The 98571-nt window shown below is 40.6% G+C and carries 80 protein-coding genes and 1 tRNA gene (1 of these 81 cut by a window edge); 37 read left to right on the top strand and 44 right to left on the bottom strand.

All coding sequences use genetic code 11. From position 1 onward, the window contains the following. On the bottom strand, positions 1-7537 hold a 7537-nt coding region (locus tag FLJC2902T_RS02740), incomplete at its 3' end, for a choice-of-anchor J domain-containing protein (RefSeq protein WP_035676781.1). Between the two features lie 179 nt (positions 7538-7716). On the opposite strand from FLJC2902T_RS02740, the gene hflX reads away from it, so the two are divergent. Then, a complete protein-coding gene (gene hflX, locus FLJC2902T_RS02735; protein WP_023578257.1) occupies positions 7717-8946 on the top strand; it encodes a GTPase HflX in 1230 nt (409 codons plus the stop codon). Positions 8947-8987: 41 nt separating this feature from the next. Here hflX and FLJC2902T_RS02730 read toward each other — a convergent pair whose 3' ends face one another. From FLJC2902T_RS02730 to FLJC2902T_RS02675, 12 genes are all read right to left on the bottom strand, one after another. Further along, complete coding sequence (locus FLJC2902T_RS02730) at positions 8988-9860, bottom strand: DUF3078 domain-containing protein (protein WP_023578256.1); 873 nt, start codon at positions 9858-9860, stop codon at positions 8988-8990. A gap of 70 nt (positions 9861-9930) precedes the next feature. After that, entirely contained in the window at positions 9931-10434 is a 504-nt protein-coding gene (locus tag FLJC2902T_RS02725) for a DUF2480 family protein (protein ID WP_023578255.1), read from the bottom strand. A 72-nt stretch (positions 10435-10506) separates the two neighbouring features. Next, the gene (locus tag FLJC2902T_RS02720; RefSeq protein WP_023569718.1) at positions 10507-10830 is read right to left on the bottom strand and encodes an SUF system Fe-S cluster assembly protein; all 324 of its coding nucleotides are present in this window, start codon (positions 10828-10830) and stop codon (positions 10507-10509) included. A gap of 84 nt (positions 10831-10914) precedes the next feature. Next, positions 10915-11334 (bottom strand): SufE family protein, encoded by a 420-nt coding sequence (locus tag FLJC2902T_RS02715; protein ID WP_023578254.1) that lies wholly within the window; start codon positions 11332-11334, stop codon positions 10915-10917. Position 11335: 1 nt separating this feature from the next. Next, complete coding sequence (locus FLJC2902T_RS02710; RefSeq protein WP_023578253.1) at positions 11336-11806, bottom strand: hypothetical protein; 471 nt, start codon at positions 11804-11806, stop codon at positions 11336-11338. Positions 11807-11817: 11 nt separating this feature from the next. Further along, the gene (locus FLJC2902T_RS02705) at positions 11818-13032 is read right to left on the bottom strand and encodes an aminotransferase class V-fold PLP-dependent enzyme (RefSeq protein WP_023578252.1); all 1215 of its coding nucleotides are present in this window, start codon (positions 13030-13032) and stop codon (positions 11818-11820) included. A 70-nt stretch (positions 13033-13102) separates the two neighbouring features. Then, a complete protein-coding gene (locus FLJC2902T_RS02700; protein WP_023578251.1) occupies positions 13103-14260 on the bottom strand; it encodes a hypothetical protein in 1158 nt (385 codons plus the stop codon). Next, on the bottom strand, positions 14244-15239 hold the full coding sequence (locus FLJC2902T_RS02695; RefSeq protein ID WP_035676778.1) for a DUF2157 domain-containing protein: 996 nt from the start codon (positions 15237-15239) through the stop codon (positions 14244-14246). The genes FLJC2902T_RS02700 and FLJC2902T_RS02695 overlap by 17 nt, the downstream gene beginning before the upstream one ends. Before the next feature lie 106 nt (positions 15240-15345). Then, on the bottom strand, positions 15346-16662 hold the full coding sequence (gene sufD, locus FLJC2902T_RS02690) for a Fe-S cluster assembly protein SufD (RefSeq protein ID WP_035676776.1): 1317 nt from the start codon (positions 16660-16662) through the stop codon (positions 15346-15348). 1 nt (position 16663) lies between these two features. After that, positions 16664-17416 carry a Fe-S cluster assembly ATPase SufC gene (gene sufC, locus FLJC2902T_RS02685; RefSeq protein ID WP_023578249.1) on the bottom strand — a complete coding sequence of 251 codons (753 nt, stop codon included), beginning with the start codon at positions 17414-17416 and terminating at the stop codon, positions 16664-16666. Positions 17417-17555: 139 nt separating this feature from the next. Then, positions 17556-19004: a Fe-S cluster assembly protein SufB gene (sufB, locus tag FLJC2902T_RS02680; RefSeq protein ID WP_023578248.1), complete on the bottom strand. Its 1449-nt coding sequence runs from the start codon at positions 19002-19004 to the stop codon at positions 17556-17558. A 79-nt stretch (positions 19005-19083) separates the two neighbouring features. Then, positions 19084-19413: a HesB/IscA family protein gene (locus FLJC2902T_RS02675; RefSeq protein WP_023578247.1), complete on the bottom strand. Its 330-nt coding sequence runs from the start codon at positions 19411-19413 to the stop codon at positions 19084-19086. Positions 19414-19587: 174 nt separating this feature from the next. Here FLJC2902T_RS02675 and FLJC2902T_RS02670 point away from each other — a divergent pair, with 174 nt between their 5' ends. The 4 genes from FLJC2902T_RS02670 to FLJC2902T_RS02655 all read left to right on the top strand — a co-directional run bounded on the left by FLJC2902T_RS02670 (position 19588) and on the right by FLJC2902T_RS02655 (position 24916). Then, entirely contained in the window at positions 19588-20448 is an 861-nt protein-coding gene (locus FLJC2902T_RS02670) for an MBL fold metallo-hydrolase (RefSeq protein WP_023578246.1), read from the top strand. Between the two features lie 252 nt (positions 20449-20700). Next, complete coding sequence (locus tag FLJC2902T_RS02665; RefSeq protein ID WP_023578245.1) at positions 20701-21129, top strand: MarR family winged helix-turn-helix transcriptional regulator; 429 nt, start codon at positions 20701-20703, stop codon at positions 21127-21129. Between the two features lie 250 nt (positions 21130-21379). Continuing rightward, complete coding sequence (locus FLJC2902T_RS02660) at positions 21380-22981, top strand: S8 family peptidase (protein WP_035676907.1); 1602 nt, start codon at positions 21380-21382, stop codon at positions 22979-22981. A gap of 60 nt (positions 22982-23041) precedes the next feature. Continuing rightward, positions 23042-24916 (top strand): M1 family metallopeptidase, encoded by a 1875-nt coding sequence (locus FLJC2902T_RS02655; protein ID WP_023578243.1) that lies wholly within the window; start codon positions 23042-23044, stop codon positions 24914-24916. 63 nt (positions 24917-24979) lie between these two features. Here the strand turns inward: FLJC2902T_RS02655 and FLJC2902T_RS02650 are convergent, their stop codons facing one another. From FLJC2902T_RS02650 to FLJC2902T_RS02635, 4 genes are all read right to left on the bottom strand, one after another. After that, positions 24980-25795: a hypothetical protein gene (locus FLJC2902T_RS02650; RefSeq protein WP_023578242.1), complete on the bottom strand. Its 816-nt coding sequence runs from the start codon at positions 25793-25795 to the stop codon at positions 24980-24982. A gap of 142 nt (positions 25796-25937) precedes the next feature. Next, on the bottom strand, positions 25938-26363 hold the full coding sequence (locus tag FLJC2902T_RS02645) for a hypothetical protein (protein WP_155958842.1): 426 nt from the start codon (positions 26361-26363) through the stop codon (positions 25938-25940). A 231-nt stretch (positions 26364-26594) separates the two neighbouring features. Then, a complete protein-coding gene (locus FLJC2902T_RS02640) occupies positions 26595-27209 on the bottom strand; it encodes an acyloxyacyl hydrolase (RefSeq protein ID WP_023578239.1) in 615 nt (204 codons plus the stop codon). A gap of 95 nt (positions 27210-27304) precedes the next feature. Next, positions 27305-27721: a hypothetical protein gene (locus FLJC2902T_RS02635; RefSeq protein ID WP_023578238.1), complete on the bottom strand. Its 417-nt coding sequence runs from the start codon at positions 27719-27721 to the stop codon at positions 27305-27307. A gap of 318 nt (positions 27722-28039) precedes the next feature. On the opposite strand from FLJC2902T_RS02635, the gene rnpA reads away from it, so the two are divergent. Together rnpA and FLJC2902T_RS02625 are read left to right on the top strand one after the other, a co-directional pair. Then, positions 28040-28423: a ribonuclease P protein component gene (rnpA, locus tag FLJC2902T_RS02630; protein ID WP_023578237.1), complete on the top strand. Its 384-nt coding sequence runs from the start codon at positions 28040-28042 to the stop codon at positions 28421-28423. Positions 28424-28485: 62 nt separating this feature from the next. Continuing rightward, the gene (locus FLJC2902T_RS02625; RefSeq protein ID WP_023578236.1) at positions 28486-29367 is read left to right on the top strand and encodes a DUF4349 domain-containing protein; all 882 of its coding nucleotides are present in this window, start codon (positions 28486-28488) and stop codon (positions 29365-29367) included. Here FLJC2902T_RS02625 and FLJC2902T_RS02620 read toward each other — a convergent pair. Continuing rightward, a complete protein-coding gene (locus FLJC2902T_RS02620; protein ID WP_023578235.1) occupies positions 29362-30477 on the bottom strand; it encodes an acyltransferase family protein in 1116 nt (371 codons plus the stop codon). The genes FLJC2902T_RS02625 and FLJC2902T_RS02620 overlap by 6 nt on opposite strands. A gap of 328 nt (positions 30478-30805) precedes the next feature. Between FLJC2902T_RS02620 and FLJC2902T_RS02615 the strand changes: the two genes are divergently transcribed. From FLJC2902T_RS02615 to FLJC2902T_RS15700, 4 genes are all read left to right on the top strand, one after another. Next, positions 30806-32446 (top strand): S41 family peptidase, encoded by a 1641-nt coding sequence (locus FLJC2902T_RS02615; RefSeq protein ID WP_023578234.1) that lies wholly within the window; start codon positions 30806-30808, stop codon positions 32444-32446. A gap of 69 nt (positions 32447-32515) precedes the next feature. Continuing rightward, on the top strand, positions 32516-34501 hold the full coding sequence (locus FLJC2902T_RS02610) for a KUP/HAK/KT family potassium transporter (protein WP_023578233.1): 1986 nt from the start codon (positions 32516-32518) through the stop codon (positions 34499-34501). A gap of 1 nt (position 34502) precedes the next feature. Next, positions 34503-35315, top strand: coding sequence for an OmpA family protein (locus tag FLJC2902T_RS02605; protein WP_023578232.1), 813 nt, complete (start codon positions 34503-34505; stop codon positions 35313-35315). A gap of 6 nt (positions 35316-35321) precedes the next feature. Beyond that, entirely contained in the window at positions 35322-36215 is an 894-nt protein-coding gene (locus tag FLJC2902T_RS15700; RefSeq protein WP_023578231.1) for an OmpA family protein, read from the top strand. Here FLJC2902T_RS15700 and FLJC2902T_RS02595 read toward each other — a convergent pair. From FLJC2902T_RS02595 to FLJC2902T_RS02580, 4 genes are all read right to left on the bottom strand, one after another. Then, complete coding sequence (locus FLJC2902T_RS02595; protein WP_023578230.1) at positions 36212-36658, bottom strand: GNAT family N-acetyltransferase; 447 nt, start codon at positions 36656-36658, stop codon at positions 36212-36214. The two genes, FLJC2902T_RS15700 and FLJC2902T_RS02595, sit on opposite strands and share 4 nt — an antisense overlap. Further along, positions 36655-37650, bottom strand: coding sequence for a DUF4837 family protein (locus FLJC2902T_RS02590; protein ID WP_035676768.1), 996 nt, complete (start codon positions 37648-37650; stop codon positions 36655-36657). The genes FLJC2902T_RS02595 and FLJC2902T_RS02590 overlap by 4 nt, the downstream gene beginning before the upstream one ends. A gap of 30 nt (positions 37651-37680) precedes the next feature. Beyond that, the gene (locus FLJC2902T_RS02585; protein ID WP_035676902.1) at positions 37681-39555 is read right to left on the bottom strand and encodes a lytic transglycosylase domain-containing protein; all 1875 of its coding nucleotides are present in this window, start codon (positions 39553-39555) and stop codon (positions 37681-37683) included. 103 nt (positions 39556-39658) lie between these two features. Further along, positions 39659-40846 carry a phosphoglycerate kinase gene (locus tag FLJC2902T_RS02580; RefSeq protein WP_023578228.1) on the bottom strand — a complete coding sequence of 396 codons (1188 nt, stop codon included), beginning with the start codon at positions 40844-40846 and terminating at the stop codon, positions 39659-39661. A gap of 179 nt (positions 40847-41025) precedes the next feature. On the opposite strand from FLJC2902T_RS02580, the gene FLJC2902T_RS02575 reads away from it, so the two are divergent. Genes FLJC2902T_RS02575 through FLJC2902T_RS02560 form a run of 4 tightly spaced genes read left to right on the top strand, consistent with a single transcriptional unit; the run spans position 41026 to position 45517 of the window. Beyond that, entirely contained in the window at positions 41026-41562 is a 537-nt protein-coding gene (locus FLJC2902T_RS02575; RefSeq protein ID WP_023578227.1) for an ORF6N domain-containing protein, read from the top strand. Positions 41563-41618: 56 nt separating this feature from the next. Next, positions 41619-42767 carry a DNA polymerase III subunit gene (locus FLJC2902T_RS02570; RefSeq protein ID WP_035676765.1) on the top strand — a complete coding sequence of 383 codons (1149 nt, stop codon included), beginning with the start codon at positions 41619-41621 and terminating at the stop codon, positions 42765-42767. A gap of 3 nt (positions 42768-42770) precedes the next feature. Continuing rightward, positions 42771-43157 carry a hypothetical protein gene (locus tag FLJC2902T_RS02565; RefSeq protein WP_023578225.1) on the top strand — a complete coding sequence of 129 codons (387 nt, stop codon included), beginning with the start codon at positions 42771-42773 and terminating at the stop codon, positions 43155-43157. A 50-nt stretch (positions 43158-43207) separates the two neighbouring features. Then, a complete protein-coding gene (locus FLJC2902T_RS02560; RefSeq protein WP_023578224.1) occupies positions 43208-45517 on the top strand; it encodes a hypothetical protein in 2310 nt (769 codons plus the stop codon). Positions 45518-45536: 19 nt separating this feature from the next. Here FLJC2902T_RS02560 and FLJC2902T_RS02555 read toward each other — a convergent pair whose 3' ends face one another. The 6 genes from FLJC2902T_RS02555 to FLJC2902T_RS02530 form a co-directional block, all read right to left on the bottom strand. Next, complete coding sequence (locus FLJC2902T_RS02555; protein ID WP_023578223.1) at positions 45537-47810, bottom strand: helix-turn-helix domain-containing protein; 2274 nt, start codon at positions 47808-47810, stop codon at positions 45537-45539. Positions 47811-47893: 83 nt separating this feature from the next. Next, on the bottom strand, positions 47894-48454 hold the full coding sequence (locus FLJC2902T_RS02550; protein WP_023578222.1) for an OmpH family outer membrane protein: 561 nt from the start codon (positions 48452-48454) through the stop codon (positions 47894-47896). Between the two features lie 252 nt (positions 48455-48706). After that, positions 48707-49561: a class I SAM-dependent methyltransferase gene (locus tag FLJC2902T_RS02545; protein ID WP_023578221.1), complete on the bottom strand. Its 855-nt coding sequence runs from the start codon at positions 49559-49561 to the stop codon at positions 48707-48709. A 143-nt stretch (positions 49562-49704) separates the two neighbouring features. Beyond that, positions 49705-51582 (bottom strand): tRNA uridine-5-carboxymethylaminomethyl(34) synthesis enzyme MnmG, encoded by a 1878-nt coding sequence (gene mnmG / locus FLJC2902T_RS02540; RefSeq protein ID WP_023578220.1) that lies wholly within the window; start codon positions 51580-51582, stop codon positions 49705-49707. Between the two features lie 49 nt (positions 51583-51631). Beyond that, positions 51632-52051, bottom strand: a complete 420-nt coding sequence (gene ybeY, locus FLJC2902T_RS02535; protein ID WP_035676762.1) for an rRNA maturation RNase YbeY — start codon at positions 52049-52051, stop codon at positions 51632-51634. Further along, positions 52038-55346, bottom strand: a complete 3309-nt coding sequence (locus tag FLJC2902T_RS02530; protein WP_035676898.1) for a DUF4175 family protein — start codon at positions 55344-55346, stop codon at positions 52038-52040. Before FLJC2902T_RS02530 ends, ybeY begins: the two co-directional genes overlap by 14 nt. Before the next feature lie 1073 nt (positions 55347-56419). Here FLJC2902T_RS02530 and gltX point away from each other — a divergent pair. Next, positions 56420-57931: a glutamate--tRNA ligase gene (gltX, locus tag FLJC2902T_RS02525; RefSeq protein ID WP_023578217.1), complete on the top strand. Its 1512-nt coding sequence runs from the start codon at positions 56420-56422 to the stop codon at positions 57929-57931. A gap of 57 nt (positions 57932-57988) precedes the next feature. Here the strand turns inward: gltX and FLJC2902T_RS02520 are convergent, their stop codons facing one another. Both FLJC2902T_RS02520 and FLJC2902T_RS02515 read right to left on the bottom strand, forming a co-directional pair. Then, the gene (locus FLJC2902T_RS02520) at positions 57989-58963 is read right to left on the bottom strand and encodes a hypothetical protein (RefSeq protein WP_023578216.1); all 975 of its coding nucleotides are present in this window, start codon (positions 58961-58963) and stop codon (positions 57989-57991) included. A gap of 71 nt (positions 58964-59034) precedes the next feature. Next, on the bottom strand, positions 59035-59691 hold the full coding sequence (locus tag FLJC2902T_RS02515) for a hypothetical protein (protein ID WP_023578215.1): 657 nt from the start codon (positions 59689-59691) through the stop codon (positions 59035-59037). Positions 59692-59797: 106 nt separating this feature from the next. Between FLJC2902T_RS02515 and FLJC2902T_RS02510 the strand changes: the two genes are divergently transcribed. Beyond that, positions 59798-60763: an SPFH domain-containing protein gene (locus tag FLJC2902T_RS02510; RefSeq protein ID WP_023578214.1), complete on the top strand. Its 966-nt coding sequence runs from the start codon at positions 59798-59800 to the stop codon at positions 60761-60763. Positions 60764-60803: 40 nt separating this feature from the next. Here the strand turns inward: FLJC2902T_RS02510 and FLJC2902T_RS02505 are convergent, their stop codons facing one another. The 4 genes from FLJC2902T_RS02505 to FLJC2902T_RS02490 all read right to left on the bottom strand — a co-directional run bounded on the left by FLJC2902T_RS02505 (position 60804) and on the right by FLJC2902T_RS02490 (position 64130). After that, on the bottom strand, positions 60804-61040 hold the full coding sequence (locus FLJC2902T_RS02505; protein ID WP_023578213.1) for a DUF6327 family protein: 237 nt from the start codon (positions 61038-61040) through the stop codon (positions 60804-60806). Positions 61041-61048: 8 nt separating this feature from the next. Then, positions 61049-61399 (bottom strand): hypothetical protein, encoded by a 351-nt coding sequence (locus FLJC2902T_RS02500; RefSeq protein WP_023578212.1) that lies wholly within the window; start codon positions 61397-61399, stop codon positions 61049-61051. A gap of 2 nt (positions 61400-61401) precedes the next feature. Beyond that, positions 61402-61731, bottom strand: a complete 330-nt coding sequence (locus FLJC2902T_RS02495) for a YtxH domain-containing protein (RefSeq protein ID WP_023578211.1) — start codon at positions 61729-61731, stop codon at positions 61402-61404. A gap of 299 nt (positions 61732-62030) precedes the next feature. Beyond that, the gene (locus tag FLJC2902T_RS02490; protein ID WP_023578210.1) at positions 62031-64130 is read right to left on the bottom strand and encodes a glutamine--tRNA ligase/YqeY domain fusion protein; all 2100 of its coding nucleotides are present in this window, start codon (positions 64128-64130) and stop codon (positions 62031-62033) included. A gap of 84 nt (positions 64131-64214) precedes the next feature. Between FLJC2902T_RS02490 and folB the strand changes: the two genes are divergently transcribed. From folB to FLJC2902T_RS02470, 4 genes are all read left to right on the top strand, one after another. Continuing rightward, positions 64215-64574, top strand: a complete 360-nt coding sequence (gene folB / locus FLJC2902T_RS02485; RefSeq protein WP_023578209.1) for a dihydroneopterin aldolase — start codon at positions 64215-64217, stop codon at positions 64572-64574. Positions 64575-64632: 58 nt separating this feature from the next. Then, positions 64633-64703 (top strand) — tRNA-Cys (locus FLJC2902T_RS02480). Between the two features lie 447 nt (positions 64704-65150). Further along, positions 65151-65657 carry a DUF6933 domain-containing protein gene (locus FLJC2902T_RS02475; RefSeq protein ID WP_023578208.1) on the top strand — a complete coding sequence of 169 codons (507 nt, stop codon included), beginning with the start codon at positions 65151-65153 and terminating at the stop codon, positions 65655-65657. Positions 65658-65746: 89 nt separating this feature from the next. Beyond that, positions 65747-66547, top strand: coding sequence for a gluzincin family metallopeptidase (locus tag FLJC2902T_RS02470; protein ID WP_023578207.1), 801 nt, complete (start codon positions 65747-65749; stop codon positions 66545-66547). Positions 66548-66626: 79 nt separating this feature from the next. Here the strand turns inward: FLJC2902T_RS02470 and FLJC2902T_RS02465 are convergent, their stop codons facing one another. From FLJC2902T_RS02465 to rnr, 3 genes are all read right to left on the bottom strand, one after another. Beyond that, the gene (locus FLJC2902T_RS02465; protein ID WP_023578206.1) at positions 66627-67313 is read right to left on the bottom strand and encodes a LysE family translocator; all 687 of its coding nucleotides are present in this window, start codon (positions 67311-67313) and stop codon (positions 66627-66629) included. A gap of 106 nt (positions 67314-67419) precedes the next feature. Beyond that, entirely contained in the window at positions 67420-68109 is a 690-nt protein-coding gene (locus tag FLJC2902T_RS02460) for a head GIN domain-containing protein (protein WP_023578205.1), read from the bottom strand. A 17-nt stretch (positions 68110-68126) separates the two neighbouring features. Next, the gene (rnr, locus tag FLJC2902T_RS02455; RefSeq protein ID WP_023578204.1) at positions 68127-70307 is read right to left on the bottom strand and encodes a ribonuclease R; all 2181 of its coding nucleotides are present in this window, start codon (positions 70305-70307) and stop codon (positions 68127-68129) included. Positions 70308-70500: 193 nt separating this feature from the next. Between rnr and FLJC2902T_RS02450 the strand changes: the two genes are divergently transcribed. From FLJC2902T_RS02450 to FLJC2902T_RS02430, 5 genes are all read left to right on the top strand, one after another. Further along, positions 70501-70740, top strand: coding sequence for a putative signal transducing protein (locus tag FLJC2902T_RS02450; protein WP_023578203.1), 240 nt, complete (start codon positions 70501-70503; stop codon positions 70738-70740). Between the two features lie 39 nt (positions 70741-70779). After that, positions 70780-71211: a ribose 5-phosphate isomerase B gene (gene rpiB / locus FLJC2902T_RS02445; protein WP_023578202.1), complete on the top strand. Its 432-nt coding sequence runs from the start codon at positions 70780-70782 to the stop codon at positions 71209-71211. 117 nt (positions 71212-71328) lie between these two features. Beyond that, positions 71329-72240: a cation diffusion facilitator family transporter gene (locus tag FLJC2902T_RS02440; protein WP_023578201.1), complete on the top strand. Its 912-nt coding sequence runs from the start codon at positions 71329-71331 to the stop codon at positions 72238-72240. A gap of 170 nt (positions 72241-72410) precedes the next feature. Next, the gene (locus tag FLJC2902T_RS02435; RefSeq protein ID WP_023578200.1) at positions 72411-75857 is read left to right on the top strand and encodes a pyruvate carboxylase; all 3447 of its coding nucleotides are present in this window, start codon (positions 72411-72413) and stop codon (positions 75855-75857) included. A 33-nt stretch (positions 75858-75890) separates the two neighbouring features. Beyond that, a complete protein-coding gene (locus tag FLJC2902T_RS02430) occupies positions 75891-76946 on the top strand; it encodes a hypothetical protein (RefSeq protein ID WP_023578199.1) in 1056 nt (351 codons plus the stop codon). 82 nt (positions 76947-77028) lie between these two features. Here FLJC2902T_RS02430 and FLJC2902T_RS02425 read toward each other — a convergent pair whose 3' ends face one another. The 3 genes from FLJC2902T_RS02425 to FLJC2902T_RS02415 all read right to left on the bottom strand — a co-directional run bounded on the left by FLJC2902T_RS02425 (position 77029) and on the right by FLJC2902T_RS02415 (position 79368). Continuing rightward, complete coding sequence (locus FLJC2902T_RS02425; protein ID WP_023578198.1) at positions 77029-78003, bottom strand: IS110 family RNA-guided transposase; 975 nt, start codon at positions 78001-78003, stop codon at positions 77029-77031. 342 nt (positions 78004-78345) lie between these two features. After that, the gene (locus FLJC2902T_RS02420; protein WP_035676760.1) at positions 78346-78612 is read right to left on the bottom strand and encodes a DUF1294 domain-containing protein; all 267 of its coding nucleotides are present in this window, start codon (positions 78610-78612) and stop codon (positions 78346-78348) included. A gap of 120 nt (positions 78613-78732) precedes the next feature. Further along, complete coding sequence (locus FLJC2902T_RS02415) at positions 78733-79368, bottom strand: hypothetical protein (protein WP_023578195.1); 636 nt, start codon at positions 79366-79368, stop codon at positions 78733-78735. A gap of 234 nt (positions 79369-79602) precedes the next feature. Here FLJC2902T_RS02415 and FLJC2902T_RS02410 point away from each other — a divergent pair, with 234 nt between their 5' ends. Next, positions 79603-81726, top strand: a complete 2124-nt coding sequence (locus FLJC2902T_RS02410) for a Tex family protein (RefSeq protein ID WP_023578194.1) — start codon at positions 79603-79605, stop codon at positions 81724-81726. Positions 81727-81824: 98 nt separating this feature from the next. Here FLJC2902T_RS02410 and FLJC2902T_RS02405 read toward each other — a convergent pair whose 3' ends face one another. Both FLJC2902T_RS02405 and tatA read right to left on the bottom strand, forming a co-directional pair. Next, positions 81825-84296 carry a T9SS type A sorting domain-containing protein gene (locus FLJC2902T_RS02405; RefSeq protein WP_023578193.1) on the bottom strand — a complete coding sequence of 824 codons (2472 nt, stop codon included), beginning with the start codon at positions 84294-84296 and terminating at the stop codon, positions 81825-81827. A gap of 84 nt (positions 84297-84380) precedes the next feature. Then, positions 84381-84566, bottom strand: a complete 186-nt coding sequence (tatA, locus tag FLJC2902T_RS02400) for a twin-arginine translocase TatA/TatE family subunit (RefSeq protein WP_023578192.1) — start codon at positions 84564-84566, stop codon at positions 84381-84383. A gap of 206 nt (positions 84567-84772) precedes the next feature. Here tatA and FLJC2902T_RS02395 point away from each other — a divergent pair, with 206 nt between their 5' ends. The 10 genes from FLJC2902T_RS02395 (at position 84773) to rfbD (ending at position 94136) form a co-directional block, all read left to right on the top strand. Then, positions 84773-85246 (top strand): hypothetical protein, encoded by a 474-nt coding sequence (locus FLJC2902T_RS02395; protein ID WP_023578191.1) that lies wholly within the window; start codon positions 84773-84775, stop codon positions 85244-85246. After that, positions 85246-85596 carry an SdpI family protein gene (locus FLJC2902T_RS15695; RefSeq protein WP_051364222.1) on the top strand — a complete coding sequence of 117 codons (351 nt, stop codon included), beginning with the start codon at positions 85246-85248 and terminating at the stop codon, positions 85594-85596. The genes FLJC2902T_RS02395 and FLJC2902T_RS15695 overlap by 1 nt, the downstream gene beginning before the upstream one ends. Positions 85597-85601: 5 nt before the next feature. After that, positions 85602-87089: a GH3 auxin-responsive promoter family protein gene (locus FLJC2902T_RS02385; protein ID WP_023578189.1), complete on the top strand. Its 1488-nt coding sequence runs from the start codon at positions 85602-85604 to the stop codon at positions 87087-87089. A 21-nt stretch (positions 87090-87110) separates the two neighbouring features. Continuing rightward, entirely contained in the window at positions 87111-87995 is an 885-nt protein-coding gene (locus FLJC2902T_RS02380; protein ID WP_023578188.1) for a carboxypeptidase-like regulatory domain-containing protein, read from the top strand. A 42-nt stretch (positions 87996-88037) separates the two neighbouring features. Continuing rightward, positions 88038-89726: a DUF6909 family protein gene (locus FLJC2902T_RS02375; RefSeq protein ID WP_023578187.1), complete on the top strand. Its 1689-nt coding sequence runs from the start codon at positions 88038-88040 to the stop codon at positions 89724-89726. A gap of 10 nt (positions 89727-89736) precedes the next feature. Beyond that, positions 89737-90720, top strand: a complete 984-nt coding sequence (locus FLJC2902T_RS02370) for a hypothetical protein (RefSeq protein ID WP_035676753.1) — start codon at positions 89737-89739, stop codon at positions 90718-90720. Continuing rightward, positions 90720-91730 carry a dTDP-glucose 4,6-dehydratase gene (rfbB, locus tag FLJC2902T_RS02365; RefSeq protein ID WP_023578186.1) on the top strand — a complete coding sequence of 337 codons (1011 nt, stop codon included), beginning with the start codon at positions 90720-90722 and terminating at the stop codon, positions 91728-91730. The genes FLJC2902T_RS02370 and rfbB overlap by 1 nt, the downstream gene beginning before the upstream one ends. 87 nt (positions 91731-91817) lie before the next feature. Continuing rightward, positions 91818-92681: a glucose-1-phosphate thymidylyltransferase RfbA gene (gene rfbA / locus FLJC2902T_RS02360; RefSeq protein WP_023578185.1), complete on the top strand. Its 864-nt coding sequence runs from the start codon at positions 91818-91820 to the stop codon at positions 92679-92681. A 43-nt stretch (positions 92682-92724) separates the two neighbouring features. Next, complete coding sequence (gene rfbC / locus FLJC2902T_RS02355; RefSeq protein ID WP_023578184.1) at positions 92725-93276, top strand: dTDP-4-dehydrorhamnose 3,5-epimerase; 552 nt, start codon at positions 92725-92727, stop codon at positions 93274-93276. Further along, positions 93270-94136 carry a dTDP-4-dehydrorhamnose reductase gene (rfbD, locus tag FLJC2902T_RS02350; protein WP_035676751.1) on the top strand — a complete coding sequence of 289 codons (867 nt, stop codon included), beginning with the start codon at positions 93270-93272 and terminating at the stop codon, positions 94134-94136. Before rfbC ends, rfbD begins: the two co-directional genes overlap by 7 nt. Before the next feature lie 8 nt (positions 94137-94144). Here the strand turns inward: rfbD and FLJC2902T_RS15690 are convergent, their stop codons facing one another. After that, on the bottom strand, positions 94145-97471 hold the full coding sequence (locus FLJC2902T_RS15690) for a CotH kinase family protein (RefSeq protein ID WP_023578182.1): 3327 nt from the start codon (positions 97469-97471) through the stop codon (positions 94145-94147). Between the two features lie 166 nt (positions 97472-97637). After that, a protein-coding gene (locus tag FLJC2902T_RS15685; RefSeq protein ID WP_023578181.1) for a CotH kinase family protein crosses the window boundary here: on the bottom strand, positions 97638-98571 show its final stretch. 2399 nt of this gene lie beyond the right edge of the window; only the last 934 of its 3333 coding nucleotides appear in the window; its start codon lies off the right edge, out of view; its stop codon occupies positions 97638-97640.

The following is a 98571-nucleotide window of genomic DNA, read 5'->3' as shown; positions in this document are numbered from 1 at the left end:
GATCGGTGTAACCTGAACCGTATGTATAAGTCGCCACTCCGTAACGGTTAAAGATAGACAATTTAGTGATATTGAAACTTGACAAATCAAATGCATCATTTTTACCGTCACCGTTAGGGGAAATACCTCTCGGGATTTCACAACCGGCATCCTGAAGATCTATTGAAGCAACCTGAGAAATACATCCGGTCGAAATAACTCTAACTGAAACAGTGTAGATAGCCTCATTCAATCCGGTGAAAACAGGATTAGACTGATAAACACCTCCATTCAAAGAATATTCATATCCTGCACCCAGAGGAGAAAGTACCTCAATGCTGCCAGTCAGATCATTACAAACAGGTTGCGTGTTTACCACTAAACCTGGTGCATCAGGAATAACAGCACCAATAATCTCAATAGAAGCCTGAGAAGTACATCCGGATGCAATATCACGAACAGTAACGATATGCGTTCCAACTGCTAATCCGGTGAAAGTAACTCCGGCTTGGAAAGCAGCTGCATCAAGACTATACTCATAACCTGCGCCTAAAGGAGCTGTAATTTCAATAGATGCTGTTGGTGCATCACAAGTTGGTTGCACCGTAACATTTACAGAAGGCGTTGCAGGACTTGCCGGTGTCGGATCAATAACCACAACAGTTATTGAAGAAACACAGCCTGTCGCAGTATCACGAACTGTTACATTATAGGAACCTGGTGTCAATCCGGCAAATGTAACTCCTGACTGATAAGTTGTTCCGTTCACGCTATATTCATAATTGGCACCGAGCGGAGCGGTTACTTCAATTGTTCCAGAAGGAACGGCACAAGTCGGTTGAGCGACAATGGTAACAGACGGAGCATTCGGATTCGCAGGAATCGGATCTACCACAAGCATTGTTGCAGAAGAAACACATCCTGTAACCGTATCACGAACCGTAACGTTATAAGTACCTGGTGTCAACCCGGCAAACGTTGCAGAAGTCTGATAAGTCACTCCATCTAAACTATACTCTAAGGTTCCTCCTGTTGGAGCCGTCACCACGATTGTTCCTGTTGTAGTGATACAATTCGGTTGCACAGTTACACTAGCGGTTGGAGCTGCAGGGTTTGCAGGAATAGGATTCACAACCAAGGTAGTTGTTGTCGAAATACAACCTGAAGCTGTGTCACGAACAGAAACAGTATACGTTCCAGAAGCTAAACCTCCAAAGGTAGTATTGGTCTGATAAGTAACACCATCAAGGGTATATTCTAACGTACCTCCCAGTGGAGCCGTTATCACAATTGTTCCGGTTGTGATTATACAAGTTGGCTGAACCGTAACCGTAGCTATTGGCGCGGATGGAGACCCCGGAGCCGGATCTACGACTAGTGTTGTTGCCGTAGAAATACATCCTGTAGCAACATCCCTAACAACAACATTATAAGTTCCCGGTAGCAAAGTTGAGAATGTAACACCTGCCTGGAATGTGGTTCCGTCTAAACTGTACTCGTAATTTGCACCAATAGGAGCTGATACAGTAATACTACCCGTAGGTACTGCACAAGTTGTTGGTGAAGTAGCTGTTGCTGTAGGTGCAACCGGAGCAGTAGGCGCAACTAAAACCGCAAGGGTTACAGTCGAAATACATCCTGTGGCTACATTTAAAACAGTTACATTATACGTTCCGACAGGAACATTGGTAAAGACGTTGCTTGCCTGATAAGTAGTTCCGTCAATACTGTACTGATAGCTTACTGTTGCCGGAGTATAACTTCCGACATTTGTGTATACTTCAGGATTTAACGCGTCCCAGTCTGCAGGGTTCCAAGAGTTGCTTGGAGCTGAAGCCGTCTGAAGTCTTCTGTAAGTATAACCTGGTAGATTATTTGGTGTAAATGCAATACCATCTCTTCTACCCCAGTTGTCAATTTCATTACCTGCAGTATCGGTTAATCGGATATTGTCATCCACATTAACACCACCGCAACCGGCAACTACCTGATGAGGAACAACTCCTCCCTGATTTGTGGCACTTCCAACAGCAATAATACGAACAGCATTATTTGCCACTGTTCCCGTTAAGGCAAAGTCACATGAAGTGGCAGCACCACCGTTATTATAAAGTTTCAATCTGTAATTGGTAAGATTCACCGTTGCGCCTGTTCCGTTATAGATCTCTATATAAGTCAGTGCGCCTGCATTAGAATCAGTAACTTCAGAAATAAACAAGTCGGAATACGTTGCAGGTCCATCTACCGGAGCAGTAACTGTTATCTGACCGCCTCCGATACACGTTGGCTGAACTAATGCCACAGTTGGTGCTGTTGGTGCATTCGGCAAGGCATTCACAGTTGCCGTTGTAGAAACAGAAGTACATCCGGTAGCAGTATCACGTATTACTACGTTATAGGTATTCGGTAATAAACCGCTGAATACATTGGTTGCCACATATGTAGTTCCTCCATCAATACTGTACTCGTAGGTAGCACCCGTTGGTAAAACCGTAATTGTGCCCGTTGGAGTTGTACAAGTCGGCTGTACTACCGTAGGAGCGGAATTTGGTGCAGCGTTAATTGTAACCGCAGTAGTAAATGAAGTAGTACCACAACCGGTAGAAGTAGGGAAATTATACGATACAGTATACGTTCCCGGAACACTTCCAACAGGAGTTATTGCACCAGTGTTGGCATTGATAAGCAATCCTACCGGAGAAACTGAGAAAGTCCCTCCAGAAGCTCCTGTTACAGTAACCGCCTGAGTTCCTGACAAATTATTACAATAAGCCGGAGCAGCATAAGCAATCGTTGCAACAATTGGTTCTACGATTGTAATTACATACGAATAGGTTTTAACAGCACATGTAGCCGTCGCTGCAAGCGTGTTATAAATAATATAATTACCTGCTGGTGTAGCAGCTAAATTAACTTCCCCAGTGGCTGTGTTAACAAAAACAAGCGCCGGGTTAGGACAAGAGAATGTTCCGGCAAATGAACCCGTAGCAATCGTTGCAACAGGGTTAGCACTTGTTCCTTTACAATACGTTCTAGGGTTGTAAGAGAAATTAGCATCGGGACAACAAATCGTCGTACCCGCTCCAGGAGTTCCTGCATTTATCTGATTTAAACTGATCGTACCGGTTTGGTTCGAGAAGTTAGTAATCAGAATAATATAATATTGTCCTGCCTGTGCATTCGGTATGTTGAACTGCTCGATTGGTGCAGCACTATAACTACAACCGTGATCTTGAGGATTTCCGGCCGATGGATTCGTATTTACCGGAGGAATAAACGGAATACCGGCGGCACATCCTGCAGCCTGACTCGTAAACGGCCCCCAAGCTGCGTAGTCAACATCCAGATTTGGTGTTGCACTTCCCGGAGAAGATTGTGTCAATTCAAAATTAATCGGACCAGTGGTTCCCACCTGAATTGTGAAATACGTAGGGTTAGGAGAACTTGATAAACATCCGATGGTTCCCAAACTTGTTACCCCGGTAGTATTTCCGTAAGTAATATTACAAACCGTTGAAGCGGTAGGACACGTGGAAGGTGTTGAAATACATACGTTAAATGTAGTTGTTTGAGGTGTAGCCGCATTGGAGTACACTCTTATGTAATAGGTTTGCCCAACAGTTAATGCGTTAAGCGTACCATTTAGCTGATTTGCAGCACTACAGAACACCTGAGTTAAACCTGCACATGTACCGGAATAAACAGCAAAATTCAGATTGGTTGTCGATCCGACCACATTCTGCAATGAAACATTCAGATAAGTATTGCTGGCAATAAACTGATACCAAACATCGTCATCGGCAGTACCAAGACAAGGTGCAATAGGTGTTCCCACTGATCCTGTAGCCAATGAAAGTGTACCCGGTACCGTTTGATTACAGAATGCATTCGCATTCACAGGAACGAATGTAGCGGAAGCACATTCGTCATTTGCCGGTGCAGTCGTGAAATTAAGTCCGTTAGACCAATAACTTGCATCGGTCGGTGAACATATCGCACTTACGAAAAATGTGTAAGCCGTACTAGGGTTCAATCCTGTAATTAAGGCAGGATTCGAGTTAACCACGGTTCCTGTAGTTCCCGGAGCAGGAACCGGAGAACCTGCCGGCAGGACTAATACCTGCCATTGTGTTGCTGTTGACGCTTCCGTCCATCCTAATAATGCTGAAGTGGATGTAACCTGAGTTACCGTTAAAGCAGATGGTTTAGGACAAGTTGGTGGCGGTGCACACGTTACGTTGGCGACCCAACCTGCTCTTATTCCGGAAGTGTCTGATCTGAATCGGAATGTTAAACATCCGTCAGTACTGCTGGAAGTAAAAGGACCAGGTACTGCCGTTCCCCAATAACCTCCGGCTAATCCTCCCGGTACATTTCCTGCACCGTTTGTACTGGCAAGTTGTGGAGCAGCAATAGAGTTACCATCGAAAACATACAATGCATCCCAGTTGGCTTCTGTATCAAAAGATGTAAAAGTAACCGTAACCACATCTCCCGGATTCGTAGGACAAATCGTCCATGTGATATCCGAACTGTTCGCATAATTCGCTGTAGGTCCTCCCGCATCAGTGAAAGTTCCGCCACATTGAGGAGGTGTTATTTGTGTTGTTGCTGAAACCGGACCGGTTACCGCACTGGCATCGGTTGTAGAACAGATGCCTCTTACGTAGAAATCATAACATGTAGAACCAGTCAAACCTGGTAATGTGAAAGGATTTGTAGGTGCCGGAACCCATCCTGCAGTAGCTGCAGTAGGTCTTGGCGAACCACATGGTACAGCGATTACTTCCCAAGCTGTAGCATCACCGCCGTTCCAGGCTAAATTCACTGAGTTGTGTGTAACTCCGGATTGTGAAAGTGATATTGGTGCCGCACAAGTCGGACGTGGCGCACAAGTTACATTAGCTACCCAACCTGCAGCAACTGTTGATGAACTCGATCTGAATCGGAACGTCAACGATCCGTCTGCAGCGGAAGAGGTGAAAGGACCAGGAATTGCTGTTCCCCAATATCCTCCGGCCAATCCTCCAGGAACTGTACCAGCTCCGTTCACACTTGTAAACTGAGGAGCTGCTGTTGTATTTCCGTTGAAAACATATAAGGCATCGTTATTTGCCTGAGTATTAAATGATGTAAAAGTAACCGTAACCACATCGCCTGCATTTACAGGGAACACAGTCCACGTCAAATCTTCATTGTTAGCATAGTTTGCTGTAGAACCCCCTGAATCAACAAATGTCCCGCCACAAACCGGTGGCGCTACTAAAGTTGTGAAAGTTACAGGTCCGGTCCAAACACTTGGGCCATTGGCACCACAGTTTGCCAACACATAAACATCATAGGTTGTTGAGCCTAAAAGCGGAGTTGCCACAAAAGGAGGAGGCGTATTAACTGTAGTTCCTTGGGTAGGTAAAGTCGGAGCTGGTGAACCAGCCGGCTGTACCACAACCTGCCAGGAAGATTCTGTTCCGCCCGGTGTCCAGTTTATGGATGCCGAGTTAGGTGTAATCCCGGAAACCGCAATATCCATTGGTTCAGGACATGCCGGAATATCTTCAACAATTACCGCATCGATAAATATTCTGGAACCGTTAGCTCCAGGTGCAACATGCCATCCGATGGTCACGTTACCTGAAATTCCGACCATATTAACAGTCTTCTCAAGGTAAGTCACGTTACTGTAACTTGCCTGAGGAAGGATTGTTGTCATAAAGTTAGCCGGATCAGTCCCTGTCGTTGAAACCTTAATTTCAAAGTTACACGGTGAAGTTGCCGATGAAACCCTGTATCTGTATCGTACACGCTGATTCCCGTTCAAAATTAATTGCGGAGACATCAACCAGTCATCGTTAGTTGCTAAACTTGAAACTATACTTGCTGACTGATTTCCTTCATACGGAGTAGTCGCATAATCCATGTTCCAGGCATTGGCGTCTGCCCCTACGTTTGCCACTGTCCAACAAATTTGTGTTGTAGAATCAGAGTTAAACCCTTCGAAGAAAGGAACTGCTATAGGCCCACATAACGTTCTGAATGTAAACGGACCTGCCCAAATACTGTAAAGACCGCCACCGCAATCAGCTCTAACATAGAACTCATATTGGGTGTTAGATGTTAATGTGGAAGGTGTCGTTACAGAAGTACCTGCATTGGGTGTTCCTGAACCTAAAGGCAATCCTGTACCTGCAGGCTGCACTACATATTCGAAATTAGCGAAAGTACTGGTCCAGCCCAATGTTGCATTGGTTTGGGTTGGTACTGCTGTTAAAGCTGTCGGCTGCGCACAGTTTACTTGCTGAATATTTAAGATGTACGGAATAGTTTGAGGCGTACCACTAGTTGAAATAACTATATAGTATGTAGTTCCCGCCGTAACATTAAAATTAGGAATGTTTCTCACGCCTCCAGTGGTATTGGCCGCACCGGCCAAACAAGTCGTTCCGACAGTGGCACAACTGCTGTATACAAACACACCCGAATTATTTCCCGTAGGTGTCATCGAAATATCAACAATACCTGTAAAAGAAGGTGTGAAAGAGTAGAACACATCATTTCCGTTTAAGAAGTTTCCTGTGATGCCACAAGAAGCACCCGGGCTACCATCTACCACATCACCATATAATCCCGTATTACTTGTATGCGTGTACGGAAGAGTTGTAACAGGAATCGGTCCTGAACACGCTTGACCTAACGGAATGGTATTAAATATAAACGGACCAGTCCACGGGCTGGTGTTACCAGGACCACAAACTGATCGTACATAAAAATTATATTGTGTACCCGGAGTAAGCCCAGGATAAATATATGGATTCGTAACCCCTGTTACCGTTGGGATCCCAGTAGGTGTTCCCGGACTTGCAACCATTTCGATATCCCATGAAGTCGCAGGACCAACGTTTGTCCAGCTCAACTGAGCTGTAGTTGAAGTAACCGACGTTGCATTCAGTGCGATGGGACTTTGACATTGCTGAACGATGTTTATGTCATCAATCAACCATCGGTCACCAGTAGTTGCAGGAGCTGCAGTAGTATTAGTATTCACTCTTACAAAAGCAAGGTAAATATTTTGCCCGCCATAAGCACTCAGACTCTGCACAATTTCACCGTACACATTGTAAGCAGTCGAACCACCGGCCAACATTGCTGTTTCCAGCTGTGTTTCTGTCCACTGTTGAACTGTCGTAAAACTTGCCTGATTGGTTTGTGAAGTTGTGGAAACGCGCAGTTGATAAAACGTACCATTATCACCGGATAAGGTCATTCTGGTCCAAAATCGCAACTGACCGTTTGTTGGAACCGCCACTGAAGGCGTAACCAACCAGTTTTCTGAAGTTGCCCCAGCAGGTAAGCTACCTCTGTTGGCGAGCGCGTGTTGTGTACCCCCATGAGCAGGATAAGTAGCGGAATTGGTGGCCACCCAATCTTGTGAAGCCGGACCAACACCGTTATTTGATACACTCCATGTTGCTGGTATCCCCGACTCAAAACCTTCCGGAAGTTGAGCAAAACCGAGTAAAGACAATAGCAACATGAAAATTACAAGAGTAATTTTTTTCATAACTAATATTTGGTTTGTTGTAGTTTAATTTCCAAATTTAGAAAAAAATAACCATTACATAACAATTATCAAAAAATTCACAAAAACAATTTTTTTAATAAATAAACTCACTTTGTGTTACAAAACGATTTTTTAAGGATAATTTATAATTACTTACTTTTGTATTTCAATTTGATAGCATGTTAGAAAAAGAATCACATAATTTTGAGAAAACGGTAATCGTCGGTATCGTTACTCAGCAACAGAATGAAGACAAACTCAAGGAATATCTCGACGAATTGGAGTTCCTTACGTTTACTGCCGGTGGTGAAGTAATTAAGCGTTTCTCACAAAAAATGGACAAGCCCAATCCAAAAACCTTTGTGGGAACGGGAAAAATGGAAGACATCAACCTATACATTAAGGAGAATGATGTTTCAACCGTGATTTTTGACGACGAACTCACACCTGCACAACAAAAGAACATTACAAAAATACTCGATTGCAAGGTACTGGACCGAACGAACCTTATTCTTGACATCTTCGCGCAGCGTGCCGAAACTTCTTATGCACGGACTCAGGTAGAACTGGCCCAATGCCAATATTTACTGCCGCGATTGTCCGGAATGTGGACGCACTTGGAACGTCAGCGAGGAGGTATCGGTATGCGTGGACCCGGGGAAACCGAGATAGAAACCGACCGTCGTATTGTTCGCGACCGCATCGCATTACTAAAGGAAAAAATAAAGACCATCGACAAACAGATGTCGGTACAAAGAAGCAACCGTGGCGCCATGGTACGCGTGGCTTTAGTAGGTTATACCAATGTGGGAAAATCAACATTGATGAATGCCGTAGGGAAAAGTGATGTATTTGTCGAAAACAAGTTGTTTGCCACCTTAGACACTACGGTTCGCAAGGTAGTAATAAAGAACCTGCCGTTTTTATTATCAGACACTGTTGGATTTATCCGAAAATTACCTACGCAATTGGTGGAGTCTTTTAAAAGCACATTGGACGAGGTACGCGAAGCAGATTTGTTATTGCACGTGGTGGATATTTCACATGCCGATTTCGAGGATCATATCGCATCGGTAAACCAGATTTTACAGGACATTAAAAGTGCCGACAAACCCACCATCATGGTTTTTAACAAGATTGACCGCTACAAACACCTTACCATTGCCGAGGACGATCTGATAACAGAAAAGACAACGAAACATTATACTCTGGAAGAATGGAAAAACACCTGGATGTCTAAAGTAGGAAAAGACAATGCGCTATTCATATCGGCTAAAAACAAAGAGAATTTCGAGGAGTTCCGCGAAAAAGTATACGAAGCCGTACGTGAGATACACATTACCCGTTTTCCGTACAATAAGTTTCTCTATCCTGATTATAAGGATGCCGTTGAAAAAGAAGAAGACTAATAAAAAATCCCATCTTACGAAAAACAGATGGGATTTTTTATTTAGAAACCATAATTAGCCGCTACACCGAAAACCTGACGGGTCTGAAATCCGCGGAAGGCATTATCATCGTAAATGGCCTGAAGTGCAATATTGGTGGTCAGGTATTTGTTTATTCTTAAAACGATATTCATCTGATAGTCCAAATCGATATTCTGCGGATCCTCCAGATAATTGGAATAAAGGACCAGTATGTTTTCGACGGAAACGTTGGCCATGATTATCATCTTATAATAACCCGCAACGTGAAAACCCAATTCGTAACGCATGGCTTCACCTTCTTTTACACCGAAATAGGCTTCGTCGGGCAAGGTTTGCGTTTTGTCTACAAAGGTAAATTTGGAAGAGAGCGGTGCGATGTTAAACTTCAGATTGTCGTTTTTCTTCCAGAGCATACCAGGTCCGAAGGTAAGATAGGCCGGAGACAGGAAATCCGTAAATTCGGTTCTGATTTCGGTTCCGTTGGCATCTTTATCGTAGATATACCCTATAGTGAACTGCGTTTTAAAATTGGCAAAAGCCGAATACGACCAATAACCCTTGGCTTTCTTTCCTAAAAGGGAGGTGATTTCAAGACGGTCATCGGTTTTCTTTTCGAAAGGGGAATTTTTGGTTTTCACCAATCCGTAAGCGGCAATTATTTTATTGTCCCAAGTCCAATCCTCATATTTATAATTGAAGTCGTAATTCACGCCCAGATTACCCGAAAGATTGTTCTCGCCTCCCACAACCCAATTGTTAAAGCTGGATTGATTGAAAAGCAATGATACATTCCCTTTTGTTTTCCAGTGCTTCGTACTATCCTGAACGATTTCCTGAGCAGCGCTGCTCATTATTCCCATAAGAAATAATAAAAGCGTAGTACTTTTTCTCATATTCAGCGTTATTTGTTATCACTAAAGTAACAAAAAACCTTCAAAAAACAGCGGAGAATCGTTAAACGTTCTATTTCTTCTTATAAAGTGGTACGGCAGAGCAGGCTTCACCAAACATGATGCTCTTGGCAAACGGCACTAATTTCTGAATGGCCAGCACATAGGCTTCCTGCGGAACAGGCTTATTGGAACAGCCTTTCAGGATTACGGGTTTGTCCTGAAACGGGGAATAATCAACTGTATCAAGTGTTTCCTGATACAGTGACAGTAAAAGTTCTTTTTTGGTTCCGTTAACCGTCTTTAACGCATACGGCTGTAAGTAGACCGACACCAGAGCGAAGGCCCAAGCGGGCAGAATGGCATCTTCGGAACAATACAACGTCACATAAGCCTCTTTGTATTGTGTCCAATCGTGTTGTTTGAGCTGATCGCGAAATTCGGTTTCCTTCAGAATGAATCCGCCAAACAACCATTGTGAAATATCCAATTCCACTATCGGTTGTTTCGGAAAATAATCTTCCAGATCAAAAACCTGTAAGGCGCTGTTGGCGACTCTGTTTACAATTTCATCCATAGTTCAGTCGCAGTCGCAGTCGCAGTTCTCAGTTGGCATACTGTGAACTCCGACTGTAAACTGCTTACTAATTTAAAGCATTCCTAATTCCAATTTCGCTTCTTCACTCATCAGATCCTTGCTCCATGGCGGATCGAAGGTAATTTCAACCTCACAGGATTTCACCGCATCGATGGATTTGATTTTTTCTTCCACTTCCATCGGTAATGTCTCGGCAACCGGACAGTTGGGAGAGGTTAAGGTCATAAGGATTTTCACTTCGTTGTCTTCATTGATCATCACGTCGTAAATCAATCCTAATTCGTAAATATCTACAGGGATTTCCGGGTCGTAAATGCCTTTTAATACTTTTACAACGTCTTCACCTAAATTTATTGTGTCGTTAAATTCTTCCATTTTTATTTTTGATTTTTTATCGCGAAGGCACTAAGTCACTAAGATTTCTTAAATGAACTTATTATGTCTTATATGGTTTTAAAATTATGCTTTCGCCTGAAAAGCCAGGGCGTACATTTTAATTTGTTTGATCATGGACACCAGTCCGTTGGCCCTGGTGGGTGACAAATGCTCTTTCAGTCCGATGGCGTCGATGAAATCGGTATCGGCATCCAAAATGGCTTTGGGGGACTGGTTTGAAAAGGCTCTCACTAATATCGCAATGATTCCTTTGGTCAGAATCGCATCACTGTCGGCCGTAAAAACAACACTTCCGTTCTTTTCTTCGGCATGAACCCAAACTTTGGACTGACAGCCTTTGATAAGGTTCTCCTCGATTTTATACTGATCCGCAATCAAAGGCAGATTCTTTCCTAATTCGATGATGTATTCGTAACGTTGCATCCAGTCGTCGAACATCGAAAACTCGTCTACAATTTCCTCCTGTATTTCTTTAATGGTCATTTTATTCAATTTTACCGCCAATGGCAATAATTATATTTACAATCTTTTCAATTTCGGCTGGCGGAAAACCACCGTCAAACGTTGCGGATTCAAAAGTAGTTTCCTTGGTAATCACTCTGAAATTAGCCATTGGGGCTCCGTCATAGAAACGTTTTTCGGTAGGCGCTTTCAAATCTTTCAACCCTTCTTTATTAACCGATTGGTATAAGGAAACCAATTCTTTCCAATCAGAATCGCTTACAGGTACCTCCACCGCCTTACCGTCGCGTACGGGAATCACCCACGCTTTTTTATCCGAAATCGTTATTTTGCGGTAGAAGCCTCGTGTGTTCGCCTCATATTCCAACGTTGGCAATACCTTTTCCTGTGCTGTTGCTTTGGCAGCCAACTCGTTTTTTTCGGCAGCCTTTTTTTGGCAGTTACAGCTTGTCAGTGTAATCACGACAGACGTTAAAAGAGTAAATAATTTCATAGTCTTTGTTTTTAAGATAACATCATCTGCGCTTTTTTTACCGCTTCCACAAAGGTATCAATTTCCTCTTTGGTATTGTAAAAGGCAAAACTCGCCCTGATCGTACCCGGAATATTGAAATAATTCATGATAGGTTGCGCGCAATGATGACCGGTTCGCACCGCTATTCCCAACTTATCTATAATTGTGCCAATATCATACGGATGAATCCCTTCAATATTGAAGGAGATTACCGAAGCCTTGTTTTCACTGGTTCCGTAAATTTTCAAACCTTCGATTTCCAGCAAACGTTTCGTACCGTACTCCAGCAATTCCTGTTCGTGTTTTGCTATGTTGTCGAAACCGATTCCGTTCATGTAATCGATGGCTGTTCCCAACACGATTCCGCCTGCAATATTGGGCGTTCCCGCTTCGAATTTATGTGGCAACTCGGCATAAGTCGTTTTCTCAAACGTCACTTCACTGATCATTTCACCACCACCCATATACGGCGGTAATTGATTTAACCAACTTTCTTTTCCGTATAAGATTCCGGTTCCGGTAGGTCCACAAACCTTATGCCCTGAAAACACGTAGAAATCGCAATCCAGTTCCTGTACGTCCGGACGCAAATGCGGTGTAGCCTGAGCGCCGTCGATTAAAACCGCAGCACCGACTCCATGTGCTTTGTCAATGATATATTTAATAGGGTTTACCGTTCCCAATGCATTGGAAATGTGGTTGACCGCTACAATTTTCGTTTTATCCGACAGTAAGTTATCGAACTCGGAAAGAATTAACTCTCCCTGGTCGTTCATCGGAATAACTACAAGTTTCGCTCCGGTTCTCTCGCACAAAAACTGCCACGGTACAATGTTACTGTGGTGTTCCAGTCCAGAAACCATCACCTCATCGCCCGCTTTCACGATAGCTGCAAAACCATTTGCTACCAGATTAATCCCTTGGGTTGTTCCCGATGTAAAAATGATTTCATGGTTGTACTTTGCATTCAGATGCTTTTGGATGGTATTTCTGGATTCCTCATAGGCATCTGTAGCCAACTGGCTCAACGTATGTACACCTCGATGAATATTCGCATTGATTTCGCTATAGTATCGGGAAACGGCATCGATTACCACCTGTGGTTTTTGGGCAGTCGCACCATTGTCGAAATAAACTAACGGCTTTCCGTTTACGGTTTGGGACAATATCGGGAATTGTGCTCTTACTTTTTGAACATCAAACATTTTCGTACTTCTAATTTCTGCAAATTTACGGCTTGTTTATTTAAAACTGATATAAATAAATGATAAAATATCAGAAATTCTCCCCGGCACCTCCCCCACTGAACCCACCGCCACCGAAAGGCATCTTATTCTCGGGAGTTACCGGTTTCACATCGCTTTGTGTTGCCATAATAAGCGCCTGTGCGTTTAACAGCAGAGTACTGTCGGAACTACGATCAGGCTTGAAAGTCACTCCTGTTTCTTTGTGTTTCAGGATTTTCATCGCACCAAAAGCAATCACGAAAAGCAATATTCCGCCCAAAATCAAAATAATTTCCAATGGCAGGAACTGATGATAGTATCGGATGGTAAAAAAGGAATACCCCAGCGTTAACAGACCGACAAGCAACATCATTCGGTCTTTAGCGTAAATCGAATAAGCAATATATAAGAGCGGAATAAGAAAGGTCAATCCGTAAAACAAAAGCGCGAGCGGAATGTCACCGCCTTCTTCCACCACAATACCCATCAGACTCTGTGACAATTCCCGAACCACCATATAATTGACCGAAAAATAACCTAACACCAAACTGAACGCTTTAAGAACCCAAAGCGCATTGGAATAAAGATAATTTTTCGCATTCGAATTCAGTTTATTGTAAATCACATAAATGCCAATCGCCAAAAGAAAACCTACGAAAGGCAAAAACAGGGTATCCATCAGATGCTGTTTGGTGATCAAATCGAATAACAAACCCACCCACCCGATACAACTTATCAAAGCGGACAGCGTGTGCATGTAACGGACACAACACACCAATCCGACTGCAATCATCGCAATAAAAACCGGTAAGGTGGCTTCAAAAGAAACACCGATCGCTCCGTAAAAGGCGACTTGCATCGATAAAATAAACGCATCGTCCAATCCGTGTTTGTGGTAGTTCTTGGCGGCTAACAATTCGGTTCCCACTAATCCGATGATCGCGTAAAAGTACAAAAGCGTTTCAGAATAGTTTTCCAGCAGTGGCGCAAACAGCAGCATAAAAGAGCCCATCACGGAAGAAAACAAAAAACAACCCAACAGGAAAAATCCGATCCGCACCAATATATTCCCATTCGACTGCAATAAGGGAAGTTGCGTTGCCGTCTGCGCCAATTGTTCTTTCGAAATAAATTTCATCTTGTACAAAGCTTTGGCTTCTGAAACCAAGGCTTCGTTTTCTAATTTCGTTTTATCGTAGGCCAGCATTTTTCTCTTTATTAAAGTTACGTACCAATTTGATGAACAGGACAATCGATCCGATCACGTAAATGGGTGAAACCATGATGATAAAATCGATAACAGAAGACAGATCTATATAATCCATGAGTTTAAACAATAGGATATTCAGTCCGACATAGCCGTAAATCAGGGAAAACACAAAAAAGGAAGTAGCTTTCAGCTGGTGACTAATCCGGTAAAAATAATAGACTGCTCCGGCCATCATCGGTACAAAAAATGACCAGTGATCTTCTAACAATCCCGCAATACAACACAGACCGACCAAATGCTGCGCAAAAGTATAATACACAAAATAAAAATGCTTTTTCAGGTTTACCCTCGTGGAATAAATTGTCCAGAGAATGAGCAAAACACCAAGCACCAGTCCGTAATAACTGAGGGTGGGATTGGAATAAATTTCATTTTCGAAAACAGTTTTGGGTGTGATGGTGATGCCGACAAAGGCTGCCAAAGCGGTTATGGCCATGGAGAGCACCATCCGACTGTCGAAATAATAAGCGATTCCGAAACAGATTACCGCAGAGAAAAGTGAAACCAATCCGAAATCGCTGCCGAAAACCGTGTATTGGTACTGTAGGTATCCGATAAAAATACAACACAGAATGCTTCCCGTGAGCACCAGATAATCGTAAATCGGATTCTCGAAAAGCACTTCCTCTTTGGAAAACCCTTTCGATTTTTTAAAACTGAAGTAAAAACAAACCACCATCAACGCAAAATTTACCGCCAGAATCGCCATATGCCCAATACTGTCGATGTTTTTGTAGACCAATGTTCCCACGCCACCGGTAAACAATAACACCGATAAATACAGTAGAAAAAGCAATTCGGTGTTCAGTGAAAAAATGCCTAATTTATTGTAGGCCTTTATTTCCGCTTGTTGTTCTTCGGTAACAAAACCCTGTTGCACGAGCTTTTCGATATGCTGTTCTGACTGTTTTTCCATTTGGCCTGAATTTGATATACATCAAATATACGATAAAGTCTTACAGGTTTTACGGCATAAAAAAACCGCCATAAAGACGGTTTTAATTTTTTATTAATGGTACTGACTACAAATCAAACCCCATATTCACCCCTAATTTCGTAGCGATGATTTTTGCGATTTTAGCCTTCAATTCCGGTATTTTGATACTCGAGGTCACCTCGCTGGTGAATGCGTACATAAGCAATGCTTTTGCCTCTTTTTTCGGGATACCGCGCTGTTGCATGTAGAACATCGCGTTGTCGTCCAACTGTCCGATAGTACAACCGTGGGAACATTTCACATCATCAGCGAAAATTTCCAATTGCGGTTTCGCATTGATCGTTGCTTTGTCACTTAACAGGATGTTATTGTTCTGTTGGAACGCATCGGTTTTCTGGGCTTCTTTTTCCACGTAAATTTTTCCGTTGAAAACCCCGGTCGATTGTCCGTCCAAAATCGTTTTATAGTTCTGGTGGCTTTCGCAGTTCGGCTGCTCGTGGTTCACCAACGTATAATGATCGACGTGTTGTTTGTCGCCAATAATGGTGATTCCTTTCAACGTAGAATCGATTCGTTCCCCATGGTGATAGAAGTTCAGATTGTTACGTGTAAGGTTTCCGCCAAACGAGAATGTGTGTACTGCTACACGGCTTTCCTGTTTTTGAGAAATGTACGTATTGTCAATCAGGTTCGCCGTTTGTACGTCATTCTGCACTTTGTAGTAATCCACAATGGCGCGTTTCTGAGCAAAAATTTCGGTAACCGAATTGGTCAACACCGGATTTTCATTCAGACTCTGGTGACGTTCCACGATTTGCACGTGTGCATTTTCACCCACAATCACAAGATTTCTCGGCTGCACCATCAGTGCCGCTTCGTTTCCTGTGGAGAAATAGATGATTTCAATGGGTTTTTCCACCACTTTGCTTTTCGGGATATTGATGTAGGCGCCTTCAAATGCGAAAGCGGTATTCAACGCCGTAAGGCTTTCCTCTTTATTTGCCACCTGATTGAAATAAGTATCAATCACCATTTTGTATTTGGGTTTGGTCAATGCCGAAGACATCAGACAAACATCCAAACCGTCATGTGTGGTAGAGGATAAAAACGTACTGAAAATCCCGTCGATAAAGATGACCTTGTAGGTATCCAAATCGTTTAGGAAGAACTTCTTAACATCTTTAACATCGATGTTGTTCTCCTTTTTCGGGAAAATACTGAAATCGTTTTTCAACACCGCATTCAGTGATGTATATTTCCAGGCTTCCTCTTTTTTGGTGGGGAATCCTTTGTTTTCGAAATTCTTTAGGGCTTCGGTGCGAACGTTGTGCAATTCGGTACCCACGTCGACTTTCTCCTCGAAAGCCATAAAGGACGAGATTAGTTTTTCTTTCAACTCCATTTTAAGCCTCTTGTTCTTGTTTAATCCAGTCGTATCCTTTTTCTTCCAGTTCCAACGCTAAATCAGCGCCACCGGTTTTTACGATTTTCCCGTCCATTAAAACGTGAACGAAATCAGGAATGATATAGTCAAGCAAACGTTGGTAGTGGGTAATTACCAACACCGCATTGTTTTCGTTTTTCAATTTGTTCACCCCGTTGGCTACGATACGCAACGCATCGATATCCAAACCGGAATCCGTTTCGTCGAGAATCGCAATTTTAGGCTCTAACATCGCCATTTGGAAAATTTCGTTACGTTTCTTTTCACCACCCGAAAACCCTTCGTTTAAAGAACGCGATAAGAACTTACGGTCCATTTCCAGTAATTCCGATTTCTCGCGGATCATCTTCAGCATTTCATTAGCCGGCATTTCGGCCTGACCATTCGCTTTACGTTTTTCGTTAATCGCCGTTTTGATGAAATTCGTCACCGAAACACCCGGGATTTCCACTGGATATTGGAACGATAAGAATACGCCTTTGTGCGCTCTTTCTTCCGGTGCTAATTCGGATAAATCTTCACCTTCCAAAAGAATTTCCCCTTCCGACACTTCGTACGTTTCGTTTCCGGCAATGATGGAAGAAAGTGTACTTTTTCCGGCACCGTTTGGTCCCATGATAGCATGTACTTCGCCTGCTTTGATTTCAAGGTTGATCCCTCTTAATATTTCTTTATCTTCTACCGAAGCGTGTAAATTTTTTATTGATAACATAATTAATTTGGAAATTTGATGATTTGGAAATTTGATGATGCCTTTTCAGACGCGTTACTTCACTTATTTCCCAACTCTAATTTTCTATATTGTTTTTTTAAAATTTAAATTTTGAGCCAATCTGAATCATTTTCAAATATTACCCCACCGAACCTTCTAACGAAATCTCTAATAATTTCTGAGCTTCCACAGCGAATTCCATAGGCAACTTGTTCAACACTTCTCTACTGAAACCATTTACGATTAACGCAATGGCTTTTTCAGTTGGGATTCCGCGTTGGTTGCAATAGAATACCTGATCCTCTCCAATTTTTGAAGTCGTCGCTTCGTGTTCGATTTTCGCCGAAGTGTTTTTCGATTCAATATACGGGAACGTGTGCGCACCACAGTTATTCCCCATCAGCAAGGAGTCACACTGAGAAAAATTACGAGCATTATCGGCTCTTGCAGAAATCTGCACCAATCCACGGTAACTATTTTGTGATTTTCCGGCAGAAATACCTTTGGAAATAATGGTCGACTTAGTGTTTTTACCCAAGTGAATCATTTTTGTTCCGGTATCGGCCTGTTGGTAATTATTGGTTACGGCAATCGAATAGAATTCACCGATAGAGTTATCGCCTTTCAGGATGCATGATGGATATTTCCAGGTTACGGCAGAACCGGTTTCTACTTGCGTCCAAGAAATTTTTGCACTTTTCTCACACAAACCTCTTTTGGTTACGAAGTTGAAAACCCCACCTTTACCCTCTTTGTTTCCGGGATACCAATTTTGTACGGTCGAATATTTGATTTCGGCATTATCAAGCGCAATCAACTCAACAACCGCGGCATGCAATTGGTTTTCATCACGGCTTGGCGCAGTACAACCTTCTAAGTAGGAAACATAACTGCCTTCATCGGCAATAACCAGCGTTCTTTCGAACTGACCTGTTCCTCCCTGATTGATTCGGAAATAAGTTGACAATTCCATCGGGCAACGAACGCCTTTGGGAATGTAACAGAACGAACCGTCGGAGAAAACCGCCGAGTTCAAAGCCGCATAAAAATTATCGCGTTGCGGAACTACAGTTCCCAAGTGTTTTTTCACCAATTCCGGATGTTCCTGAATCGCTTCGGAAATTGAACAGAAAATAATGCCTTTTTCAGCCAATGTTTTCTTGAACGTGGTAGCTACAGAAACCGAGTCCATTACGATATCAACCGCAACACCTGATAGTTTCTTTTGCTCATCGATGGAAATACCCAGTTTTTTGAAAGTCTCCAGTAATTCCGGATCGACCTCATCCAAACTTTCGTATTTGTCTTTTTTCTTGGGTGCCGAATAATAGGAAATCGCCTGAAAATCAGGTTTCTCATAATGAACGTTCGCCCAATGCGGCTCAGTCATTTCTTCCCAGGCGCGGAAGGCTTCCAAACGCCATTCGGTCATCCATTCGGGTTCGTTTTTCTTTTTGGAAATCGCGCGGACAATATCCTCATTCAATCCCGCAGGAAACGTATCCGATTCGATATCGGTATAAAAACCGTATTCGTATTCTTTGTTTTCGAGTTCGACTTTTAGGTCGTCTTCAGTGTATTTACTCATTTTTTAGTCTTAAAGTTTTAATGTCTACTGTCTTAGCGCCGGCCAACTGATATTTGGACTTTCGGCTTTTGACTTTCGACTAGAGCGAAAAACTCTCTCCGCATCCACAGGTTCTTTGCGCGTTCGGATTGTTAAACACAAATCCCTTTCCGTTCAAACCACCTGAATATTCTAAGGTTGTTCCCACTAAATACAGGAAACTTTTTTTATCCACTGCAATTTTTATATCGTTGTCTTCAAACACTTTATCATCTTCCCCTAAAGCTTTGTCAAACTTTAAATCATAAGACAACCCGGAACATCCGCCACTTTTTACGCCCACTCGGACATAATCCGTCGCAGTGTCGAAACCGTCATCTTCCATTAAAAATGCGATTCTCTTTTTTGCTGTTTCAGATACTTTAATCATAACGTTTATACAGATTAATTCTAATTTACCGCAAAGGTATCACATAAAAAGGTTTTTCCAATACTAGCTAACATTTTTATAACTTATTACAGTATAGTCGTTTCTTATGACACTTTTTAGATTGTAAATTCCCGCAATAATTGCTAATTTGCAGGCTTATTTAAACTTCATAAAATGAAACTTTACCCTATAGAAGCCGGAAATTTCAAGTTGGACGGAGGCGCGATGTTCGGCGTGGTACCGAAAACCCTCTGGAACAAAACCAATCCGGCCGACGAAAATAATTTAATCGATATAGCCGCGCGCTGTCTTTTGGTCGAGGACGGAAACCGTCTGATTCTAATCGATACCGGCATGGGAAACAAACAATCGGAGAAATTTTTCGGTTATTATTCCCTTTGGGGCGACCATTCGCTGGATAAATCTTTAGCAAAATACGGTTTTCATCGTGACGATATTACCGATGTGTTCATGACACACCTACATTTCGATCATTGCGGTGGTAGCGTGCAGTGGAACAAGGACCGAACCGGTTATGAAGTTGCCTTCAAAAACGCCACTTTCTGGAGCAACGACAACCATTGGGACTGGGCAACCAAACCCAACGCCCGTGAAAAAGCATCGTTTCTTTCGGAAAATATTCTGCCGATGCAGGAAAGCGGACAGCTCAAATTCATCAACCGACCTCAAACTGATTTTCTTGCGGAATCCGAATTAGGCTTCGGAATTTTGTTTGCCGACGGTCATACCGAAAAACAAATGCTCCCCCATATCAATTACAACGGAAAAACCATTGTTTTTTGCGCCGATTTACTGGCCACAGCCGGACACATTCCGATTCCGTATGTAATGGGCTACGACACCCGTCCGCTGTTAACCATTGATGAAAAAGCAAAATTCATGAACCTGGCAGCGGAAAATAATTATTATCTTTTTCTGGAACACGATGCCCACAACCAGATCATCACGGTGGAACAAACCGAAAAAGGCGTCCGCCTGAAAGAGGTCTTTAGCTGTGAGGACATTTTGGGATAAACCATCGGAGTCAAAAAAACATCAAATTTCAACCGCAGATTTACAGATTTCAAACAAGCCAATCAATTGAAATCTAGAAATCTGCGGTATTTTTTCACCTAAAAGTAAATTCATTTAAAATAATGAGTAACTTTCCATTCGTTTTAACCCATTCCTTTTCAAGCGATTGGCATGCGTTAATTTTGTATTAAAATTTAATTGATATATCAATTATTACAAAATCCTTCTTAACTTTGGGTAAAGAAATCGATTGTGGAAAAATTAAGCAACATCATTTTTTACAATATTGATTACAGCATACGGTTGTATCGGATGTTTGCCCAAAAGAAACTGCGCGAAAACGGTTTTAAGATAACAATCGATCAGTGGCTGGTAATAAAATGCATCCTGGAGAATCCGACAATCACCCAACACGAATTGAGTGAGTTGGTTTTCAAAGACAATGCCTCGGTAACACGAATCATTGACTTACTGATAAAAGCGGGTTATCTTGAAAAAGAAACCAATCCGGAAGACCGGAGAAAACAAATGCTTCACGTCACAGAAACCGGTGAAGCGATAATAAAAAACGTTCATGAAGTTGTATTGCAAAACCGTAGTAAAGCGCTAAACGGCATCAATCAGGAAGAACTGGAAATTGCCGATACGGTACTGCGAAAAATAATTGCAAATTGTAAATAAATCATCAATCAGCATATTATCAATCAAAAACGAACTGTTATGATTAAGCTTCTTTTATTTCTAATTACAGTGGCGATTACCGCAATGAGCTATCTTTTCATATAAAGTAGCTCATTTTTTTTTACCCCACATCATGGCTTAGCACTTAAAAAGACGTAACTTCATCCTTTGTTATAACAAAATGTTAATTTTTTCTGCTTTTGTAACAATTGGAAATACTTTCGACTTATCACAAAAACCAAGAATAATCATGAACATATTTAAATCCTATTACCTGTGCGCAGGACTGGCTCTAGCCTTAGCAAGCTGCGGAACCCAAAAAATGGTATCCACATCGGTTGAGAATATTGACAAAATGCCGGTGAAAACGACCAAAATTGCTGAAAAAGACTTAAAACGCTGGAGTCATCTGGACTTAGGCAAAGATACTATTCCGGGAATGAGCGTGGATAAGGCTTACGCCGAATTACTCAAAGGCAAAAAAGGAACTAAAGTCGTTGTAGGCGTAGTAGATTCCGGTGTCGACATCGACCATGAAGATTTAAAACCGGCCATCTGGACCAATCCGAAAGAAATTGCCGGAAACGGAAAAGACGACGACAAAAACGGCTATATCGATGATATCCACGGATGGAATTTCCTTGGAGATGCCGAATACGAAAATATGGAATATGTGCGTATCCTGAAAAAAGGAGACGACGGCTCAGCAACCTATAGAAAGGCAAAGGCCGAATACGACAAAGAAATGCAGGAAGCCAATCAGGGTAAAATGCAGGTGGATTTCATCATGGCGGGCGACAAAGCCATTTCCGATCATCTGAAAAAGAAAAATTACACTCTGGACGATGTTAAAAAAATCGAAACTACGGATCAGACTTTGCTGCAATACAAAGGGATGATGATGCAGGTTTTAACGCAAGTCGGTTCCAAAGAAGAATTTGACAAGGAAATTGTAGGATATAAAGATCATGTTTACGGACAGGTAAATTACCATTTAAATCTGCAATTTGACGGAAGAAAAGTAGTCGGCGACAATCCTGACGATTTAAACGATAAAAAATACGGCAACAATAACGTGATCGGTCCTGTTAAAAAAGGTGCCAAACACGGAACCCACGTAGCCGGAATTATTGCGCAAACCCAAAACAACAACAAAGGTGGTGACGGAGTGGCAAGCAATAACGTACAAATTATGGCCGTTCGTGCCGTGCCGGATGGCGATGAGTACGACAAAGACATCGCATTGGGAATCCGTTATGCGGTAGACAACGGTGCCAAAGTAATCAACGGAAGTTTCGGTAAATACTTCTCCACGCACAAAGACTGGGTACACGATGCCATCAAATATGCCGCATCCAAAGATGTTTTGGTGATTTTCGCAGCGGGTAACGAATCGTATGATTTGGATACCATGAACAAATACCCGACAGATTCCTACGACGGACAGCCGGAAATTTCAAACAACGTATTGATTATCGGAGCAACTTCACCAAATTACGGTGCAGGTATGGTAGCCGGTTTCTCCAACTATGGAAAAACAAGCGTGGATATTTTTGCGCCGGGTGATAAAATTTACGCAACAACACCAAGCAATACCTACGAATACCAGCAAGGAACATCAATGGCGTCGCCAAATGTTGCGGGAGTGGCGGCACTTATACGTTCGTATTATCCAAAACTTTCTGCTGCTCAGGTAAAACAGATTATCATGGAATCCGGAACACCGTTAACCACCAAGGTTACCGTAGGCGAAACTCAGGAAACAAAAGCGTTTAATGAGGTTTCAAAATCCGGAAAAATCGTAAATGCCTACAACGCTTTGTTAATGGCGGAGAAGATGGCAAAAAAATAATTATATTTGGCAATTGTAGAATCGGAAGGGAATTTTCCCTTCCTTTTTATTTGATTGAAGATGAAAAAATACCTTTTACTTACCCTGTTCCTTACCGGTGCAGTGTTCGCACAGAAAAACCCCAACCCGGGCTATTGGCAACAACATGCCGATTACAAAATGGAGGTTTCCATGGACGTGAAAACCTACCAATACAAAGGAAAACAAACCATGGTGTACACCAATAACTCACCCGACACCCTGCGTCGCGTGTATTACCATCTGTTCAACAATGCGTTCCAACCTAACAGCGCCATGGATGCTCGTTTAAAAACGATAAAAGATCCGGACGGCCGCATGGTCACCAAAGTAAAAGTAGGCGACAAAGAAACCAAAGAAAGCCGCATTGCCGCTTTAAAACCCAATGAAATAGGTTATCTGAAAATTACCAACCTGAAACAGGACGGTTTGGCTGCCGCCAATAAAGTCGTGGGAACAATATTGGAAGTGGATTTGGCAAAACCGCTATTGCCCAACACCTCAACCACTTTTTCTTTAGATTTTGACGGACAGGTTCCAGTACAGATCAGACGTTCCGGGCGTAACAATAAAGAAGGTGTGGAATTGTCCATGTCGCAATGGTATCCGAAAATGGCCGAATACGATTTCGAAGGATGGCAGGCAGATCCTTACATCGGAAGGGAATTTCACGGTGTTTGGGGGAATTTCGACGTAAAAATCACCATCGATAAAAACTATGTTTTGGGAAGTACCGGTTACTTACAGAACAAAAACGAAATCGGACACGGGTATCAGGATTCGGGCGTGGTGGTAAAACTTCCGAAGAAGCAAAAAAAACTGACCTGGCATTTCATAGCACCGAACGTGCATGATTTCACCTGGGCCGCCGATAAAAATTACGTACACGACATCGCACAGGTTCCGAACGGCGCCACGATTCATTTCCTGTACAAGAACAATCCGAAAATCATCGACAACTGGAAAAAGCTGCAACCCGCAACGGTTCGGTTGATGGAAATTTACAACACTACGGTGGGTAACTATCCGTACGAACAGTATTCGGTTATTCAGGGTGGTGATGGCGGAATGGAATATGCGATGTGCACGCTTATCCTGGGAGAAGGTGATTTTGAGGGCTTGCTCGGTGTTACAGCGCATGAAATGGCACATTCGTGGTTCCAGCACGTATTGGCTTCGAACGAGGCTAAAAACAGCTGGATGGACGAAGGTTTCACTACTTGGTTAGAGAACTTCGGTTTAAATGAAATCGCAGATAAAAAAGTAGATAACCCACATGAAGATTCCTATAAAGGTTATTACTCCCTTGTAAAATCAGGGAAAGAACAACCGCAAACCACGCATGCCGACCGCTACGACGAAAACCGTCCGTACAGCATTCAGGCGTACAGCAAAGGGAATATTTTCTTGTCCCAGTTGGAATACCTTATCGGAAGAGAAAACCTGATGAAAACCATCAAACGCTATTATGCCGAGTATAAGATGACCCACCCTACTCCCAACGATATCAAACACGTGGCGGAGAAGGTTTCAGGAGCCAACTTAGACTGGTATTTAATGGAATGGACCAAAACCACCAACACCATCGATTACGGTATCAAAACGGTCGAAGAAAACGGAAAGGCTACAAAAGTAACCCTGGAGAGAATCGGAAGAATGCCGATGCCGTTAGACATCATGGTAACTTATGAAGACGGGACTCAGGAAAGTTATTATGTACCGCAAACCCTAATGCGCTGGACGAAAGACAATCCGTTCCCGAATGTAAAACGTACCGTTACGGAAGGTTGGGACTGGGCCTACCCTACGTTTGACTTTACCATCAACAAGGAAAAAGGAAGCATCAAATCGATCACCATTGATCCTGCCGGACTAATGGCCGATATCAATAAAGAGAATAATCTTTACAAGAAATAAAGTTGAAAGCTGTCTGAAAAGGCAGCTTTTTTGTAAACCAATGCGCCAACGGAGTAACTATAACTATTGGAACATTGTATTAATGTTAAACATTATGGCCCAACTGTCTTTTATTCCGGCAGGTCCGTTTACAACATATTGGGGACCTAAAAACATCGACCTATCTTTGGCAAACGCTTTCCCAAACATCAAATTTACGGGTATGGTAAATTTATCGTTTTCCCAGTCAAATTTCATAATAGGAAAAGTTTGAATAAAATAACCGTTGGGAAACAACTTGGTAACCTGTGGCTGAAAATACATGAAGTTTTGATCCGGTCTGTCGGAGTTTCCCGCAAAGGAAAAAAATTGCTGTACCAACATCACTAACTGCAGTTTCGGTACTTTATTATAAATAACAACTCCCGTAGGACCGGCACACCATTTCCCGAAGCTTAAAGTATTAGGCGATCCCAAAGGAATGAGCACCCCACCACCAACACCGGCTATTCCCCAATTCCTTTTGAGGGCAATGGCATCCAGCAAAATAAAATCGTCGGTTCCTGTTGCGTTGAAATTACTTGCCTGATCTGTTACTGTCTTGCTTATGATTGGAGCTTCAAGTCGGTAAATTGTGTAGAATTTATCCGGATTCTTGGATTTAATAAAGGGAAGGCCCAATGATTTTGACGGGCGGATAATCCGGTTAAAAATAGCAAACTGTTTTCCACCGTTATCCAGAAAAGTGAAATTGGGCTGAAACTGTAATTTGGTTACATAAGCCAAAGGATTGGTAGCCAAGGCTGCACCGGAACTTTTTTCTTCCTCTTTAACCTGCGAGAACGATTCCGTGGAACACCATAAACCGAGAAGTAAAAATAGTAGGCTGTTCTTTTTCATTCCGTACGTTTTCAGATTACATTGTCAATTAACTAAATTATATTGAAAACCGGGCGCGACCGAAATGCAGATTGCAAAATCCTCGCTATCGCTACTGACCCGAGCGTAGCGAATAGACGTAGTAAAACCGCGACTGAAAACTCTATTTTTTCACAAACCGCTCCACTTCCCCCCACGTAGTCCAAATATCGGCCTGTAATTTTTTAAACTCCACCGAGTCCTTGCTTCGTTCCAATTCTTTGAACAACACATGCATTTCGCCTCTTAAATCGGGATAGGTATCGGTGACGGGCAGAACGGCATTCCACGCGTCCTTATGTGAACGATAGGCTTTTGAAAAGGCTTCCGGACACCCTTTGGTATCGATTGCTGCCATCCCTTTGGTATAATTTGCGATGGTCTGGCTGAGCGAAAGGTTTTCACATTCCCGGTTCCGTATCTTTCCGAGGGAATCATCTATGGCTATCACGCGACTGATGCAGTCGGTTTGGACTAAAGTCGCCCTGCTACTCCCCGTCTTACAGGAAACCAAACAACAAAGGGTAAGTATAAAAAAACAGGTTTTCATTGGCAACACTTTAAAATTGATTCCTCGAACCAAAAAATACAGAAAATAACTTAAAAAATTAATAAGTCCTATCGATTTTTTGGTACATCCTATCAAAACTTTGGTACTACCTACCAAAATTTTAGTACTCGCCATTAAAACTTTAGTGTTTCCTACAAAAACTTTGGTACTTCTTACCAAAACTTTGGTACCCGCATCAAAAAAACAGCAAACGCTATCAATTTTTTACTCTTATAAGGCAAACGAAAACTGAAATTCAATGTTTTTCGTGTTATACCCCGAATTGGAGCCCTGAAATCCGCCATTGGAAACATGCCGCAGACTCGGACGCACATCGAAATACACTGTACTGATTTTCAGCGAAAGCCCAAGCGCGATAACATCCGAAAAGGCAAAACCTTCCGATAACCGTTCGGTTTGCGTATCGGTAATCATCGGACCAATACTTCCCAAAACATAGACGCTGAATTCTTTTGAAATTGGTGTGCGGACAATAATTCCGATGTTCAGTATGTAGTCATTCACGTCTTTAAGTTGCGTGTATTCCTCCCGGAGTGCTTCATAATCGGGTTCGTCGGGCTGCACGAAATATTTGTTTAAAAGCTGGTGTGTGCCGAAATTAACCTCCGGCTGCACCACCACTTCATAACTGAAGTGTTTGCCTGTTTTAAAAGTATACCCCAGGTGTATTTTATAAAAACTGTTGGTGTAGTAGTAGTCTTTGCTATTGAGCTCCTCTCCCATTCCGTAGGCAAAACCAAGCACAAACGGTTTCTTTTCCTGCTGACTGTAAGCAACAAAAAAATGGAATAAGAGAACTGAAATAAAGAGGCGTTTCGTGTTCATAAAGGCCGGTCATTTATCCTAAAGATACTGCATAACAACCAAAAACAAAAGCGCAACCCTGACAGTTGCGCTTGTATGATTAAAGAATCAACCCATTAATGCAGATAGAACTTCTTAACCCTTGCCACTATTTTATTGAGGCTCATCTTATCTGCAGGTTCCACCGCTTTCAGTTTCATTGCAGCATTTGTCTTGTCTTCATAAATCAACTTACTTAGGGCTGTTTTGGTTTCTGCCGGTCCGAAAACGTAGAGTTCATCAGTATATCGGGTGTGATACACCACATCTTCCAGAAAATCCTGAAGCTGGTGTTTGCGTCGTTCCTCAAATTTTCGTTCGTCATTCACATGTTGTCTGCCCATAAAAGCTCCCTTATTTCCACCGTGATCATGATACATCCGGTTCTCCATCTCAGAATCCAATTCGGTAATGTGTTCTTTGCCACCCTCAAGGGTAACCAAAATCGCTCTTGATGAGTCAATCCAAATACCGGTTTGCTGTACTTTTTTCATAATGAATCGTATTTAATGTAAACAATTTATTTCCTTGTATTTCCTTCCCGGTAACGTCTTTTAGCAAAACATTATGGCGCTGAAACTGCCACCGGGACACATACCATTAAAGTTACAATGAGCCTGTTCGAAGCAGAAATGGGTAGTTCTCAACAACTTACATCCTTAAATGCCCCGTAAATTTACGAAAAAAGCAAACGGCGTTCCGGATTTTAAAAGTTAATATCGGTAATCCGACACAACTAAACGATAAGCGAAAAAGCATTCTGTTCTCCTGCTTTCATTTGGAGTCCGAACTTCGTATCTTTGCCCCTGAAAATGAAAAACACCTATCCCAAGCACGAAAAGCTGAAAAGCAAAACCACCATCGGTTTACTGTTTTCCGAAGGGAACTCGGTATCGAAATATCCGTTACGCCTGGTGTATGTCCCTATTGTACCGGAAGATAATGTGCCGATTAAAATGGGGGTTTCCGTTTCCAAAAAATACTTCAAAAAAGCGGTCGACCGTAATTATTTCAAAAGGGTCCTGCGGGAAACCTATCGCCTGAACAAAGCTTTGCTGTTGGAAAACATGGAACAACCCTATGCTTTTATGTTTTTTTATCAGAGTAAGGAACGTCTCTCCTACGAGGAAATCAACAAAAAAACCATCCAGCTTTTCGAGAAGTGCATCGAAGCCGTAAAAACGGAGGCTAAATAATTTCTGAATAAAACGTACTTTTTCCTACGGCTTTTGCGTTAGTCATTTAAAACCAAAAGCTTATGAGAACGTTAGTGCTGTATTTATCGCTATTACTAATTCCGATGGCCTGCAAAGACGCCGTTTCGGAAGACAAAATGATGATGATTTCCGATACTGATGAAGAAGTTGCAGTGGCTGCAGCAACCGAGGACGCTGTTGTGGAAACAAGTCTGCTACCGCCGCCACCAAAAGAAGATTCTGGAGCACAAATGGCTGCTTCGGTGTCGGTCAGAACAGAGGATCTTCAGCCCAAAATCATCAAAACCGCTAGGTTGCGTTTTGAAACCGCCGATCTTGAGGAATCCTTTGTATCGGTTAAAACTGCCATCACAAAACACAAAGCCTCGGTGCAGAATGATCTGTCGGGTCAAAATGACGCCTTACTTTTCAGAAACATTACCATTCGGATACCCAGTGCCGCTTTTGATGCCTTTATTGCGGAAATCAGTCAGGGTGTGAACCATTTTGACCGAAAGGAAATTTCAGCCGAAGACGTTACCGAAGAATACATCGATGTGGAAGCGCGGCTGACTGCGAAAAGAATCCTGGAAAAAAGGTATTTCGAATTGTTGGGCAAAGCCACCAAAGTTTCGGAAATGCTGGAAATTGAAAGTTCGCTTTCGGAGGTACGCGAAGAAATCGAAGCCAAGGAAGGGCGGTTGAAATTCCTTCAGAGTCAGGTGGCCATGAGCACTGTCCATCTGGAAATGTACACTAATAAACCTTCCGAAAGTGGTGCTACCGCTTCCTTTTCCGGAAAAATGGGAAAGGCGCTCCGGGGCGGTTTCAACAATGTCGCTACTTTCTTTCTCGGAATGCTTTACGTTTGGCCGTTTATCCTTGTTTCCATAGCAGCATTCTTCCTTATTCGAAGACGATTCCGACGAAAAAAAGCATCATAACTTAAAAAACAGTTTCTTCTTATACAGGAAAAAACAAATGTACCATTCAACGGCAAATACGCTTAGTGACGAAAAAACAAGTATCAGGTGATCCCCCATATTCATCATTTTGAATATCGGGGATAAAATCATTATACCGTAGCCGTTAAGCCAGTTCCGGCCCACAATTTCACTGAACAGGTAAATAAAAATGGAGTTCATACCGAACACCTGAAAGAACAGCAACCCCTTTTTATGCAGGCGTACATCAATCCACCAATAACTCAGCGCCAGAAAGAGGAGTGCAAAACCCAGGGATGCGGTTATGAAGGAAACGGTCGCTATTCGTTTGATCATGGGGATTAGATTCAGGAAATCCAATCCGTAACCAATTAGCAATAAAACCAATCCGGACAGTATAAAAATTCGCAACTGCTTGTTAGCCTGCATAATAATTTTACCGACAATGGTTCCCGCGATGGTATGCACGGCTGTTGGTAACCAGTTTATAAACACGTATTCATTTGGTTTTTGTCCGAATAAAATCCAGTCGACATAATTTCCGAAGTTTTGAAATTCCGTATAGCCCTGATTGAATCCGGGAGCAGCACAAAAGCGATAGAGAACATCGGTCAGCAGCAAAATACCGAAACAGGCTAATAGCTGGTATTTGATTTTTAAATCGAAAAGAAAAAAAGCGATAAGGGTTGTAAAAGCCAATTGCGTAAGGATATCCGTTACATCTAGGGTTTCCAATGAAAGCCAGTCCGGGTCGCTTATTCTTTTGAACAGTCCGAAGAACAACAACAGCGCGCTGCGTTTGGCTATTTTTATAAATCTGTCTTTCCACCGAACACCGTCGGCTGACTGTTTCGATAAGGAATACGCCATGGCTGCCCCTGCCATAAACATGAATAAGGGCTGAACCAGATCCCAGAAATGCAAGCCCTGCCAGTGTATATGAAAAAATTGACTTATAATGACGAATCCGAAACTTCCTTTGTCGGAGATTGCCTCCCGGATATACTCATAACATCCGGTACTGTCCAATACCAGCAGCACCATTATCAATCCCCGGAGAAAATCCAACGACTCCAGTCTTACAGTCTTCTTATCCGACAACGTATTCATAGGCTCTTATTTTGAATCCGACTTATATCAAATTTAGTCTAAAAATTAGTACGTTATACGTTTGATTAAAAACACTGTCCACAAATTAAATGGCCAAAAATTTATTATAAAGATAACCGCAGATTCGCAGATTATTTATAAGGATTTCGCTTTTAATCTCTGAATCTGCGGTAATTTTCAGAAACTGAAGTTAGGAACGTATCCGGAAGGACGCAACAACATAGTAACTTTCTTCCCCGGAATGCTTTACGTTTGGCCTTTTATCCTTATTTTCGTAGCAGGGTTCCTCCTTATACGAAGACGGATCCGACGAAAAAAGACTTAAAAAATGGTAGCAGTACTAAAAAGAAAATACATCCTCCCGGTCCTTGCGGGCGGATTTTTGTTTGTAGGCGCGAGTTTCAAACAAGATTTTTTTGAAATCGCGAAACAGATTGAAATCTTCACGACCCTTTTCAAAACCGTAAACCAGAATTACGTGGACGAAGTGAATCCGGGAGAATTAATGGACAAAGCCATCAAAAACATGCTGGCCGATCTGGACCCGTACACCAACTACTTCAACGAGCAGGATGTGGCGCGTTTCAAGATCAATTCGACCGGGGAATACACCGGAATCGGAGCGATGATCAACCGCAAGGAAGGACGATTAATTGTCGTGGAGCCCTATAAAAATTTCCCAGCCGACAAGGCCGGACTCAAAGCCGGAGACGAAATTATTCAGATTGGCGATGTGAATCTGGTGGATTTCAAGGAAGATGCCGGAACACTGTTACGCGGCGCCAAAAACTCCAAAGTCGATATCAAATACAAGCGCCAGGGGAAATTGTTGACTACGCAAATCACGCTGGATGAAGTAGAGGTGAAGGCCGTTCCGTTTTATGCGTTGCTATCCGATAAAACGACGGGCTATATCGTACTGTCCCAGTTTAATTCCAAAGCTTCCCTTGAAGTGAAAGACGCTCTAACCAAACTGAAAGGGGAGGGCGCCACTAAAATAATTCTTGATTTACGCGGAAATCCGGGCGGTTTATTGCACGAAGCGGTGAACATCTGCAACCTGTTTGTGCCGCAAAACGAGGTTATCGTAACCACAAAATCAAAATCCGAGAAACACAACAACACCTACAAAACACAAAGAGGGCCGATAGATCTGGAAATTCCGCTGGTGGTTTTGGTGGACGGAAAAAGTGCCTCGGCCTCCGAAATCGTGGCCGGTGCGCTACAGGATTTGGACAGAGCCGTAATTGTGGGCGCGCGAAGTTTTGGAAAAGGATTGGTACAACGACCGTTGGATCTGACGTATGGCACTCAGGTAAAAGTCACCATTTCCAGATATTACACGCCTTCCGGACGTTGCATCCAGGCTTTGGACTATACGCATAAGGACAAGGACGGGAAAGCCATCCGCACCGAATCCAAAAATTACAACGCCTTTAAGACCAAAAAAGGAAGAACCGTTTACGATGGCGGAGGCATCCAGCCGGATGTGGAACTGACAGAAGCCAAACAGAGTACCATTGCAGCCGCCTTACTGAAAAGCGATGGCATCTTCAATTTCGCAACCGAGTATTACTATAAAAACCCGAATCAGGGAAATACCGTTCCGACGCTTACCGATGCCGATTTTGCCACTTTCAAAAACTTTCTTAAAAAAGACAATTTCCAGTTGGATACCGAGACGGAAATCGCCCTGAAAAATACGTTGGCTATCGCCAAAAAAGAAAAAATAGACGAATCCATCGCTGCAGAATATCAGCAATTACTCTTGGCTTTACAGCGAAGCGAAGAAAAAGAACTCGAAAAAAACAAAGCCGAAATTAAAGATTTACTGTTGGACGAAATCATTAAACGCTACCAATACAGAGAAGGTTTGTACCAATATTACACGAAAAGTAATGTTGAAATTTCAAAGGCAGTCGCCATCTTAAACAACAGTGCGGAATATAATAAAATTCTGAAAAACTAAATTTCCTACGCTTTTTAGTTCTTCTGTACTTTTTTATGATAATTTTGCGCTTATTTAAATTTTAATAAAGTGAGTTCACACAGCAGCAACCACCTGAATAAATTAACGTTAGGCGGTTTAATTGTAACCTTAGGGATTATTTACGGAGACATTGGTACTTCTCCGCTTTACGTAATGAAGGCCATTGTTGGCAAGCAGGCGATTAACCCGGACGTTGTTCTTGGTGCCATTTCCTGTATTTTCTGGACACTGACCCTACAAACTACTTTAAAATATGTAGTTTTAACGCTTAGGGCGGACAACAAAGGGGAGGGTGGTATTTTTTCCCTGTACACTTTGGTTAAAAAACTAAAGAAAAAATGGTTGCTGGTGCCCGCCATCATTGGAGGGAGTGCTCTTTTGGCGGACGGTATCATTACTCCGCCCATTTCAGTATCCTCCGCAATTGAGGGATTAAAGACGTACAACCACGATTTAAATACGATTCCGATTGTTATCGCGATTCTGTTCATTCTCTTTTTCATACAACGCTTCGGAACCAAATTTGTCGGTAAGTTTTTCGGCCCGATGATGTTACTTTGGTTCGGAATGTTGGGCGTCTTGGGAGCGATCCATTTGTTAGGGAACATCGCTGTCCTTAAGGCCTTAAATCCGTATTATGCCATTCATTTATTGCAGGTACACCACGAAGGTTTCTATGTTTTGGGGTATGTCTTCCTTTGTACTACGGGAGCCGAGGCGTTGTACAGCGATTTGGGTCACTGCGGAATTAAAAACATCCGTATCAGCTGGATTTTCGTAAAAACCATGTTAGTAATCAACTATTTCGGGCAGGGTGCTTATCTGATTGCCAACAGCGGAAAAACCTTAACCGAATTGAGCGGCAGCGCAAGTAACCCAGGAAATCCTTTCTATTTGGTAATGCCGGATTGGTTTTTACCGTTCGGGATCGCGATTGCCACTTCAGCGGCCGTTATCGCATCACAGGCCTTGATCAGTGGTTCGTTCACCCTGATTTCGGAAGCCATGCGTCTGAACTTATGGCCGAAAGTACGCGTGAAATATCCAACCGAATTAAAAGGGCAATTGTACATTCCGTCCATCAACTGGTTGTTATTCCTAGGCTGTGTATTCATTGTAGTGCACTTTGAAGAATCCGGAAACATGGAAGCGGCCTACGGTCTGGCTATCGTTCTTTGTATGATCATGACCACTATTTTGTTAGGTTTCTTTATGGTCTTAAAACGCTACAATCCGATCTTTATCATTCTAGTTCTGGTGACCTATTTATCGATTGAATTCTCCTTCTTCTTAGCCAATATTGAAAAATTCCCTCACGGCGGTTACGTTTCGGTATTTATAGCCGGTATCCTGGCCTTTGTGATGGTGATTTGGTTCACGGCGAAGAAAATCAGAAAAGAATACACCGAATTCGTGAAGCTCGACAACTTCAAAAAGGTAATATCCGATTTGAGTAACGACCTTTCCATTCCGAAATATGCCACACACCTGATTTACCTAACCAACTCAGGGATGAGTGAGGAAATTGAATCAAAAATTGTATATTCGATTTTACAAAAACGACCAAAACGCGCCGATATTTATTGGTTTGTACACGTGAATGTGACCGATGAGCCTTATGAAATGGAATACCGTGTACGCGAAATGGTAAAAGACGACATTATCCGTGTGGATTTCTATCTGGGCTTCCGTGTGGCACCGCGTATTAACCTGCTTTTCAAAAAAGTGGTGCAGGATATGGTGAAAAACGGAGAAGTAGACATTACCAGCCGCTACGAATCGTTGCACAGAAATAATGTAATCGGCGATTTCAAATTCGTTCTTATTGAGAAGTTTATGTCGTATGACAATGATTTCCCATGGTATGAAAGAATAATTTTAGATCTTTACTTTTTGCTGAAAAAAGTCAGTCTATCAGAAGAAGAAGCATTTGGATTGGACAGCAGCTCGGTAAAAGTAGAACAATACCCTATACTGATTCACCCGCCGTCAGATATTAACCTGCACCGGATTAAAGACCGTAGTCATCACTAAAATGAAAAAAATTGTATTCCTGTTGCTGCTGCTTACACATCTTGCCAATGCGCAGGAAGAAGTAGTACATTCCGTGTATTTCGAGTTCGATAAATTCCGCCTTGATGAAAAACAGGCGAACGAGGTGGTAGCCTTCGTGAAAGCGATTGACACCTCAAGAATCGAAAGCGTTCAGATATACGGCTATTGCGATGACAGGGGAAAAGATGCCTACAATTACAAACTGTCCAGCAACAGGGCCAACACGATAAAAAACAAACTGATTGAAAAAGGAATCAAAAACGTGATTATCGTTACCATTGAAGGAAAAGGACGTATTCTGATTGATGACGATATTATTGAAAACCTTCCCGAAGTACGCCAGAAAAACCGACGTGTCGACGTGGTGATGAACTTCAAACCGGTGCCGCCAAAACCGATACCGGGAGTTTACAAAGACATCAAAAAGGATCTGATTGTAGGCGACCGCATCTATCTGGATAAGATTTTATTCGACAACGGCAGCAGCAAGCTTACCTCAAAATCAAAACTGGAACTGGAGCGCATTGCGCGTCTTCTGCACAAATACAAAAACATTAATTTTGAAATACAGGGGCATATCTGTTGCACCCCAACGTTTCAGAGGGAAGCCATCGATAAAGATACCCGAAAAAGAATGCTCTCGATAAACAGGGCAGAAACGGTCTACAAGTATCTGATTAGTAAACGAATCGACAAAAACAGAATGACTTTTAAAGGCTACGGAAACACCAGGCCTTTGGGAAATGGTCCGGATCAGGACAGACGTGTGGAATTGGTTATTACGAAAATCTAACAGCTTATGAAGCAAATTTTCACTTTCCTTTTTTTATTCGGCCTTACCATTAGCCATTCTCAGGAACTAACGCAGGTGAAGACCGATAAATATTCCGTTTATTTTGATTTCGACAAGCACAAACTAACCGATGAGGAAGACCAAAGACTCAACGATTACATAAAAAGTCTGGGGAACATCGTAATTCTTTCCATAGGTCTTGAAGGTTTCTGCGACGACAGAGGAAGTATCGAATACAACAGAGCGCTGTCGCAACGACGTGCCAAAACCGTATCCGACATCCTTCAGGAAATTGCCTCCAAACAGAAAAACGTGGAAGGAAGGGGTAAAATCGATTTACGGATTACCGAACTGCAACTCAGCGAAGATGAGTTAGACGCCACACGACAATTAAACCGTAGGGTGGACATTTATCTGGAATATTTTCACAATGATTTTATCGATTTAAGCAAGCCAAAGGATTCCCTTCCAACGAAAGTGCAGGTGGAAAACCGTCAGCTTCGTCTCAAAACGTTTGAAGACCGCCCGTTAAAGGTAGGGGATATCATCAAGTTGAAGGATTTGTATTTTGAAGGAGGACGTGCGGTATTGTTGCGTAAATCCGAAAAACAACTGGAGAAACTCCTGAACGAACTGAGAAACAATCCGAATTTTAAATTTCAGATCCAAGGCCATGTGTGCTGCATCGATACCCAATATTTTCGTGATGCCGTAGACGAGGATACCGGAATCAGTAACCTTTCCGAATCCAGGGCCAAAGCCATTTTCGCTTACCTAAAGGCCAACGGAATTCCCGAAGAACGCATGAGTTACAAGGGTTTCGGACGTGATTATCCTTTGGAAAATGAGAAGGAACGCAACAACAAACGCGTGGAAATCAGCATTACCAGCATCGATTAACCCCGTTTCATTTCGATGTGCGGAATATCGTCTTCCAGATACATTTCGCTCGTTGGCACAAATCCGTGACTTTCATAAAACTTCTGCAGGTACAGTTGTGCCGATATGGTGATTTTCGATGCGCCAAAGTGTTCCGAAATTCCTTTTATGGATTCCTTTATCAGATCATGACCCCATTTCTTATCGCGATAACCGGGTTTTACAATCACCCTTCCGATCGATGCATTCTCAAAATAATCCCCCGGAGCAAATAAACGCGCATAAGCCACCAGAACGCCTTCATACACTGCTAAAACATGCAGCGCTTTCTCGTCCTTACCGTCAATGTCCTGATAAACGCAATTTTGTTCCACTACAAACACTTCGGAACGCAATTGCAGTATTTGGTATAGTTCAGCGAGAGAAAGTGCCTTAAAAGGCTTTATTTTGAATTCCGGCTTCATTTTTTCTTTGGTTTTAGAAATTGTGTGGATTTTATAATCGATTCCAACTCAAAAATCACATCTCTTTTGGTACTCGACGGATTATAAGCGAAACCTTCCACAATGATGTAACGTCTGTTTCGGGTATCTTTTATCACATAGTTCAGAAACGGACCGTTCATGAAGTTGTTCTGCAGTTCCCAGGTACCGCGCATTTCGAAAGCGGGTTTCTCGTCGATTTTGGTTTCCGAAACATAAGGATAATAACTTTCCTCGGTGCGCATGCTGGATTTGTCCAACATTCCATGTATGTATTTTTTTCCGATGGAATCCCGAATGCGAATCGTATTATCCACCACATTTCCGTGTTTATACGCCGAAAGCGGTACCTGATAAATAAGCAAACTCGAATTTCCCGACGGCATATCCTTCTTAAGCCAGACAAACCGGTTCTTCATAAGGGCATAACTGAAGGTATTGGGAATCTGCATTGAAACATTGAATTTCTGACGGATTTTCTTATCGTCAAACAATGCTTCAGCGGTTGCTTTCTGACTTTCGATTATTTCAGAATAACTGATGCTGCCGGTTAATGCATCCGAATGCAATTCTATGGTCTGGATAATTTCATTCCAATTGTGCCCGCTGATGTAAAAGATATTTTGCGGTACGGCGTACTTGTCCATCACGTGTTTGAACTCGGGTTCGGGCGCTTTGGAAATAACCACGATATTGCGGGCCAGTTTCACATTGCTGTTGAAAATTTTCGGGGAATACTGATTCAGGGTAAAAAGCGGTTCTTCTTCCTGAAGACCGTCAACAGGAGCGGCCAGTTTTTTTCGGAGCACATCACCGATTTCACCATTCCACAAAACATCATCGATAATAACGGAAACCGAATTGATGTTTCCGGTGGATGCCGGTAAAACCAAATCATCCTTCTTAACCGTTTTCTCGCAGGCGGTTAAAAACAGAAGCAGGAGCAGGCCGAAAAAAAAATTCGCTTTTCTCACAGTGTTGTTTTGAAAAGCGAATTTACTAAATTATCCGTTGATTTTGAGTTTCATGCCAGGTCTAATATTATCCCCGTCAATGTTGTTGAGTTTTCTGATCTTGGCTACCGTAGTACCCTTCTTTTTGGAAATGCTAAGTAAAGAATCACCTTTCTGAACCACATACATGTGTTCTTTTTCAAGACTTCTTTCCTTAATCGATTTCTTGGTATCTTGTTTCTCGTCTTTCTCGACCGAAGCAACTGCATCTTCAGTAGCCTGGATTTTCAATTCCTGACCGGCTTTGATTCCTTCATTATCAAGTTTATTCCATTCATTTAGTTGTGCGATGGTTACATTGTTTTTCTTAGCTATTTGCGTAAGATTCTCTCCTTTTTGCACCACGTAAATTTTCTCATTTGCAGCAACTTCAGTTTTAGGCTCCGCAGTTTTTACGATTGGATCTTCCGTTTTAACCGTGTCCTTTTTCTTCTTAACCGACGATTTTTCGGCAACCACTACTGAAGTTTCGTATTGGATTTTCAGTTTCTGCCCTTTATTGACAGCGGTTCCTTTTATTTTATTCCATTTTTTCAAATCGGCAACGGACACATTGTATTTATCGGAGATCTCGGAAAGGTTGTCCCCGCTTTTAACCGTGTGGATTTTCGTTTTAATTTTTTTAACCGATTTTGTTTTCACCACTTCTTCCTCAAAATCAGCGGTTTCGGCATTGGACGCAATCGCTGTTTGAGTCGAATCGGAAACGATCGTTCTCGGTTTTTTCACTTTGAATTGCTGTCTTTCTCTTTTGCTGTCTTCGTAATCGATATAGGTATACACCTTGTCTTCGTTGGAAGTGAAAATTGCCAATTTATTTTTCGGCAGACGGATATAATGGGCTTTATCGGAAACGAACGGCACCACATTGCGTTTGTAAATCGGATTTAAGAAACGCAACTGTTCTTCCGGCATGTCCAGCAAATCGGCAATCTGTTTGAACGACATCTGTTTTTTTACCATTACCGTATCGGTTTCAAAGTAAGTCGTCGAAGCTTTTTTAGGTACGATGCCGTGCTCTTTTCTGTATTCGTAGATGTACATCGTTGCATAGAATGCTGGCAAATAACCCTGAGTTTCCGGATGCATGTGCTTTCTGATGTTCCAGTAATTGGTCTGCCCGCCCGAACGACGGATCGCTTTGGAAATATTTCCGGGTCCGGTATTATACGAAGCCAATACCAAATCCCAATCTCCAAAAATTTTATACATATTGGTGAAATACTGGCACGCGGCTTCGGTAGCTTTCAACGGATCGTAACGCTCATCCACATACGAATTCACCTCAAGTTTGTACTGTTTCCCGGTTTCGTACATGAACTGCCATAAACCGCTGGCACCCACTCTGGATTTTGCTAACGGATTCAAAGCCGATTCTACAATTGCCAAATATTTGATTTCCAACGGAAGATCGTATTTCGATAAACTGGCTTCAAACATCGGGAAATAATATTCCGAAACCGCCATCAGACGCTCAAAAGCACGTGGACGGTTTTTCAGAAACGATTTGATCACGTTTTCCACCGTGGGATTGTACTCCACATTAAACGGTGATTTCTCGTCCAGTTTTTGCAGACGCTCTTTTAAAAGCTCAGTAGATAAATTATACGAAACAGTTTCGCCGGAATTCACCTGAGCGATTTCCGTCTGCATTTCTTCATAAAGTTCTTGATTATTCAGCTCCTTCATCCACATTTCGTCGATGCAGTTGCTAGTCTCATGGTAAGCGAAAGTAGCTTTAATGGAATCAAGATACGATAGCTTTGGGGCTTGCGTAATCTGAACCTCTTTTTCGGCGGTCTCCTGGGCCGTAGCAACCAGAGAGAAAATCCCGAAAATCAGGGAAAATACTTTTGTCTTATTCATATATACATTTTTATAATCCATTATCATTCAGTCTTTTACAAGTAATGCAAACATAATAGCTTATAACTTATAATTTTATAAAATATTGTTAAAAAGTATAAAATTAATTTTCGATGGCTGCAATTCCCGGTAATGTTTTTCCTTCCAACATCTCAAGCATTGCCCCGCCACCAGTGGAAACGTAGCTCATTTTCGGCTCCAATCCGAACTGCTTAACCGCAGCCACAGAATCACCGCCTCCTACTAAAGAAAACGCGCCGTTTTTAGTAGCTTCTGCAATAAAATTCCCTAAAGTGATGGTCCCGTCAGCAAATTTATCCAATTCAAAAACACCTAAAGGTCCGTTCCAAAGGATGGTTTTTGAATTTTTGATTACGTCTTTTAAGGCTTCTAATGATTTCGGACCCACATCCAAACCTTGCCATCCTTCCGGAATGTTGTAAACGTCGACTATCTGCGTATTGGCTTCGTTTGAAAAAGCATCAGCGGCAACCATGTCCACAGGCAAGTGAATCTGTACATTTTTCGCTTTGGCTTTTTCCAAGATTTCCAGCGCCAACGCCATTTTATCATCCTCACAAATTGAGTTTCCGATTTTACCGCCCAACGCTTTGATAAACGTAAACGTCATTCCGCCACCAATGATCATGTGGTCGATCTTATCCAGAACGTTCTCGATAACTGTAATTTTAGAAGACACTTTTGATCCTCCAAGTACTGCCGTTACCGGTTTTTCTGAATTATTTAATACTTTGTTTAAACTTTCGATTTCTTTCGCCAATAACATTCCGAAACATTTATGCTCCGGGAAAAACTGTGCGATAATGGTTGTCGAAGCGTGTGCTCTGTGCGCCGTTCCGAAAGCATCATTCACGTAAATGTCACCTAGTTTTGCTAATTTTTCAGCAAAGGCTACATCGCCTTTTTCTTCTTCGGCATAGAAACGAAGATTTTCCAAGAGCAAAACTTCACCTGATTGTAGATCCGCTACGGCATTTTCCGCAATTTCTCCGATACAATCGGAAGCGAATTTAACGGGAACGCCCAATACTTCTGCGGTTTTAGCTACAATATGCTTCAGCGAATATTTTGCTTCAACACCTTTTGGTCTTCCCAGGTGTGACATTAAAATTACACTGCCTCCGTCTTTTAAAATCTTATCAATTGTAGGTTTCGCTGCTTCAATACGGTTCGCATCGGTTACATTAAATTGGTCATCCAACGGTACGTTAAAATCGACACGGATAATGGCTTTTTTTCCTTCAAAATTAAAATCGGCAAGAGTCTTCATTGTGTATTTTTTTGTTGATTGTTTAGTCTGTAATCTGCAAATATACGATTTTTCTTTTTTTAGCCTTTTTTCCTATACTTTTTTAGCGGATTCTCAATTGTTGAAATTCTGATTATTTCTTAAATCGATTCATCAAAACAAAATAAAAATACTATTTTTACTACATTAATTGTATTTGTATGCCAAAATCAAGCGAATTCACAGCCATCGCCGAAGAAGTGGTAATGAACCAAATCTACTTCATCAGAAACCAGAAAGTCATGTTAGACCGTTATTTAGCTAGACTTTACGGTGTTGAAACCAAAGTTTTAAAACAACAGGTTCGCAGAAACAGCGAACGTTTTCCCGAAGATTTCATGTTTGAGATGACCGAAACGGAACTTCAGAATTGGAGGTCACAATTTGTGACCTCCAATTCCATAAAAATGGGCTTGCGATATATGCCTATGTGCTTCACCGAACAAGGCGTGGCCATGCTTTCCAGTGTTTTGAAAAGCGATCAGGCTATAAAAGTCAATATCCAGATTATCCGCGTCTTTACGAAATTGAGAAGCTTCTTACTTGAGAATACAGAAGTTAGGCTGGAAATTGAAAAGATCAAAAAGAAAATAGACAATCATGGGAAGAATATTGAACTGGTTTTTCAATATTTAGACGAACTCATTGAAAAATCGGAAAATGAAAAACAAAGAGAAAAAATCGGTTACAAACAGTGATCGAATACCAAGCAATTGTTTCTTGCCCTGATTAAACTTTCTGTTATCTTTGCTTCATGCTATTTCAGGAAATTTTAGGACAACAACACATCAAAAGTCACTTGACGAAAAGTGCCGATTTAGGTCGGATTCCCCATGCGCAATTGTTTGTGGGGCCGGAAGGGTCGGGGACTTTAGCCATGGCGATTGCCTATGCGCAGTACATTTTGTGTTCCAATACTTCCGGTGAAAACACCAACGGAAACGAAGCCTGCAACCTAAAATTCGAACATTTTTCACACCCCGATTTGCATTTTGTTTTTCCGGTTGCTACCAACGACCAGGTAAAAAGTCATCCGGTAAGTGCGAATTTCATGAAACAATGGCGGGAATTCGTCATCGAAAATCCGTACGGAAGTTTATTCGAATGGCTTAAATCGCTGGGAATTCAGAACAAGCAGGGACAGATAGGAGTGGACGAGGCGCAGGAAATCATGAAATCACTTTCGCTCAAAGCCTATGAAGGCGGTTATAAAGTGATGATTATCTGGATGGCCGATAAAATGAACACCGCCACGGCCAACAAACTTTTGAAATTACTCGAGGAACCGCCTCAAAAAACGGTCTTTCTTTTGGTTACCGAAAATCAGGATGATATCATGCAGACCATCTTATCGCGTTGTCAGGTATTGGAATTTCAGGGTTTACCCGAAAGTGTGATTGCCGATGCTTTGGTTTCACGTGAAAATATCGACGATAAACTGGCACTGAGAATCGCACATCAATCGCAGGGCAATTACAACAAAGCCATACATCTGTTGCACAAAGACGCGACGGAATATCCGTTTGAGGAATGGTTTGTACAGTGGGTTCGCGCCGCTTTTCGTGCCAAAGGAAATGCAGCCGCTATTTTGGATTTAACCACTTGGAGTGAGGAAATTGCCGGCATCGGACGTGAAGCGCAAAAGCAGTTTCTGCATTTTTGCGTGGAAATGTTCCGTCAGGCCTTGTTGCTGAATTATCAGTCGCCATCGCTGGTTTACATTGAACCGACGGTGGATAAATTCAAAATGGAAAATTTTGCACCTTTTGTGAATGGCAATAACATCAACGAGATTTTCAAGGAACTCTCGGATGCAATTTACCATATCGAACGCAACGGAAACGCCAAAATCATACTGACGGATTTGTCGATAAAACTGACCCGTTTAATTCATAAAAAATAACCTATGACACATACTGAAATTTTCGGGATACTTATTCTGGCTTTTTTAGCGCTTACTTTTTTGCATTCCGGATATGAGAAAATAGCCGATTGGAAGGGAACCGTTGCCGGACTGAACGAACATTTTAAAAACACCATCATTAAAAATCAGGTGTCGACCGCTTTGGGATTGGTTTGGATTACCGAAGTTATTGCCGGAGCTTTATGCATGGCAGGTATTTTTCAGCTGATAGCCAACGGCAGCACAACCATTGGTCATTATGGCGCGGTAATGTCCTGTATCACATTGCTGTTGATGCTTTTCGGACAACGTTTGGCCAAGGATTATGACGGGGCGAGAACCATTGCAATTTATTACATTCCTGCAATTTTGGCGGTGTACTGGTTGTAGTAAATACAAAGCAAATTGCTTCACATCATCTGAATTAAAAGTATTGTCACATGGCTAAATTTTGCGTTTGTATTATTTTATTTGCGTATTCGGCATTCGCCCAAGAACATTTCAAAAACAAGATTGTCGAGCCGCTTCAAAAGAATAATTTATATTTTGAAAAAGCTTTTGTCCATACCAACAAAACGACCTATTTAGATGATGATGTAATTTGGTTTCAAGCTTATGTTGCTGATAATAACAATCTTCCTTCAAATAAAACCACCCTCTTATATGTGAACCTGACCGATTCTGCAGGACAGGTGATTGATTCCAAAAACATTTTCATTTCCAACGGAATTGGCGTGGGTGAGTTTGACATTGCCAATATCAATGGCTCCGGCCAGTATTTTATTCAGGCCTATACAAATAACATGCGAAATTTCGGCGATGCTAATTTTTTTATTAAAGAAATTAACGTCATTAAAGAACCGTCAATCACAGATAAATCCAACAGAAACGAATACGATATTCAATTTTTTCCGGAAAGTGGTTATTTGTTGGACGACACTGAAAATGTTTTAGGCATAAAATTATTGACAAATGGCAGCGGAACTGATTTTACCGGCAGGATTATCAACAGTAAAAATCAGGAAATTACCCGTTTTAAAAACGAATATTCAGGACTGAGTTCTTGTAAATTTAAGCATACATCCGGGGAATCCTATCAGGCAATTATTGAAACGAACGATACGATCATCAAATTGAAAATCCCTGATAATGAAAAAAGGGAGCTTTTACTTTCCGTTGACAATTCTAATCAACAGCAACTGACAATAGAACTGAAAGCACCGGAAAAGCTACTCCAAGAGCTTAACAAGCATAATTTCACGTTATTATTTCATCAGAACCACACGATAATAGATTATTTTCAAATTGATCCAAAATCGATGATCAATAAAAAACTTGAAATCGATAAGCAACATTTAAAAAATGGGGTTAATACCATAACGTTGTTCAAAAATTATGAACCGATCGCGGAAAGAAAGTTTTATGTAGATAATCAGCTCAACGAACTGACTGTCACCCTGGAAAAAGACCATTCGAAAAACGATTCGATAGTATGCAATCTCAAGATTCTTAACAAGAACAAGCCGTTAAAATCGAAATTAAGCATTAGTGTTTTGCCTGAAAGCACCGCCAATTTTAATGAAACTACTACGATAAAAAGCGCTTTTTTACTTACACCCTATGTCACCGGCTATATTGAAAACCCAGCATATTACTTTGATCCGAAAAATCAAAAAAGACTGGAACATCTGGATTTATTATTACTCACTCAGGGTTTTGTACGATATTCGTTTGCTGAGATGATAACGGCTTTCAACCCAAAGCCTGCCTATGAATTTGAATCGGGTTTTAAATTAAAAGGAGCTGTTTCACCGCTAGCCACAAATTATCTCGGATTAATAGCTAAAAACAATACCTTAATTCAAAAAATATATCTAAAAAACGATAATTCCTTCGAATTTAACAAGCTGTTATTGTATAAAAACGATGCTGTAAAAATTTCTTTTTTATCACCTGAAAACGAGGCATTTCAACCGAAAAATATACGTTTGAATACCATAGAAAAAAGCACTTTTCCAAAAATAAATCGGTATAAAATAAGCGAACCTAAAAAAGAACCGTTTACTGAAAAGGAATATGAAGAATACAAATATTACACCGGTATCCGATTAAATGAAATCACTATAAAAAGTAAAAAATCCAGTAAGAGCAGCATCCGATGGGACAAATTAGTCAAAAAACACAAGTCAAAAGTTTTTGATATTGGTGCGTATTACGAAATAGAAATGCCGGAAGATTCCCGTAAAAACAACGAATTATTTATGAGCTTTCTCCTTCGGAACCAAGGAATACGCTTTGTGAGTTGGAAAGGGATTGAGAATTATTTAGAAGCTTCCGCTGATACAGAGGCCTTCTTATATGTTAACGGAAAACTACTTACTTCATTAGAATTGAGTACATTGCCTTTAAAAATGAAAGATGTAGAAGCGATAATGAAACAACCTTTTAAAAATTATATTAAATACCAGGTTTTCACAACAGAGCAGTATAATAACGATATCGTGGAACTTTTCGACGAATTTATACTAACAAACGCCTATGACAGGTCTAAAAAATACTATACTCCTGCATTTAATCACAACCGACCTGCCTCTTTAATGGAAATAGATTGGAAAACCAATTTAACTACGGACTATAACGGTCGGACTGCTTTTAAAATAGCACAAAATAATGCAACCCAAAAAACCATTTTTTCCATTCAGGGTTTATCCGAAGATGGTATTTTGATTAGCGAGATAATAGTAAAATAGGCCTTTTTAACAATTAAAGCTACGGCTTCAGACTCGACTTAAACAACCGCAATTCATCCCAGGTGAATTTTTCGCCGTGGATATCTTTTAATTCGCCCAGACTTTCTCCTTTGAAATCATAAAATACTTCACGCAACGCGGCTATTTTATCCTCCGGTAAAATGTCGGAAAGTTGAAGCGCTTCCAATTGAATCAGCTTGGTAAAATGCCCGAAAATAGTGCCCGGCGTGAGTTTGCGCAGCTTCGCTATTTCGTGGATGGAATGATTTTGTTTCCACAGTTCCAGTGTTTCCTCTATGGTTGCTTTTTTAGGCTGTTTTGCTTTTTTCATTTTCGGTTCGTAGTAGGAGGCATCGTCATCGTCTTCAACCAAAGCGGCATGGCTGGCTCTGAACTTTTCCGTAACCGTTACTAATTTATTGATTTTGTAGTGTTTGCTATCGTCGGAAACTAAATTCTGCTTTGAAATTTCCTTTCCTTCGGCTATTATTTTCAGCAGCAAAAGTGACTTTTTCAGTTGGAGTACTGTTTTGATTTGAAGTTCTTCCAGAAAAAGTAGTTCATCGTAAAAAGCTTTTACTTTTTTAACGCGTTTGATTTCTTCGATTTTCAGTAAAACTTCCTCCACAACCGCATCCAAAGGCGTGAAAAAATAATTGTACGCCGCATCGCAACGTTCCCTGATAAAAGTAATATCGACAGGATTCGCGGAAAACAACTGGTACAACTGACTCTGGAATTTAACCGAAGCGTCCCCCAATTTCGCCATCTCCGCCGCACTGAAATCGGCCCAGTCTTTATGCTTGGTTTTAGGTGATTTCGGCGCTTCCTGTTTGTAACTGAAACTGTGATTGCGCCATTCCTGTATAACCGTTCTGAAATCGAAACTGGTAATCAGCGTGTTATACAGATATTGCTTGGTTTCGGTTGTTAGCGAATCCTGCAAAACGGATTCAGTTGCTTTGTTCGAAGCGTACTGTAGTACTTCTTCGTCGGACGAAATGCCATTCATACGCAGCGGAGAAAGCAAAATAAGCCCGTTTAAGGAACGCAAACGCGAAAGAGCCACATAGGCCTGCCCGGGCGCAAAAACCTGCGATACATCCAACACAGCTTTGTCAAACGTCAGTCCCTGGCTTTTGTGAACGGTTATCGCCCAAGCCAGTTTGATAGGGAAGTGGGTAAAAGTCCCTAAAAGTTCCTCTTCTACTTCTTTGGTATTTTCGTTGATTTTGTACCTAATGTTCTGCCATTCATAACGTTCCACTTCGATGGTTTTGTTCTCATCGGGAAAATGCACCAGAATTTCATTATCGGCCAACGATTTGATCACGCCCATTTTTCCGTTGAAAAACTGCTTTTCGTGCGACAGATCGTTTTTGATAAACATGATCTGAGCGCCGACTTTCAGTTGCAGATTCGGATCGACCGGATAGATTTTTTCCGGAAACTCATCAACAATCAAAGGTCTATAAATGAATTGTTTTTCGGACAATGCGTCTAGTGATTCCACATTAATTGCATCCGCTTTAGCGTTGTGCGTGGTCAAAATGATGTAGCCTTTATTAGTCTTTACATCGAAGCCGGGTTTTACAAACTGGTTCAAAACCTGAACATCCGTTTGAGTAATCGTGTTGTTTCTCAGATTATTCAGTACCGAAATGAACTGATCGTCCGTTTGTCGGAAAATCTTATCCAATTCGATGTACAAAGGCGGATATTGTTGAATTACATGAGAATGAAAAAAGAACATACCGCGGTAATATTTCTGCAAAACCTGCCATTCCTCACTTTTAACCACAGGAGGTAATTGTAATAAATCTCCTATATATAATACTTGTGCTCCGCCAAAAGGACGTTCATTGAGGCGTACTTTCCGCATCATGAAATCCATGGCATCGAGCGTATCGGCGCGAAGCATACTCACTTCATCGATTACGAGCAGTTCCATATTCCGGATTACCGCGCGTTTCATGGCGCTCATGTTGAAGTGTCGTGCTAAAGAAACTTGGTTTTCAAATTTTACGAATTCCGAAAAATAGGGCAGTGGTTTACTATCGGGTATAAAGGCGGCAAAGGGCAACTGAAACATAGAATGAATCGTTACCCCACCAGCATTAAGTGCTGCAATTCCGGTAGGTGCAACCACAACCGTATTTTTATGGGTAGTCGCAATGATTTCACGAAGCAGTGTGGTCTTTCCAGTACCGGCTTTTCCCGTAAGAAAAATGGATTTATTTGTCTGATTAATAAACCGGAGCGTATAAGAGGCAGCGGCAGATACTTGTTCCATGTGGCGTATAATTTAAATGGTGAAAATAATAAAAAACCAACTTAAATACAAATAAAAAAGCCTCCCAATGGAAGGCTAAATATTTATTTTTTCTCTGTTTCTTCAGGTTTTGCAGGACCTTTGTACTGGTCGTTAATTTCTTTAGTCATTATAGCCGTAATATCATAGGCCTCTTTAGCATACAATACTGTAGCCGCATCACCCGTACCATAAATATAATCATATCCGTTTTTCTTACCATATTCTTTGATATGATTTTTGATACGTTTTACCAGACTATCCATTTCTTTACCACTCGCTTGTTGCAAAGACTGTAGCATCGCTTGTTGCTTCATTCCCAATTCCTGCTCTCTTTTTTGCAGTTCAGCACCTTTTGCCTGAGCCCAAGCCGGACCTTTTAACTGTGCGTTTTGTTGAAAAGCTTGTGCTTCGTTCTGGAATTGACTCGCTTCACCGCGAAGTTCACGGCCCATCTCTTCCGATTTTACTTTGTATTTATCTTCAATGTCTTTAGCTTCCTTGTTTTCTTCCAATAATTTTCCGGTATCTACATAAGCTGTTTTCATTTTTTCAACAGAAGTTGCTTCCTTATTACAAGAAACAAATGCCAAAGCAGCAAAAGATAGTAAAATCAGTTTTTTCATTTTTTTTAAATATCAGATTAATTTTGATGTAAAAGTAGTAATTCGTTTTAAAGTTTCAAAGATGACAAATTTGTGAATAAATAAGGAACTTTTGGGTAAAAATTACACTATAATTTTTTTTTATTAAATTAAAATTAATCATAATTACGCTTTATTAAAAACAAACTCATATAAAGCTTTTTAAGACACTTTTAAAAAATCGGTAATAATTCTTATAATGATGCGGATTTTCGTTTAAAATTGCGCTTTATTTTAATTTTCTTCGTTTTTTAAGACATAAATATGTGACGAATACTCAAAATTACGCTTGGCTTTCAGATTGGATTGCAATCCGATGAAAAAACCTTTCACAAAATTCATTTTTCCGTTTTTGTATTTTTCGGATAAAAGCGAAACATAAAAGCTATCAAAAACCATCGGAAGCACTTTTACCAGTTTCATATTTTCCCTTGCGAATAATTTTTCAATCGAAATTTTTGAGAAATGCCAAAGGTGTCGCGGTACATCATAGGCAGCCCAAAATTTTCCGTAATATTCTGCATCGAACGATTTGTAATTCGGAACCGCTATTAAAATGGTTCCGCCAGGTTTTAACAACCGTTTTAATTCGGTTATTTGTTTTTCCAGATCGGGTACGTGTTCCAGAACATGCCACATGGTAATTACATCGAACGAATGATTTTCCAACGAGGCTAAATCATCAGAGAAAGAAACACCTTTATTGATGGCTATCGCTTTTGCTTTATCGCTCGGTTCAATTCCGGTACACGACCAATTTTGATTTTTGGCCTCCTGAAGAAAATCCCCTGTTCCGGCACCGATATCCAAAAGTGTTCCTTTTTGTGGCTGCAATGAAGTGATCAAACTCACTTTGTCGCGAATCGCTTTTCGTTTTATAAAATGATACGCCTTTTCAAACAGCGAACGTTTACCATCCGTATGGGAAATATAATCGTCGCTTTCGTAATATTTAGGAAGCATATCCAACGAAGGCTGCGGATGGGTTTTCAGTAGTTGCAATTCCTCATCCAACAGCAAATCAAAATGTTCTCCGGAAACCGAATAATCCTTTACGCTGATAAAAACTTTCTCGTTTGAAAAATTCATTTATAAAAATATTTTTTTTTAAAGATTCTCTTTGTTTATGGGGCTTGCCGAAGTAGTTTCACGTGGAACAAAATCAAGCGGTACAAGGCAGAAGGCAAATTTAAGCATCTGACCTCTGCCTTGTACCGCCTGTAAACTGAACACTATCTTCCCATGTGAATTAATAAAATGGAAATATCGGCAGGAGAGACTCCGCTGATACGTGAGGCTTGCGAAATGGTAACGGGACGAATTTTTTTTAGTTTTTCGCGCGCTTCGTGCGAAATGGATTTTACCGCATCATAATCAAAATCGTCACGAATTTTTAAATCTTCCAGACGGTTCAGTTTATCGGCATTATTTTTTTCCTTTTCTATGTAGCCGGAGTATTTTACCAAAATTTCTGCTTGTTCAATAACTTCGCGATCCAAATCGTGTTCTTCGATGTAATCGGTAACTTTTTTGAATTTTACGAAATCTTCCAGTTCCAATTGCGGTCTGGAAAAAACCTTAAACATTTTATCCGGCTGTACCATCGGGGCAGATCCTTTACTTTCTAAAATTGGATTCGCCTCTTCGGGTTTTAAACTCGTTTCTTTGAAGAAATTTATAAACGCTTCCGATTGGTCGCGTTTCTTTTCCATTCTTCGAAGACGTCCTTCACTGGCCAAACCGATTTCATACGACAACGGCGTCAAGCGGTCATCCGCATTGTCCTGACGTAATAAGGTTCTGTATTCGGCACGGGATGTGAACATTCGGTAAGGTTCTTCCGTTCCTTTGGTAATTAAGTCGTCTATAAGTACGCCAATATAGGCTTCATTTCTTTTTAAAATAAAAGGCGAACGATCCTGAGCCTTTAACGCGGCATTGATTCCGGCCATCAGTCCTTGCGAAGCGGCTTCTTCATAACCGGTGGTTCCGTTAATCTGTCCGGCAAAATACAAACCTTCCACCAATTTCGTTTCCAACGTGTGCTGTAATTGCGTAGGAGGGAAGTAGTCGTATTCAATCGCGTAACCGGGGCGGAAGAATTTCACGTTTTCAAAACCTGCAACAGAACGCAATGCTTTAAACTGCACTTCTTCCGGAAGCGAAGTTGAAAATCCGTTTACGTAAACTTCAACTGTATTCCAGCCTTCCGGCTCCACAAACAACTGGTGACGGTCCTTATCGGCAAAACGATTAATCTTATCTTCAATAGATGGGCAATATCGTGGACCCAAACTTTTGATACGTCCGTTAAACATCGGTGAACGATCAAAACCTTCTCTTAATAAATCGTGAACCAATTCTGAAGTATAGGTCATGTGACAATCGCGCTGTACCGTCAACGGCTTAATCGTTTCCAAATAAGAGAACTTATCCGGATTCACATCTCCGGGCTGTACAATCATTTTGGAATAATCCAGCGAACGTCCGTCCACACGGGGAGGAGTACCTGTTTTCATTCTTCCGGATTCAAATCCGAGTTTCACCAAATCTTCCGTGATTCCGTAAGCCGCACTTTCGCCAGCTCGTCCACCTCCGAATTGTTTGTCACCGATATGAATCAATCCATTTAAAAAAGTACCGTTGGTCAGCACCACTGTTTTGGCTTTGATTTCGATTCCAAGCGACGTACGGATACCGGTAACTTTTCCGTTCTCGGTCAAGATTCCGCCAACCATTTCCTGGTAAAAATCCAGATTCGGAGTCTGTTCCAACATCAAACGCCATTCTTCCGCGAAACGCATACGATCGGACTGCACTCGGGGCGACCACATCGCAGGTCCTTTGGATTTGTTCAGCATTTTGAACTGGATGGCGGTTTTATCCGAAACGATTCCCGAATAACCACCCAAGGCATCAATCTCACGAACGATTTGTCCTTTTGCAATTCCACCCATGGCAGGATTGCACGACATTTGAGCAATGTTCTGCAAACTCATCGTAACCAATAATGTTTTCGAACCCATGTTAGCAGCCGCAGCTGCAGCTTCCGATCCGGCATGACCGGCACCCACCACAATTACATCATATACATCTTGAAATAAACTCATTGTTCCACGTGAAACATTTTATTGTTTCAATATTAATTTTAGTATTTCCTTATTGTTCCACGTGGAACAATAAAACTTTTTCATCTTCTTTAGAGCGCATTACTTTTTCATCCGCTTCGGATTTATCCTTATATCCGCAGTAGTGTAAGACCCCGTGAATGATAACTCTTTTCAATTCATCTTCAAACGATACACCAAAGTCTTGCGCATTATCCTTAACGCGCTCAATGGAAATAAAAATATCACCTTGTAATAAATTTCCCTCAGAATAATCAAAACTGATGATATCGGTCAAATCATCGTGATTAAGGTACTCTACATTGATTTTATGCAGGTATTCGTCGTCACAAAAGATATAACTTATCTCTCCGGCTTCCTTGTTTTCAGAGTCTATAACACGCGAAATCCAATTCTCGAAGTCCCTTTCGTTTTCCAATTGGAAGTCGGTTTCGTAATTAAAACTTATCATTGTTCTTAAAGTAGGTTTGCACCTTTTGATTAAAATTTGGGCGCAAAGGTAAGCTTTGTCTATTTAAAATTTCCACACTGTTTAAATATTCTTTCAAAGCCGGCGGAATTTGATTCGCCTGATTATGAAATGCTTTGGTATTGGTTTGCGATTGTCTTTTGTTTTCTTCCCCTTGTTGCTGAATTGCTTTATCCAACTTTAAAAGTTCGTGTTTCAGGTTCAGCATTTTTTGAAGGGTTTCGTTTTTAAAACCTTTATTTAATAATTGCTTTTCTATATCCTTCATTTGTTTTGCGGCATTCTGACCCATTCCGCCAGCCCCTTCTTTCTCCAAAGCTTTCTGTAAAGCTTCCCGAAGACGTTGCTGCTCTTTGTAAATTTCCAAAACCTCACCAGCATTTCCTTCACCATCCTGACCGCCTTCACCTTGATTACCACCTTTCTTACCGTTCTTATCAGGTTGTCCTTCTCCGGGTTTTTCGCCTTTCTTCATACCCTGTTTCATTTTTTCGGATAGGCCTTCCTGCTTTTTTATAATGTCTTTAAGCTGCATACCACCCTGACCTTGCCCTTGTTTTGGTTTGCCTTTGCCTTGCCCTTGTCCCTGCATTTCCATTTCCATCTGCATCTGATTCATCGCATCACTTAAAAAGTCGGCCAATTTATTAGCTGAACTTATGGTATACTGCTGATGGGAAACGCCTTTCTGAATATTATTGTCAGCTAAATTATCGATGGATTTATCAACGTTATATTGTACGTTACCAACTTCCTTGGTAATCATGTCTGATATTTTAGGATTACGAAGGGACATTGCAAACAGGCTGTCATCAACATGTTTGAACTGATTTTTCAGATCTTGTTGTTTTTTTAAAAGCTTATTAAAACCTATGGTTCGAGAGGAACTCGATTTAAAATCACGCATAACATCTTCCTGTGAAAAAGAGAACGCGAGCAAGTTGTCCAGTATCTGGCGTAACATTTTCACATCTTCTTCCATCTGTTCCATATCACCCATTTCCATGGATTGCTGCATTTTTTGACTCATCTGTTTCATCTTCTGAGCCGCAGATTTTTGCTTTGGTTTGGCTTTTGAAGGACTATTTTTCTGCAATTCTTCGGAAGCTTTCTTTAAATCTTCTTCTATATCCTGTTGTTCCTGCTTGTCGTTCGGAATATCCATCGGAGCTTTTAACTCTTTATTTTCTTTGTCCAACTCGTTAAGTTCTTCCTGAATCTTATCGAATTCCTTATTAATATCATTCTGCTCCTTGGAATCGTTGTCTTTACTGTCGGCTAATTTGTCTTCTTTTTTAGAAAGTTCGTCTAACTTATCGGCAATCTGTTCCGCTTTCTTTTCAACATAAAATCGCTTGGTCATTTCTACCAACTGCTCCAGACTTTTGGTTTGGTCTTTCGTATTTTGTTTTAATTTATCCACTTTCTCGAAGAGTTCTTCCTCTTTGAGCTTATTGGTCAGTTCTTCCAATTCCTTCAAAAGCTTTTCGTTTTTTTCGATCTCCTTTTCGTTTTTATCCAAACGTTTCAATAATTCCTCTTTGAATTCGTCCTTTCTTTCAGGATTGAAATCCTTTAAATTATCTTCCAATTTTTTGGAAAATTCTTTCATCATTTCATCCTGTTGTTTCTGACGGTTGATGAAATCCTGTACTTTTTTCTGATCTTTAAAATCAAGATTAGCTTTCTCTTTACCCATCTTTTGCAACTTATCCAACTCGGATAACTGCTTGTCCTGATTTTTAATAGATTTCTCTAAACTGTTGATATTGGAATTCTGTTCCTGAAGCTTCTCTTCCTGCTTTTCATTTTCCGTCAGTTCACGGTGACTGAAAACTGACGACTTTGTGCTTTTGTAATTATGCAACGCATCGTTATCGAAAATTTCGAAATAGTAGTCGTAATCCACACCTTGCTGCAACGTTAATCCCGAAGGAAAACTGTAGACGAACTGATCAAAGGAATTTTGTTTAACAGACAAATTTCCGCGACGCAATTGCTTCGGATTGTCCTTCGGATAAAAAACCACCTGAAGTTTGCTGAGTCCGTAATCATCGGAAACCTGACCCAGAACCATATTGCCTTTCAGTTTCAGACTGTCCGGAGCTTGTTCAATCGAAATGGTCGGATATTGATCTTTAATCGTAGTAAGCTGATAATGAAGTTTTTCGTGATTTTTTACTCTTGTGTTGGAAGTAAAAATTTGATAATCAGTATTTTGAATAATATTTTTTGATAAACTGAAGTACGATTCATTCTTAGAAAAAGGAACAGACTGATTATTACTTTTCCAAAGTACTTCTGTTGTTGTTAATGTATTTACTTTCCAGGTAACTTTTGAACCTTCCGGAATCACAGCATTTCCGCTGCCTTGAATAACTTCGGCTTTTCTTGATAAATAAGATGGAAACGTTACGACCATTTCGAAACTGGCTATCGTTGGAACCGCAACTACCTGTAGTTCAAGTAAACTAGAAGTCACTTCATTGGCAGTCAGTTGAAATTCAATGGTATTTGCCGGTTTATCAAATTTATACTGGAAGACTCCGGGTTTAACCGATTCGAGATAGTAACTTTCATCTCCAATAGTAATCATGGCATTCTCGGGTACAATTTTACCGTTGGTTTTTACCTGAAGCAGAAAATCCTGACCTTGTTCTGCTACTAAATTGGAATTCAAAATCTCAAATTCGAATGGGGCAGGAGGGGTATACTGTTTCTGGAAATGTACCATTCTGTCAAAACTTTGCGTTATCATTCCGGAATTACCGCTCACAAAAAACAACAGTAAAATCAATAATGGTACTATGGCATACGGCAGAAATCTAACATTCTTTTTAAAATTAATGGCGTTACCGAAAGGAATCGGTTGTAATGCATTAGCCTTTTGTTCAATAGAAGCCAACAATAATTCCGACGGATTCGTCTGATTGTTGAGCTGAAGGAAATTCGTGAGTTTATCGCTTACTTCCGAAAAGTGATTCCCGATGATTTTGGAAGCCTCATTATAATCAATTCCTTTTTGCAGTTTGAACAATTTGAAAACCGGGAATAAGATAAAACGAAGTAAAAGGAAAATTTCAACCGTTATAAACAACCAGAATAGAATCGTTCTTCCCGATGGCGACAACCATAGGAAATATTCCACGAGCAGCGTACCTATCAGATACACCAATCCCAATCCAATAAAAAGTATCGTTCCTTTGAGTAACTCATTGGTATAAAACTTCTTAATGAAAGCCTCCAGTTTTTGAAATATCAGATTTTTGTTTTCCAAAATCACTTGTTTCTTTATAACCGATAAAACTACAATTTTAAACGAAACGAAATTCAAAAAATTACGTTAAACCTGATTCACAAAAATCCAATTCCAAACTCAAACTCAAATTTCTAAATTCTAACTTTCCAAAGTTGTCAACATTCATTAAAAACAACAAAAAATATTTTTTTAAAATTTAAATTAATTGATTGTTATTATAGCTTGTTAATAGTTGGCATAACTTTATTTTAAAAGAGGTAATTTTTGGTTTATACTTTTTTATACCGGGTTATTAACAATGTTATTTTGGGTTAAAACTTTGTAAATCAAATGTGCTTTTAAGGTTATTAACAATCGTTGAAATGTATTTTTTTATCGATAATCTTAATAATTCACCATGTGGATTACTGTTAATAACTATACTTTATATCTTGATAAGTAAAAAGTAAAATATGGAAACTTCATTAGGTTTTTTCAATCCGGTTTTTGATTAGAAAAATTTCCGATAGAAACAAAAAACAGTTGTAAAATTCTATCTTAAGTTATCAACAAATGTTGTTAATCGGTAAAAGCCTGTTTTTCAACGATAACAGTATTTTAATTAACATAGTTGAAACAGCTTGTTAATTTGTAGTAAAATTCATTTTTAATTACAGATTTTATTAACAATTTCGTATTCTTATAAAAACTAATAGTTTCATAATTATCAGGGTAATAACACGTTACTGAAACAGTACGATTTTAAAGTTATGTTGATTACGGTTTATTTTTTAAATATTGTTAAGCCACGAATTTTCGAATTTTTAAAAATTAATAATTTTCAATTCGTGAATTCGTGGTTAATAATTAGTTTATCATTGTGCAGACTAAAAAAATAATAGCTATAACTTTAATGTGTTTGGTTTTATCTTAACCACAGATTTTAACACTATTCACTTTTAGTTTTTAAACCAAAATTTTGAAATCAAAGTCTATTATGGTTCACTACTGTATTTTAAAAATTGAAAATCATTAATTTAAATTACATTTCAAATTCGCTATCGTTCCAATTGCCGTATTGAAATAGTATCTTTGCACAAAATTTACTGAAAATGTCAAAACCGGTTAGAGTGCGTTTTGCACCCAGTCCAACAGGACCTTTACATATAGGTGGTGTACGAACTGCCTTATTCAATTATTTATTTGCTAAAAAACACGGCGGAACTTTCTACTTACGTGTGGAAGATACCGACCAGAACCGTTTTGTTCCCGGAGCCGAACAATATATAATGGAAGCTTTGGAATGGTTGGGCATTGCACCGGACGAAACCGTGGGTAAAAACGAAAAATTTGGACCGTACCGTCAGAGCGAGCGTAAACCTTTGTACAAGCAATATGCTGATGAGTTAATTAACAGTGGTTGGGCGTATTATGCGTTTGATTCGGCTGACGATTTGGATCAATTGCGTAAAAATGCCGAAGAAACAGGAAACACCTTTATATACAATCATACCGTTCGTGAACATTTGGACAATTCCCTGACGAATTCGACTGAAAAAGTAGCGGAACGAATTACCAATGGTGAAGAATATGTGATCCGATTCAAAACTCCGGTTAATGAAACGTTACATTTAAAAGATATCATTCGTGGCGATATTAAGTTTGATACGAATTTATTAGACGATAAAGTATTGTTTAAAAGTGACGGTATGCCAACGTACCACCTGGCGAATATCGTAGATGACCATTTAATGGAAACTTCGCATGTGATCCGTGGGGAAGAATGGTTGCCATCGATGCCGTTACACGAATTGTTATACAAAGCTTTTGGTTGGGAAGCACCTCAGTTTGCGCATTTACCATTGATATTAAAACCGGTTGGAAACGGAAAATTATCAAAAAGAGACGGAGACAAATTAGGGTTCCCGGTTTTCCCGTTGGACTGGAACGATCCTATTTCCGGTGAAAAATCATCAGGATACAGGGAAAAAGGTTTCTTCCCGGAAGCGGTAGTGAACTTTTTATCATTATTAGGATGGAATGACGGAACCGATCAGGAATTATTTTCGTTGGAAGAATTGGTAGCGAAATTTGACTTAAACCGTGTACATAAAGCAGGAGCGAAATTTGATCCGGAGAAAAACAAATGGTTTAATCAGCATTATCTTAAATTACAGTCGGATGCCTCTTTAGCGGAAGCATTTATGCCGATTTTATCCGAAAAAGGAATCGTAACGGATATGGAATACGTAACTAAAGTTGTCGCTTTGGTAAAAGAACGCGCGACTTTTGTAACCGATTTGTATGAACTGAGTGATTTCTTCTTCGTAGCTCCAACGGCTTACGATGAAAAAGCGTCGAAAAACTGGAAAGAAGAAACACCAGGCTTGATGCAGGAATTGATTTCGGTATTGGAAAATATTGGTGATTTCACTTCAGTAAACATCGAAACGATCGTAAAAGACTGGATGACCAAAAATGAAATCGGGATGGGTAAAGTAATGCAGCCGTTCCGTTTGAGTTTGGTGGGTGCCTTAAAAGGTCCGCATCTTTTCGATATCGTGGAAATGATTAGAAAAGACGAAACCATTAAACGATTACAGCAAGCGATTGCAACGTTATAAGAATCAAAAAAGCCCCGAGAATTTCGGGGCTTTTCTATTATTTATTTTTTAGAATAACTACAAAATCTTACAGTTACCCATTGTTTTAAATTCGGTTTCTGTCATTTTATCAGATACGTTTGCTCCATAGCTGAATCCGCCCGGCATGTACAGATAATTTACATCACCTGTTTCGCAATCGGCAACAACTTTAAAATAAACCAAAGTTGATATTTGAATAACCATGCTTCCTTTTACAATTCCGTAAGGTGCCACAAACAAAACGGCAGTATTTTTTGTTTTGTTCACGAAAGCATTATTGATTTCCTCGTCCGTTACGAATTTTAAATTACCACCGTAATTTTTAATAGCCTGTTCTTTAGATCTTCCGTCCTTTAAAACATATTCGGGTACCAAAATTGTTTTTCCTTTTAATTTTGTACAATTTTCTTCCGCCATTTTCTCGGCATATTTATCAAAATGTATCGTTTTGTCATTTTTGATAATCCAGTTGATGTTGGCTTGTAATGTTTCCAACGCATATTTGTAATCTGCTTCCAATAATGATTTTCCTTTACTTAGCGCTCTGTAAGGTAAATAGATTTTAGAATCGGCTGCTTTTCGGTTACTTTCGATTCGCGTGTAAGCCAACGCCGGTACATTTAACCCTGTTTTTAATCCATGGGTTCCGTTATCGTTTAATAAAATAAAACGCAATACAGCATAAGATTTGTTTTTAGACTTCTGTAAAGCATCAATTTCTGTAGTGGTTTTATATTCAATGTTGGAATTCAATTTCCAGTATTTTGGAGCGAAAACTCTAAAATCCTCATTGAATTCTTTAATGAAAGTCTGATATTCCTTTAGTTCTTCTGCTTTTTTTGGTTTGTCTAATTTTTTAATAATTTTCGGGTCTTCTTCAAGAACTTCAACAATTAAAGTTCTTTTTTTCATATCTTGAAAATCCTCAGGATCTCCATTAAATTTAGGACTGATTTGCGCATTGGCTGCCAGACCAATCATCAGGGTAACGGCAAGTAATACTTTTTTCATTTGTCTTTGGTTAAAATTAATAATCAGACAAATATAAAATACTTGCCCGATTATTTTCGTTAATTTTATATTTATAAATTAAACAACAACTGTCCGGTAATAATACCGATATGCCCGCTGAAATTCCCGTTGTTGGCAACTTTTAATTCTTCTTTCTTGTTCAGGTTGTTAAGGATATTGTTCATCCCGTATTGGTAATTAACCAATGCGCGAACTCTTCGGTTTCCACCCGAAATTCCTATGTACAGGTTTCCGTTTATTTTGGTGATATCCGTAATGTCTTTTACTGTTAAAAGGGCGTTATCGGCTAAAACGTTGGCTTCGTATTTTCCGTCAAATTTTAATTTGTCGTTTACCTGAAGCACCGGACCAATGTCCAACGAAACATGGTCTTTCACCACATTGTAACTGAATAATAACCGAATTTGAGCGTTCATCAGTTTGTATTTTACCTCCTGTTGTTGCAGTAAAGGAGAATAGGTAGCCACAGAAAAATTATTTTCAGAAAACTGCATCCCGAAAATCATACTGAAATTGTTATAGTAATTTCCGCGAACCTGCATTCCTGCCGACCAGCCCATTTCGGGAGTGACGTCAAAATCGGAAGTCATTAGAGAGGTTTGATTTACACCGGCATAAATACCAATTCGGTTTCCGTCGCGGTACCCTTGTTGCGCAAAAGTCTGTAAACCAATCAATAGCAATGAAACAATAAGTTGCTTTTTCATTTGAGGAAATTAAAAAATTTCGACAAATGTAAACTTATTTCAATAACGATTGTAACATTTACATCATGTATCCGTATAATCTTATAAAATAACTAAATTATTTATCATGGTAGTACTTCCTATTTTATTAGTCGTCGGATTCTTCCTTTTACTGGCTTCCTTTTTTACGGTTAAGCAGCAAACGGCGGTAATTGTAGAACGTTTCGGAAAATTCAACAGCATCAGACAATCCGGTTTGCAGATTAAAATTCCGGTTTTCGACCGTATTGCCGGACGAGTAAATTTGAGAATCCAGCAGTTGGACGTAATTATTGAAACGAAAACAAAAGACAACGTTTTCGTAAAAATGAAAGTTTCCGTTCAGTTTAAAGTGCTTCAGGAGAAAGTGTACGATGCTTTTTATAAGTTGGAATATCCTCACGATCAGATAACTTCGTATGTGTTTGATGTGGTTCGTGCGGAAGTGCCTAAATTAATTTTGGATGATGTTTTTGAACGTAAAGACGATATCGCCATTGCCGTGAAACGCGAATTGAATGAGGCGATGACCACCTACGGATATGAAATCATCAATACATTGGTTACGGATATTGATCCGGACATCCAGGTAAAAAACGCGATGAACCGTATCAATGCTGCCGATCGAGAAAAAACCGCAGCCGAATATGAAGCGGAAGCGCAACGAATCAGAATTGTAGCCAAAGCCAAAGCGGAAGCGGAAAGCAAGCGTTTACAAGGACAGGGTATTGCCGATCAACGAAGAGAAATCGCCCGTGGATTGGTGGAAAGTGTGGAAGTATTGAATAATGTGGGGATTAATTCTCAGGAAGCATCGGCTTTAATCGTGGTGACACAACATTATGATACGCTGCAGGCTATCGGTGCCGATACGAATTCGAATTTGATTTTGTTACCGAATTCACCTCAGGCGGGTAGTGACATGTTAAACAATATGGTAGCTTCTTTCACGGCGAGTAATCAGATTGGGGAAACCATGAAAAACCAACCGAAACGTACTAAGAAAAAAGACGATCATACGTCCTTGGATTTCAATCCTTCGGATCCGGAATAATTGTTTTTTAAAAAAGGAAAGAGGTCGAAAGGCCTCTTTTTTATTTTATGAATTTGTTGATTATAAATGGCAGTATTACATTTTTCAGCAGTCCCGATTTGGTAATCAGCAGTCCTGTATCTCCTAAAAGGTTCCGTAGCATTCCGGCTGGAGTTAAGCTTTCCAGCGTTTTATCTACAGTAAGCGACAGTTTTTTCACATCAATTTCTTTCTGAAGTTTCAGGATTTCCAGATCACGGTCAATTTCCTTGTAGGAAGAATATACTTTTGTTTCCACGGTACCGATTATTCGTTAAAAAAGACTTTTGAAAATTTTTCCAATACGTTGCCTTCCACTATTTTGTCTTTTATGAAGTAGGCAATAAGCAGGAGAACAACATAAATACCGCCTACGATCAGAAAACCCAAAACATAATTATCCGTCAGCTGACCTAAATACAAAGCCAGAGCCACGGAGGTAAACAACAGAAAAAACAGGAAAAGCAAAGACATCAACAGTACCTTCACAACCATGGTCGTCGATTTCATAATGACTTTAAACAACCATAATTTGTAATAAGCAATAGTGCTGTCGATAGCATTTTTCAGATGATCCTGAATGTCATCCGCTTTTTCTTTCAGATTTTCAAACGGCATATTTAATTTTTAGTGGTTTCGGCCAATTTTTTTAATTCGGCCAATTTTTTTTCCAAGGCTTCAATCACCTCTTCTTTTTTATGATCGCTGTGTGAAAGTAAATGATCGATTTCACTTTCAAAATCCATTTTGGCTCTTGAAAATCTAGATTTAATATTTTCCGTAACCTCACTAAAGCGGTGTTGTAAATTTTCCTTTCCGTGGTCAATACCTTCTTTGATTTTTCTTCTTGTTTCCGAACCTTTGTCGGGAGCAAACAAAATTCCAAGCCCAGCCCCAATTGCTGCGCCGGCCAAAAGAGCCAATACTGTTTTTCCTGTGTTCTCTGACATGATTTTACAATTTTAGTTACTAACTATAAAATTACATATTCAAAAACAGAAATATTGTTAATCGCCGGTTAATTGTATCCTCTAAAAATCAAAAATCGATTTAAAACACTTTTAAGAGGATAAACTACATATAGGCATGGAAATACCTTTCGTTTTTTTAAAATTCGCTTAGAATAAATTTATGAAAGTCAGTTTTAATAAATTTTTATAATTAAAAACTGTTTTATGATTGATAAATACTATAATAAAAAAACCTGCTCTTTAGCAGGTTTTTAATTGATATAATCTATAGTTGTTTTTTAGATTACTTCGGAAAGTAAGTGCAATACAATTTCATTTTTTTCGGCCATTTTCATTTCCGAAAGTTGCGTTTTGAAAGCGTCAAAATTATCCTCGTCCTTTTTCAGATTCTGAATTCCTTCCAGTCGAACAAATGGCGATTCGCTTTTCAACGACATCATATACAATTTATGAAGCAGTTCGGTTTCCACATCCGAAGCAGTGATCTTATCGGAATATTTCAGAATAAAATTAGAAAACAACAGCGAACTCTTATTGTTGTTGACATTCTTCTTAAGTGAATTTTGCAGCAGACTGTAATTTCCGATGCTTTTGACGTTGTCACCAATCGCATTTTCAATGGCTTGTCTTTCTTCATCGCTGTTCACTTTGAAATACTTGTTGATTTCTTTCAGTGAATTATTGATAGTATTTTCTTCTTTTTTCCCTTTTTCTTCCCAAGAATCTTTCAGATCCACGGTTTTGTTGAAAACCAAGGCTTCAGCGGTACTGTCTCTGTCTACGCAGAAGTATCCTGTTCTCTGAAACTGGAAACTGTCACCTTCTTGTGCATTGGCCAAGCTCGGCTCCACAAATCCGGTTACCGTTTTTAAGGAATTCGGATTCACAAAATCAAGGAAATTTTTGTCTTTGTGCGTGTCCGGCGATTCGTCAATAAACAAACGGTCGTACAAACGGATTTCCGCTTCCACGGCATGTTCCACAGAAACCCAGTGAATGGTTCCGGAAACTTTTCGGTTGCTGGCTTCGCTTCCGCTTCCGCTTCGGCTGTCGTCGTCGTACGTGGCGTGAATTTCGGTGATTTTCCCGTCGGCATCTTTTACAACACGTTCTCCCTTAATGATGTACGCATTTTTCAAACGTACTTCCTTCCCTAAAGTCAAACGGAAAAATTTGCTGCTTGCTTCTTCCAAAAAGTCATCTCTTTCGATATAAATTTCTCCCGAAAAAGGCACTTTTCTGAATGTCATCACTTCTTCTTCCGGATTATTTTCCGCTTCCAGCCATTCCACTTTACCATCCGGATAGTTGGTGATTACCAGTTTTACCGGATCGATAACTGCCATTACTCGAGGTGCAACTCTGTTCAAATCTTCGCGAACACAGAATTCCAATAACGAAACATCAATTAAGTTATCGCGTTTCGCAATTCCGATAGTGTCGGCAAAATTTCGGATGGAAGCCGGAGTATACCCTCTTCTTCGCATTCCGGAAATGGTAGACATTCTCGGATCGTCCCAACCGGTTACGAAATTTTCCTGTACCAATTGCAGTAATTTACGTTTGGAAACCACGGTATGCGACAAATTTCTTCGTGCAAATTCGCGTTGTTTCGGACGCACTTTCGTATCATCATAAATCTGATCCAGAAACCAATCGTATAGTTCACGGTGAGGTAAAAACTCCAAGGTACAGAACGAGTGTGAAATCTGTTCCAAGTAATCACTTTCCCCGTGTGCCCAGTCGTACATAGGGTAAACGCACCATTTGTCGCCGGTTCTGTGATGGTGTTTGTGTAAAATTCGATAAATAATCGGATCACGCATCAACATATTGGTGGACGCCATGTCGATTTTAGCTCTTAAAATATGGGTACCTTCTTTGAATTCCCCGTTTTTCATTCTTTCGAACAAATCCAGGTTTTCTTCTATGGATCGGTTTCGGAAAGGACCGTCAACTCCGGGTTGTGTAGGTGTTCCTTTTTGTTTGGCCATATCTTCTGAAGACTGGCTGTCTACATAGGCTTTTCCTTTCTTAATCAATTCAACGGCCCAGTCATACAACTGTTGAAAATAATCCGAAGCATAACATTCCTCGGCCCATTTGAATCCCAACCATTCCACATCGCGTTTGATGGCATCCACATATTCCTGCTCTTCTTTGGCCGGATTGGTGTCGTCAAAACGCAGGTTAACCGGTGCATTATAATCGATTCCCAAACCGAAATTCAGACAGATCGCACTGGCATGACCCAAATGCAGATAGCCGTTGGGTTCTGGCGGGAAACGGAAACGCAATTTATTTGGTGACAAACCATTTTTTAAATCGTCTTCAATGATTTGTTCTATAAAATTCAATGATTTTTCTTTCGTTGACATAGATTTTATGTAATTTTAGCAAAGATAAGTTTAATTCGTCAATTTGTAAATCGGATGATTTGAAAATGACGTCGAAAAATAAGTATGGGAATTATTAAGTTAAAAAACATCAGAACGTTTTCCTACCACGGTTGTTTGGTGGAAGAAGGAAAAATCGGTTCGGATTATGCCGTAGATCTGGAAATTAAAACCGATTTGCGCAAGTCTTCTTTTTCAGATGATTTAGCCGATACGGTGGATTATGTGCATCTGAACAAAATCGTAGTCGAAGAAATGGACATCCGTTCTAAATTATTAGAGCATGTAGCACAGCGGATTATTGCCCGTATTTTTAAGGAAATCCCTCAGGTTTCAAGAATTATAGTTGCGGTTTCCAAACTGAATCCGCCTATCGGTGGTGACGTTGAGGCAGTTACCATTCAGATGGAAGAATATCGCAGTTAATTTAGAATTTAGGATTTGGAATTTGAAATTTATTGCTATATTTGCCGTCCATAACAACGGCATCGTGTCCGAGTGGCTAGGAAGCGGTCTGCAAAACCGTCTACAGCGGTTCGAATCCGCTCGATGCCTCGAGAAGAGTTACAGAAATGTAACTCTTTTTTTATGTTCAATTTTTAGAAAAAATTATGTAAAGATTATAGCGGTTCGAATCCGCTCGATGCCTCAGAAACCTTCAAGGAAACTTGGGGGTTTTTACACCTGACAGGTTTCGAAAACCTGTCAGGTGTAAAATAGGTTTGTAAATTCATATATAACAGTTTTACTGATTGCTATCCGATTCTCTCGTTGCCTTTGAAATTTCAAGATATTCAGAGGTTTTCTATGTTTAATTTTCAAATGAAATTAGGGAAAGATGACTACAGTTTTCTTTTAACTTTGAATAGCCTGGAGATTTTTGAATACTTCGAGGATTTTATGTTTTCGGTCTAAAAGGATTTAAAACTATAAGTCATCCATAATTTTACGCCACGAAAAGTGAAACACCTTAGGTAATTTACTTAATTTGCATAAAAAAGCATGATAAATATTTATTGTTCAACCAAGCTTTCAAGTATTATAAAATCTGAAAAATTCATTGGCGGAAATTCAGATCCGGAAAATGAATGGAGTGCACATTTATTTCCGATAGCAGGGAGAAAATGCGCAATCTTTGTTAATAAAGAAACCTTATATAGTGTTGTATTAGTTGATGTTCTGAAAAAAGATTTACTGAATCTGCAGGTTATTTTCACCGAATTTTTAATCAAACAACTTGAGATTAACAAAATGCTGACTCCAAAATATGAAAGTCACATCAGGGAAACCAATCAGATTATGAATATTTATACAACAGACAACGATCGAAAAACGATGGGTTCATTAACTGATTTTATATATCATATTAAGGCTTCCTATTACGACTCAGGAGATTTGGATACTGTTAAAACGTATGTTGTAAAATATTTGAATACGATGCCAAGCAAAGTTTTAAAGTTTTATACACCGAATGATGCGATGAACCAAAAAATAAAGAACTTCGGCTAATAATGATTTTAAATTCAAGATTTGAATAGGATCCTTTCAGCAAAATTTTAGTTTTTTACATACAGCTTTTCCTTTAAAACATCTTCAATATGAAATCAAAGCATGTATTAATTCCGATGTTATTTTTTGCATTACTGTTTGTTGGCTGGAAAACGATTGATCAGGAATGGTTATCCGAAAATAAGAAGGGATATACTTTAAAGTATACCTCAAACGACAAGAAAAACATCAAGGAATACCGAAAACTTGTTGAGAAAGGGATGACTTCGGTACAGTTTTTTTTCAACAGTACCTTCAACAAGAAGTTTACAGTTTTTATTCATCCGAACCGTACATCCTTGGAAAGTGCCTGGCAAAAAGATTGGAACATGCCTGATTTTAAATCGGAATGCTGGATGGTGGCAAGCGGTGTGGCAACCAAACTGGATGTGATTTCTCCAAAGCAATGGGATAAGGAAGCCTGTGAACACGTCTATTCGGAAACCCAAAAAACGCAGCAACTGATTACGCACGAGTTGGTTCATGTGTACCACGGACAGTTAAACGTTAGCCCGGATTTCAGTGATGTTCAGGGAATGGACTGGTTTGTGGAGGGGTTAGCCACGTATGCTTCGGGACAGTGTGATTCGGCACGGATTGCGGAGGTTAAAAAAGCGATTTTCGACAACAAGATTCCGAAGAGTTTGGACGAATTTTGGTCGGGCAAACTGAAATACGGACTTTCCGGATCGGTTGTGCTCTTTATCGATGCCAAGTACGGAAGAGCAAAACTTATACAACTGTTGGCGCTGAATAAAAAGACGGAGTTGCTTTCGGTGCTGAATACAACGGAATCGGAATTGTTGGAGGAGTGGAAATTGTATATGGAAAATTATAATTCAGGACAATAAAATTTTGATTTGATACATATTTAAAAATGAAAAAAGCCCTCAGATTTTAAGGGCTTTTATATTTTTTAAAATAATGAAATCAGTTCGTCTGTTCCATTTTCTCCAACGTATCTTTTACGAATTCCTTTTCTTTCGGAAACCAACCCTGAAGCATCAGCACCGTACCGAAAACAATCAGTAAAATACTGCTTACTTTCTTGATTTTTATGATGTTGGTAGGGGTTAATTTGCTTCGCAATTGTTTGGCTAAAAGCACTTTACCAATGTCGGTAATCAGATAGGAACCGATTACGGCCGTGAAGAAAATGGCCATACGGGAGGAATCCATATCAAATTTCGGTCCGAAGGTGATGATGATGGCCAACCAGAATCCGAGTACGCCAATGTTGATGAAATTCAGCAAAAACCCTTTAACGAATAAGCTTAAATAGTTCTTTTTCAGGATTTCAATCACTTCCTCATCCGGGTCGATAAGTTTGTGTTGTTTACGAAGTTTTAGGAAGGTAATCAGCCCGTAAGTGAACATGATAATACCGCCAAAAATGAACAGGGCCGGATCGTCTTTAATACTCTGTATCAGACGGTAGCTACTGAAATAGGCCACGGCAATAAAGAAAACATCAGCCACAACGACTCCGAAATCAAAGGACATGGCCGCGCGGAAACCCTTGGTAATACTGGTTTCAAGTAGTACAAAAAAAACGGGTCCAATCATGAAACTGAGAAAGAACCCTAAAGGAATTCCGGTTAGGATATCGTCAATCATTTAAAAGCAGTTATACCTGCAAAGGTAAGAAAAATTAAATCCCAAATCTTAAACTCCAAATTCCAATGGGACTGTTTTGAGAGTAAGTTTTGGGATTTATGAGTTGTTATTTGGAATTTTTATCCAGATTGTGTTGGCGAATCGTTCCACCGGCAACGGTTTTCTGATTAATCTGACGCGGATTTCCGTAAATGGTGATCGTCCCGCCGGCTCTGGTTTTGGCTTCCACCAATTCGGTAGCCGTAACATCAGCTTCGCCACCCGCATTCACTGCCACTACGGTTTGTTCTCCTTCCAGGGCGCTTGCTTTTACAATTCCACCCGAAGAAACCACGATGTCCTGATTGTGTGCCTTTCCTGTTACTCGGACCATTCCTCCGGAACTTGCTTTTATGGTCGCTTTTTTTACATCTAAGGATAGTTTTATTTCGGCACCTTCTTTAGCATTTATACTGAACTCGATGCTTTCGAAAACTTCCGGACTCGAAACATAAGCGCCTTCGCTTGCTTCTACGGCGTCAATTCTTTTAAAATAAACAATCGCCGTTATCTCTTCGCCTTTTAATAATTTGTCCAAAGGCATTCTGATTTTCAGCTCGCCGTTCTTGTTTACCAGTTCCACTTCATCGCTGCGGTCTCCGGAAAGTTCCACTTTGGTTTCGGTACCCTGTACAAGCTGTACGGAAATTTTATCGAAGGCTTTTACTATTGTAAAGTCACCCACATTTTTTGTGATTTTTGCCTGTGAAAAACCTAACTGTGCTATTAAAAGTAATACAACCAACTTATAATTCATAACGTATACATTTTTGTTTATTCCTGTTTTCTGATATAATGAAAATCCAATTGCTTTTTAACTAAATCGGCATTCTTTACCTTAACGTAAACTTCGTCTCCTAATTGTAAAATATTGTTGGAAACTTCGCCCACCAAGGCATATTGTTTATCATCAAACGTATAATAATCGTCTTTTATTTCCCGGATGCGTACCATACCTTCACATTTGTTTTCAATGATTTCCACATAGATTCCCCATTCAGTCACACCGGAAATTACGCCCAGGAACTCCTGATCTTTATGGTCCTGCATGTATTTTACCTGCATGTATTTCACCGAATCACGTTCAGCATTGGCAGCAAGACTCTCCATCTGTGATGAGTGCACGCATTTTTCTTCGTAATCTTCTTCGCTCACACTTTTTCCGCCGTCGAGATAATGCTGTAGCAAACGGTGTGCCATTACATCGGGGTAACGACGGATGGGCGAGGTAAAATGCGAATAGTAATCAAATGCCAATCCGTAATGCCCGATGTTTTCCGTCGAATAACTCGCCTTGCTCATGCTTCGGATGGCTAAAGTGTCAATTAAATTCTGCTCTTTTTTCCCATTTACATTTTCCAACAAGCTGTTTAGTGATTTAGAAATTCCTTGCTTCGATTTTAAATCAAGGGAATATCCAAATTTAGAAATCACCGTTTGCATGTTGATCAGCTTGTCTTCGTTGGGTTCGTCGTGCACACGATAAACGAATGTTTTCTTTTGTTTTCCGATGAACTCCGCAACTTTTCGGTTCGCCAGAAGCATGAATTCTTCAATCAAATGATTGGCATCTTTTGCCACTTTGAAGTACACGCCAACCGGTTCATCGTTTTCATCCAAACGGAATTTCACTTCCACCTTGTCGAATGAAATCGCACCGGCAGCCATGCGTTTTCTGCGCAGGATTTTGGCCAGTTCGTCCATTTTTAAAGTAGCTTCCACAATAGGTGCATCTACCTTATATTCTTTTCCGGTGATGGAAATTTCTTCCGGAATCGTATCGTTTCCTTTGGTTTCAATGATGTGTTGCGCTTCCTCATAAGCAAAACGATGATCGGAATAAGTTACCGTTCTTCCGAACCATTGGTTCACCAGTTCGGCTTTGTTGTTCAGTTCGAAAACAGCAGAGAAGGTATATTTTTCTTCATGCGGACGCAGGGAACAAGCAAAATTACTCAGAACTTCCGGCAGCATTGGCACGACCCTGTCCACCAAATAAACCGAGGTTGCACGTTTGTAGGCTTCTTCTTCCAGAATGGTTCCTTCCTGAAGGTAGTGTGATACATCGGCAATGTGAATCCCGATTTCGTAATTTCCGTTTTCCAACACCTTGAACGAAAGCGCGTCGTCAAAATCCTTGGCGTCTTTAGGGTCGATAGTGAACGTTAAGGTTTCACGCATGTCTCGGCGTTTGGCAATTTCTTCGGCGGTAATGGAGGTGTCTAGTTTTTTAGCAAAAGCTTCCACTTCCAGCGGAAAATCGTACGGCAAACCGTATTCGGCTAAAATAGCGTGGATTTCGGTGTCGTGTTCGCCCGGTTTTCCCAATACTTTGATGACCGAACCAAACGGAGAATCGGCTTTTTTAGGCCAGTCTTCCATGCGGACCAAAACGACATCACCGTGTTCGGCTTCGCCCATTTTGTTCTTCGGAATAAAAATATCGGTATACATTTTGGCGTTGGCCGTGGTTACGAAAGCGAAATTCTTCTGCACATCGATAACCCCAACGAATTCTTCTTTTTTACGTTCCAGAATTTCCAACACTTCCGCTTCGGGTTTACGGGAACTTCTTCGGTTGTAAATGTAGGCTCTTACCTTGTCGCCGTCTAAAGCGTGGTTCAGGTTGATGGCCGGAATAAACACGTCATGCTCCAGTTCGGGACATACGAAATAACCGGTTTTTCGACTGGTCATGTCGACTGTTCCTTCGTAGTATTCGGCTTTGGAGATAATCTGGAATTTGCCAATTTCGGTTTCGTGAATCTTATCCTGTGCTTTCAGTAGTTTTAAATCACGGATAATTTCATTTCGGCTTTTGGTATCGGTGAGCTCTAAGGCAGCGGCGATTTGTTTGTAGTTGAACGATTTACTCGGATCCTTAGACAGTATTTTAAATATCTGGGCAGTAAAATCGTGTTGTTTTTTTCCTAATTTTTTAGGTCTCTTACTCATAGGTCATCTGTTCTTTTCTATTGTTTTTTATTGGTCAGATGCAGTTCGCTATAAAGATTTGTTTTTTGATGGATTATAGCTCGTGTCATTTCTTAATAATGCTGAAAATTACGAATAACTATTAAGATTTTTAAGGTTAAAGCGTAATATTTATGCTAAAAATAACTTTTGTATCTTTAGGAAAAGATTTTTTATGACTGAATTTATAACCGTTGCCGTTTTCGAGTATCCGCACGAAATTACTGTGCTGAAACATCTTTTGGACCAATCAGAAATCCAGTATTTCTTTGAGAATGAAACGATGATGAATATTGTACCGATGTATTCGCAGGCGCTGGGCGGTATCAAATTGAAAGTACATCCGAATGATGTGGAAACGGTTCAGGAAATTTTAAATAATTTGAGTGGTGATTCGAATTTGAAAATCGTTTGAATTACCTTTGTACAAAATAACTGCAAAACACAATACAGCATGAAAATTTCAATAGGAAACGACCACGCAGGACCGGATTACAAAAAAGCCATCGCTGAACATCTGGAAGCGAAAGGGTACACTATTATCAATCACGGAACCGATACTTTTGACAGTGTGGATTACCCTGATTTCGGTCACGCGGTAGCCAACGACGTGGAAAACGGAACCGCTAATTTCGGTATTATCATCTGCGGAAGCGGAAACGGAATTGCTATTTCAGCCAACAAACACCAAGGCGTTCGCGCGGCTTTGTGCTGGATGAACGAAATTGCCGCTTTGGCCCGTCAGCACAATGATGCCAACGTGATCAGTATCCCGGCACGTTATACCAATATCAAACAGGCCGTAGAAATGGTAGACACATTTTTAACTACCGATTTTGAAGGCGGAAGACACGCGACCAGAGTAAACAAAATTGCTTGTCAATAGAGATTATCAGACTGCTTAGATTCTTAGACTACTTAGACAATTTAGATTATCGGAAAGTAGGATAAATTATCAAAGTCTAAGAATCTAAATTGTCTAACAATCTAAGAAGTCTGAAAAATGGAACACCAACACGATCACCGGATTCACAAACACCGCGTGGAAGCCAAAAACCTGGTTTATTCCATAGCGTTGAATGTGATTATTACGGTTGCGCAGGTAGTTGGTGGACTATTTTCCGGGAGTCTTGCGCTGATTTCCGATGCGTTGCACAACTTCAGCGACGTACTTTCCCTTTTGTTCAGTTATGTCGCCCATAAATTGTCCCGACAAAAAGCATCCATCAATCAGACCTTTGGATTCAAACGTGCCGAATTGATTGCCGCTTTTGTCAATTCCTTTACCTTGGTCATCGTTGCCTTGTACCTTATCTATGAAGCGATAGGCAGGTTTTTTCACCCGCAGGAAATTGCTTCCGGCATTGTAATCTGGCTGGCATTGCTCGGAATTGTTGCCAATGGTGCTTCGGTTTTACTGCTTAAAAAGGACGCCAATCATAACCTGAACATGAAATCGGCATACCTCCATCTGCTCACCGATATGCTGGCTTCCGTAGCGGTTTTAGCGGGCGGTTTACTGATGAAATACTATCATATTTATTGGATTGACAGCGTGCTGACCCTGTTCATAGCCGTTTACCTGATTGTCGTGGGTGCCGATGTCCTTAAAAAATCCGTAAAAATGCTGATGCTTTTCACTCCGGAACACATCGATGTTAAGGAAATTGTTCGCGAAGTGCACAAAATTCCCGGTGTAAGCAAACTGCATCATATTCATGTCTGGCATCTCAACGAAGAGGAATTGCACCTCGAGGCCCATCTCGATTGTTCCCATGATATTCCGATGAGTGAATTCAATCGGATAGTGCAGGAAGTTGAAGAAGTGCTTTACGAAAAATTCGGTATTAATCATGTTACCCTTCAACCCGAATTCCATAAAAAGGATCCCAAAAATTTTATCGTTCAGGATTAACAAAATCAATCCGAAATAATTTGTAACCGTTTGTAATTGCCTTTTTTTTTCACTTAAAATGGAAAAATTTGCAGTTCACAGACTATATGTGTTTTATTCATTTTTACTGTTTAAATTTAAGTGAATATGAAAATGAAGCAGTTTATACTAACTCAAAATGTGTTACAATTATGGCTGATAATCTTACAATTAAAAAGGTACTAGTTGCCAACAGAGGAGAAATTGCAATACGTGTTTTTAGGGCGGCCACGGAATTGAAAATCGATACGGTAGCCGTTTTTACACACGAAGATCGGTATTCACTGCATCGGTTTAAAGCCGACCAGAGTTTTCAGATAGGCGATGGTTCCGAACCACTGAAACCGTATCTGGATATCGAAGAAATCATAAAAGTAGCCAAAGCCAATCAGGTGGATGCTATTCATCCCGGCTACGGATTTTTATCGGAGAATGTCGATTTTGTCCGAAGATGTGAAGAGGAAGGCATCATTTTTATTGGTCCGCGCAAAGAAGCCATGATGCAATTAGGGGATAAAGTGGCGGCCAAAAAAGTGGCTACAGATATCGGGGTTCCGGTCATCACCGATTCGAAAAATGATTTAAATTGCCTGGAAAATGCCTTGGATGAGGCTGAAATAATCGGTTATCCCGTAATGTTAAAAGCGGCAGCGGGCGGTGGTGGAAGAGGTATGCGCGTGGTTCGCAATACCGATGAGATGCAGAACGCCTTTCATAACGCCAAAAGCGAAGCCCTAAAAGCCTTTGGAGACGACACCCTGTTTTTGGAAAAATTTATCGATAACCCGAAACACGTTGAGGTGCAGATTCTGGGCGATAATTTCGGAAACATTGTCCATCTCTACGAAAGGGACTGTTCCGTGCAGCGCCGATTCCAGAAAGTCATCGAGATCGCACCTTCCATTCTTAAAGTCGAGACAAAACAAAAATTGTATGACTATGCTTTAAAAATCGCAAAACATGTCAATTACAACAATGCCGGAACCGTGGAGTTTCTGGTAGACAAAGACGAAAATGTTTATTTCATAGAAGTCAATCCGCGCATACAGGTAGAGCACACCATCACCGAAGAAGTTACCGGCATCGACCTAGTCCGATCGCAAATCATTATCGCGGCTGGTCATCCGCTCACGCACAGCCAGATTTTTATCCACAAGCAAGAAGACATCCAATGCAAGGGTTGGGCGATCCAATGCCGTATTACTACCGAAGATATCGAACACGATTTCAAACCCGATTACGGAACCATCATCGCCTACCGAAATGCCGGTGGTTATGGAATCCGCTTGGACGAAGGGAATTGCTATACCGGGGTAACGGTTTCTCCTTTTTTCGATTCGATGCTCGTGAAAGTTTCCTCGAGTGGCCGAACCCTGAAAGGCGCTTCCGACCGTTTGCGAAGAACCCTGGAAGAATTCAGGATACGCGGGGTGAAAACCAACATGCCTTTCCTGATTAATGTATTAACGAATGATATTTTCCGCGATGGGAAAGCTACAGTGAATTTCATTCAGGAAAATCCGCAGTTAACGATTCCCGATCCGGAGTATTTCAACGACCGCGGTACCAAAATGCTGAAATACCTTGCGGAACTGAAAGTAAACGGACATCCCGATGTAATGAAATATGATCCCGAAAAAGTTTTCAGAACACCAATTATTCCGGAAGTTGACCGGGAAGATTTTCCAAAAGGAACCAAGGACTTGCTTACCGAAATGGGAAGGGAAGCCTTCATCGATTATATCAAAAACGAAAAGAAAATTTTTTATACCGACACGACTTTACGAGATGCACACCAGTCGCTTTTTGCCACCCGACTGCGTAATTACGATATGCTGAAAGTGACCGAAGGCATTGCCAAGAATTTCCCGCAACTGTTTTCCATGGAAGTCTGGGGCGGCGCCACTTTTGATGTAACCATGCGTTTTCTGCATGAAGATCCGTGGGAGCGTTTGCGTTTGATCCGGAAAGCGCTTCCGAATATTTTACTGCAGATGCTCTTCCGTGGCAGTAATGCGGTGGGTTATGCGGCGTATCCCGACAACGTACTGGAACAATTCATCATAAAAAGTGCCGAAAACGGAATCGATGTTTTCCGGATTTTCGATTCACTGAATTGGATTGAAGGCATGTCCCATAGCATAAAAATGGTTCGCGAAAAAACGAATTCGATTGCCGAGGCCTGCATCTGTTATACCGGCGATTTTCTGAATCCGGACCGACAAAAATTCAATCTTCAGTATTACATCGATCTGGCGAAAGAACTCGAAGCAGCTGGAGCCCATATGCTGGCAATAAAAGACATGGCCGGATTGCTGAAACCGTATGCGGCTGAAATCCTGATTAAGGAGCTGAAGAAAAATATTTCCATCCCGATTCATCTGCATACGCACGATACATCTTCGGTGCAATCAACTACTTTAATAAAAGCGATTGAAGCAGGCGTTGATGTGGTTGATGTAGCCCTGGCTTCGATGAGCGGTCTGACTTCACAACCGAATTTTAATTCGTTGGTAGCGATTATGCACGGCACGGAAAGGGAAAATCCGGTTAATCTTAAAAAACTGAATGAGTATTCCAATTATTTTGAAGTGGTGCGCGAATACTATTATCCGTTTGAAAGTGAACTTAAAGCGGGAACAGCTGAGGTGTATGACCACGAAATTCCGGGCGGACAGTATTCCAATTTATTACCGCAGGCCCGATCGTTGGGACTGGAAGACAAGTTTGAAACCATCAAACAGAATTATGTGGTGGTGAATGAGTTGTTCGGGGATATCGTAAAAGTAACTCCGTCTTCAAAAGTGGTGGGGGACATGGCGTTGTTCATGACGTCGAATAATTTAACGGCAGCCGATGTGATGGAGAAAGGGGATACGCTCGCTTTTCCCGATTCGGTGAAACAGCTTTTCCGTGGCGATTTGGGTCAGCCCTATGGAGGATTCCCTAAAGCGTTACAGAATATGATTCTGAAAAATGAAATCCCGTATACCGAAAGACCCAATGCGCATTTAAAACCGATCGATTTTGATGTGGAATTGCAGCTGTTTCATCAGAAATTTGACGATAAGCTTACAATGGAGGATTTGTTGTCATACATCATGTTCCCGAAAGTTTTCGAAGATTTTTACAAATTCAGAAAGTATTTCGGAAATATCGAAAAGCTTCCGACGCCGTATTTTTATTATCCACTCAAAACCAACGAAGAGCTCATTGTTAACCTCGATTCGGGAAAAAACATGCTGATTGATTTCCGTTATATGAGTGAACCCAACGAAGATGGTTTCCGGGAAGTGTATTTCCAGATTAACGGGCAGACCCGAAATATCGTGATTAAAGACAATTCGGTTAAATCCGTCAGAGAGGCCAATGCGAAAGTTTCAGGATCCGATGATATAGGCGCCCCGTTACAGGGACGATTGGTTAAAATACTGGTGACTGAAAATGAAGAAGTGGAAAAAGATAAACCTCTGTTCGTAATCGAAGCCATGAAGATGGAAACTACAATCTGCGCTCCCAAAAACGGGAAGGTGGCTAAAATCATATTGAAGCAAAATTCCATGATCGAACAGGATGACTGTGTGATGCAGATTCAGTAATTTTGGAATACGGTTAAATGTAAAAACAACACCATGAGCAATGACGGTCCGTTATTAAAAAAACAATACTACCCGATAAACAAGGCGCTTTATGCCTATCTGGAAAAATACAGACGGGTGGCAAAGACAACCATTTTTTATGATGATCTATTGCGTTTTCAAGGTAGTGTTGTGGTCTTTGACGCCAATAATGAGGACACGCTTTGGGTAAGGGTTTTTTATAATGAGAACGAAAAGAAGGAAATCGATTTAAGTCTGAAGAAAATTTATACGTTATTGCATTCCGACGGTGACGAACGCAACATTAAAAACCTCACGATCGATTACATCGATTTCTGTACGTTCGGAAATTCGAAGCCGTTCCGGGTGAAGATCCGGAATATCCTGAACGACAATTACACGCATTTTTATGTAAAAATCGCCGATGCTTCACGGATTTTCGGACTGGAATTGGAGCACATCATGTCTCCGAACAGTATCAATTTTCTGGTGCACAAAGAAACCCTGATTGAAGAGCATATTGTGGGTATTCCCGGCGATGTTTTTCTGAAACATCATTTGGATAAATGCACCGAAAACGAAAAGGCCCAAATCGCAAAAGAGTTTGTGAAATTCAACGAGCGCTGTATGATTGGCCTTTTGGGCGATATGCGATCTTATAATTTTGTAGTCATCCCCATTTACGATTACGACCATATTGTTTATAAAATTAGGGCCATCGATTTCGACCAGCAGTGTTATGAAGGCAATTTCAAACTGTACAAGCCTCATCTTTTTAAAGAGAATTTCCGTTTCACGCAATTGGTAAAAGACAAACTCAAAAAAGCGTCCATTGAACAATACCAAAACGAGGAACGTTCCATTTTGGTGAGAAGAATAGCCGGTTTCGAGGAGCGTCTGAATGAATTATTGAGGGTGATGAAAGCGAACGAGCTCTCGCCCACGATTAATTTCGAGCGTCTGAGACAGGAAACCTATCAGGCTACTTTCGACAAGAATTTCAGAAATGCGGCTTCGATGGGCGATATAGTCGAAGCGGCGCTGAATTTCATCAAACGGAATTACCATACTCATGGCGGTGAGGAGTAATGGTTATCAAAAATTTAAATAAACCGGATAAAAATCTTCTGCCAACTAACAGCAGTTCTTCAAATAATAAAAAAATGAATTTTTATTGGTTTACCGTTACAGTGCTACCGTAATTTTCATTGTATGCCACTCCGGATTTAGCAATGGCAAATGCCTGTTTTAACAGTTTATTGCATACGGCTATTAAAGCTAATTTCTTGCTTTTGCCTTTATTGACAATCCGCTCATACAATTCTCTACAAGCCCTGTTACTTTTACAGGCCGAAAAACTGCACATAAAGAGCAGGTTTCTCAGTCGGCCGTTCCCGATTTTGCTGATCCGGTTTTTCCCCTTTATGCTGCTGCCGGATTGCCTTATTACAGGGGTAAGTCCCGTAAAAGAACACAGTTGGGAACTGCTTTTAAAACGCTTGAACCCATTGGTCAGTACAATAAGTGTCAAGGCTGTTTTTCGGCCCACACCGGGAATGCTCTCGAGTTTTGTCAGCATCTGTCGGTGTTCCGATTCTACTAATGCCAATGCTTCCGCTTCAATTATTGCCGTTTCCTGCTGTAAATTCATAAGGCTTCTTTTTAATGATTTTACCGCTGACTGGGAGGGGCTTCCTAAAGTCAACTGATCCTCGAGTTTATTCTTTAAAGAGGTGGATTGTTTCGCATAGGTTTCCAGCAAACTGATGAGTTGAAGACATTGCAATTGATTTTTGGAATACCGTTTCCAAAGGCTTAACTCACGTTCCTGACCATACAGACAAATCATTTTTGCATCCGATTTATCGGTTTTGATTCGGCTCAACTTCATTTGGACATAGCGTTTGACCGACAATGGATTCTCCACTGAAACCGCAATATGTTTCTCTGTTAAAAAGCAAGCCAGAGGATAATGATAATACCCCGTGGCCTCCATGACACAATGCGAGCGGGAGTCCAACAATTCAAAAAACTTTAAAAAGCCAATCATATTGTTGGAAAACAGATTGTAATTCCCCATGGAATCAACCACATCAAAAGTGTCTTTACTGATGTCAATACCGAAAATTTTCTTATTTCTAGCCATGGAAAAAAGTTTTGCGAAAGAACAATCTACTCATTTTTCATCACCTTAAAAGGATAGCTGTTTCTAAAAACTGTTCGAAATAAAAGTAAAAAAGAGAGGGGATTATCGCTGTTGACGGAATCTGAAGTTCCTGCGGTTATAGAAAACCTTTGTTCCTCTCTTTTGTTCTTTCTGTTTAGTGTATAAATCTTAATATTGAAAACCCATGTTGTTTCGGGCAATTAGGGTTTCCCGTTAGCTGTATAACCGCAAGGTGTTTTCATTTTAGCATTTGACGTAGCACAACTCATTAAGACAGTAAAAGTGCTCACTTTCTCAAAACTTGTGGAATGATAAAAAGGTTTATTCAACCGTTAAAAAGTAGAAAACAAACACTATCTGAAGAAGGAGTATGCCGACAAATTTCCATAAAAAAGAAAATTTGGAAGTCTTATGCCGAAAAAGCAGCATCCCAAGCAAGGCACCAACCGTTCCCCCCACCAATACAAAGCACAATAGTGACCTTTCGGAAATTCTGGATTTCTGATGCATGGCAAACCATTTGTCAGTCCCATTTAACAGGAAGGCAATTCCGTTAACCGCCAATAAATAAATGAAAAGAGGTGGCATTTGTTATGACTTTGGCACAAAGATAGAGCACAAACTGACAAGAGACCTTACAATAGCCAAAAGGTTTTATCAGGGTTCTAAAACCATCATAAATTCTCTTCTGAGAAACCATCAATTCGTTTAGTTTTCGAAATCAAGGTTGGCTGGTTCATTAATCACTTTTAATTTTTCCGGTTTTTTACCTGTTACCGGTACGGAAGGATCGACAATTTCAAAAGCTAAATTATCAAACCACATTTGTCCCGTTCCCCTCAAATAGGCGCCATACGATATTTTTGTAGCGTGGGAAGGAACGTCTAAAACAAGTTCGTATTTTTTCCAGTCTGTAGTTCCGGAAACAGCCCGGTTGCGCATATTGTCAAAGGAGATGAAATTTTGTGTGTTTGCCTGTTCCACTTTGAACCAGAAACCCGCTTTTCCATCTACATCGCTGGTTTTAATGTAACCCGACAGGCGAACGCGTTGTCCGGAAAACTTTTCAGGAAGAAAACTTTGCATAAGTGTCCCGTATCCGTCGATTATTTTGTCCACGGATTTGATGGTGGCCGCATTTTTGCCATCCATTCCCGAACCTTTATCGATTCCCATATCATAACTTTCTGACTTTGTTCCGGTTTTATACCATCCGGCAGGAAGTTCAAAATCATATCCTTCGGACTCAATTCCGGTTTTGTACCATCCGGAAGGGATTTCAAAAGAAAACAACATTCCCATCAGCCCTAATAACAGAAAAATTTTAAGAGTAGTAGTTTTCATTTCACAATGTATTAATTAGTATTTTCGCTTTTATAGCTAGCAGGAATTAACTATTAAACACTGTAAATCAGGGAGTTATAAAGGTAAGAAAAATACGGGAATTCACCGAGTAATACACGTTAAATTTTGGCTACTGGTAAAAAGATCCGGAGAATCAGTACAAAAAGATAAAAAGAAAGGTATGGTGAAATTAATCCCAAAGATGCTATTTTAGCATTCTTATTTCAAAATACAATGACAGCAACAGAATACATCCTGAAGTTTGTTCCGACAGCTTCCAAAAACATAGAAGCCACTCTTCAATTATTGTCTGAGGATTGCACCATTCCCTTTATTGCACGGTATAGAAAAGATAAAACCGGAAATCTCGATGAGGTCCAGATTGAAAACATTGCCAAATACAGCAAAGCGTTTACCGAAATCGTGAAACGAAAAGAAAGCATTTTAAAATCGATAGAAGAACAGAATGCGTTGTCACCCGAACTGAAACAAAAAATTGAGAACAGTTTCGATTTGCAGGAACTGGAAGATTTTTACCTTCCGTATAAAAAGAAAAAGAAAACCAAAGCCGATACCGCACGTGAAAACGGATTGGAACCGTTGGCGAAAATCATCATGGCACAAAATTCGGACGATGTCGAATATATCGCGTCCAAATACCTGAATGATAAGGTAGCCAACGAAGACGATGCATTACAGGGCGCCAGAGACATCATTGCCGAATGGATCAACGAAAACATTTTCATCCGTAAAACGCTTCGAAGAATGTTTCAGCGCAAGGCGACTATTGCAACAAAGGTCGTCAAAGCCAAAAAAGAGGAAGACGGTGCTAAAAAATTCGAACAGTATTTCGATTGGAGCGAACCGGTTTCCAAAGCGCCGGCCCACCGATTATTGGCGATGCTTCGCGCTGAAAATGAAGGTTTCATAAAACTTTCGGTGGAAGTGGAAAAAGAAGAGGCGCTGAGTTTTATCGAAGACAACATTATCAAAAATAATAACGAGACGGCAGTTCAGCTGAAATTGGCCATCAAGGACAGTTACAAGCGTTTGCTGGAACCGGCCATTTCCAATGAGACCCTGCAGGAAGCCAAAGCCAAAGCGGATGTGAATTCCATCCAGGTTTTTGCGGCCAATTTGAGTCAGCTCTTATTAGCTTCGCCTTTAGGAGAAAAACGAATCTTAGCTATTGATCCTGGTTTTAGAACCGGATGCAAAGTGGTTTGTCTGGATGAGAAAGGCGATTTGCTGTATAACGAAACCATTTTTCCGCACGCACCGCAAAATGAAACGGCGATGGCGATGAAGAAAATCCGTTCGATGGTGAATGCCTATAACATTGAAGCGATTTCCATAGGAAACGGAACCGCATCCCGTGAAACCGAATTTTTCATCAAGAAGATTGCCTTCGACAAACCGGTTCAGGTGTTCATTGTTTCCGAAGCGGGTGCATCCGTGTATTCGGCTTCGAAAATCGCAAGGGAAGAATTTTCGAATTATGACGTTACGGTTCGTGGCGCGGTTTCCATCGGAAGACGTTTGTCGGATCCGTTAGCCGAACTGGTAAAAATCGATCCGAAATCCATCGGCGTAGGCCAGTACCAACACGATGTGGATCAGACCAAACTGAAAGAGGAACTCGACAATACCGTAATCCGTTGTGTGAACTCGGTCGGTATTAACATCAACACGGCGAGTAAATCGTTGTTGAGTTATGTTTCGGGAATTGGCGAGAAAATGGCTGAGAACATTGTGACTTACCGTAGTGAAAACGGTCCGTTTGAAGACCGAAAACAATTGAAAAAAGTGCCGCGTCTGGGCGAAAAAGCGTTCCAACAGGCAGCGGCGTTTATCCGAATCAAAGAAGGGAAAAATCCGTTGGACAATTCGGCGGTACATCCTGAAGCGTATGGGATTGTTGAAAAAATGGCGAAAGATTTGGGAATCAAAACCAATGAGTTAATCGCCAACAAAGAAAAAATCGCGTTGATTAAAGCGGAAAACTATATCACCAACGACATCGGGATTTTAGGATTGAAAGACATTCTGAAAGAGTTGGAAAAACCGGGACTGGATCCGAGAAAAGCGGCGAAAGTGTTTGAGTTCGATCCGAATGTGAAAACCATCAAAGACCTGCGAACCGGAATGGTATTGCCGGGCATTGTGAACAACATTACGAATTTCGGATGTTTCGTGGATGTGGGCATCAAGGAAAGCGGTTTGGTGCACATCTCTCAGTTGAAAGAAGGTTTCGTTTCCGATGTGAATGAAGTGGTGAAGTTGCACCAACACGTTCAGGTGAAAGTCACCGAAGTGGATGAAGACCGAAAACGGATTCAGCTTTCGATGATTTTGTAAATATGCCACTAGGAGCTTTTCGAAGAGCAAAAATAAAAATCCAAAATTCCACTTTATAAATCGGAATTTTGGATTTCTAAAATCAGAACTTAAAGAAGTTACTCTTTAATAAACTTTTTAGTAAAAGCGCCCTTTTCGGTTTTAATTACAGCTAAATACAAACCAGAAGCCAAATTACTTACATCTATAGTTGTACCTGCATTGGTATTTTCATGTATTAATTTACCTTCAAGATTATAAATACTTACCGTGCTTATAACATGGTTTAAGTTGTTAATATTTAAAATGTTTTGTGTCGGATTTGGCCATAAAGAAACATGATTTTCATTCACAAAATCTTGGTTAGACAATACCGCATCTCCATTAAGAACAATTAATTTAGAAGAACTAATGGTGCCTTGATAAGTAGTAAAATTACCACCAATAATTATTTTTCCATCAGGTTGCAGCGTGGTTGATCTAACAACCCCATTAAACCCGCTTCCAGCGTTAAAAGTAGTGTCTTTAAGTCCATTCGGATTTAAGCGAATGATAAAGTTTTCGGAAAACCCTTTATAAGTAGTAAACCAACCGCCAACAATAATTTTCCCATTAGGCTGTATCGATATTGAATGGATATCGTTATTAAATCCACCAGACCCGACAGCAAAAGATGTATCTTTAGTTCCGTTCGAATCTAAACGAACGATATGGTTGTAAAGGACTCCGTTATAACCGGTAAAAGAGCCTCCAACTATTAGTTTCCCGTCAGCTTGTAGTGCTAATGAATATAAAGAACTGTTAAACCCACTTCCAATATCAAAAGAAGTATCTTTGGTTCCATCCGAATTTAAGCGAATAATATAATTTTGGCTCACACCGTTAAAAGCAGTAAAATTACCACCAACGATAATTTTTTGGTCAGGTTGCACTAGTATTGAATGAACATCATTATTCGATCCGGTTCCTGTGTTGAATGATGTATCTTTAGTTCCATCGCTATTTAAACGAATGATCCGGTTTTCAGTTATTCCTTTATAAGAAATAAAATTACCTCCGATAATTATTTTTCCGTCAGATTGCATGGCGATTGAATAAACCGGCCAATTAAATCCGGTTCCCGTGTTAAAAGAAGTGTCTTTGGTCCCATCGGAATTAAAGCGAATGATTCGGTTTTCGGTTACCCCATCATAAGAAGTAAACAAACCCCCAACAATAATTTTTCCGTCAGACTGCAGTGCTATTGAAAGAACTTGGTTGTTAAACCCTGTTACTGTATGAAAAGAAGTGTCTTTGGTCCCATCCGAATTTAAACGAATGATTCTATTTTCAGGCACTCCATTGTATGAGGTAAAATCACCTCCAACAATAATTTTCCCGTCAGGCTGCACCGTTGTTGCATAAATCTGTCCATTAAATCCAGTTCCGGCATGAAAAGAAGTGTCTCTGGTTCCATCCGAATTTAAATAAATAAAATAATGTTCCGACAGTCCTTTATAATAAGTAAACCAACCGCCAATAATAATTTTTCCTTCAGTTTGTTGTGCAATTGAAACAACTTTACCGTTAAACCCGCTTCCCGTGTTAAAAGAAGTGTCTTTGGTTCCATTGCTGTTTAAACGAATAATCCTATTTTCCGTCAGGTCTTGATAAGAAGTAAAATCACCTCCAACTATGATTTTCCCATCCGGTTGCACAATCATTGCATAAACTTGGTTATTAAATCCAGTTCCGGTGTTAAAAGAAGGATCTCTAGTACCATCGCTATTCAAACGAATAATTTTATTTTCAGATGCTCCTTGATAAGTGGTAAAAAGACCGCCTGCGATAATTTTTCCATCCGGTTGCATTATCGTGGAATAAACAGGGTTATTAAATCCGGTTCCCGTGTTAAAAGAAGTGTCTTTGGTTCCGTCCGAATTTAAACGAATGATACGGTTTTCAGTTGCTCCTTGATAAAAAGTAAAATCACCTCCAACAAGCATTTTTCCATCCTGTTGTAGCGAAGTTGACCTAACATCGGCACTAAATCCAATTCCTATGTCAAAAGAAGTATCTTTGGATCCATCAGCATTTAAACGGATAATTCTATTTTGAGTTACTCCTTGATAAGATGTGAAATCGCCACCAACGATAATTTTTGCATCCGGTTGTGCAATCGTTGAATAAATAGGCCCATTAAACCCAATTCCAAAAATAAAAGAAACGTCTTTAGACCCATCAGCATTTAAACGAATGATACGGTTTGCAGCTGTTCCCTGATAAGTGGTAAAATCACCTCCAACAATAATTTTTCCATCCGGTTGTAGTGTTATCGAATAAACAGAGTTATTAAATCCAGTCCCCATGTTAAAAGAAGTGTCTTTGGATCCATCAGCATTTAAACGAATAATTCTATTTTCAGTTATTCCTTTATAAGCAATAAAGCCCCCTGCAACAATCATTTTTCCATCTGGTTGTAGCGTCACAGAAGAAACAGAACCATTAAATCCAGGAAATGAACCAAAAGTTTGTGCTACAGAGGCAGAATTTTGAGAAAAAGAAACAAAATTCAGAGTAATTAAAAAAAAGAAAAAGTATAATTTTTTCATTCAATTTTTTTTCAAAAGTATAAAAAAAGAAAATCCCAAACACCGATAAAGCGTTTGGGATTTATTCTTTGGAATTTATAAAAACTATTGTTTGTTTTCTTCGTCTTCTTTTTTTGCTGCAGGAGCCTGATCTTCACCTTTGGAAGCGTTTTTAAATTCTTTGATTCCGGTTCCTAAACCTTTCATCAATTCCGGGATTTTTTTACCTCCAAAAAGCAAAACAATCACTACAACAATTAAAATTATTTCGGTTGCACCAAATTTTCCCATGACTCTTTAATTATGTTTTTGATAATTTAATTCAAAATTGTGGGACAAAGTTAGCTATAAAATCCATTTGTCAAACAACCAAGCCGTTGTTTTTAAAGAAACTGGCCTAAATTTAGGTTTTCTTTAACCAAATGATGAAAAGGTTTACACAAACCCCACGCAATCCAAGACGATATTTTTTATATTTGTGAATCAAACCAAAAGGCATGTCCGAAAAAAGACTGAAACGACAATTAATCAAGAAAAAACTCTTCAGTAAAAACCGATTGGTCATATTGAATGAAGATACTTTTGCAGAAATTTTTTCACTTAAATTGACCCTGATGAATGTCTTTGTCGTGGCAACCGTAGGCGCATTGCTGATTATTTTCGTGACTACGTACATCATCGCTTTCACGCCGCTTCGTGAATACATTCCCGGGTATGCTTCAACCGAATTAAAACGACAGGCCATAGAATTGGCTATTAAATCAGACTCGCTGGAAAAAGCCATGAAACGCAACAATTTGTATGTGGAGTCGATTAAAAAAGTACTCAACGGCGATTTGGAATATGCCAAATTTAACATCGATTCCATTATCGTGGCCGAAGAAATCGATCCGGAAACCCTTGTGATGGAGCCGTCCAAATCCGAATTGGAATTGCGGAAGGAAGTCGAAAACAAAAACAAAAAGAACTGATGGAGTGGACCGCCAATTTATTGCAAATGCCTTTACTGTGTGGTACTATTTTTATGATTGCCGCAATAGTGATGTATGTTTTTCCTCCAAAAAAAATAAATTCCCTTTACGGATACAGGACCTCGAGTTCTATGAAATCGGAAGAACGCTGGCATTTTGCCCAACATTTTTCAACGGTGAAAATGGCTCAGGGCAGTGTTTTTTTACTGCTAACTTCGTTTCTGGGTTTGCTGATTAAAATAGAAGGAAAGTTGTTGCTGGTTCCGGGAATACTGTTTCCGTTATTGGTGGTTTTCTTTATTCTGTTTTCAACCGAAGCCGCATTAAAAAATAAATTCCCAAACACATAATACCAATGTCTTTAAAAGCATTTTTTGCCAGACAGTTCGCTGCCATCATCCATATTAAAACTCAAAAATGGGCCAACAACCCTGTTGTAACCCAGCAAAAAGTTTTTGAGCAGTTGCTTACTGAAGCAAAAAACACGCAATTTGGAAAAGACCATCATTTTTCGGACATCAAAACGTTTGAGGATTTCGTACAAAACGTTCCGGTTCGCGATTATGAAGCCTTGCGGCCTTATGTTGACAGAGTCGTAAAAGGCGAAGAAGACATTCTCTGGAAAGGGAAACCCGTATATTTTGCCAAGACCTCGGGAACGACTTCGGGCGCGAAATACATTCCGCTTACCAAGGAGTCGATGCCCTATCATATTGAAGCGGCCAGAAACGCGATTCTAAGTTACATACACGAAACCGGAAAGGCCGATTTTGTCGACGGAAAGATGATCTTCCTGCAAGGGAGTCCGATTCTGGAAGAGAAAAACGGAATCAAACTGGGCCGTCTCTCAGGAATCGTGGCGCATTATGTTCCCAGTTATCTGCAAAAAAACCGCCTGCCAAGTTGGGAAACCAATTGCATTGAGGATTGGGAAACGAAAGTCGATGCCATTGTGGAAGAAACTTTCAACGAAAATATGGCCATCATTTCCGGAATTCCGTCGTGGGTACAGATGTATTTTGAGAAACTGAAAGCCAAAGCAGATAAACCCGTGGGAGAGCTGTTCAAAAACTTCAATCTGTTCATTTATGGTGGCGTAAATTACGAACCGTACCGCGCCAAATTTGAAAATCTTATCGGCAGAAAAGTAGATTCCATTGAATTGTTTCCGGCCTCCGAAGGTTTTTTTGCCTATCAGGATTCCCAAAAGGAAAAAGGAATGTTGCTGCTGCTGAATTCCGGAATTTTCTATGAATTCATCAAAGCCGACGAATTTTTCACCGAAAACCCAAAACGACACACTATCGGCGAAGTGGAACTGGGCATTAACTATGTTTTGATTTTATCCACTAATGCCGGACTTTGGGCGTATAATATTGGCGATACCATTCAGTTTACGAGTTTAAAACCTTACCGAATTATCGTTTCCGGACGCATCAAACATTACATTTCCGCTTTCGGCGAACACGTAATCGGAAAAGAAGTCGAAGCCGCATTACAGGAAGCGATGGAAGGAACGGAGGTACGCATCAACGAATTTACCGTCGCACCGCAAATTAATCCAATCAATGGTTTGCCGTATCACGAATGGTTTATCGAATTTGAAAACGAACCCAATAATCCGGAAGCATTCGCGTTACGAATCGATGCAGCCATGCGCAAGCAAAATGTTTATTACGATGATCTTATTGCGGGTCACGTTTTACGCACTTTGGTACTAACAAAAGTTCCCAAAAACGGGTTTCAGGAATATATGAAATCCATCGGAAAATTGGGCGGGCAGAATAAATTACCCCGACTTTCCAATGACCGTAAAATTGCTGATTTATTAAGCAAAGTGTAGAAAATAGAGCATAGAACAAAGATGATAGAAAATAGACTTTTCGCGTTGTTGCTTTTACTGAGTTTTCCTATTTTTTCCCAAACGAAAGGAATAGTCGTAGACGAAAATAACAAACCCATTCCTTATGTAAACATTTGGGTGGAAGATGAAAATGTTGGCACTAGTTCCGAAGAAAACGGTCACTTCGAAATTAAGGTTTCGGATATGAACAAAACATTGGTTTTTTCATCCATAGGCTTTGAATCGAAAAAGATAAAAGTATCCGAAACAGGAAAAGTTATCCTGAAAACATCGTCTTTTAAGTTGGACGAACTGCTGATTATGCAATCCAAACGCACCAAAGAAATTGAAATTGGGAAGGTGCGCAAAAGTGGGGTGTATGATGTTTTTGCTCATAATGGACCGAATATTTATGTGAAATATTTTCCTTTTGATCCAAAATACAGCAAGACCAATTTTATTAACCAAATGGTGCTTCATACTGCCAGCGAAATAGACGATGCGACGGTAAGAGTCCATGTGTATAACGTTAATGATGAAGGTTTCCCGGGCGATGAACTTTTAGATAGGGATTTGCTTTTTACAGTTGGGAAGGGAAGGAATAAAAGCAAGATTGATTTATCGGAATTTAATATAACTTTCCCTAAAAAAGGGGTTTTTGTAGGGTATGAACTCCTGATTATTGAAAAAAATCGGTTTAACACTCCCGTTTCATATGGAGATGCAAAGGAGATTCATTTAATGAAAGTCTATTACCCGCTTGTCCTTCGAAATTGGGTGGATGAAGAAAACACCTTTTCCTACAACGGAGGAAAGTGGCACAAGCAAAAGAAGTACAAATACAAAAGCCCTTCAAACGATCTGAAAACTTTCGAACCGGCAATTAGTCTCGTTTTAACCAACTAAAAAATAAAAAACTATATTTGGGGTTAGAAAATAAAAAAGTTCATGAAGGAATTAAAGAACATTTCGCGCTCCCGGGCGCAAGAGTCGTCGGCAGCTATCGAACGACTGTACATTACCATGCGTCATTTGTTTAACAGGGGTTTTTATAAACCAATGGGGATTTCGGGCGAAACCTTACGTGAGGCATTATTATCATTACGCCCTGAAATTTACGGTTCCATCGCCGAAGAAAAAGTGGAATTAAACGGATTGCTGTATGTTATCGAACGCCTTCCGGTAGGTATTGAAGAATGCCGCTATATCAATTTAACTTCGGATGAAGGCTATTCAAAATCACATTTCCAGCCTATTGTTCCTCCCAAAAGAAGAAGAAACTGTTACCGCATTGACGACGAACAGATGAACATCGAAATCACCAGAGGGCGATCAGACATTTATGATGTTTTAACGCACTTGACGTTTATTTTTATCGAGTCGCATAAAATTAAAGACCGTGTAATGATCGATGAAGAAGGAAGGTTAACCCGTGATTGGGAAAAACTGGAACAGGTGGTGCTTCAGAATAAAAAATTAACGTTGGTAGACCGTGAGAAAGCCATTTCACACGCTTCCAATATTTTGGGAAGAACCTTTGCCGAGGTAATCGACATTTATGAAGGTTTCGGAACCAAAGAAAAACCGGATCGTTTTTTACACGTAATCTACTGGTTGGGAAAACTGGCCATTGAAGAAGTGGTAGACAACAACAAAAGAACCATTACGTTCAGTCCGATTTTAAGAGAGCGCCTGGGACATCATATTTATGGTGAAATCTGGGCCAACAATATCAAGGAAGTTTTAGAGCGGAACGATTTACTGGCACGACCGATTCACGTTATCAGTGCGAACATGCACAGTGTGATGAATTCGATCTTTGCCGAACCCGTTCTGGGTAACAAATACAAAGCGGGCGATGATTTTCAGATTTTTGAAGATTTAAGCAAAAGCGGAAATGATCCGTTACGCAAGAAAGTGGAAGAATTTGCGTTACTACACGGAATGATTTCACTGCCGGACACCTCAGGAACGAATATTGACGTTCAGATTTTTGACACGGCTAAAATCGACCTGAAGAAATCGGCATTTCCCAAAGCGACTTTCGGAAAAGAAAAGCCGGTATTAATTGTGATGGACTATGCCTTTGGTGAGCAGGCTTTTGAAACGATAGACGAGTTATTAAAACCGTATAAAACCGCTGACGGGAAAGTATTCCTGAATGTAGAATCGGTTTCGATTATGGGTAAAGCCGGAATCCTGCAGGGCGGAAAAGGCGACATCATGATTCCGAATGCGCACGTCAATGAGGGAACGGCGGACAATTATCCGTTTGAAAACGAACTGACAGCTGAAATGTTTGAAGGCAATGATATTCCCGTTTTTGCCGGACCGATGGTTACCGTTTTGGGAACCTCGCTTCAGAACAGAGATTTACTGCAGTTTTTTCACGATTCCACCTGGGGCGCCATCGGTCTTGAAATGGAAGGCGCTTATTACCAGAAAGCGGTGCAGTCGGCATCTAAAATCAGAAAAAGCATCAATCCGAATGTGAAAGTGCGTTATGCTTATTATGCTTCGGATAACCCTTTGGAAACGGGAAGTACACTGGCCTCCGGAGGATTGGGTACAACAGGTGTAAAACCTACGTATCTTATCACCATTAAAATACTGGAACAAATCTTTAATATAAAATAATACCACTTTTATGAGCAATAGTCCTCAGACTAACCCGAATGATCAGGAAATCGATTTGGGTCAACTTTCGAAAAAAATAGGAGATAAAATCCAGTCGTTAATCGATTGGTTGTTTGACGGAATTTTATTTATCCGAAGAAATATTATTGTTATCGGAATCTTATTTGTACTGGGAGCCGGGTTGGGTTTTTATATGGATAAGAATACAAAAGTTTACGATCATGAAGTTATTGTGACGCCTAATTTCGGAAGTACGGATTATCTGTATTCCAAAGTTGATTTAATATCGGCTAAAATAAAGGAAGGAGACACCGTTTTTCTGAAACAGATCGGAATCAAAAATCCGAAGAAATTTGCAAAGATCGCAATCGAACCGATTCCGGATATTTATCGTTTTATCAGTGGGAATGAGCAAAATTTCGAAATGATTAAGTTGCTGGCTGAAGACGGCGACTTGAAGAAGATCGTGGAGGACAATTTGACCAGTAAGAATTATTCGTATCATAAGATAACTTTCGTTACCAGCGATAAAACTTCCGAGGGGAAAACACTTGAACCCCTTTTAGATTATCTGAATGACAATGAATATTACAGAGGATTGCAAAAAGAATATCTCAATAACATTAATGTAAAAATCAAAGAAAACGACAGTATCATTGGACAGATTAACGGAGTGATGAACCAGTTTTCGAAAGCAGTTGGCGGTAATCAGAAAAGTGACAAACTGGTGTATTACAATGATAACACACAGTTAAATGAAGTTCTTAAAACCAAAGAAGCGCTTATCAACGAGCAGGGAAATAAACGAATTGAACTAATCACTTCGGATAAAATTGTAAAAGAAAACAGTCATATCCTGAATGTTAAGAATACCAAATCGACGAATGGAAAAATGAAATTGGTCTTGCCCGTTTTCTTCATCGGGCTATTTGTTTTATTTGGCATGTTCCGAAGTTTTTACAGAAGGCAACTGGCAAAAAGAAATTTAGCTTAATGAAAAGTATTTTAGTTACAGGTGGTGCCGGATTCATAGGCGCCAATTTCGTATCATATTTTATAGAAAACAATCCGGAATATCATTTGGTGAATCTGGATTTGTTAACCTATGCCGGGGATTTGGACAATGTTAAGGAAGTGGAAAACCATCCGCGTTATACCTTTGTGAAAGGAGACATTTGCGATCGTTCTTTTATCGAAGAATTGTTCGGGAAATACGATTTCAAAGACATTATTCACTTTGCTGCCGAAAGCCATGTGGACAATTCCATTTCCGGCCCGGAAGCTTTTATCAGAACCAATGTTTTGGGAACATTCAACCTTTTAGATGTGGCCAGAAAGCATTGGATGTCTGCTCCGAATCAGTATAAACCGGGCTATGAAACTTCACGTTTTCACCATATTTCCACCGATGAGGTTTATGGAACCTTAGGGAAAACCGGATTGTTTGAAGAAACCACGCCGTATGCACCTAACAGTCCGTATTCAGCCTCTAAAGCATCGTCAGACATGATTGTGCGAAGCTATTTTCACACCTATGGAATGGATGTGGTAACGACCAACTGTTCCAATAATTACGGTCCGAAGCAACACAATGAAAAACTGATTCCGACGATTATCCGCAAAGCACTTACAGGAGAAAATATCCCAATTTACGGGGACGGAAAAAATGTCCGTGACTGGTTGTACGTGTTGGATCACTGTAAAGGGATTGAATTGGTTTTCCGAAAAGGAAAATCGGGAGGAACGTATAACATCGGCGGAAGAAACGAGCGAAACAATCTGTACATTGCCAATACCATCTGTGAATTGTTAAACGATTTGAAACCAAAAGCCGAAGGGAAATACCAGGATCAGATCACTTTTGTGAAAGATCGTCCGGGGCACGATTTGCGTTATGCCATTGATGCGACAAAAATCGAAACCGAATTAGGCTGGAAAGCCGATGAAAATTTCGAAACCGGAATTAAGAAGACAATTGTGTGGTATTTAGAAAAATATAATTAGGAATTAGGAATTTTGTTCTTTATTAACTCAAAAACATCACGTTACAACTTTGCATCTTTGCATCTTTGAGACTTTGCAACTTACAAAATGAAAGGAATTATATTAGCAGGAGGATCAGGAACGCGTCTGCACCCGTTAACATTAGCGGTAAGCAAGCAACTGATGCCTATTTACGATAAACCAATGATTTACTACCCGCTATCAACGTTGATGTGGGCGGGAATCCGTGAAATCCTGATTATCTCAACGCCGCATGATTTGCCTTTGTTCCGACAATTGTTGGGCGACGGAAGTTCTTTAGGCTGCCGATTCGAATATGCCGTTCAGGAACATCCCAACGGATTGGCCGAGGCATTTATCATCGGAAAAGAATTTGTAGGTAACGATAAAGTTGCCTTAATTCTGGGTGATAATATTTTCTACGGAACCGGTTTGGCGGAATTGCTTCAGGCGAACAACAATCCGAACGGCGGAATTATTTATGCTTATCACGTTCACGATCCGGAGCGTTATGGGGTTGTTGATTTTGATGCGAATGGCAAAGTGCTTTCTATCGAAGAAAAACCGTTACAGCCTAAATCCAATTATGCCGTTCCCGGAATTTATTTCTACGATAACGACGTATTGGAGATTGCAGCCAACATCAAACCAAGTCATCGTGGCGAACTGGAAATCACCGATGTGAATAAAGAATACCTGAACAGGGGAAAACTTCAGGTGAGTATACTCGACCGGGGAACCGCCTGGTTGGATACCGGAACGTTCCAGTCGTTAATGCAGGCTGGGCAGTTTGTTGAGGTTATCGAAGAGCGTCAGGGTTTAAAAATTGGCGCGATCGAAGAAGCAGCGTATAGAATGGGCTTTATAGATGCAGTTCAATTGAAAACATTGGCCGAACCGTTATTAAAAAGCGGTTACGGAAAACATTTAATGAGCTTAATTTCAAAATAACACTTAGTAACTAAGGGACTCAGTTACTCTGAAACTAAAAAGAATGAATTTCATACCAACAAAATTATCCGGCTGTTTTATCCTGGAACCGAAAGTGTTTAATGATTCCCGTGGCTATTTCATGGAAAGTTTTAACGAACAAACATTTCAAAACGGAACCGGGCAAAAAGTACATTTCGTTCAGGACAACCAATCGTATTCCACAAAAGGAGTTCTTCGCGGATTGCATTATCAGTGTGGCGAACATGCTCAGGCAAAATTGGTTCGTGTGCTACAGGGAGAAGTTTTGGATGTGGCTGTGGATATCCGCCCGGAATCGGAAACGTACGGACAGTATGTTGCTGAAATTTTGTCGGCAGAAAACCAAAAACAGATGTTTGTTCCCCGTGGGTTTGCGCACGGGTTTGTGGTTTTAAGTGAAACGGCTACCTTCTTCTATAAGTGCGATAATTTTTACAATAAGGAATCCGAAGGCGGATTTATGTATAATGATGCGACTTTAGGTATCGATTGGGGTTTACCGCAAAGCGAATTGCTGATTTCCGAAAAAGATATGGTTTTGCCCACTTTTGAAAAAGCAAAAAAGGTATGGTAGTATTAATTACAGGCGTTAACGGTCAGTTAGGACAGGCACTACAGTCTGTATCCGGAAATTATCCGGAAATTGATTTCGTATTCTGTTCCTCTTCCGAGCTGAACATTACCGACAGCACCAATTGCGAATCGGTTTTTGCAAAACACCAACCCGATTTTTGCATCAATGCCGCAGCGTATACTGGGGTGGATAAAGCCGAAAGTGAATACGAAAATGCGCATGCGATCAATGTCATCGGAACTAAAAATTTAGCCGATGCCTGTAAAAAACACAACAGTATTTTACTGCATATCTCCACCGATTTTGTTTTCGACGGGGAAAAAATAACGCCTTATACCGAAGATGATCTTCCAAATCCAACAGGCGTTTACGGACAAACAAAGTTAGATGGAGAGCAGGCGTTGCAAACCATTTGGGAAAAACACTTTATTGTGAGAACGTCTTGGGTGTATTCGCAATTTGGGAATAATTTTATGAAAACGATGCTGCGATTGGCTTCCGAAAGGGATACATTGTCTGTAGTGAATGACCAAATCGGAACACCTACCCATGCCGTCGATTTGGCGGAAGCGCTTATCGGAATGATAGTGTTTTGTCATGCCAATCCGGTAAAAGAGTCCCAATTCGGAATTTATAATTTCAGTAACGAGGGGCAATGCAGTTGGTTTGACTTTGCTAAAAAAATCTTTGAAGTCAACAATAAAACAATCACTGTGCATCCGATCCCTACATCGGCTTACCCTACACCGGCAAGACGGCCAAAATACAGTGTTTTGGATAAAAGCAAGATTAAGAAAACCTTCGGACTGACCATCAGAAAATGGGAGGAGGCCTTGTACCCGTTCCCATCTGATAAGTGATAGTAAGATTATTTCTTGATAATTTTCCTAACGGTTGATTTTCCGTTTTCATCCTGTAACTGCATCAGATACAAACCGGATGGCAATTGGGAAAGATTAACTTCATTATTATTCAGTTTTCCGTTCTGAATTTTTCTTCCGTCAATGCCGTAAATAGAATAATCCAATGCATCCGACGGGTAGACGACACGAACCACACCGGTTGTCGGATTCGGATAGACGATAAGATCAGCCATCGCGTTTTCTTCAGTTGTCAATGTATAGGTAACTCCCTCGACGCTTATGTTGTTAAAGGTAACCCGGTTTCCGTTATCGACAGTCATATTGGCTCCGGTGAAACGGAGGCGGACTTTAAAATTAGGGTTGTTATTGGCTTCGGTTATGGCTGTAAAATCAGTTTCAATTCGCTGATAAGTGCTGGAAATGGGATACGATGATGCTGACATTCCTGTGGTTACCCAAATCGGAGTTCCGGGATTTATGGAATAATCGACTGTGATTCCGCTGGCCGCACCTTCGTCCAGAACCGCAAAGGCAAATTTGATGTTTTTATACCCTAAAGTGGAAAAATGAAACTGCATATTGTTTTGCAGCGCTCCGCTCTGAAAAGGTTGTTTTATCTGGATACCTCTCATCTGGGAATTTTCAAAAGTTAAATTTTGGTTTACAGTAGGAATGTAATTCAGTGACGTTGGACTGTTTCGTCTTTCCATGGAGGCTTTTCGCCAGTTCGGATTCGCGGCAGAAAACGGATAGCCCACAAGACAGGATTCATAATGCAGATTACCTTCTGCAGCAGCTTCAAAAGTAGCGGCAATATCGGTTAACGGGGTATCGTTTTGAATATCGGTGTCCATCATCCAGAAATAAATAGTTTGAGGAACATCCACATTTCCGGAAGGAATAAAGTGTGCCGTAACCGAAAAATCAGCCGTAGGTGTGATGGTTATTTCCACGCTGGTACTGGAAGAAGCTCCGGTCCAATGACTAAACTCATAACCCGGCAGCGCTACAGCTTTTATTTTAACGGGGATATTGTGAAAGTAAATTCCGGTCCACGGATAGGGATTTCCGGTTATTCCCGGTGTACCCGCTTTGACGTTTATGGTGTTCATTTTTATGTAGCCGTGCGCCGCATCAGAAACATTTAGCGTTGCATTGATGTTTTGACTGATTCCGAATTTTTGTCGGATGTGCTGGCGCTGATAATTTGGGCGTTGATTGGCAAATATTCTTTCCTGTTCCAGATGGTACTGCCAGTCGCTGTCATCTTCAGGACCTTTCCACCGGAAATACTGATCGTTCATTTCCGGAGCGATAACGGCAGCCATAGAGTTGATTTGGGAGATGATTCTGCCTGGGAGGAAATTGGTATTCATTAAATCGGCAAAACGGTTGATGAATTCAATTTTAAAACTATTGTTTGCCAACAGTTTACGAAGAATCAGTGTAGACCAAAGTTCGTGTATGTTCTCATCTGTTGTGGTGGCGTCAGCTAAGGTATCGAAATCGGGATCGCCAAAAGTACTCGTCACGTCGTGAAAGGCCCAGCGCCAACGGCCATCATGTCCATAGGGAGCATTAGGTTGGTAACTCGTTCTTTTTCTCCAAAAGACAACGTTATTGGTTACCCAATCGTCGTTATTAATGTAAATATTACTGATGTGATAATCCATGTAATTATCTTTGTCCATCAGAGTTTGCATTTCGGCATATTTATCGCTCAGGGATAAATCATTGGTCTCTACGAAGTTAATAAAGGAAAGGTAATTTTCATCGTCTCCTTCCTTAACGTCTCCTTCATTTTCCAATAGGTCCACGGCATCAATGTTGTACACCAGTTTGAAATAGTTGTTGTCGTAACGCTCCCTCAGAGCTAATATTCCCCAGTATTCGCCATTAATGAACGTGATTACCTGTTTATGTGCTTCGGTTTCCATGCGAAGATCCTTAACCAGTTCATTGCACAAAGCATCCCTGAACATGGTACCGAAAAAGTCACCACTTGCATTTTTTATCACAATACGTTCATAGGCGGTATACGGCTCGTCGGAAAAGAAGGGATACTCCAATTTATCAGCACCATAAGAAGATCGTGCATACACCCGCATGGATTTGCTGGGATATGTTCGTGAATGATCGCCATGGATGCGCAGGCCCACTTTCTGATTAATTACTTCCTGGCCGTTTACAAAATAATTCAGATTGGCCATTCGTTCGGTTAAATCGCCTGTTCGGTTAAAATTACCGAGATTTTCATTTACCTCCTCGGTTGGGTTGGCAATGCGCCAATTGTCGAAATCCACCCCTGCCACAGAAAGACCGTTAGTGTAATCATAAAAATAGTTCTCATCAAAGCTGACGGAAACCACCGGAATGGTAAACCGGTTTATTCCCTGTGGCGAAATGAAATAATTTTTGGTAACGGTTGTGCTGGGAAGTGCTCCCGGCTTTATCACTTTTGCTTTTACGACAGTACCTTTAAATACGGGGCCGTTCGGAAAATATTCGGGGGCAAATTCCCAAGTGGTTGAGATATTTGAGAGTTTATTGGGTTGTGATGATCGGTTACTGATGGGAATGGGAACCGAATACTGCTGCGTCTGAAAACTATACTGAAAAAAAGGGCCAAAAGCTTGTCCCGGAAGTTCCGGGTAACTTTTTTTATAGGAATAGGTTGTTCCGGCAAGGTTGTTTTCATTGGGTTCTGAACCGTCCAGGGTATACAGAATTGTTGATCCGGGACTGGAAGAGGTAAGCGTCAGGTCAAATCCGGTGGTTCTGAATTCAGAAGCATGTGAAAATTGGGGAGGACTCAACGCTTCCGAATAAGCGGTAGTTGAGTTGGCCGCATTGGGTGTTGGTGTTGCGAAGAAAACATACGGACCGCTGCCGTTCGGGAATCGGCCGTGCGAAACATCTGCCGGTAAATATACGGGAGTCACCGTACCCACGTTACCTCCAGACGGATTGGTTAATATCAGGGTTTCGCCAACGCCACTCAATTTAAAATTGGTATGCAGCGGACTGCCGGCCACAGCCCGATTTTTGTCGGAAGCCCATACCATCAGATAGGCACCGGGATTGAGTGTTACGCTTGGGAAAGTCCATTTAAACAGATTAGCACCGTCATCGGTTAATCCGTGGCCTAAAAGATTGACGGGAGTGGCTCCTGTGTTATACAATTCAATCCAATCCTCATGACTGCCGTCTTCGTCGGTTACGGATGTGCTGTTTGAGGTCAGAATTTCATTAATGACAATATTTTGCGCCAATAGGGTATCGAAACTTAGAACAACCAATGTGGTTAGTATCCAAAATGTAATTTTTTTCATGCGTACGGAATTTACATAAAGTTAAGTAATAACCTTGATATCAGTATATTATATTCGACGCAGTGCCTTAAAAAACGATAAGTGACAGGATTTTCATGGGGATTTGCAGGACATAAAAAAAGAAGGTGTTTTAGGACACCTTCTTCTGAATTGATATGCAATTATATTATCGTTTAAGGATTTTTTTCGTTTCCGATTTTCCGTCCCCTTCCAGTTGCAGTAAGTACAAACCGGAGGTTAAATGGGCCAGATTAATTTCGCTTCCTTCGATTTTCCCGTCCTGAATCATTTTCCCGTCAATTGCGAAAAGTTTATAGTTGAGATTACCCAAGCGATGTGAAATGCGGAGAACATCCGTTATTGGATTCGGATACACAATGAAATTGGAAACGGTACTCTCATCCACGGATAGTGTTTGTCGCACTCCTTCCAAGCTAATGTTGTTGAAAGTAACCCTCATTCCGGTATCAGCAGTCATGTTCGGGCCGGTGAAGCGGAGACGTATTTTAAAATTCGGATTGTTGTTTACTGTTGGTATCAATTTTAAATCGGCTTCAATACGTTGATAGGCTGCTGTGATTGGAAAAGCAGAAGCGGTCATTCCGGCGGTGGTCCATACGGGAGTCCCCGCATTTGTTGCATATTCCAATGTGATACCGGTAGCGGCACCTTCGTCAACAACCGCACAGGCAAATTTGATATCCTTATAACCTGCGGTAGAAAGGTTAAAAATCATCGTATTCTGCAATCCGGCACTTTGGAAGGGCTGTGTTATCTGCAGTCCTCTCATGTTGGAATTCACATAGGTAATATTTTCGTTCGCTTCCGGATAGTAGTTCAGCGGGGTGGGATTGTTGCGTCGCTCCATAGATCCTTTTCGCCAATTCGGACTTGCATTGGTAAACGGATAGCCCGCCAGCGAAGACTGATATTGTATAAGGCCGTTTGCAGCGAATTCATAAGTTGAGGCAAGCGATGTTAAGGGTGTATCGTTAGGAATGTCCGTATCCATCACCCAGAAATATAGTATCTCCGGAACATCTGTATTACCAGATGGGATGAAATGTGCCGTTAGCGAAATAGCCGCGGCTGGTGTAAGT

The organism is Flavobacterium limnosediminis JC2902 (assembly GCF_000498535.1).
GTDB classification, from domain to species: Bacteria; Bacteroidota; Bacteroidia; order Flavobacteriales; family Flavobacteriaceae; genus Flavobacterium; species Flavobacterium limnosediminis.
This window is presented reverse-complemented; position numbering and strand designations above follow the sequence as displayed.

Excerpts from the sequence above, each read along its gene's own strand:
- hflX (WP_023578257.1), top strand. The coding sequence starts at position 7,717 with ATGTTAGAAAAAGAATCACATAATTTTGAGAAAACGGTAATCGTCGGT.
- FLJC2902T_RS02730 (WP_023578256.1), bottom strand. The coding sequence starts at position 9,860 with ATGAGAAAAAGTACTACGCTTTTATTATTTCTTATGGGAATAATGAGC.
- FLJC2902T_RS02725 (WP_023578255.1), bottom strand. The coding sequence starts at position 10,434 with ATGGATGAAATTGTAAACAGAGTCGCCAACAGCGCCTTACAGGTTTTT.
- FLJC2902T_RS02720 (WP_023569718.1), bottom strand. The coding sequence starts at position 10,830 with ATGGAAGAATTTAACGACACAATAAATTTAGGTGAAGACGTTGTAAAA.
- FLJC2902T_RS02715 (WP_023578254.1), bottom strand. The coding sequence starts at position 11,334 with ATGACCATTAAAGAAATACAGGAGGAAATTGTAGACGAGTTTTCGATG.
- FLJC2902T_RS02710 (WP_023578253.1), bottom strand. The coding sequence starts at position 11,806 with ATGAAATTATTTACTCTTTTAACGTCTGTCGTGATTACACTGACAAGC.
- FLJC2902T_RS02705 (WP_023578252.1), bottom strand. The coding sequence starts at position 13,032 with ATGTTTGATGTTCAAAAAGTAAGAGCACAATTCCCGATATTGTCCCAA.
- FLJC2902T_RS02700 (WP_023578251.1), bottom strand. The coding sequence starts at position 14,260 with ATGCTGGCCTACGATAAAACGAAATTAGAAAACGAAGCCTTGGTTTCA.
- FLJC2902T_RS02695 (WP_035676778.1), bottom strand. The coding sequence starts at position 15,239 with ATGGAAAAACAGTCAGAACAGCATATCGAAAAGCTCGTGCAACAGGGT.
- sufD (WP_035676776.1), bottom strand. The coding sequence starts at position 16,662 with ATGGAGTTGAAAGAAAAACTAATCTCGTCCTTTATGGCTTTCGAGGAG.
- sufC (WP_023578249.1), bottom strand. The coding sequence starts at position 17,416 with ATGTTATCAATAAAAAATTTACACGCTTCGGTAGAAGATAAAGAAATA.
- sufB (WP_023578248.1), bottom strand. The coding sequence starts at position 19,004 with ATGAGTAAATACACTGAAGACGACCTAAAAGTCGAACTCGAAAACAAA.
- FLJC2902T_RS02675 (WP_023578247.1), bottom strand. The coding sequence starts at position 19,413 with ATGATTAAAGTATCTGAAACAGCAAAAAAGAGAATCGCATTTTTAATG.
- FLJC2902T_RS02670 (WP_023578246.1), top strand. The coding sequence starts at position 19,588 with ATGAAACTTTACCCTATAGAAGCCGGAAATTTCAAGTTGGACGGAGGC.
- FLJC2902T_RS02660 (WP_035676907.1), top strand. The coding sequence starts at position 21,380 with ATGAACATATTTAAATCCTATTACCTGTGCGCAGGACTGGCTCTAGCC.
- FLJC2902T_RS02655 (WP_023578243.1), top strand. The coding sequence starts at position 23,042 with ATGAAAAAATACCTTTTACTTACCCTGTTCCTTACCGGTGCAGTGTTC.
- FLJC2902T_RS02650 (WP_023578242.1), bottom strand. The coding sequence starts at position 25,795 with ATGAAAAAGAACAGCCTACTATTTTTACTTCTCGGTTTATGGTGTTCC.
- FLJC2902T_RS02645 (WP_155958842.1), bottom strand. The coding sequence starts at position 26,363 with ATGAAAACCTGTTTTTTTATACTTACCCTTTGTTGTTTGGTTTCCTGT.
- FLJC2902T_RS02640 (WP_023578239.1), bottom strand. The coding sequence starts at position 27,209 with ATGAACACGAAACGCCTCTTTATTTCAGTTCTCTTATTCCATTTTTTT.
- FLJC2902T_RS02635 (WP_023578238.1), bottom strand. The coding sequence starts at position 27,721 with ATGAAAAAAGTACAGCAAACCGGTATTTGGATTGACTCATCAAGAGCG.
- rnpA (WP_023578237.1), top strand. The coding sequence starts at position 28,040 with ATGAAAAACACCTATCCCAAGCACGAAAAGCTGAAAAGCAAAACCACC.
- FLJC2902T_RS02625 (WP_023578236.1), top strand. The coding sequence starts at position 28,486 with ATGAGAACGTTAGTGCTGTATTTATCGCTATTACTAATTCCGATGGCC.
- FLJC2902T_RS02620 (WP_023578235.1), bottom strand. The coding sequence starts at position 30,477 with ATGAATACGTTGTCGGATAAGAAGACTGTAAGACTGGAGTCGTTGGAT.
- FLJC2902T_RS02615 (WP_023578234.1), top strand. The coding sequence starts at position 30,806 with ATGGTAGCAGTACTAAAAAGAAAATACATCCTCCCGGTCCTTGCGGGC.
- FLJC2902T_RS02605 (WP_023578232.1), top strand. The coding sequence starts at position 34,503 with ATGAAAAAAATTGTATTCCTGTTGCTGCTGCTTACACATCTTGCCAAT.
- FLJC2902T_RS15700 (WP_023578231.1), top strand. The coding sequence starts at position 35,322 with ATGAAGCAAATTTTCACTTTCCTTTTTTTATTCGGCCTTACCATTAGC.
- FLJC2902T_RS02595 (WP_023578230.1), bottom strand. The coding sequence starts at position 36,658 with ATGAAGCCGGAATTCAAAATAAAGCCTTTTAAGGCACTTTCTCTCGCT.
- FLJC2902T_RS02585 (WP_035676902.1), bottom strand. The coding sequence starts at position 39,555 with ATGAATAAGACAAAAGTATTTTCCCTGATTTTCGGGATTTTCTCTCTG.
- FLJC2902T_RS02580 (WP_023578228.1), bottom strand. The coding sequence starts at position 40,846 with ATGAAGACTCTTGCCGATTTTAATTTTGAAGGAAAAAAAGCCATTATC.
- FLJC2902T_RS02575 (WP_023578227.1), top strand. The coding sequence starts at position 41,026 with ATGCCAAAATCAAGCGAATTCACAGCCATCGCCGAAGAAGTGGTAATG.
- FLJC2902T_RS02570 (WP_035676765.1), top strand. The coding sequence starts at position 41,619 with ATGCTATTTCAGGAAATTTTAGGACAACAACACATCAAAAGTCACTTG.
- FLJC2902T_RS02565 (WP_023578225.1), top strand. The coding sequence starts at position 42,771 with ATGACACATACTGAAATTTTCGGGATACTTATTCTGGCTTTTTTAGCG.
- FLJC2902T_RS02560 (WP_023578224.1), top strand. The coding sequence starts at position 43,208 with ATGGCTAAATTTTGCGTTTGTATTATTTTATTTGCGTATTCGGCATTC.
- FLJC2902T_RS02555 (WP_023578223.1), bottom strand. The coding sequence starts at position 47,810 with ATGGAACAAGTATCTGCCGCTGCCTCTTATACGCTCCGGTTTATTAAT.
- FLJC2902T_RS02550 (WP_023578222.1), bottom strand. The coding sequence starts at position 48,454 with ATGAAAAAACTGATTTTACTATCTTTTGCTGCTTTGGCATTTGTTTCT.
- FLJC2902T_RS02545 (WP_023578221.1), bottom strand. The coding sequence starts at position 49,561 with ATGAATTTTTCAAACGAGAAAGTTTTTATCAGCGTAAAGGATTATTCG.
- mnmG (WP_023578220.1), bottom strand. The coding sequence starts at position 51,582 with ATGAGTTTATTTCAAGATGTATATGATGTAATTGTGGTGGGTGCCGGT.
- ybeY (WP_035676762.1), bottom strand. The coding sequence starts at position 52,051 with ATGATAAGTTTTAATTACGAAACCGACTTCCAATTGGAAAACGAAAGG.
- gltX (WP_023578217.1), top strand. The coding sequence starts at position 56,420 with ATGTCAAAACCGGTTAGAGTGCGTTTTGCACCCAGTCCAACAGGACCT.
- FLJC2902T_RS02520 (WP_023578216.1), bottom strand. The coding sequence starts at position 58,963 with ATGAAAAAAGTATTACTTGCCGTTACCCTGATGATTGGTCTGGCAGCC.
- FLJC2902T_RS02515 (WP_023578215.1), bottom strand. The coding sequence starts at position 59,691 with ATGAAAAAGCAACTTATTGTTTCATTGCTATTGATTGGTTTACAGACT.
- FLJC2902T_RS02510 (WP_023578214.1), top strand. The coding sequence starts at position 59,798 with ATGGTAGTACTTCCTATTTTATTAGTCGTCGGATTCTTCCTTTTACTG.
- FLJC2902T_RS02500 (WP_023578212.1), bottom strand. The coding sequence starts at position 61,399 with ATGCCGTTTGAAAATCTGAAAGAAAAAGCGGATGACATTCAGGATCAT.
- FLJC2902T_RS02495 (WP_023578211.1), bottom strand. The coding sequence starts at position 61,731 with ATGTCAGAGAACACAGGAAAAACAGTATTGGCTCTTTTGGCCGGCGCA.
- FLJC2902T_RS02490 (WP_023578210.1), bottom strand. The coding sequence starts at position 64,130 with ATGTCAACGAAAGAAAAATCATTGAATTTTATAGAACAAATCATTGAA.
- folB (WP_023578209.1), top strand. The coding sequence starts at position 64,215 with ATGGGAATTATTAAGTTAAAAAACATCAGAACGTTTTCCTACCACGGT.
- FLJC2902T_RS02475 (WP_023578208.1), top strand. The coding sequence starts at position 65,151 with ATGATAAATATTTATTGTTCAACCAAGCTTTCAAGTATTATAAAATCT.
- FLJC2902T_RS02470 (WP_023578207.1), top strand. The coding sequence starts at position 65,747 with ATGAAATCAAAGCATGTATTAATTCCGATGTTATTTTTTGCATTACTG.
- FLJC2902T_RS02465 (WP_023578206.1), bottom strand. The coding sequence starts at position 67,313 with ATGATTGACGATATCCTAACCGGAATTCCTTTAGGGTTCTTTCTCAGT.
- FLJC2902T_RS02460 (WP_023578205.1), bottom strand. The coding sequence starts at position 68,109 with ATGAATTATAAGTTGGTTGTATTACTTTTAATAGCACAGTTAGGTTTT.
- rnr (WP_023578204.1), bottom strand. The coding sequence starts at position 70,307 with ATGAGTAAGAGACCTAAAAAATTAGGAAAAAAACAACACGATTTTACT.
- FLJC2902T_RS02450 (WP_023578203.1), top strand. The coding sequence starts at position 70,501 with ATGACTGAATTTATAACCGTTGCCGTTTTCGAGTATCCGCACGAAATT.
- rpiB (WP_023578202.1), top strand. The coding sequence starts at position 70,780 with ATGAAAATTTCAATAGGAAACGACCACGCAGGACCGGATTACAAAAAA.
- FLJC2902T_RS02440 (WP_023578201.1), top strand. The coding sequence starts at position 71,329 with ATGGAACACCAACACGATCACCGGATTCACAAACACCGCGTGGAAGCC.
- FLJC2902T_RS02435 (WP_023578200.1), top strand. The coding sequence starts at position 72,411 with ATGGCTGATAATCTTACAATTAAAAAGGTACTAGTTGCCAACAGAGGA.
- FLJC2902T_RS02430 (WP_023578199.1), top strand. The coding sequence starts at position 75,891 with ATGAGCAATGACGGTCCGTTATTAAAAAAACAATACTACCCGATAAAC.
- FLJC2902T_RS02425 (WP_023578198.1), bottom strand. The coding sequence starts at position 78,003 with ATGGCTAGAAATAAGAAAATTTTCGGTATTGACATCAGTAAAGACACT.
- FLJC2902T_RS02420 (WP_035676760.1), bottom strand. The coding sequence starts at position 78,612 with ATGCCACCTCTTTTCATTTATTTATTGGCGGTTAACGGAATTGCCTTC.
- FLJC2902T_RS02415 (WP_023578195.1), bottom strand. The coding sequence starts at position 79,368 with ATGAAAACTACTACTCTTAAAATTTTTCTGTTATTAGGGCTGATGGGA.
- FLJC2902T_RS02410 (WP_023578194.1), top strand. The coding sequence starts at position 79,603 with ATGACAGCAACAGAATACATCCTGAAGTTTGTTCCGACAGCTTCCAAA.
- FLJC2902T_RS02405 (WP_023578193.1), bottom strand. The coding sequence starts at position 84,296 with ATGAAAAAATTATACTTTTTCTTTTTTTTAATTACTCTGAATTTTGTT.
- tatA (WP_023578192.1), bottom strand. The coding sequence starts at position 84,566 with ATGGGAAAATTTGGTGCAACCGAAATAATTTTAATTGTTGTAGTGATT.
- FLJC2902T_RS02395 (WP_023578191.1), top strand. The coding sequence starts at position 84,773 with ATGTCCGAAAAAAGACTGAAACGACAATTAATCAAGAAAAAACTCTTC.
- FLJC2902T_RS15695 (WP_051364222.1), top strand. The coding sequence starts at position 85,246 with ATGGAGTGGACCGCCAATTTATTGCAAATGCCTTTACTGTGTGGTACT.
- FLJC2902T_RS02385 (WP_023578189.1), top strand. The coding sequence starts at position 85,602 with ATGTCTTTAAAAGCATTTTTTGCCAGACAGTTCGCTGCCATCATCCAT.
- FLJC2902T_RS02380 (WP_023578188.1), top strand. The coding sequence starts at position 87,111 with ATGATAGAAAATAGACTTTTCGCGTTGTTGCTTTTACTGAGTTTTCCT.
- FLJC2902T_RS02375 (WP_023578187.1), top strand. The coding sequence starts at position 88,038 with ATGAAGGAATTAAAGAACATTTCGCGCTCCCGGGCGCAAGAGTCGTCG.
- FLJC2902T_RS02370 (WP_035676753.1), top strand. The coding sequence starts at position 89,737 with ATGAGCAATAGTCCTCAGACTAACCCGAATGATCAGGAAATCGATTTG.
- rfbB (WP_023578186.1), top strand. The coding sequence starts at position 90,720 with ATGAAAAGTATTTTAGTTACAGGTGGTGCCGGATTCATAGGCGCCAAT.
- rfbA (WP_023578185.1), top strand. The coding sequence starts at position 91,818 with ATGAAAGGAATTATATTAGCAGGAGGATCAGGAACGCGTCTGCACCCG.
- rfbC (WP_023578184.1), top strand. The coding sequence starts at position 92,725 with ATGAATTTCATACCAACAAAATTATCCGGCTGTTTTATCCTGGAACCG.
- rfbD (WP_035676751.1), top strand. The coding sequence starts at position 93,270 with ATGGTAGTATTAATTACAGGCGTTAACGGTCAGTTAGGACAGGCACTA.
- FLJC2902T_RS15690 (WP_023578182.1), bottom strand. The coding sequence starts at position 97,471 with ATGAAAAAAATTACATTTTGGATACTAACCACATTGGTTGTTCTAAGT.